Raw genomic sequence first — 87,624 nt, 5'->3', positions numbered from 1 at the left:
CAACATTATTGTAACTCAAGGTGATCACGTGAAAACACTTCGAGTGATTAAAAGATAATTAATTGTCTTTAATAATAGAAAGCCTCTCCAGCAATGGAGAGGCTTTTTTTATGGAACTTTTTTGACTCACAGTAAAAAATTCTAAATTTAATAAAACGGAATAAATTAATATTTTCAATATTTTTAAAAGTAGCCATTGATTTTTTCGTTCAAAATCTATTTCTAAAAAGAAACTGAGTTACTGAATATTCATTTATCTTTGCTCCCGAAATAGCGAACTTAGCGAAAACCTTGCGAACTTTGCGGTTAAAAAATTCCTCACAATTATGGAACACAAAGCAGGCTTCGTCAACATTATCGGTAACCCCAACGTCGGCAAATCGACACTCATGAATGCGTTTGTAGGCGAACGACTATCGATCATCACTTCTAAAGCACAAACGACAAGACACCGTATTTTGGGCATTGTCAATGGTGATGATTTTCAGCTAATACTTTCAGATACGCCCGGAATTATCAAACCGGCTTACGAAATGCAAACTTCAATGATGAACTTCGTAAAATCCGCTTTCGAAGACGCCGACATTCTAATCTATATGGTTGAAATCGGTGAACAAGATCTCAAAGACGAAGCGTTTTTCAATAAAATCATCCACGCCAAAATTCCGGTTTTACTTTTGTTGAATAAAATCGACAACTCGAACCAAGAACAACTCGAAACCCAAGTCGCTTTCTGGACCGCCAAAGTTCCGAATGCCGAGATTTTTCCGATTTCCGCTTTGAAGAATTTCAACGTTCCTGAAGTATTTGCCAGAATTATTTCGTTGTTGCCCGTTTCTCCGGCCTATTATCCGAAAGACCAACTCACCGACAAACCCGAACGTTTCTTCGTCAATGAAACCATCCGCGAGAAAATCCTGTTGCATTACAACAAAGAAATTCCATACGCCGTAGAAATCGAAACCGAAGAGTTTTTCGAAGACGACAACATCATCCGAATCCGTTCACTCATCATGGTTGAGCGCGACACCCAAAAAGGCATCATCATCGGCCACAAAGGCGAAGCGTTGAAAAGAGTAGGCGTAGAAGCGCGTGCCGATTTAGAAAAGTTTTTCGGCAAGCAAATCCACATCGAGATGTATGTCAAAGTCAATAAGAATTGGAGAAGCAACGTCAATCAACTCAAACGTTTCGGATATAATAATTGATTTTTCGATTTTCCAATAATCTAACAATCCAAGAGCGCAGCGATTCTAATAATCTGTTTTTTGGGCGTGACCGCAAGGGTCGGGCTTTCGCACTCGCTTTTTTGCGCTGAACGCCAGCGCAAAAAGAGCTCAGACAATTGCTCTATCCCTCACGCATTCTAAAATAATAACCGCTTTTGATTTTTAATCAATTGCCCTAGCCCGGATAGCAGCGGTTATCCTTGTCATTGCGAGATTGCCGCGCAAGCTCGCAATGACAAGATAGTAGCGAATAGCCGGAAACAGCTCCTAAAAAAACTTCTAAACTTAGCACCTCAGAACCTTAGCAACTTAGTACCTTTTTTACCTACCTTTGCAAAATATTTGAAAAAGCATTATGAATAACATTGTAGCCATAGTCGGAAGACCCAACGTAGGAAAATCAACCCTTTTCAATCGGTTGATACAGAGAAGAGAAGCCATCGTCGATTCGGTTTCGGGCGTGACCCGCGACAGAAATTACGGCAAAAGCGAATGGAACGGAAAGGAATTTTCAGTCATCGATACCGGCGGTTACATCCGCGGTTCTGATGATGTGTTTGAAGGCGAAATCCGCAAACAAGTAGAACTCGCCATCGACGAAGCTGACGTTATTATTTTCGTTGTCGACGTTGAAGAAGGCATCACACCAATGGATGAAACCGTTGCGAAGTTGCTCAGAAAAGTAACCAAACCGGTGTTGCTTGCGGTGAATAAAGTTGATAATGCGATGCGTGAAAAAGACGCGATTGAATTCTATAATCTTGGACTTGGTGATTACTATACTTTCGCCAGTATTTCAGGAAGTGGCACGGGCGATTTGCTTGATGCGTTGATTGAATCGTTTCCGATAAGACCCGAACCTGTTCAGGAAGAAATAGTATTGCCGCGTTTTGCTGTGGTTGGTCGTCCAAATGCAGGAAAATCAAGTTTCATCAATGCGTTGATTGGCAAAGAGCGTTTTATGGTAACCGATATCGCAGGAACAACGCGCGATGCGATTGATACGAAGTTTGACCGTTTCGGATTTGAATTCAATTTGGTTGATACTGCTGGAATTCGTCGTAAAGCTAAAGTCAAAGAAGATTTAGAATTTTATTCTGTGATGCGTTCCGTGCGTGCGATTGAGCATGCCGATATCTGCATCCTAATCATCGACGCCACGCGCGGATTTGAAGGTCAAGATCAAAGTATTTTCTGGCTTGCCGAGAAGAACCGCAAAGGCGTTGTCATTTTAGTCAACAAATGGGATTTGGTCGAAAAAGACACGATGTCAACCCGCGATTACGAAGAAAAAATCCGCAAGGAATTAATGCCGTTTACCGATGTGCCGATTTTATTCGTTTCCGCATTGACAAAACAACGTTTATTAAAAGCCTTAGAAACTACTGTACAGGTTTTTGAAAACAGAAAGCAGCATATTGCTACTTCAAAATTCAACGACTACATGCTCAAAGTCATTGAAGGTTATCCACCGCCGGCTTTGAAAGGTAAATACGTAAAAATAAAATATTGCATGCAGTTGCCGACACCAACACCACAGTTTGTGTTTTTTGCCAATTTGCCGCAGTATGTGAAAGAAGCTTACAAGCGATTTTTAGAAAATAAGATTCGTGAAAACTGGGATTTCTCAGGTGTTCCGATTGATATTTACATTCGCGAGAAATAATTCCCTTAGTCGATTACTCCTAAATACATGGCTACTTTGATAAGTCCAGCGATGTTTTTGACTTGCAGTTTATAGAAGATATTTTTGCGATGCGATTCAATGGTATGCTTACTTATGAATAGCTTGTCTGCAATCTCCTCAGTCGTATATTCTTGTGCGATGAGTTTGATGATTTCTTTTTCGCGATTGCTCAGAATCGTCTTTTTGAAAATGAAATCATTGTCTTTGGAAAGGTTGTCGATGAAATACTTTTTGGCGTGCGTCACAATGCCGTTGATGGCTTCTATGAGATCTTCTTTGTCGGTTTCCTTTAGCAAATAACCGTCAATACCATCGATATGGTTATGGCTTTTGTGCATGCTCAGGACTAGAATTTTGATATTTGGAAAATCCTTGTTCAAAATTTTTATAAATTCAATACCATTCATTTCGGGCATCGAAATATCAGTAATGATAAGATCCGGTATTTGAATCTTGATTTTTTTTAAAGCGGCTTTAGCACTGTTTTCCGTAAACAACACTTCAATATTTTCCTGTTGCGATAATACTGATGACATACCTTCAAGAAACATTTGATGGTCATCAACGATTACGATTTTAATCATGGAATAGCGGACTAGGGATGTTAATAATTAAACTGCTTCCTTGATTGGCAGCACTTTCGATGGTCATTTTTCCTTTGATGGATTGTAATCTTTCTTCGATGTTTTTCAATCCAATACCGGTTTTATGTTTTTTATAAAACCCGACGCCGTCATCTTCCACCATCAGATTGATAAATTGTTCATGCTTCGTGAAAGAAATCAACACACTTTTTGCTTGTGCATGTTTCGAGACATTCGTCAGCAATTCCTGAATGATCCGGTAGATATTGTGTTTGATTTCTTGTGGTAGCCCATCCAATCCGCCTTCGGGAAAAATGTGCAACTCGATTTGAAATTCGTTGCGACCTCGGTATTCTTCTAACAATTCAACCAACAAAGACTCTAATGGCTGCTCGTTGATATAATTTTGACTCAAATTGTGCGAAATCGCTCTTAATTCCTTGAAAACATTTGAAATGGCATGAATGATTTCCTTGATTTTTTCGTTTTTGATATCGGTATTGATTTGCGATAAATGCAGTTTTATACCTGCCAATTTCCCACCAACACCATCGTGTATTTCTTTTGCTACTCGGTTTCGCTCTTGGTCTTGTCCTTCTAAAACGCCGATGATTCGCTTGAGTTCCTGATCTTGTTTGAGCTGTTCTTTTTCTTGTTCGAAGATTTTGTTTTCCTTGTCGCGAATCAGTTTTTGAGTCTTGATGCGATTCTTATAAAACAACAACAATAACACCATTGGAATAATCAGGATGATGCCAATATAGATAGCGCTTCGTTTGCGATTTCTCTCAATTTGTTTCTCTTTGGATAGCAGTTTGATCTTAAGGTTCTTTTTTTCTACTTCGTATTTGGTCTGGATTTCATTGAATGATTTTGTTTTTTCTATCGTGAAAATACTGTCTTTTAAAGCATTCTTTTTTTCTTGAAAAAGATAGGCATTTTGATAATCATTTGTTTTTTTATAGACTTCAATCAATGCCTTGTATAGGTTCGATTTCTGATCGATACTGATTTTTGGCTCATAAAAAGAAATGGCTGTTTTATAACAATCCAAGGCTTTGGCATATTCATTTAAATTATAATGATACGCGCCAATATTGAAATAAACATAAAATAAATGCTCCTTATTGTTGAGTTGAATCGCAATCTGTTCGGCTTTTTTTAGGCACGAATAAGCTAAGACATTTCCGGCTTTGGTATTTAATGATAAGTAGCCGTAACTCAAATTAATAAGCGTATTGAACTCTTCATATTTGTCGTTGAGTGCTTTAGCGATGAGATAAGCTTTATTGTAGTAGGACAGCGATAACGGTATATCGGTTTTTCTTTTAATAATCGCGATGCTTCCATAGGAAGATAGCAGTATGTCTTTGAGATCATTTTTCTGCGCAATTTTCTCAGCATTCAAATAACATTGCAACGCTTTTACGGTGTCTTTCTGGTATTCGTATACGGAGCCAATATTAATCAAGATTGCGCATTTGTTTTTATACAACTGGTTCTGATCGGCGATATCAATGGCAAGTAGATAATTTTTTAGGGATTCATTATAGTTGCCGCGATCGGTGAGAATCAGACCGAGTTGGTTGTAAGACATCGCCATAATCTTATTGTTCTTCGAAGCTTTGGCCCACGCCAAGGATTGATGAAAAAACTTTTCTGCTTTGACGCTTTCGCTCTGCAGGTAATAATGATATCCATGATTGAATACACACCGTGACATCAAATAAGGGTCATCAATTTTTTGACATTTTACGGTGGCCTGTCGGATGTAATATAATGCAGAATCAGGTTTAGAAGCTACTGTTTCAGTAAAATGATCTAGCAATTTTTCTACTTCTTGCTTGTCATTTTGACTGTATGCTGAAAAAAATAATAGTGATATTGATACTGTAAATAGAAACCGCCTCATATTTTATTTTTTCAAATATACTTAAAAATTACCCTTTTTATGGGATGTTTTTAAGGCGGTAGTTATAATAAATTTGGAGTGTAATTTAAAAATAACATACAGATGAAACAGATATATGCATACTCACTTTTTATAGTTGTCTTGAGCAGTAGTCTGCATGCCCAAACTATAAACTTTATCAATAATTCAGCATATGTCACATTTTCGTCTGACAATAGCAATGTTTTTTTGGATTTTTCTCATGATGTAACAGTCAGTAATAGCCAGAATGTGGTTGTTAGAGGTAAAATCTATTCTGATGAATCCGTTGTCATAAAGCCATATCAGAATTATTCGATTGTAATAAAACCTCCGGAGCCTTGCGAAATGTGCATGCCGCAACTTGATGTAAATGCAGACCCACCAGGGACAGTCATCAAACCAAAGCCTGGTGGTTCAGGTAAAATTTATGTACCGGTCGCAGTATTATATCCGGTTCCGGTTCATACCAATCTCACATTTGATGTTTCTAATTATTTCGTCGAGAACTATACCATTTTTGACATGTACGGTATTTCAAAAATAACCCAAAACCTGACACCGACACATAATTATACGATCGATGTGAGTGGCTTGGCGAATGGTAATTATATCCTCAAACTCAATCTGGGAGCCAATATATATGCCACCGTACAATTCATTAAAAATTAATCCAATTCAATAAACAATTAAATCTTCAACAACATGAAAAAATTAGTAGCAGCAGGTTTTTTACTTGCAGGAATTTTAGGAGCGAATGCTCAAACCATTAGAGCCGTAGCAGCAGGAAGCGTAACAACTTCAACGACAGGAGGCAACAGTAGTGTCAATATCGGACCAAACTCTGGGAATACGAACGCAGGAAACACGGGTGGTTCGAATGTATTCGTAGGTGCCAGTTCTGGTGCTCTTAATACGACCGGTGCAGCCAATTCATTTATTGGAGCTAATGCCGGTGCTGCTAATACAACGGGATATGATAATGTTTTTGTTGGTGGAAATTGTGGTAATCTTAATACAACAGGCATCCGAAATAATTTTACAGGTGTTAATGCAGGATTTAACAATACAGCGAGTTATAACAATTTTTATGGTTATATGGCAGGATTTAACAATACGACTGGTACCGCAAACTCCTTTTTTGGAAGCCAGGCAGGAAGTGCCAACACCACCGGATCTCAAAACATTTTTATAGGGACCGTCAGTGGAGGTGCTACCACCACAGGAGGCGACAATACTTTTGTAGGTTGGGCAGCGGGTCCTGCGAACACAGTAGGTACTTATAACGCCTTTTTTGGAAGATCTGCTGGAACAGGCAATACGACAGGGACTTACAACACCATAATTGGTGCAATGGCCGGGCAAAACAATGCAACGGGTTCTTCCAATGTCTTTTTAGGTTTTGGTGCCGGATCTCAGGAAACTGGATCTAGCAAATTATATATTTCCAATTCTAATACTACATCGCCACTAATCTGGGGTGATTTTGCGAACACCCAATTGAAATTGAATGCCAAAGTGGGGATAGGAGCGGTAACCAGTTTTCCAACAAATACATTGTATAACAACTACAGATTATTCGTTACTGGCGGTATTCTTACGGATGAAGTTCGCGTGGTTGCCAATAACGGTAGTGGGAGCTGGGCAGATTATGTTTTTGCCTCAGATTACAACTTGAAACCACTATCTGAAGTGGAAGCATTCATTGCCAAAAACAAACATTTACCAAATGTTCCATCAGCGGCACAAGTAAAAGAAGACGGAATTGCATTGGGTGATATGGCAAGAATCCAACAAGAAAAAATCGAGGAGTTGACCCTTTACATCATTGCACAAAACAAAAGAATAGAAGCGCTTGAAGCTAAAATGAACAACAAGTAATTTCATAGTTTAATCTTAAAATATGAAATTATGAGAACTAAAATAATATTGCTCGCTCTATTCTTATTGGGTGGAGTGGCTTCATTCGGGCAAACGGCTGATGAAATATATTTGCAACAGGAAGATTCCAGAATCACCAATGCAAATACTACTGAACAATTGATTGCGACATTTATTGCTAACAACCTCAATAGTTATAGCCTTACACAATCTAAGCAAAATGAAGTGACCAATCCGGTCATTGAAGGAGTTACACAAACCCTAACAGGCCAGCAATTACAGGACGCGATTACTGAAGCAAAAAAAATTGAGTTGAGAAAATTATATTTTCAACAAAATCCTTCCGCTTTAGATTATTATACCGCGAATGCCATTACCCTTTCTGTTACACCGTGCATCAATAATAATTTTGTGAACGGCTTTCAGGGTTTTTCATTCAGCTCGCAGCGATATCCAGCAAATTGGCTTCAATATGCTAATATTCCCAATGTTCCTGTTTTACCCACGGCCGGTGGTATAGTTGAATTGGTGAGTGATGGTTTCGATCCCAGAACCAACAATGTTTTGCGTACGGTTTTCCCAACAACGGCTCTAAATTCTAAAGCCATAAGACTCAATAATGGCACCGATGGTAATTATGATGTGTCGGCGTTGAGAAGGAGATTTGTAGTGAATAGTGCAACGATAAGTTTTAATTTTGCTTTAGTTTTACAAAACGGGCATCAGGGGCAACCCAATACACAGTCTTATTTTCAATATAGATTACTCGACAATACTGTGACTACGACAAGCCCAAATTATGTGCTTGTTGACAATCACATTGTCTGCGATATTCTCGACCCTCGCTTCCACCAAGGCACAGGTGTAGGAGCTATGCAGGCATTGTATACGGATTGGAATTGCCAGGTAATTAATACTTCTCAATACCAAGGAAAAGATGTTACACTTGAAATTCTAGTTTCAGATTGCGGTGGAGGCGCACATTGGGGATATGCCTATCTAGACAATTTCTGTAATCTCAATGCGTGCACAACTTCTTCTTTCGGAGATATCAACTTAAATCCTGTCAATGTCAATTGTCCAACATTTCCTTTAAATGTTTCGGGTACTTTTACGACTCCGGCAGGTAGTGTGCTGACAAGTATAACATTAAGCATCCTTGATGTCAATAATAATGTAGTAGGAACTTTAACTAATCCAACTATTACAGGTAGCAATTATACGTTTCCGGTCAATCTGAATAATTTCGGATTCGGTTCCGGAACACCTGCAGGCAGCTTCAGATTTAGAGCCACTGCGGTTTTTACAACAACAACAGGAATTCCATACACGGTCAATGCCACCTTAAGCACAACACCGAATGTTTCTTTCACCAATTGTATTTCGGGATCAATCGTGCTGAATTCTGTCAATGAAAATTGCCCGTTGTTTCCTTTGGATGTGACCGGCACTTATACTATTCCTGCCGGTGTAAGCATTTCTAATATCAGATTACAGATTATCAATAGCTCGGGAACTGTCGTGAGTACGATATTTTCTCCAGTGATTGTTGGGAATACATTCTCATTTCCTGTGAATTTGGCCAATTTTGGAACAGCTTCTCCAATGACAGGGAATTTCGAATTCAATGTTCTCGCAACACTCACACAAGGCACAGGTTCTATTACAATAAATGACTTGTCGGCAAACAATGGTGCCGATGTTTCTTTCAGCGATTGTAGTGTCTGTTGTGCCAACTGCTGTGTCGATAACCAAAGTTTGATATATCCTGTATTGGCTAATTATGTCGATACGCGTCAGGCCAATTTGCGCATTCAAGCGACAAATACAATAAACAGCGGAGCGTTCGCATCGTATCATGCTGGAAGTTATGTTTTACTTAAAAACGGATTTGCCGCATTGGCAGGTTCAAGGGTGCATGTTTATAATGTAGGATGTACGGGTGATTATATTTTAAGACAATCAGATCAAACAGACGACAATTCGGGTTTGAAAGCAGAAGGTAAAGATGACATGCATTATGTTATTGCCCCATCAAACACTATCGAATTGGTTTTGAATGATTCAAAAGCGATTAAAATTTCTCCAAATCCAACCAATGGATTCTTAAAAGTGACTTTGAATGGTTCCGATACAGGTACAATTCAAATAGTTGATTTGTTTGGGATGACCGTTTTCAAAACCGAATTCAAAAACCAAAATGAAGTAGAAATCAATATTCAAAATCAACCTAGAGGAATCTATATCGTCAAAGTAATTTCAGACAATCAAATCTACGCCGATAAAATTATTAAAAACTAAAATTGAGTTACTTAAACTAAAGCATGTTTTAAACTTGAGACTTTTTTGCATGCTTTAAACCTGAAAAATCCCGAGCAATCGGGGTTTTTTATTTTTAGCCAAAACAATATCAACACTCTGAATTTTTTGTAAGAATTTTTTTCTCTCACACTAAATCCCTTATTTTGTTGTTACTAAAATAACAACGAATTTTTTTTATGCCAAAATCATACTTTTCACTACTGCTTTTGTGTTTCAATTGTGTCGTGTTTTCACAAAACAGTATCGCTATTAAAGGAAAAATTTTAGAAAAGAACACACAAGTTCCTTTAGAATCTGCTACAGTTTATTTGTCGTCAGTCATAGATTCTACAGTGATTGATTATACCATTACCGATAAAAATGGTGCGTTTTTAATTAAAACTAAAAAAATCACGAAGCCGGTTTTTCTCAAGATTTCGTATATCGGTTACCAAACCTACAAGCAAGAACTTAAAAGCATCACTGAAGACAGAGATTTTGGCGTTTTGCATTTGGATGAGAACTCCAATGTTTTGGGTGAAGTTGTTGTTAAAAGTGAAGCACCGCCCATTCGAATTAAAAAAGACACACTCGAATTTAATGCGTCATCGTTTAAAGTCAGACCCGATTCAAACGTAGAAACTTTACTCAAACAATTACCAGGTGTTGAAGTTTCGACCGATGGGAAAATCACTGTGAATGGTAAGGAAGTCAATCAAGTGCTCGTTAACGGAAAACCTTTTTTCGATAAAGACGGGAAAATTGCCTTGCAAAGTTTGCCTTCGGATATCATCAATAAAGTGCAAATTTCGGATACTAAAACCAAAAAGGAAGAAATTACCAAACAGGCATCAAGTTCAGATAAAGCGAGCATCAATCTGACCATTGATGAAGACAAGAACAAAGGCTTCTTCGGAAAATTTATGGGCGGTTATGGCACTGATGATCGCTATGAAAGCAGCGCATTAATCAATTATTTTAAGAACAAACGAAAGATTAGCGTTTTGGCGTCATCGAACAATATCAACTCAACAGGTTTTTCAATGGATGAAGTGTTTGATAATATGGGCGGTGGCAGAAATGTGTCGTACTATTTCAATCATGATGACGGATCGTATGGCATCGGGAACCTGCGTTTTGGAGGCGGAAAAGGGATTATACAATCGAATATGTTGGGCGCGAATTATGCTGATGAATGGTTCAAAAATTTCGAATCGAATGGCAGTTATTTCTTTTCGAATTCACATTCCAACAATACCAATCGAACTAAGTTAATCAACTTACTGCCGACGGGAAATCTTACGACAACTTCGAATTCAAAAAATAATGAAGACCGCTATGGGCACAATCTGAATTTCAATTTCGAATTCAAAATCGATTCTACTGCATCGCTGGTTGTAACGCCAAAATTCTTAAAAGCCAGTAACAAATACGGCGTTACTTCATCGCAAAATGCTGTCGATGAAAACAACCAATTGCTCAACGAAAATACTTCAAATTCTTTTGATGAGACCGATAAGACGAGTTTCGGAAACTCTATCAACTATAACAAATCTTTTAAGAAAGCTGGTAGGTATATCAATGTGATGGTTGAGAATGAAAATGAAAACGAGCTTGCGAATTCATCAAACCAATCCATTTCAAAATTCTATCAAAACGCCACGCCCGATGATGTGCGCGACCAAATTCTGAAGAATAGGAATATTAAAGATGTTTATGATGGTGAAGTGGAATATGCGGAACCTTTGCGAGATTCGGTCAATGTCATTTTAGGAACGTATTGGCGTCGCGAAAAATCATCTGAGAACCGAAAAACTTTCGATTTCGATGCGGCTACTCAAAGCTATTCCGACGACAATCCGGAGCTCAGTTATTATTTATTCACGAACATCAAAATGATTACGCCAAAAGCTGGATTTGCTATCAATAAGAAGAAAATCAATTTCAATTTTACGGGCGGAACGACCATAGTGCAACAGGATAATCTTTCGGAATATCTCGGAAATACCATCATTTTAAACAAAAAATATGTTTTCCCTTTTGCAACGGCTTATGGGAATTTTAAACTCGGAAAATCGAAATCCATTTGGATTAATTATAGTTATGATGTCAATATGCCTACCGCGAAACAACTGCTTCCTGTAGAAAATTTAGCCGATCCGCTCAATACTTTTGTGGGCAATCCGAATGTCGATTTAATTAAAAGCCATAGTATTTACGGACGTTTCAGCGATTATGATTATGCGACGCGTTCGGGCTACAGCCTTTTTTATAGCGCTGATATCTATGAAAATCAAATCGTTTCTTCCACTATTTTTGATGCCAGTGGCAAGCGCACGACAACGTATCAGAATGTGAGTGGCAACATCGATTCTTGGTTTGGCGGCAATTGGAATAAATCTTATAAAAAGGATGCGCATGTATTTAAAGTGGGTGTGGGTTGCAATATGAATTATAGTGTGTCGAAAGGTTTTACCAATGGCGAAACCTTTGAAGCCAATGCAAAGCAAATTACACCGCGGCTTAACTTTACTTATGAGTATGGGGAATTGCTAACCATCAATCCGTCGTATAGTGTCGCTTTTAGCAAGACTGATTATTCGAACTATATCATCAAATCGTCATCGAACGTGTTGCATCGTTTCAACATTCAAACGACAACGTATTGGCCTAAAAAATGGGTTTTCGGGAACGACTTTGGATATACTTATAATTCCAGAATCGCCGACGGATTCAAAAAGGATTTCTACTTATGGAATTCGAGTTTGGCTTATAGTTTTTTCGATAAAAAAATTACGGCCAAAGTCAAAGTGTATGATTTGTTGAATCAAAATCAAAGTGCCACCAGAACGATTACGCCCACGATGATTCGCGATGAAGAAAATGTGGTTTTGAAACGGTATTTGATGTTTTCATTGACCTATAAAATTGAAAAATTTGCAGGCAAAGAAAAACCATCACGTGACCGATTTAGGATGTTTTAATTGTAATTAAATCAGGTTCGTAAGTATAAATCATTTAATTTTGTTGGGTTCGCTTTTAAAATGAATGTATCATCATGAAAAAAATATACTTCTTATTGTTAGTTTCTTCAATGGCTTTTGCACAGGTCACGTTGAAGATTACAGGTTTACCAACAACGACTCCGGCCAATGCGACCATTTATATGGCGGGAACAGTGAATACATGGAACCCGGTTGACCCAAATTACATCATGCAGCCTGATGGTTCGGGCAATTTACAGATTGTGATTCCACAAGGAACGGGCACGGTGAGTTATAAATTTACTCGCGGCAGTTGGCCAACGGTTGAAGGAAATGCAACAGGTGGTTTTTTACCAGATCGTACTTTTACTTTTACAGCTGCACCACAAACCATCAATCTGACGATTCAATCTTGGGAAGATTTAGGGACCGGAGCCAGTGGAACAGCAGCTTCGAACGTTCAGATTTTAAGCAACTCTTTTGGCATTCCGCAATTGAGCACTACAAGAAAAATCTGGCTGTATTTGCCGCCGGATTACGCCACTTCAACAAAACATTACCCGGTTTTATACATGGAAGACGGGCAAAATTTGTTTGATAATGTCACTTCTTTTTCGGGTGAATGGCAAGTAGATGAAACTTTAAATACGCTGTTCAGTCAAGGCAATTATGGTGCTATCGTAGTTGGTATTGATAATGGTGGTGGCGAACGATTGAATGAATATTCGCCATGGGTGAATGCGCAATATGGAGGAGGACACGGTGATGAATATGCGGCTTTTCTCGCGAATACTTTAAAACCTTATATCGATGCAAATTATCGAACACGTCCCGAAGCTGCTATGAATGCTGTGATTGGAAGCTCTATGGGCGCCATCATTTCTACTTATGCAGCTTGCGAATACCCGAATGCATTTCGTAAAGTGGGTAATTTAAGTCCGGCGTATTGGTTTGCGTTGTCGGATATGAATGCCTACATCAATGCATTATCGCCATCGGTATTGCAGAATCATCGGATGTATTTCGTTTGCGGAACCAACGAATCGACTTCGATGGTGCCCGATGTCAACACGGTCAAGAATAACCTTATGGGCAAAGGCATGACTGCGGCGAATACAATTACAGAATTTGATCCTGCGGGTACACATTCGGAAAGTTTTTGGAGAACTAAATTTGGTGCCGTGTACGTTTGGCTTTTCCAAAATGAAAATATGCTCGCAACGACTTCATCAACTTACGAATCGCCAAAAATCATGCAAACACTTTCTGGAAAAATATATGTTGAAGGTATTCCATCGGCTACGGATTTTGAGATTTTCAATATGCTTGGAAAGAAAATAAAAACCATCACTTTATCGAATGGGATGTATGAAATGCCCGATGAACTTTCAAAAGGAATTTATATTTTAAAAAGTAAAAACGATGAGATTGAATCGATTAAATTGGTTCGAAATTAAAAAGAAAAAGCTACAATGAGAATTGTAGCTTTTTTTTATGTTGATTTATATGTGTCTCGCAAAGTCGCAGAGACGCAAAGTTTATTTCATCGTAATTTCTTGGCGGCTCTGCGTCTTTGCGAGCAGTTTTTTAGGATTACCAACCACCCCTACTTCCGCCACCGCTAAATCCACCGCCGCCGAAGCCACCTCCGAAACCGCCACCGCCAAATCCGCCGCCTGATGATCCACCACCAAAACCGCCGCCGCCGCTTCTTCCGAGACTACTCAAAATAATGACATCCATTAAACTTGGGCCACTTCCGGTACTTCCGGAATTGCCGCCGTTTTTCTTGCTTCTCGAAATGATAACCAGAATGATAATGACAATAATGATAAAAGGCAAGACAGGAAATCGATCTTCTTTTTTATTGTGCTTGCGTTCGCCTTTATATTTGCCTTTAAAGACATCGATAATAGCAGTTGTTCCTTTATCCAAACCGTTGTAATAACTACCGGCTTTGAATTCAGGAATGATAATATTTCTAATGATTTCGCCACCGGTTCCTGCGGTTAGTCGATCTTCAAGTCCATAACCAGGATTGATGGCAATTTTTCTTTCATCTCTTGCCAAAAGAATAATGACGCCATTATCATCTTTAGCGGTGCCACCAATGCCCCAAGTTTGTCCCCATTTTGTGGCGAGTTGACTAACATCTTCGCCTTTAAGGCTTTCAATAGTAATCACCACAATTTGTGTCGTTGTTGAATCGGAATAATGGATGAGTTTTTCTTCCAATTGTGCTTTTTCAGAATCACTTAATACTTTAGCGTAATCGTAAACCGAAGTTTGAAGTTTAGGTATTTCGGGAATCGTAAACTGAGCAAAACCAATATTGGCAAACAACAAACAAACGACTACACTCAGGAAATAAAATTTTTTCATCATGGCTTTCATTATCCTTTAGAGATTTCGTTTGACAATTCATTCGTGTCGTCTTCCTCACATGGGAAAAAAGTTCTGAGTTGTTCGCCTGCATTCGTAATGCCATCAATCAAACCTTGCTTGAAATCGCCGTTTTTAAAATGTGCCGCCATCACTTCTTTAGTGCTTTCCCAAAAATCTTTAGGAACCAAATCATTAATGCCTTGATCACCGCAAATCACAAACGCTTTGTCTTTGACCGCTACATATATCAAAACACCATTTTTAAGTTGGGTTTCATCCATTTTCAAAAAATGAAAAACTTCCAAAGCACGATCGAATGCCGGCAATGTGGATGTTTTTTCAATGTGCACCCGAATCTCGCCCGAAGTTGCAGTTTCCGCTACACGAATCGCTTCGACAACAGCTTGCTCTTCAGACTGGGTTAAAAATGCTTCAACTTTCGACATGAGTTTTATTTTTTAAACACAGATTTGCTTCGCCAGTTCGGCTAACGCCTTGGGTCACGGATTGACACGGATTGAATCTGTGCTAATCTGTGAAATCCGTGTTAGATTTTTTTTTAGAATTTAACTTCAACCGGTTTGTCAGCGCCTTCAACTGATTTAAAATACGGCTTTTCAGGATAAGCTCCGAGGAATATGCTTTGCGGCATCGCTAATACATAACCGTTATAATCTTTAACTTTCTCATTGAAACGTGTTCTAGCGGTTAAAATCTGGTTTTCGGTGCTGGCCAATTCATCTTGTAACTGTTTGAAGTTTTCGGTTGCTCTGAGTTGTGGATATTGCTCGACAGAAACCAACAATCTTGATAAAGACGAAGTAACTCCGCTTTGCGCTTGTTGAAATTGTGCCAACTGATCAGGCGTGACATTTGACGGATCAATTGTTACCGAGGTTGCTTTCGCACGAGCTTCAATTACGGCTGTCAATGTGCTTTTTTCGAAATCCGCAGCACCTTTTACGGTGTTTACAAGGTTTCCTATTAAGTCATTTCTTCTTTGATAAGCGGTTTCTACGTTACCCCATGCCTCACCAACACCTTGGTTGAATTTCAAAGCGGAATTTTTAACGTTGATATAATAAAATACGAGTAAAAGAATTACGCCACCGACGATAATCCAAGGTAAAAATCTTTTCATGTTTGTTTGTTTTAAAATTTAATATTTAATTGTTTTTGTTGTATTTATTACTGTTGATGAATGGCTACAGTTCGCCTTTAATATTGAGTAATTGCGCTTTAATTCCTTCGAGTTTATTAATAATCTCAAACTTATCAAGCGTCTTTTTTTGACCTTCTTTCAAATGAATTTTTGCGCCTTCTAAAGTAAATCCGCGTTCCTTCACCAAATGAAAAATCAATTGCAAATTCTTGACGTCTTCAGGCGTGAACATCCGATTGCCTTTGGCGTTTTTTCGAGGTTTTAAAATATCGAATTCTTTGTCCCAAAACCGAAGCAGGGAAGCGTTGACATTGAATGCTTTGGCCAGTTCGCCAATGCTGTAATACCGTTTGTCTGGAGATAAATTTAAATGCATCAGTCTAAAGATTGGTTTTCTTGATTTGCTAATTTCGTAATCACGACATATTCTGCCGCCGATATATTGCCGTAATAAAAATTTAAAGGATTCACTACTTCACCACCTTTGTGCACTTCATAATGCAAATGCGGTGCTTCAGAACGGCCTGTGCTTCCTACATAGCCAATGATATCGCCGCGTTTCACCCGTTGTCCCGCGTGACATTTGTATTTGCTCAAATGGCCATAAAGCGTTTCATACCCGAAGCCATGTCGAATCACAATGTGGTTGCCATAACCCGAAGCGGTATTGTCCGCACGATCTACAACACCATCGCCGGTGGCGTAAATAGGCGTTCCGGTTTTAGCCGAAAAATCCATGCCTTCGTGAAACTTGCGTACTTTCGTAAACGGATCCGAACGATAACCAAAACCTGAAGCGATTTGTTTCAAATTTTCATTTCGAACCGGTTGTATCGCTGGAATGGCAGCCAATAAATTATTTTTTTCCTTGGCGAGTTTTAAAATCTCATCCAACGATTTTGATTGGATTACTAGCTCTTTCGAAATCACATCCACGCGTTTGGAAGTATTCACTACGAGCTCCGAATTGTCATAGCCTTCAAGTTGTTTGTATCGATTCACGCCACCAAATCCGGCTTTTCGCTGTTCGTTAGGAATCGCAGAAGTATTAAAATAAACACGGTAAAGATTGTTATCGCGGTCTTCAATATTCTCCAAAACTTCATCAATCTGATCCATTTTTTTATTCAGAATCGCGTATTGCAATTTAAAATTATCGATTTCTCGCGTCAGCAAACGGTCTTTCGGAGTTTCAAAAAAAGGCGTATTCAATAAAACCACAAAACTCAAAACCCCAAACAATGCGGAAGCCACCAAAAACAATACCCCATAAGCGAATTTTGTTCTTTTTTTGGTCTTGATTTTCCGATACGCCAGATTTTCAGAATCGTAATAATATTTTACCTTCGCCATGTTTTAAAAAATCCTATTTTTGCACCTTAGAAAAAGGGTTGGTCGAACAAATTTAATAAATGTTTCGCTGTTCCGCTCTTTTTTTAAATAATAAAAAATATTAGGGCCTTAATCCGGCTATCCGTTTTTATCTTTTGCGCCGAACACCGGCACAAAAGGATAACCACTACTATCCGGGGCAAAAAATACTCAGTTCACAATGACATCACAAGACATCAGAAAACAGTTTCTAGATTTTTTCCAAAGCAAAGGACATCTTATTGTTCCGTCGGCGCCGATTGTACTTAAAGACGATCCGACTTTAATGTTCAACAATTCCGGTATGGCACAGTTCAAAGAATTTTTCTTGGGTAACGGAACGCCAAAAAGCCCTCGAATTGCCGATACGCAAAAATGCCTTCGCGTGTCCGGAAAACACAATGATCTTGAAGATGTAGGTTTTGATACGTATCATCACACGATGTTCGAAATGTTGGGCAACTGGTCTTTCGGCGATTATTTCAAAAAAGAAGCGATCAATTGGGCGTGGGAATTACTCACAGAAGTTTATAAAATTCCAAAAGAAAATCTATACGTTTCCGTATTCGAAGGCAGCAAAGAAGACAATGTTCCTTTCGATCAAGAAGCTTGGGATATTTGGAAAGGCTTAATCGATGAAGACCGAATCATTCTCGGCAACAAAAAGGACAACTTCTGGGAAATGGGTGATCAAGGACCTTGTGGTCCATGCTCAGAAATCCATGTTGATTTGCGAACTGCCGAAGAAAAAGCACAAGTTTCGGGAAAAAGCTTGGTCAATAATGATCATCCGCAAGTCGTTGAAATCTGGAACAACGTGTTCATGGAATTCAACCGAAAAGCCGACGGTTCATTAGAAAAATTACCGGCGCAACACGTTGATACCGGCATGGGATTCGAGCGTTTGTGTATGGCGTTGCAAGGCGTGACATCAAATTATGATACCGATGTTTTTACACCGCTAATCCGTAAAGTAGAGCAAATTACAGGTTTGAAATACACTTCAAACGAAGTTCAAAATATCAGCGAAGAACAAAACAAAACCAACATCGCAATACGTGTGGTTGTAGATCACGTACGTGCTGTAGCGTTTGCTATCGCCGATGGACAATTGCCATCAAACACCGGAGCGGGTTATGTGATTCGTAGAATTCTGCGTCGTGCTATTCGTTACGGATTTACGTTTTTAGACACGAAAGAACCTTTCATTTATAAACTCGTTGAAGTGTTGGCGAACCAAATGGGCGAATTTTTCCCGGAAATCAAATCGCAGCAAAACTTGGTTACGAATGTGATTAAAGAAGAAGAAGCGTCGTTTTTAAGAACGCTGGATCAAGGTTTGCAATTGCTCGAAAATGTCGTAACACAAACCAAAGGAAAAGAAGTTTCAGGTGTCAAAGCATTTGAATTATACGATACATTTGGTTTTCCAAAAGATTTGACCGCCTTGATTCTCAAAGAAAAAGACATGGCTTTCAACGAAGCAGAATTCGACCAATCGATGCTCGAACAAAAAACACGTTCGCGTGCGGCTTCAGAAGTTTCGACAGAAGATTGGCTGGTTTTGATTCCGGGCAATGTAGAAACTTTTGTAGGTTACGATCAATTGGAAAATGAAGTGAAGATTACACGAATCCGTAAAATCGATAGTAAAAAAGATGGTGTTTTATATCAAATCGTTTTGGATAATACACCGTTTTATCCAGAAGGTGGTGGACAAGTAGGCGATAAAGGTACATTGACTTCCGCCAACGAATCCATCGAAATCATTGATACGAAAAAGGAAAACAACCTGATTTTGCATTTCACCAAGCAACTTCCCGAAAATACCAGCGCTAGTTTCATAGCCAAAGTTAATGCAGAATTGCGTGCGGATTCTCAAAGCAATCATACAGCAACACACTTGTTACATCAAGCTTTAAGATCGATTTTAGGAACCCATGTTGAACAAAAAGGATCATTGGTTTCTCCAAACCATTTGCGTTTCGACTTTTCGCATTTTGCAAAAGTTACCGATGTGGAATTGCAACAAGTCGAAGATTTTGTCAATGCCAGAATTCAAGAGCATTTACCATTGATAGAAAGACGAAATATTCCATTCAAACAAGCACTTGACGAAGGTGCTATGGCGTTGTTCGGAGAAAAATACGGTGACTCAGTTCGCGCGATTAAATTCGGAGAAAGCATGGAACTTTGCGGCGGAACACATGTGAAGAATACAGCTGAAATTTGGCATTTCAAAATCATCAGCGAAGGTGCTGTAGCAGCCGGAATCCGAAGAATTGAAGCGATTACGAATCAAGGTGTTCGCGACTTTTTTGCGCAACAGGAAAAGGCTTTAGAAGAAATCAAAGAAGTGCTCAAAAATCCACAAGATACGATTAAAGCAGTAGTGGCTTTGCAAGACGACAATGCAAAACTGACCAAGCAAATTGAACTGCTCATGAAAGACAAAGTCAAAAACATGACATCTGAATTGGTGCCGCAATTGCAAACGATTAATGGCATTCAATTTCTATCAAAACTTGTCGACATCGATGCGAATAGTGCTAAAGATTTGGCTTACGAAATTGGTCATACCGCGAAGAATATTTTCTTAGTTTTAGCAACAGCTGAAGAAGGAAAACCAATGTTAACATGTTATATTTCGAAAGAATTGGTGGCTCAGAAAAACCTCAATGCAGGCAATGTAGTTCGAGAATTGGGAAAATACATTCAAGGCGGCGGCGGCGGTCAACCTTTTTTTGCTACTGCCGGTGGAAAGAATATTTCAGGAATCACGGATGCTTTGAATAAGGCTGTCGATTTTATTCAATAGATAAATGAATTTAAAAGGACTAATCTAAATTCCAATAGATTAAGAACAATAATAGCGCTAAATAACAGTTCTAAACTTGTTGTGATTTTTTTCTTTTTTATGTCACTAATTTTAAGTTTATTTGCGTAAATTAATTCAATTTCAAAAAGATACTCATGAAAAAAATATTCTTTTTATTTTTTGTTTCGATAGGTTTGTTCACTGCTTGTGTTCCAAATCCTGAAGAAGATCCGGATACTGTCGCACCTATTGGCGATTTACAAGTTGATTTTGATGGCGCACATTTTACATCAACCACTACTGCGGTTGTACTTGATGATACATCGCTATCAATCAAAGGAACTGATGCCACGGGTGCTTTTTTTAGAATCGGAATACCGGAAGCTCCAATTGTTGGAACCTATACTTTGGAAGACGTGCCTGGACTTATTTTGCAATACGATTTAGGAAATGGTTCTGACCCATACATGGCCGCCAAAGATGACACCGGACCGTATGCTAGTTTTGCAGAATACACCAACACGGCTCAATTAGTAATTACGAACATTGATAGGGTAAACAAAAGAATATCTGGAACATTTAAATTTACAGGTGTTCGATATGCAGATGTTTTGCAAACAGCAGTGAATACCAAAGTTTTTACCAGCGGATCTTTCTACAGCCTTCCTTACACAGCGACTGAAGTGGTTACGCCAACGGATGTGCTTGTAAAAAAAATAACAGAAACTGATGCTGACGGAACGGTTTATACCATGGAGTTTTTCTATACTGGAAATAAGTTAAACTATTCCATTGATGAAAATGGAATCCGAACCAACTTTACTTACGATGGTGATTTATTAATGAAAGAGGAACGTATAGAAGGAACAACTGTAATTGAAAGAACCACTTATGAATACGACACTAGCTCAAAACTTAAAACCTATGTAGATGTAAATTTAGTTGATGATACAGGTACGAAAATCACTTATGTTCACAATGCTGGTACTATTTTGTACCAAGAATATAGTGGAGATAGTACTACACAAGATGAATTGGGAAGTAGTGGTACCTTAACTAGTACGACTCACATAGAAAACTATACGGATCCTTTTACGATGGAAATGCAAGTATTTACCGGAACGTTTACTTTTGATACCAAAAATAATTATTTTAAGAACGTCGTGGGTTATGATAAAGTTTATTTTGCAGACTCCGATATGGCATTGAATTCCAATAACAACATGTTGACGCATACCGATCAAATTGATTCGGATCCGGCATATCCTTTAGAAACACTTACATACACCTACAACACTAATGATTACCCAACGGAAATTGTTCATCGAGACGGTGCTGACGAATTAGATTATACAGAAGTAATCACATATTATTAATTCAACATACTAAAATATATTGAAATACAACCCAGACATTTTCAACTGTTTGGGTTTTATTTTGAAAAAAATCTACCTATGAAAAAAATTCTAAGCATTCTAATTTTAGCAATCACGATCACTGCACAAGCGCAAGACAAAGCTGTTTCAATAACATTAAAAGAAAATTACCGAAACATTGGAACCGAGTTTACGGAAAATGGTACTTTTTTTATGGTGACAGGAAATGACAAATTGAAAAAAACCATAGCCAATATTACCTGCTATGACAGTGTATTGAATGTGAAATATTCGACAGAGTTTCCCTCAAGATATGAAGGAAAACCGTCATACGGTATCACCACACCGCAAAATTTTTTCCGTGATGATGTTACATTCAAAGGCAAACATATAGCCAGCAAAGAAGATAATATTATTCTTGATGATAACGGAAATATTAAACCTTTCCCTTACTACTATCCCAACGAGCTTAAGGATTTCGAGAAGAGTTTTGATATCATGACCGATGATTATAAATGCTACTTCGGTTATATGAAAGCCGACAAAAAGAAAACGCAGACCACAGTTTGCAGAGTTAATCTGGAAACGGCAGCAAAAGAGTTTGTTGCGCTTAATTTTCCAGCATTCGAATCGTTGCTGACTGCTGAAAAAGTGCAGAGAAGCGAGAAAGAAGATGCTAAAAAGATTTGGGGAATATCGCGTTATGACAACAAGCAATTCTTCATGATCAATAAAGAACTTAGCAAAGATTGGTCGCAAAACCAATACAATATCGCGTCGTTTGATTATGATGGGAAATTAAACCCAAATACAAGCATTAGCGTATTGCTGCAGTTGAAAAACAAATATTTCGCATTATCCGACACAGGATTCGGAAGTTCTAAAATCGTTTCAGGTGCTATGGTTGGTGGTGCTTATATGGATGAAGCTGCTACAGGAAATATCTATGTCGAAGGCAAAAATGAGTTTTATTACATCTACGGTTTGTATGCCAATGAGAAAAACAGCAACATGAATAAGGCGAAGTATAACGGGTTTTACGTATTCAAATACAACGCAAAAGGCGAACTTGTTTGGAAAATGGATCAGGTGATTAGCAATAGTAAATTTAATGATGTGCAAAGGCCGCTTGCGATTACTGTCGATTTTAGAATGCTGCCCAACAACCAGTTTGGACTCAACATTTACAGCGAATTTGAAAAATACGCGCACATGTTCTTGATGGGTTCTAAAGATGGTAAAGTCATCAAAAACCAAAGCCCGTTTTACAAAATCGATCAGTATCGTCATGCAGGCGTTGATAATGGTTCCTTTCGTACTGGTTTTGTGATGGAAAAGGAATTCAAAAACAAATACATGGACATCAATACCGTTTTTGCAACTTTTTTAAGCCCGAAAGTCAATACGTTATTGAGTAAAGCTTCGACTGGCAATATGAATTACAATTGTGAAATCACGAACAATGGTATTTTTATGATTGAAGAAGATATGACTACTAAGCAATTTCAATTGATGAAGTTCGATTGGTAATTTAAAAATATTTCAAAATGAAGAAATTATCCGCACTTGTTTTATTGGTTTTATTTGCAGTTTCGTGTTCTTCTTCGGATTCTGATGCGACTTCGAATCCAACAAATACTGATTCGATTTTGTTAAGAAGAACGATTCAAACCACCAGTGGTTCTACTGATGGAGCCTATATTAATGATTTTACTTATAATGGCAACAAATTGAATACTATTACCAGTAATAATGGTTTAATCGAGAAGTACTTTTACACAGGTGATTTAATTACGAGGATGGAGTGGACTGTTGACAATAGTGGGATACCGATTGTTTATGTTTATTCATACAATAACAACGGTCAGCTGGTTAATATGACAAAAACAGACAATCTTGTAGACCAAGAATTTAGAATAGCCTATAGTTATAATAGCGACGGAACCATTACATTAAATCAATATTCTAGAACTGATAATTCGCCAGAGGAATTCGATAATCAAAATAAATATTACATGAACGGTAATAATGATATTGAACGTATTGAGGACTATAATCCATCAGGAACGCAAATAACACAAACCACAACATTTGTTTACGATACCAAAAATAGCCCGTTCAAAAACATATTGGGTTGGAGTAAATTACTGTTTGCCACTGGAGGATCCCATACAAATGTCACTTCGATGGTCAGCAGTATTGAAGGCACACAAACATCTACTTACCAATACAATATTAACGATTTTCCGATTGCTAGATCCCGATCCTACAGTTGGAATCCGGGCGTAACAGATACCTTCGAATATATTTACGAATAATACATGCAATTCACCACCAAAGTTCCCATTCCAAAAAACCATCATCTTATCGATTATGATTCGAAGATTGTAACCTTGGGTTCTTGTTTTGCTGTCAATATTGCCGAGAAATTCAACTACTACAAATTTCAAAATACGGTCAATCCGTTTGGAATTTTATTCCATCCGCTGGCAATTCACGAAATGATTCAACGCGCGATTCATCAAGACTTTTTTGATGAAAACAATGTTTTCTTTCATAACGAACGTTGGCATTGCTTCGATGCACATTCGGATTTGAGCGCGATGCATCAACAGGATTTACTTCAAAATCTAAATCAAAAATTAGCGGATTTGAAATTACAAATCGAATCCGCTTCTCATATTCTTATTACTTACGGAACGGCTTGGGTTTACACAGAAAAAACATCACAAAAAGTCGTTGCCAATTGCCATAAAGTACCACAAACACAATTTGAAAAAGAATTGTTGACCGCAACAAAAATTCAAGAAACCATTCAAGATACGATGGCGTTAATTCAAAGTGTCAATCCAAAAGCAAGTATCACTTTTACGGTTTCACCCGTGCGGCATCTCAAAGACGGCTTCATAGAAAACCAGCAGAGCAAAGCCAATCTCATTATTGGAATTCATCAAACGCTCAACCAACAACTGTCTTCGGCAAACTATTTTCCATCTTATGAAATCATGATGGATGAATTGCGCGATTACCGCTTCTACGCTGAAGATTTATTGCATCCCAACGCCATTGCCATTCAATACATTTGGGAACAGTTTGTTTCAAGTGCTATTGCTCCAGCATCTTTTTCTGTAATGGAAGAAGTTGAAAGCATTCAAAAAGGATTGGCACACCGACCTTTCCATGCTGATTCGGAATCTCATTTGAAATTCACAGCACAACTTCACTTCAGAATTGCCCAACTTCAACAGCAATTCCCTAAAATGACATTTTAAAAAATACGTATTTTGTCGTATTGATACGCCTTTTTATTTAGCGCAGATTTGTACCGTAAAGATTGTCAAACAAATGATAATCGATACGGTTTTAATTTTTTAAACAAATCCAATGGCACTAAAATTACTTTACCCGTTCCTAATTCTTTTAGTCTTGATTGCTCCAAGTGCAAATGCGCAACGACCGGTGCTTACCGACGAAGAACAGATTACAGAAACCGTCACCAAAGAAGTTGATGAGATGTTTCATGCGCCAGATTTCACCAAAAAGAAAGACAAAAAATTCGCCGATGTTCACGGCACGATGGTCGTCGATATTGGTGTAGTGCAAAATGGCAAAGTGTCTTCTTTTTTTAAAGTGGATAGTGAAATCAAGAACATCGACTTCATCAATTTTATGTCAGATTATATTCTAAATCACAAATTTCAATTCAAACTTCAAAAACAACAGCGATATAAGATTCGCTACACAGTTACATTTTAAAGTTCAACCAAAATTAATTTATTATGAAAAAAGTATCAATGGCAATGTTCACTTTGTGTATCATGGGAACATTCACAGCAAATGCACAATTAGGCGGCCTTTTAGGAAAAAAAGGAGCGGGAAAAAAATCCGGAAGTTTTTCCACAGTTTGGGAATCTGAGTTCGACAACAAAGCTTCAAGATTGGCGCTTTGCGATGGCGATGGACAGTATATTATCGGAACCGATGACAATTCCGCATCCGTATTAGATGCCAATGGAAAATCAATTTGGAGTGGTGATTATAAAAAATTAACCACCAACAAAACCAACAATTCAGAATACCAATACACGATTTGGAAAGACAAAGGCGGTTATTTATTTCTTTTTGATGCCAGAAAATTAGGAACCGATAGGGTAGCAGTACTCGATTTGGCAACTGGAAGAGAATTGTGGAATTCGGAATTATACCAAGACTTAATTCCAAAAGGCACCAAAGCAGAAGAAGGCACTGATCAAGGAGAATTAGAAACCGTAAAGTATATAGATGAATTGGATTCGTTTCTAATCTCACAAAGAAATTCTGTGATTTTGGTAAAAGCCAACACCGGTGAAAAGATTTGGGAAACCAATCGTTTCAAAGGCGGCGTTGGGAAATATGTGTATGATTCCAAAAGGAATGAAATCATTATGGTCAATTTCAAACCGACGGCTTTAGGTGCTTTGTTCTCAGGATTTAAAAACCAATTGGTGCGCATCAATGCCGCGAATGGCGATGTGCTTTGGGATGCAACTTTTGTTGGAACCATCGAAAAAGAATTGGTCACCAAAAGAGCCATCATCGATTTATGGATTAAAGGCGATAAAATATTCATGTACCTCGACGGAATGAATGTATACGATTACAACACCGGACAAAAATTATGGGCAGCTACTTATGAAAACGACATGCAAGGTGCGAATGGCGGATTGTTTAGCGGTGGAAAAAGATCTAAAATATACAGAACCCTAGCCGATCCATTGTTTACCAATGATGCTGTTTATCTTGTAATGCTAGGCGGAAGAGATAAAACAAAATATGTAGAAAAACATGACTTGGCTTCAGGTAAATTATTATGGGCTTCAGAAAAAATCACAGGTGCTTTTTGTATGCCTAATATCTATTTAGCAGGCGATAAAGTACTGATACAAGTCGGAGGAAAAGTGCAAGTGCAAGAATATCGTTTGGAAGAAACTTCTGGAAGTGCAGGTATTGGCGCAGCGATGGCTTTAGGTGGTTTTGGTGGCGGTGGAAAGATAAAACAATGGGTGCCTTATATCTATTGGGATTACAGAAATCAAAAGAATTCAGTCTTGTGTATCGATGATAAAACCGGACAAATCGCTTGGCGTTCGGAACGATTTGACAAACGAATTACAGATTTTATTTTAGATGGCGATAAAACGGTTTTTGTAGGTGACGGCGACGAATTCTACAGCTACGACATCGCTTCGGGAAAACAATTGTTCGATGTAAAACACAACGATGCGAAAGTAGGAAAAGCAGCAGACGTAATCGATTTCGACGATAAAGTAATCGTGCTTTCCGAAAAAGGATTGGCCGCCTACAACAAAAAAGACGGAACACGTGCGTATGCTTCAGACAAAATCAAAGGCGTTGATTATTTCTATCACATTGGCGATAATTACTTCTTAAGAGATCAAAGAAACAGCAAAAATATCATCTACGGTATCAATATGACCAACGGAGAAACCAAAGGTTCAGTGCAATCGAAAGGGAAAGGCGGAAGCCCGAAATACGGCAATGGCATCGATATTACAGAAGATGGAGAATACATCTACGCCTTCAAAGGGAAAAAAGTAGAGAAGATCAAAGTAAACAATTAAATAGGTTGAACGTTTATTTGTTTCGGGCTGCTGAAAGCAATTTCGCAGCCTTTTTTTAATATACATCAAGATGAAACATATACTAATTATCTCAATTTGGTTGTGTCTGATTTCAGGTTATACACAGCAAGTACAATGGGCCAACAAACTCATCAAGTATTCTTCTGATTTGGGTGGAAAACAATACGGAATCAAAAGAATATTGGGAAGGCCGGATGCATTTCCACAAGCTGGAAATTCTCCGAATGCATGGGCGCCAAAAAAAGCACTCGACGGTTACGAAGTGCTAGAATTGGGTTTTGAAAAACCACAAAGTGTCAAGCAAGTCGCGGTGTTCGAAAATTTGAATGCCGGTTGTGTGGTCAAAATAGGTGTTGATACCGGTTCCGGAAAATACGAAACCGTTTGGACAAGAAAACTCAATTGGAAAACACCGACTTTTAAAGCATCAATACCCGCAGATCATGCCTACTATTTCAAACGCAAAAGAAGAAAAATCCAGGAAGCACCGGAAGTTCTCAATCCAGGAATCGAACATGCGATTTTAGAACAAATTGCCAGCAATGTAGTGGCGGTTCGAATCGAATTCAATTTTGCGCTTTTGCCAGGATTAAAACAAATTGACGCTGTTGGAATTTCTGACAGCAACCAACCTTTGACAGCTGAGGTCAATAAAGCAACGACATTCGAAGCCTTACCCGATCCAACCGAAATTACGATGGTCGATATGGATATTTTGGGAATCAACATTGCGAATGATGGCAAGCGCATGTTTTTCACCAGCAATGACGGGCAAAAAGACCAAGTTTATTATTCAAACTGTACCGCTGACGGCAATTGGTCGGCACCTAAATTAGACCAATCGTTGAGTGAAAACGAGACTTACAATTTTGTCGATTATGCTTCGAACGCTATGGTATTAAAAGGCGGAAATAAATACACAAAAGCTACTGGCGAAACAGGTTTTCAATTTTACACGGCATCCAACGGGAATTACCAACCAGCCGATTTGGTCAAAATTACGGCTTATGCGAATTATGGTGAAACCGCTGATGCCACAATAACCGCCGATTTAAAAACCATCATTCTCGCTGTTGAATCCGACTTCACCCAAGGTGGAACGGATTTTTATTTTGCCAACCAAAAAGAAGACAAAACATACGGATTGCTTGTCAATATGGGCAAAGTAATCAATTCTGCTGATGAAGAAATCACACCGCAATTGTTATCGGATAACAAAACGTTGCTTTTCAGTTCCTGCGGATTTAGCAGTTTTGGCAATTATGATATCTATGTAAGTTATCGTTTGGATGACACTTGGAAAAACTGGTCGGAACCGATTAATTTGGGGAATAAAATCAACAGCGATGCTTTTGAAGCAAGCCCGTTTTATGATGAAATGAATCAAAATCTCTACTTTACAAAATCAGTTCTTGGAAAGCTGAAATTGTTTGCTGTGAAAATCCCAATCAAAGATTTGATACAACAGTAAAAATACGACAAATAGCGTATTTTTTTAAAGGTTGAAATGACTCAATTTTGCTTTCAACTTATAACCAATAAAAAATATGAAAACAAAAATTTTAGCCCTAGCCTTAGTTCTTTTTACAGTTGCATTTTCAGCTTGCAGCAAAGACGATTCTTCCTCATCAACATCAACAAATCCTGTAACAGATGGTTTTAAATGGACAGAAAATGGCGGAACTACTGTGAATACTGCAGCCTCAGCAACATTCTCTACACAATATAAAACACTAATGGCGAAAGACGCCGCTGGTGCCACGATTTTTGAAATTAACTTAAACGGTACAACACCTGCAACGTATGCAATTGATCCGACTAATGCCATTACATACACAGGTGTAACTCCTTTCTTTATTGTCGATTCGGGTAACGTTATTGTAACAGCCAATGCCAGCAGTAAAATGTCAGGCACGTTTCAAGGAACAGGAACTGCATCGGGTGGAATTACTGCATTATCGGGAACTTTTACCAATATTACGGTGATACCTTAGTTTGGATTAGTTTGGTTTTTTTTGAGAAAAATACGGCATTTGTCGTATTTTTTTTCATTTAAAAATGTGTGACTTTTATGCGGTTAAACTTCAAGTTGGTGATGATAAGTCAAATCAATTTAATTTCGAGTTTGTTCAATAAATTAATCTATATCATTATGGAATGGCTACTTATCCCTTTTTTTATTTTTTCAGTAATCACTATTTATCTCATACAACAATGCTATCGTGAGCAAAAAACTTTTCAGCAAAAAATGCATCTGCTGCAGAACAAGATTGTAGAATGCAATCAAAAATCACTGCTTCAAAACAATCAAATGCAATTGACGGATGAACTTGAAAAAACCCTCAAGACAAACAAAGCCACGCTCAGTGATGCGATTTTTCACCTCCATTATGATTTATTTGAATTGCTTTCCCAAAACAATCTTCTCAAACAAAGAAAATGATAAAAGCAGTGTCTTTCTTATCTCGTTTTTTTTAGTATTTTTAGAGGGTCATTCGATTGTTAATGAAGGCACTTCCGTAATCATATACATCATCAATCATGAATAAAATATTCTTTTTAGTGTTGCTTTTTCCCGCTTTGATGTTGGGTCAAAATGCCCAGGACATTATCGATGGACTCAAAACCGATTTAAAATCGAAACCCAATGCGCAAAAGACGGCCAGCATATACTCAGATTTGACTTGGTATTATGCCAATGTTTCCATTGATTCGGCTTTGTATTATGGTGGGAAAGCAGTTCAGGAATCGAAGAAACTTGGCGATTCAACTTTATTGGCTCAAGTGTATAGTGATGTCGGTGCGGTGTATTTGAGAAAAGGCGATTTAGAAAACTCGAAAGAGAATTATCTCAAAGCCTACGCCATCAGAAAAATTCGAAAAGACAGCAAAGGGCTTGCAAAGATCAATAATAATCTGGCGAATGTGTATCTCAATAAACAGCAATTCCCATTGGCGATGAAATCATTTCTCGAAGCGTTGAAGTATTTCGAAAGTGTTAATGATGAAGCCAATATTGCTGTGACTAATGGCAATATCGGATCGTTGTTTCTGAAATTGAAAAATTATCCAAACGCCATCAAATACCTAAAACCTTCGATTGCTTTTGCCGAAAAAAACAAAATGCCGGATCGTTTATGTGAATTTTATCTCAATATCGGAAACGCTTACAAAGAAATGAACGATACCATTCGTGGGGTTTCTTTTTATAATAAAAGCATCAAAAATTGTCAGTTGGTGGGCAACAATAAAGCATTGGCGATTTGTTATCAAAATGCCGGATTGTTGAAATCGAAAAATAGTAAGGTAGATGAATCGAAAGCTTTTTTCGATAAGTCGAAACAGTTGAATGCTAAAGTCAATTCGAATAATGATCTCGCCAATCTCAATATTAGTATTTCGCGAAATCTCATTAAAGAGAAAAAATACAAAGAAGCCAAAAAAATGTTGCTTGATGGTTTGAAAGTGTTTGATTCGAATGATGCAAAAAACGACCAACTGATTAGCTACAAGCTTTTGGTTTCGGTATATGCGTATTTGAATGTGCCGGACAGCGCGACTTTCTACAACGAAAAATATGCGTTGCTCAATGAAAAAATGATTCAAACGACGACGCTAAAATTGACTTCAGAAATGGAAGCCAAATACCAAACAGCCCAAAAAGAAAAGCTATTGCTCAAGAAAGAAGCTGAAGCTAAAGAACAGCAAAACCTGCTTTTTGCGATTTCGGGTTTGGCGTTTTTTATTGCGTTGATTGGGTTTTTAATTTACCGCCAACAGAAACTCAAAAACCGCCAGCAAGAACAAGAATACCAATTGAAATCGGCCATCGCACAAATCGAAACGCAAAACCAATTGCAAGAACAACGGCTTACGATTTCGCGCGATCTGCATGATAATATTGGCGCGCAACTCACTTTTATTATTTCTTCGGTCGATAATATTAAGTATGCATTCGATATTCAGAATGTCAAATTAGATTCGAAATTGCAAAGCATCAGCAACTTTACCAAATCGACGATTGTCGAATTGCGTGATACGATTTGGGCGATGAATTCGAATGAAATTACGTTTGAAGATTTGCGTGCACGGATTCTGAATTTTCTCGAAAAAGCAAAAACGGCAACGGAAAATATCGATTTCCAGTTTGAAATTGATGAAGATTTAAACGAATTGCAATTGACTTCAATTTTCGGAATGAACATCTACAGAACGTTGCAAGAAGCCATCAACAATGCGTTGAAATATGCTAATCCAACCCAAATGATGATTCAAGTCAAAAAAATCGACAACACGATTTCGATTGAAATTCACGATAACGGCGATGGTTTCGATTTAGAAAATGTCATCAAAGGCAACGGTTTGCTCAATATGGAAAAACGCATCGAAAGTATTGGCGGTATATATAAGTTGCAATCGGAAGTTGGAAAAGGTACTTCGGTTTCGATTCTCATTCATTTATAAAATGCTTAAGAAAAATTAACCGCAAGGAGCGCAAAGATTCACGCAAAGGGCACAAGGCTTTTAATACATATTTTCATAGCGAACTTAGCGTATAACCTTGCGCTCTTAGGGGTTAAAAAAAAGACAAACTAATCTAGGAGAATACTTTAAAATTAACCACATGATCAAAATAGCCATCGTTGACGACAATTCATTTCTAATAAAAACCATTGAGGAAAAACTTTCTTTTTTTGAAGATTTCGTGATTAAGCTCACTGCTGTGAATGGCGAAGATATCATCGAAAAACTAGAAAAAAGTCACGCCGTCGATCTGATTTTAATGGATATTGAAATGCCGAAAATGAATGGCATTGATGCAACTTATCAAATCAAACAGAAATTTCCACAAATCAAAATTATCATGTTGACGGTGTTTGATAATGATGAAAATATATTCAAATCGATCAAAGCCGGCGCTGATGGTTATTTGCTGAAGGAAGTCAACCCAAAAGATTTGCAACAAGGTATTATTGATACTTTGAATGGCGGTGCAACCATGACGCCATCGATTGCTTTGAAAACCTTGAAGTTATTCCGAAATCCAATCGATTTTGAAAACACAACAACCCAAGAAGACATTCAACTCACAGCGCGTGAAATTGAAGTTTTGGAACAACTCAGCAAAGGATTAAAATACCATTTGATTGCGGATAATCTGTATCTTTCTGTAGGCACAATTCGCAAACACATCGAGAATATTTATTCGAAACTCCAAGTGCACAATAAACTCGAAGCGATTCAAAAAGCCAAAAACAATAAATTGATTTAGTATTCATAACCCAAGATTTCCTTAAAATACGTACTTCTACGTATTTTTTTTGGCTTGTATTGAAGATACTTTTATACAATAATTTAAAAACAATTCAATATGAAAATTAACTTTACTCTTTTATGCTTTTGCTTCTGTTTCTTGATGACTAATTCCGAGAATGTATCAGCGCAATGTTCCATTCAAAATGCACCGGCAAGCACTACAACGGCCTATGCTGCGGGATTTGGACAAACATTCATACCTACTTGTACCGATGTGTTAAAAACAGTATCGGTTACGTTTTTACCCGGCTCTTTTGTTTCAAGCGATGCCACTTTAAAAGTAATGACTGCTTCCAATATCGTTTTGGCAACATTAACCGGACAATATGTTGGACCGGGTGAAATTACCTATGATTTTTCTGCGTTCAACATTACATTGACTCAGGGAAATAGTTATACATTTGATATGTATCGTACGTCATTAAGCGGCCAATTGAGTACCACTATTTCTATCGGAACCTACGCTGATGGTGCTTTTTATGAGTATGACGAGCAAAATAATTACGCCTATTTTAGTAATATGTTTGATGTTTTGTTTAGAGTCAATTTGGGTACGCCACTTAGCAATAGTGCATTTGAAACTTCGAAAAATAGTAGCATTTATCCAAATCCTACTCAAGGAGTTTTCAATATTAATGCAGCTCAGTCAATCAATACTATCGCTATTTATGATTTGTTGGGGAATTTAATTTTAGTGCAAAACTCCAATGCGGATACTGTTGATCTAACGTCTTTTAAATCGGGCGTTTACTTTTGCAAAATTCACCTCGATAATGGAGCAGTAGAAACTAAAAAGGTGATTAGGGAATAACGCAAATAATAATTTTGAAAAGAAGCCATCACAAAGTTTGTATTGTGACGGCTTCTTTTTTTTTAAATAAATTCTATATTTGAAATCCATGAAACCCACCGACCGTAAAACCGAAATCATCACCATCGCCGCACAACTTTTCAAAGAAAAAGGGTACAGTGCTGTAACCATGCGCGATATTGCGCAAGCCATGAATATCAAAGCCGCAAGCCTCTACAACCACATCAAATCCAAACAGGAAATCCTCGTATTAATCGTTATCGAAATCGCCGAAGAATTTACGACCACGATGCTACAAATCGTCAATTCCGAAGAAACCACGATTCAAAAACTAGAAAAAGTCATCCAACTGCACATCGATATCACACTGCGAAACTCCGATGCATTAGCCTGCCTCAACAACGACTGGATGCATCTTGCCGACGCCGAACTCACTTACTTCATCAAAATGCGCGAAGAATATGAAGAAAATTTCCGCACCATTATCAAGCAAGGTATCGCCAATAACGACATCAAAAATCTCAACGTCGAAGTCATCATTTTCTCCATACTTTCCACCTTGCGAACACTTTACCTTTGGTACGGTAAAAAGAAAAGCCTCAATCCAAACGTGCTAAAATCCAATATGATTGAAGTGCTACTCAACGGAATCATTTGATTTTTCAGGAGCTGTTTCCCGCTTTCCACAGTATCTTGTCATTGCGAGCTTGCGCGGCAATCTCCCAATAACAAGGATACTTGCTCCAATCGGGGCTAGGGCACAAAGCTCTAATTCACAACTGTTTACAATTTTTAAATCGTTATCGTAATCAATTACGAAATAATGTTTAAATTTGCATAGTAAACTAACAATTGTTAGTTTGATTTAATTATCTTGACATGGCAAAATTTCACAACATCAAAGTTGGCGATATATACAAAGAAACTAAAGATTGTTCCGTGCTTTCGTTTGATATTCCGGATGAACTCAAATCAGAATATCAATACAACCAAGGACAACATCTAACGCTAAAAGCTACCATCGATGGAAAAGAAGAACGCCGTTCGTATTCGTTATGTTCGAGTCCGACAGAAAACCAATGGAAAGTAGCAGTCAAAAAAGTGACTGGTGGTTTGTTCTCGAATTTTGTTCACGATAAAATCAAAAAAGGCGACACCCTAGAAATCATGACACCAAGTGGAAAATTCTTCCGTGATGTCAATACAGCAAAAGCCAAAAACTATATCATGTTCGCTGCCGGAAGTGGCATCACACCCATATTGTCAATTATCAAAACGCATCTTGCGTTAGAACCCAATAGTAAATTCCAACTTTTTTACCTGAATCGCAGTGTAAAATCGATTATCTTTAAAGAGGAAATCGAATTGCTCAAAAACCGCTATTTCGGCCGTTTCGAAATATTCCATTTCCTAACCAAAGAACACCGCAGCATCGAATTGCTCAACGGGCGTTTTACAAAGGAGAAATTGCAAGTACTAACATCAAGCATCATAGACATTCCATCGGTTGACGAATGTTTCATCTGCGGACCAGAAGAAATGATTTTCCTAATTCGCGACGAACTCGAAGCCGCCGGTTTATCAAAAGATAAAATCCATTTCGAATTGTTCACGACCGGAAATTCAGATGCAGACAAACAACGTGTCAATAAAGTTTTAGAAAAGAAAGTCGAAGGCACCGAAGTCACGATCATCGATGGTGGAAAAGAATTCCATTTTATCATGGATGATGATTTTGATAACATCCTCGATGGCGCATTAGCAGCCGGAGCCGATTTACCATTCGCATGCAAAGGCGGCGTTTGTAGCACCTGCAAATGCAAAGTCATCGAAGGTTCCGTAGAAATGAAAGTCAATTACGCCTTGGATGAAAATGAAGTCAACAAAGGTTTAGTACTAAGCTGTCAAGCCGTACCAACATCAGAAAAAGTAGTCGTCGATTTCGGCGTTTAAACCATACAATTTCCATAATTAAAAAGAAAAATTATGTCAGAATTAGAAATTAAAAACCTAGAAGCAATCTTCGACCAACGCATCGCCAACGATGAAAAAATCGAACCCAAAGATTGGATGCCCGAAAAGTATCGCAAAACGCACATTCGCCAAATTTCCCAACACGCGCATTCCGAAATCGTAGGCATGCTGCCCGAAGGAAACTGGATCACGCGCGCGCCTTCACTCAGAAGAAAAGTAGCCTTGTTGGCGAAAGTACAAGATGAAGCCGGACACGGTTTATACCTTTACAGCGCATGTGAAACATTAGGCGTTTCTCGCGAAGAATTATACGAACAATTGCATTCCGGTGAAGCCAAATATTCAAGCATCTTCAACTATCCAACGGTAACTTGGGCCGATATGGGAGCGATTGGTTGGCTCGTCGATGGCGCAGCAATCATCAATCAAGTGCCATTGACCACAACTTCATTCGGACCATATGCAAGAGCTATGGTGCGGGTTTGCAAGGAAGAAAGTTTCCACCAAAGACAAGGTTTTGAAGTCATGATGACCTTGGCCAACGGAGCTCCAGAGCAAAAAGACATGGCACAAGATGCACTCAACCGTTGGTGGTGGCCGTCATTAATGATGTTAGGTCCAACCGATGCAGAATCCGTACACACCGAACAATCGATGAAATGGAAACTCAAACGCAAAACCAATGATGAATTGCGCCAGCAGTTTGTAGACCAAACCGTACCACAAGCCAATCTCATTGGACTCACAATTCCAGATTCCGAATTAAAATGGAACGAAGCAACCAAACGCTACGACTTCGGCGCTTTAGATTGGGATGAATTCTGGCAAGTCGTAAAAGGCCACGGTCCATGCAACAAAGTCAGAATGGATGCGAGAAAAAATGCGTGGGACAATGGAAAATGGGTGCGTGATGCCGCAATGGCTTACGCCGAAAAACAAGAATTAGCAACAGTATAAATAGTTGTTAGTTCTAAGTTGTAGGTTACGATTTGTCTAACCTACAACCTACAACCTACAACCTACAACAAAAGAACATGAAAAACTGGCCACTATACGAAGTCTTCGTCAGAAGCAAAAACGGACTCGAACACCGCCACTGCGGAAGCTTACACGCATCCGATGCAACAATGGCGCTTGAAAATGCCCGAGATGTCTACACCAGAAGAATGGAAGGCGTCAGCATTTGGGTCGTTCCATCGAATAAAATTACAGCTTCAAATCCTGATGACAGCGCAGAACTTTTCGATCCCGCAAAAGACAAAGCCTACCGCCATCCGACTTTTTACGAATTACCCGATGAGTTAAAACATATGTAGATAAAACCTTTGCGAACCTTGCGAAAATCTTTGCGGGCTTTGCGGTTAAAAAAATAAAAATGCAAAACAACTTAGTTCAATACATCTACGGAATTGCAGACAACGCCTTAATCTTAGGGCAACGTCTGGGTGAATTGTGCGGTCACGGCCCCAATCTCGAAACCGATATCGCCATGACCAACATCGCTTTGGATTTACTCGGACAAACGCGAAGCTATTACCAATACGCAGCACAATTGTCAGGCGAAAATGCCACAGAAGACACCATTGCTTTTCTCAGAAATGAAAGAGAATACAAAAACGTATTGCTCGCCGAACAACCCAACACCGATTTCGCGTATTCGATTTGCCGACAGTTTTTGTACGATGAATTTCATCTATTGTTATTGGAAGAACTGCAAAATAGTGCCGATGAAACCTTAGCGGCAATTGCCAAGAAAAGTATCAAAGAAGTGCGTTACCACGTGCGTTTTTCATCCGATTGGATCAAACGTTTGGGCGACGGAACTGCTGAAAGCCACGAGAAAATGCAAACCGCGATTAACGACTTATGGACATTCACCGACGAATTATTCCACCAAACCGAAGCTGATATCTCGATGGTTTCTCAAAATATTGGTGTTGATGTAACGAAACTCAAAGCCGATTTTTATAACAACGTCAATGAAGTTTTACAAGAAGCAACGCTAGAAACTCCCGAATTGAAATATTTTCAAAAAGGCGGAAAACAAGGCGTTCACAGCGAACATATGGGCTATTTGTTAGCCGATTTACAATACATGCAACGTTCTTTTCCCAATATGAATTGGTAGCTTTAGGAGCCGGGAACCCGCTATCCACTCCCAATCTTTTGCGCCGAACGCCGGCACAAAAGGATTTTCGCTTCTATCGGGGCTAGGACAACAAACAAAAAACAAAAATCCGCGGCAATCTGCGACAATCAGCTGAAATCCGCGAGCAACAAAAATGACAATAACAAAACTCAATATCGACCAACAGATTTTCGACATACTCGAAACGGTAAGCGATCCCGAAATTCCGGTATTGTCGATTATGGAAATGGGTGTCGTTCGTTCCATAAAAATGGTCAATGATATTGTTGAGGTTACCATTACACCAACCTACAGCGGTTGCCCCGCGATGGATGTGATAGGTGATGATATCAAAAAAGCATTGAAAAATGCAGGTTTCGAATCGAAAATAAACCTAGTGCTTTCTCCAGCTTGGACCACCGATTGGATTACACCAAAAGGAAGAAAGGCGCTTGAAAAATACGGAATAGCAGCACCTTTAGAAGCAGATGCCGATAAAGAAGCGTTGCTCGGAAATAAAAAATTAGTGAAGTGTCCGCAATGCGGTTCATTCAACACGAAAATGGTCAGCCAGTTCGGATCAACAGCTTGCAAAGCATTTTTTCAATGCGAAGATTGCCTTGAGCCGTTTGACTATTTCAAATGTTTAAAATAAAATAAGCTGCTTCGGCAGTGTTAAATAAAAATAGGTATGAGCATTACTTCAATTTTATGTAAGATTGAAAACAAGGTCGCGTATATTACGCTCAACAGACCTGAAGTTTTCAATAGCTTCAATCGAGAGATGGCTTTATTGCTGCAAAAAACACTCGATCAATGTGCCGCTGATGATAACGTTCGTGCGATTGTCATTACCGGAAGCGGAAAAGCATTTTGTGCAGGACAGGATTTAAAAGAAGTCACGACACCAGAACTGATGCCGGGTTTCCGTAAAATTCTCGAAGAACATTACAACCCGATTATTGAAAGAATTAGATTGATAGAAAAACCAATCGTTGCAGCGGTCAATGGTGTTGCAGCCGGAGCCGGAGCCAATATTGCATTGGCTTGCGATATTGTCGTGGCCACTGAAAACGCTTCATTTATTCAAGCATTCAGCAAAATCGGTTTGGTGCCGGACAGTGCCGGAACTTTCTTTTTACCAAGATTAATAGGATTCCAAAAAGCCTCAGCATTAATGATGCTCGGCGATAAAGTAGGAGCCAAAGAAGCTTTTGAAATTGGGATGATTTATAAATTTTATTCCACCGCTTTTTTTGAAGAAGAAGTTGAAAAATTAGCCATCACCTTATCACAAATGCCAACACATGCTTTGGCTTTAACTAAAAAGTTATTAAACCGTTCGATGATCAATAACTTGCAAGAACAATTGTCACTCGAATCAGATTTGCAAATCGATGCGAGTTCATCAAACGATTACCAAGAAGGTGTCAATGCATTTATGGAAAAAAGAGCACCCGAATTTAAAGGGAATTAAAAGCAGATTATAAGACGGTAAGATTTTAAGATACGAACATCTTACAGTCATACAGTCATACAATCTTAAAATCTAACAAATGATTCAAAAAGTAGCAGTAATCGGTTCAGGAACCATGGGAAGCGGAATCGCACAAGTAGCCGCGACCTCAGGCTGTGCTGTCAAAATATACGATTCCAATCACCAGGCACTATCGAAGTCTAAGAATGCGCTCGAGACAATCTTATCAAAATTAGTCGAGAAAGGAAAAATAGATGCGGCGGAAAAAACAAGAATCGCCTCGAATATTTCCTATGCCACTGCGATGAGCGAATTATCACATTCCGATCTCGTCATCGAAGCCATAGTCGAAAATCTCGAAATCAAACGAAAATTATTCTCGGAACTAGAAACGTATGTTTCTCCAGATACAATTTTAGCATCCAATACTTCTTCGCTTTCGATTGCATCTATAGCCGCCTCCTGTCAAAAACCGGAGCGCGTAATCGGAATTCATTTCTTCAATCCGGCGCCATTGATGCAATTGGTTGAAATCATTCCAGCAATACAAACTAGCGAAGACACATTACAAAAAACAATCGAAACAATTTCCAATTGGAAAAAAGTGGTAGCCGTTGCCAAAGACACACCGGGCTTTATTGTCAATCGTGTCGCAAGGCCTTTTTATAGTGAAGCGTTGCGCATTTATGAAGAAGGAGCAGCTGATTTTGCGACGATTGATTCCGCAATGAAAACACTCGGTGGTTTCAGAATGGGCCCATTCGAACTCATGGATTTTATCGGGCACGACGTTAATTACACCGTAACAGAAACCGTATTTACTTCGTTTTATTTTGATCCAAGATACAAACCTTCTTTCACCCAAAAACGATTGGTGGAAGCAGGATTCTTAGGCAGAAAATCAGGACGTGGTTTTTACGATTATGCTCAAGAAATGCCAATCCCTAAAGAAGATGAAGTTTTAGCGCAAACTATTTTCGATAGGATTTTAGTAATGCTAATCAACGAAGCAGCCGATGCTTTATTCCTCAACATCGCTTCAGCAAAAGATATTGATAGTGCGATGACCAAAGCCGTCAATTATCCAAAAGGATTGTTGGCTTGGGCTGATGAAAAAGGAATCGCTTGGTGTGTTGAAAAATTGGATACATTGTACAATGAATATCATGAAGACCGCTACCGTTGCAGTCCATTATTACGCAAAATGAACCGAGAAAACAAAACATGCTACTAATGGAAGGAACTGCTATTCCATACAAAATGCTCTCACTCGATCCGTTCAGCCAATGGCTCGGTATTGAGATTCTCGAATGCGAAATCGGAAGTTGCAAAGTCGGTATGACCGTTCGCAAAGAAATGCTCAACAGTATGGGGAAAGCGCATGGCGGAATCACGTATTCATTGGCCGATACCGCTTTTGGTTTTTCTGTGAATACACATGGGAAATATGCAGTGTCAATTGATACGGCAATCAATCATATCGAAGCACTCGAAGAAGGTGATTACATCATCGCATCAGCAAGTCTCGAAAGTTTAAAGAACAAAGTTGGTTTTTATATTATTGAAATCAAAAAAGGAAATACACTCGTTGCCTTGTTCAAAGGTGTTGCCTACAGAACTAGCAAAGACTGGGAGTAATTATGAGTTTTGAATTATGAATTATGAGTGAGAGCGTTGTTAAAATAAAGAGTTTTGAATTGGCTATTGCAGGAGTCAATTTTTATAAATATTTGGTTTTAGAAAAGAAGGAGTTTATAATGAGTAAACAGTTCTTACGTTCAATAACCTCAGTCGGAGCTAATGTTCGTGAAGCAATAAATGCACAAAGTAAATTTGACTTTATTCACAAATTAGCAATTGCTCAAAAAGAATGTGATGAAACTTTATATTGGCTTGAACTATTAAAAGAAACTAAATTTATCGAAGATCAAGATTTTGATGCTATTTATTTAAAAGCATCTGAAGTATTAAAAATTATAAAAAGCATAATAATGACCACCAAACAAAATTTACCAGTTAAGAACTCATAATTCATAACTCATAATTTATAACTAAAGAAATGGAAGCATACATCATAGACGGAGTCCGCACTCCAATCGGAAGTTACCAAGGAACTTTAGCCGCCGTTCGTCCTGACGATTTAGGCGCTTTGGTCATTAAAACGGTAACGGATAAGAATCCAAACATCCCAAAAGACGCTTACGATGATGTTATCATGGGTTGCGCGAATCAAGCTGGTGAAGACAATCGTAATGTTGCGAGAATGTCCTTATTGTTGGCGGGATTACCACAAACAGTTCCAGGCGAAACGGTCAATCGTTTGTGCAGTTCGGGTTTGTCTGCCATCATCAATGCAAGTCGCGCGATTAAAGCGGGTGATGGACATCTATTCATTGCAGGCGGCATCGAAAATATGACGCGTGGACCGTTGGTTGTTTCAAAACCATCAGCAGCTTATGGAACCGATTCTAAAATGTACGATTCGAGTTTTGGCTGGCGTTTCATCAATCCAAAAATGAAGGAAATGTATGGTGTTGATGCGATGGGTGAAACCGCAGAAAACCTAGTTTCAAAATACAACATCTCAAGAGAAGATCAAGATGCTTTTGCTTTCAATAGTCAAATGAAAGCAACAGCTGCACAACAATCCGGACGTTTTTCAAAAGAAATTGTTGCGGTTGAAATTCCACAACGAAAAGGCGATGCAATAGTTTTTTCGAAAGATGAATTCATCAAATCAAACACAACTTTAGAAGGCTTATCGAAATTACGTGCCGCCTTCAAAAAAGACGGAAGCGTTACCGCTGGAAATTCCTCAGGATTGAATGACGGCGCAGCAGCCACAATTATCGCATCCGAAGAAGCCGTAAAAAAATACAACCTCAAACCATTGGCAAGAATCGTAAGTTCAGCCGTAGTTGGCGTGGAACCCAGCATCATGGGAATCGGCCCAGTAGAAGCGACCAACAAAGCACTCGCCAAAGCCGGATTAACCTTAGCCGATATCGACATCATCGAACTCAACGAAGCATTCGCATCACAAAGTATTGCGTGCATCAGAACTTGGGGTTTACAAGACAATGATCCGAGAATCAATCCCAACGGTGGTTCTATATCCATCGGTCATCCATTAGGAGTAACCGGAGCCAGAATCGCTTATTCCGCTGCATTAGAATTACAATTGACAGGAAAACGTTACGCATTAATTACGATGTGTATTGGTGTGGGTCAAGGCTACGCCGCCATTATCGAAAGAGTTTAAATTAATTGATAATTTTTGGGATTAGCCAGACAATATCAATCAACAATAAAAGCATATGAAATTAGGAAATTACGTCAACGGGCATTGGACAGAAGGTAAAGGAGAAGGTTCGCCCTTATTTGATTCTGTAACAGGAGAAATCATTACACATGCTTCTACCGAAGGATTGAATTTTGAAGAAATTCTCCACTACGGAAGAACCAAAGGCGGCGAAAAGTTGCGCAAGATGACGTTTCAAGAACGTGGCAACATGATCAAAAAACTGGCTTTGTATCTCAACAAACGCAAAGAGCAATTCTATGAAATCAGTTACAGAACCGGAGCTACGCGCGTCGACAGTTGGATTGATATTGAAGGCGGATTCGGAAACTTATTCGCAAATGCTTCTTTGAGAAAATTATTCCCAAACCAATCTTATGACGTAGAAGGCGACCCCATCGATCTTTCCAAAGGTGGGCGTTTTATGGCACATCATATTCTAGTTCCTAAAAAAGGTGTTGCGGTGCACATCAATGCATTCAATTTTCCTATCTGGGGTATGTTAGAAAAATGCGCTGTCAACTGGATGGCGGGAATGCCAGCTGTTGTAAAACCAGCTACATCAACATCATACTTAACTGAGGCAGTTGTCAAAGAAATCATAGCTTCGAATATATTACCTGAAGGTGCTTTGCAACTTATTTGTGGTTCGGCGAATTCTATTTTAGATAGTGTCGAAAGCCAAGACGTCGTAACCTTTACCGGTTCCGCATCCACAGGAAGAATGCTTAAGTCGCATCCAAGAATCATTAGCGAATCTGTACCATTCAACATGGAAGCCGATTCGTTAAACTCCTCCATACTTGGCGAAGATGCCATTCCAGGAACACCCGAATTCGACTTATTCGTGAATCAAGTCAGAAGTGAAATGACCGTCAAATGTGGACAAAAATGTACGGCAATACGCCGCATTATTGTTCCTCAAAATTTAGTTGAAGATGTTCAAATCGCATTAGGAAAGGCGCTAGACAAAGTAACTATCGGAGATCCAAGACTTAAAGAAGTTAGAATGGGAGCGTTAGTCAGCAACGACCAAGTCAACGAAGTCAAAATGCGCACGCGAGAAATCGCTCAAACCGCAGCAATCGTCTACGGCGATTATGATAAAATCACCACGATTGGTGCCGATGCAACCAAAGGTGCTTTCATCTCACCGATGTTACTGCGCGAAGACCATCCATTCAAAAATACCGCATCACACGACACCGAAGCTTTCGGTCCGGTTGCGACGATTATGCCCTATAAAAATTTAGACGAAGCGATTGAATTAGCCCAAATGGGAAAAGGTTCACTCGTATCATCCATTGTAACCAACAACGACAATATCGCTAAAGATTACGTAATCAATGCCGCTTCACACCACGGAAGGATTTTGGTTTTGAATCGTGAAAATGCCAAACAAAGCACCGGTCACGGTTCACCACTGCCATTGCTCGTTCACGGTGGTCCGGGTCGCGCAGGCGGTGGCGAAGAAATGGGCGGATTGCGAGGCATCAGACATTATATGCAACGTTGTGCGATTCAAGGTTCACCAACGACACTGACGGAAATCACCGGCATCTACCAACCCAATTCGAAATACAAAGAATCACCCGAACATCCGTTCAAATATTATTGGGATGATATCCAAGCCGGTATGTCAATCAAAACGCACAACCGCACCGTTACTGATACCGATATCATCAATTTTGCCAACTTAACTTGGGATCATTTCTACGCGCACACCGATATCACATCGCTCAAAGGCAGTATTTTCGAAAAGCGCACAGCACACGGCTATTTCATTCTAGCCGCCGCCGCAGGTTTGTTCGTTTATCCAAACAAAGGCCCGGTTGCTGCGAATTACGGACTCGAAGAGTGTCGTTTCCTACGCCCAATATATCACAACGATACAATTTATGTACGTTTAACATGCAAACAAAAAATAGAACGCGACAGTGTCGGAGAAGTATTGCCTTGTGGTATCGTCAAATGGTTCGTTGAAGTTTTCGATCAAAACGACGAATTGGTTGCCGTAGCCACCATCTTAACTATGGTGCAAAAGAAATCGCCATATATCGAAATCAATAGAAACAATATCGAAAGTTATCTTTCAAAACTGACTGAAAATCACAAAGCCAATTGGGGAACGATGACGCCGCAGCACATGATCGAGCATCTGGAACAACAATTTCTATACGCTTCGATCCAAAAAGGAGATTTCGAAATCGCCACGCCAGCCGAGCATCTCGACAAATTCCGCGAAGCCGTTTTCAATCACAGGCCGTTCCCGAACGGACACCAACATCCGCTGATGAAAGCCGGTGAAAACGAAAATCTAACGCATCCCGACTTGCCAACCGCCAAACAAAAACTCATCGAAGCCTACGACGCTTACGAACAATATTTCAACGAAAATCCCGACGCACGCACCAAAAATGTAGTGTTCGGCATGATGGACAAATTCGAATGGGACTTACTAAGCACCAAACATTTCAACCATCATTTTAAACAATTTGGAATTTTAGATTAGGAGCCGGGAACCTGCTATCCGTTGCAATCTTTTATGGCGAACGCCGCCACAAAAGGATTTCCACTACTATCAGGGCTAGGGCATTCAGGAAATAAGAAACCAAAACTCAGCTTTGCGCCTTTGCGTCTCTGCGAGAAAATAAAAACAACGCTTGCGAACTTTGCGAAACCCTTCGCGAACTTTGCGGTTAAAAAAATAAAAATGGACGCATACGTAAAACAAGACATACAAAACAACATCGCCACCATCGAGTTCTTTCATCCCGAACAGAATTCCTTGCCTGGTAATATTCTAGCACAACTAGCCCAAACTATCACCGATGCAGGAAAGAATGATGAGGTTAAAGTCATCATCCTTAAAAGCGGAGGCGACCGGACTTTTTGTGCCGGAGCGAGTTTCAAAGAACTAATAGCCATCAACGATGCCGAAACCGGAAAAATATTTTTCTCAGGCTTTGCCAACGTAATCAACGCGATGCGCCAATGTCCAAAATTCATCATCGGAAGAATTCAAGGAAAAACAGTTGGCGGTGGAGTCGGAATTGCAGCAGCAACCGATTATTGCATGGCAACACAATCCGCGTCGATTAAACTCAGTGAGCTCAACGTAGGTATAGGTCCATTCGTAGTATCACCCGCAATAGAACGCAAAATGGGAGTTTCCGCGATGTCACAAATCGCCATCGACGCCAATAATTTCTATGAAGCCGAATGGGCAAGAAGCAAAGGATTATACGCCAATGTCTACGAATCTATCGAGGAAATGGACACCGCCGTCGAAGCTTCCGCCAAACATTTATGCACTTACAATCCCGAAGCCATGTTAGAAATGAAAAAAATATTCTGGCGCGGCACCGACGATTGGGATACATTACTAGCCGAAAGAGCTGCTATCAGCGGAAGATTGGTGTTATCAGATTTCACAAAAGAAACATTAAAAAAGTTCAAAGTCTAACAGTCTAAAGCGCAGCGTGTCTAAAGCCGCAGGCGTGTCTAAAAATCTAACAATCCAAAAATGATCTACGAATTCAAAGGCTTCATCCCAGTAATTCACGAAAGCAGTTTCATCCATCCGCAGGCCGCGGTAACAGGAAATGTAATCATCGGAAAAGACGTTTATGTAGGCCCAGGTGCAGCCATTCGCGGAGATTGGGGCGAGATTATTATCGAAGACGGTTGCAATATCCAGGAAAACTGTACGATTCATATGTTTCCCGGAAAAAGCATAACGCTCAAAGCCGGATCGCATATCGGACACGGTGCCATCATCCATGGCGCGAACATCGGGAAGAATTGTCTTATCGGCATGAACGCTGTAATTATGGATGATTGTGAGATTGGCGATGAATGTCTTGTGGGTGCTTTAACTTTTGTCAAAGCCGAAACGCATATTCCCGCAAGAAGAATGGTCGTCGGAAATCCTGCAGTGATTATTAAAACTGTTTCAGATGAAATGATCGCATGGAAAACCAAAGGAACCGCTTTATACCAGCAGTTGCCGAAAGAATTATACGAAACGCTAAAAGCCGTCGAACCGTTGCGGGAAATCCCAAAAAATCGACCGACACAAGAAGCGTTTTATAAAACATTAGAAGAATTCAGAAAAAGTGATCAGTAAACAGTATTGAGTTGGCAGCAACTGAACACTAATAACCTGAACACTGAACACTAAACATATGTCAATAATTGAATTTAAAATGCCCAAAATGGGTGAAAGTATTTCCGAAGCAACCATCATCAGTTGGCTCAAAAACGTGGGCGATACTGTAGATGCGGAAGAAACTATTTTGGAAGTCGCTACTGATAAAGTCGATAGCGATGTGCCTTCTCCAGTCAATGGAATCATTACTGAAATCCGTTTCGCAAAAAATGACATTGTAAAAGTAGGCGAAGTATTGGCATTAATCGATAGCGATGGTAAAACTGCTGGGAAGAAAATAACGATTGGTAAGACGGAACAAATCGCTGACAAGAGCGAGATTGCTTCGCAGGCTCGCAATGACGGAGACAAGAAGCAGGAGTCAAAAGCCAAGACAGAAGACTCACAACCCACAACTCGCAACCTACAACTCACAACCGACAACTTCCTAAGTCCACTGATTATCAGTATCGCACAAAAGGAAAACCTATCCATAGAAGAAGTGCAAAGTATTTCTGGTTCAGGAACTGACGGACGCATTCAAAAAAGCGATATTTTCAATTATTTAAAAAATCGCAAATACCCAATCCAAAGCAAGCCAACAACCGACAGCCGACAACTAACAACTTCTTACCCAAAACCACACATCAATTTCACCGAAGGCAAAGACCGCATCGTCGAAATGGATCGCATGCGCAAAATGATTGCCGACCACATGGTTTATTCGAAACAAACCTCGCCGCACGTGACTTCCTACATCGAAGTGGATGTGACGAATTTGGTCGAATGGCGTAATAAAACGAAAGACCAATTTCTGCAAAAGCATAACGAGAAACTAACGTTTACACCGATTTTTGTCGATGCAGTTGCAAAAGGAATTGCAGATTTTCCAATGATTAATGTTTCGGTAGATGGGAAAAACATCATCGTTCATAAAGACATCAATATAGGCATGGCAACCGCTTTACCAAGTGGAAACCTAATCGTTCCTGTGGTCAAAAATGCCAACGAAAAAAATATACTTGAACTTGCAAAAACCGTCAATCATTTGGCTGAAAGTTCCCGAAACAATAAACTCAAACCTGATGAAGTTCAGGGAAGTACGTTTACGATTTCAAACGTCGGAACATTCGGAAGTCTTATGGGAACACCTATCATCAACCAACCAGAAGTCGCGATTTTGGCTTTTGGAATTATAAAAAAACGGCCCGAAGTAATCACGACTGAAAAGGGAGATGAGATTGCGATTCGAAGCATGATGTACCTTTCACTATCGTTCGATCACCGCGTCGTAGATGGATTTTTGGGTGGCTCATTTCTCAGAAAAGTCGGCGATTATTTAGAACAATTTGACCACAACACAACAATATAAAATACAAGATTATGCTTTACAACATCAAAGAAACCATCAAGCACAGCTCGAGAGCAAAGGAAATCGACATCAACAATATTGCGATGGGATTGGCTTTTACCGATCATATGTTTATTTGTGATTACGAAAACGGACAATGGAACAACCCGAGAATCGAGCCTTTGGAAACCATTCCAACGCATCCTGCAGCGATGGCTTTGCATTACGGGCAAGCAATTTTTGAAGGATTGAAAGCGACACTTGGCAAAGACCAAACACCATTGTTATTCCGACCTGATCAGAATGCAAAACGTTTGAATTTCAGCGCCGATCGAATGGGAATGCCAGCTTTTCCGGAAGATTTATTCGTGGAAGGATTGAAGCGATTGGTGGCAGTTGAAAAAGATTGGATTCCAACGCAAGACGGCAGTGCTTTGTATTTGCGTCCGTTTATGTATGCCGATGAAGCGTTTATCGGAATGCGTGCATCAACCAAATTTAAGTTTATCATTTTCGCCTCGCCAAGTGGGCCGTTTTTCAGCAAACCGATTAAGTTGTGGGCAGAAACCCAATACATCCGCGCAGCCAATGGTGGCACCGGAGAAGCTAAAGCGGCTGGAAATTATGCGGCGGCAATCCGTCCGACGGAAATGGCGAAACAAAAAGGATACGACCAAGTGTTGTGGCTCGATGCCAGAGATTTTGAATATGTGCAGGAATGCGGAACGATGAATATTTTCTTCAAGATTGCTGGGAAATTCATTACGCCCAATCTTGGAGGTTCGGTGTTGAATGGCATCACTAGATTGAGTGTCATTGATTTGCTTCGTGACAAAGGATTTGAAGTTACTGAAAGACCGGTTTCGATGAAAGAAATCCTAGCAGCTTTTGAAAACGGAACTTTAGAAGAAGCTTTTGGTGCCGGAACCGCAGTATCGATTGCACCCGTGGAGGAAATTGGATATAAAGACATGAAGATTACATTTCCTGCAGATGCTCCAGTAGGCAAAGACATTAAAGCTACAATGGATGCGATTAAAACACAAAAGAGAGCAGACAAGTTCGGTTGGATAGTAGAAGTTGATTTGACAGTAAAAGCCTAGCCCTGATTACCTCACTGGTTAATATTTTTCATACGAGTTCAGTGAACTTCGTTTGAAGGGAAAATCCTTGGCATTGCGCCGTAAGCATTAAACAGATTGCTTCACTGCGTTCGCAATGACAAGATTGGAATGATAGCAGGTTCCCGGCTCCTAAAAAATAAAAAATGGAAGTTTTAGAAAAGACATTAAACAAGATCATTTTAGAAAAAGCATTCACAACCATGGCAACGGCCAAGGCGATGACTGAATTATATGAAGCCAATTTTAAAATAGTTTCGAAATACGTGCATGCTACTTCGCGTGGACATGAAGCGATTCAGATTGCGCTAGCGATGCAATTGTTGCCACAAGATTATGCGTTTCCGTATTACCGCGATGATGCGATGTTGCTCGGAATTGGTATGCAACCGTATGATTTGATGCTGCAATTGATGGCGAAAAGAGACGACCCGTTTTCTGGCGGACGTACCTATTATTGTCATCCGAGTTTGCGCGATGCCGATAAACCTAAGATTCCACATCAATCGTCTGCTACCGGAATGCAAGCCATTCCAGCAACAGGAACGGCGATGGGTTTTTGGTATAAAGAAAATATAGGCATTGAAGATAAGAATGAAGAAAAACCGATTGTTGTTTGCTCATTAGGTGACGCATCGGTAACGGAAGGTGAAGTGGCGGAAGCATTTCAAATGGCGGCGTTGAAGCAATTGCCGATTTTATATTTGGTGCAGGATAACGGTTGGGATATTTCAGCGAATGCAAAAGAAACCCGAGCACAAAATGCGTTTGAATATGCCAAAGGTTTTCATGGTATCGAAGCGATTTCAATTGATGGCGCCAATTTTACCGAAAGTTATTTGGCGATTCAAAAAGTGTTGCAAACGATTCGTGCAGAACGTCGTCCGTTTTTGGTGCATGCAAAAGTGCCGTTATTGAATCACCATACTTCAGGTGTTCGAATGGAATGGTATCGCGATGATCTTGAAGAAGCGCAGTCGCGTGATCCGTTTCCGGTGTTGCAGCAGCAGTTATTGAATGCTGGATTTACAACGAAAGACATTTCAAAACTAGAACAAACAGCTATTGCTAAAGTGCAAGCCGATTTTGATAAAGCACAATTGGCTGAAGATCCAAAACCTGAAGATTTATTCACGCATGATTTTGCTCCGACTACCATAACAGAAGAAACAGGCGAACGCAATCCCGAGCGCGAAGATAAAGTTGTGATGGTTGATTGCGCATTGTTTGCCGTTGAAGAACTCATGCGGAAACATCCCGAATGCTTGTTATACGGACAAGATGTTGGTGGCAGATTAGGGGGCGTTTTTAGAGAAGCGGCAACCTTAGCGCAGAAGTTTGGTGATGAACGTGTTTTTAATACACCCATTCAAGAAGCATTCATCGTAGGCTCTACAGTCGGAATGTCAGCAGTAGGTTTGAAGCCGATTGTTGAGGTACAATTCGCTGATTATATTTGGCCCGGACTTAATCAGCTGTTCACCGAAGTCAGTCGATCGAGTTATCTGACCAATGGCAAATGGCCCGTGAGCATGATTCTGCGGGTGCCGATTGGCGCGTATGGCAGCGGCGGCCCATATCATTCTTCGTCTGTAGAAAGTGTGTTGACCAATATTCGCGGCATCAAAATAGCCTATCCAAGCAATGGCGCCGATTTAAAAGGCTTGATGAAAGCCGCTTATTACGATCCAAATCCAGTCGTGATTTTAGAGCACAAAGGTTTGTATTGGAGCAAAGTCAAAGGCACTGATGCAGCACGTGTCAACGAACCTTCTGAAGACTATATATTACCTTTCGGAAAAGCCAACATCGTTCAGGAAGTTTGGTCACAAGACGAGCAAGAAACCATTTCAGTCATTACTTACGGCATGGGCGTGCATTGGGCGCTCAATGCTTCGGTTGATATTAAAGAGCAAGTCGAAATCATCGATTTAAGAACTTTATATCCGCTCGACGAGGAAACGATTTTAAAATCGGTCAAGAAAGCTAAAAAGTGCCTAGTCGTAACCGAAGAGCCTACAAACAATTCGTTCGCGAGAAGTCTGGCAGGAATGATTCAGGAAAAATGTTTCCGACATCTCGATGCTCCGGTGATGGTCATCGGTTCGGAAAACATGCCCGCGATTCCACTCAACATGACTTTAGAGCAGACCATGGTTCCGAATGCCGATAAAGTCCGCGCCAAAATAGACGAACTCTTGGGCTATTAATACTAATTCCAAAAACGATGGAAACATCCAACGCGCATTATCAAAAACTGGAGCGCATGTATTTATCCGCGCCCGTAAACACCGAAATATACAACGGAATTACGATTGAGGTTTCTGATGAAAAAGCGCAACTTACGTTAAAGGTTCAAGATAAATTCTTCCACGCCGCGCATGCCATCCACGGTTCGGTTTATTTCAAAATGCTTGATGATGCTGCCTTTTTTGCGGTCAACTCTATCGTAAAAGACGTGTTTGTCTATACGGTGTCATTCAACATCCAACTGTTGCGGCCCGTGTCAAACGGATTGATAAAGGCTGTAGGTGAAGTCAAATTCAAGTCCAAAAATCTGTTCATAGCCGATGCGATTTTATACGACGAAAAAGGCAGAGCAGTGGGTCGAGGTTCCGGAAATTTCATGAAAAGTAAAATAGAATTGACTGAAGAAATCGGCTACAAATAAATTTTTGTAAATTGTTTCAGGAGCGATTCCGGCTTTCCATTACAAGTTTTTACCTCGTTGGCAACAATTTAAAAGGCTGCTAAGAGCTTCCGTTGGTCGCTTTATCAACCAAAAAATTGTAAAGCCAACAAGCTAAAAAGCTTTCCATTACAATCCGGGCTAGGGCATTCGACTCCAACAAAAAAAACCGTAATATCACTACTACGGTTTTTAACTGTTAATCCATAACGGTCAACTTATTTCTTCACATCCGGCGGATACTGCGCTAAAATCTTAGTCACAAATTCCTTAATGTTTTCATCCTTTTCATTAGTGTCTTTCGTCAAGTAGCCCGAGCCTTCCCCTTGCCAAATCAATTCTTTTTTCTTGGCGTCAATGAGATCAATCGTTAAAATGCCATCGGTTGAGGTTGTTAAACTCGTACCACCGCCCCAATACGGACTCCAACCAAATCCCCAACCGTAACCATAACCCGCATAAAACTGATTCATGTTGACGTTTTTCTCGGATTTCGCATTGATGTTAATCAACAAGTCGGGTGTGTCGGTTTTGGTGAATCCTTTGGCAAGCATGGCTTCATCAATAGAACGCAGGATTCTTTTTTTGTCTAAGTCGGAAATTTCGACTTTATCAATGCCGGTTTTATAATAAGCGTAAGTCTTATATTGCGTGAAATCGACTGCTTTATCGTAATCGGTGTTGACATGCACGGAACCACAAGAAACTACTAAGTAGAGTAGTAACAACGGGAGCAATTTTATTGTTTTCATTTTTTTAGATTTTAAGACTATAAGATTTTAAGACGGTAAGATTCAACCATTTTATAAAACGAGTATTTGTTGATTTTCGTGTGTATTATAATAATTTTAAGAGCTCAATTTTAAATGGAGTTGTCTTACAATCTTACAGTCTTAAAATCCTAAAATCTAATCATCCAACAACCCATCTGCGACTTCATTTGGAAGCGTTACTTTGAGCAAAGGTTGCGTTTCCATGGCGCGTTTAATCGCGAAAACAGCACCTTCATTTCTGGCCCAACTTCTTCTTGAAATGCCGTTATTGACATCCCAAAACAACATCGATTGCAATCGTCTTGAAGCATCGGTAGAACCATCGAGCACCATGCCGAAACCTCCGTTAATGACTTCGCCCCAACCTACGCCACCACCATTGTGAATCGATACCCATGTAGCACCGCGAAAGCTATCGCCAATCACATTTTGAATCGCCATATCCGCAGTAAAACGAGAACCGTCATAAATATTAGAAGTTTCTCTGTAAGGTGAATCTGTTCCTGAAACATCATGATGGTCGCGGCCTAAAATGACCGTTCCAATGTCGCCTTTCGCAATCGCTTGATTGAATGCTTCAGCAATTTTGATTCGACCTTCTGCATCGGCGTATAGAATTCTGGCTTGAGAACCCACGACGAGTTTGTTTTCTTGTGCGCCTTTAATCCATTGGATGTTGTCTTGCATTTGTTGCTGGATTTCAGCCGGAGCGGCTTTGGCCATTTCTTCTAAAACGGCACAAGCAATAGCATCGGTTTTGGCTAAATCTTCTGGTTTTCCGGAAGCGCAAACCCAGCGAAACGGACCGAATCCGTAATCGAAACACATCGGTCCCATGATGTCTTGCACGTAACTTGGGTAGCGGAAATCGATACCGTTGGTGGCCATGATATCGGCATTGGCGCGCGAAGCTTCGAGTAAAAAGGCGTTGCCGTAATCGAAGAAATAGGTTCCTTTTGCGGTGTGTTTGTTGATGGCAGTTGTATGACGACGAAGTGTTTCTTGTACTTTTTGTTTGAATAATTCAGGATTTTCAGCCATCATTTTGTTCGAGTCTTCGAAGGAAATTCCAACTGGATAATAACCGCCAGCCCATGGATTATGCAATGAAGTTTGGTCTGAACCCAAATCGATGTGTAGATTCTCATCATCAAAACGTTCCCAAATATCTACGACATTGCCGAGATAACCAATCGAAACGGTTTCGTTATTTTCTTTTGCAATGCGTACTCGTTTGACTAAATCGTCAATATTCTCTATGACTTCGTTGATCCAGCCTTGCGAATGGCGAATGTGTGTGATTTTAGGATTGACTTCGGCGCAAACAGTGATGCAACCCGCGATGTTTCCAGCTTTTGGTTGTGCGCCTGACATGCCGCCTAAACCTGAAGTGACAAACAAGCCACCTTTAGGCGATTTTTTTATTTTTCTGAAACCATTGAGAACGGTGATGGTGGTGCCGTGTACGATGCCTTGCGGGCCGATATACATATAGCTTCCGGCGGTCATTTGTCCGTATTGCGAAACGCCTAAGGCATTGAATTTTTCCCAATCGTCTGGTTTGGAATAATTCGGAATCATCATACCATTAGTAACCACAACTCTTGGCGCGTCTTTGTGTGATGGGAACAATCCCATCGGATGACCGGAATACATCGCGAGGGTTTGCTCTTCGGTCATTTGCGCTAGGTATTGCATCGTAAGAAGGTATTGCGCCCAATTCGAAAAAACGGCGCCGTTGCCACCATACGTAATCAATTCGTGTGGATGTTGTGCGACGGCATGATCTAGATTGTTTTGAATCATCAGCATAATCGCTTTGGCTTGCTCGCATTTTCCGGGATATTCGGAAATGGGGCGAGCGTATATTTTATAATCGGGATGAAACCGATACATATAGATGCGGCCGTAGGTTTCTAATTCCTGCGAGAATTCTTTGATGAGTTCGGCGTGGTGTTGTGGTTCGAAATAACGTAGGGCGTTTCGAAGGGCTAATTTTTTTTCTTCTTTGGAAAGGATTTCTTTTCGTTTCGGTGCGTGATTGACACTTGTGTCGTAAGGTTTTGGTTGTGGTATAACACTTGGAATGCCTTGTTGTATTTGTTCTTGAAAAGTCATGTTTTTTGAGTTGCTGAGTGACTGAGTTTCTGAGTGGCTAAGTTAATGAGATTTTTCTAGTTTATGATGTATCGCGTTAGGGATTGGAAGCAGTACCGTGTACTGCGGAAAGCCCGACCCAAAGGGAAACGCCCACATTATTTTTTGATTGTTCCTGTTTTTTTATCGAATCCATAGGGGCAATGTCGGCAACCGCTTTTGCAGCAATGACCGCGCTTGAGATGGTATTGTTCGGTGAAGCATTTGTAGCCTTCGGGCGTGTAATAGAAATCTTCGCCTTCGATGGATTTATTTTCGTTATTTTGGTCGAGCATAGTGCACCCCGAAGGGAATTATTTATTTTTACCAAAAATAAATAATTTATCTGAGGTCGCTTCTTCCATAGGCAAAATAAAAAGTAAAGAAGAAATTTATAAATATGTTTCTTATCGTCACTAAATATTTAATACCGAAAGGGTATCGTGGGATGACGGTGTATCCTTTTGTATTGCTCAGGGATAGAAATGACAAAGAAAATTTGGTTTTTCTGAATCACGAGCGCATACATTTAAGACAGCAGTTGGAGTTATTGGTGCTTCCTTTTTTTGTGTTGTATGGGATTGATTTTTTGGTGAAGTTGGCGCGGTATAGGGATAAAAAAAGTGCATATCGGAATGTTGTTTTTGAGCGAGAAGCTTATACAAACGAAAAAGACCTCGATTATTTACGATCAAGGTCTTTTTGGAATTTTCTGAGATTTCTTTAGTTTATTTTGCTGAAGTTGGTTTTCCAACATTTACAGCAGCAGCTTCTTTGGTTTCTAAATTTTTTGGAGCTAATTCAAAGCGCGTATCCGCATTTTTAGATATGCGTCCGTTTGGCAATAGTTCATCAGCTCTATTTCCTACGATATGATATTGAAATTTGGCATTACTTTGTCCGTTGGCTAATTCTTTAACATCAAATGAATTTCCTGTTTTATTGGTAACATAAACACCATTACAATTGTCTTCCAATTGGATGTAGACGCGCAAAGGATGTTTGTCATTGACTGTTATATTTTTTGCAATGGTTGGGTCAATTTCAATGTGAACACTGCCATTTACTAATTGACCTTGTCCGTAATCTTCAAAATAAATTTCGGGCGCTTCGGTACAATGAAGTGTGACTCTTTCACCATTAATATTTTCGGCAGTAGTAGAAACGGTTCCGGTGCCTATAATTTTATATTGTGTGGCTCCACTCCAATAATTTACTCTTGTTATATTACCAAATTGGTCACTATAAAGCGCTTCTCCAACACCAACAGTTGTTGATCTTGCATGAACGCCTGTCGTAACACCGTTAAACGATCCGCCACTTCCCGCTATTAGATAAGTTCCTCCAACATTTTGACCGGCAGAATAAATAGCAGTTCCAGAGGTATTAATATTGATAGCGTCAATACCAGTTCCGCCTGATTGAGCGGTTTGTGCGTATATACCACTTCCAGCTCCAGCTCCAGTTACACCAAAATTGATTGCAGAAATAGCATCTCCTCCAGCATTTAATTGTTCGCCTCTTACGCCTGCACTTCCGCTTTGTGCTGTTTGTCCTCCAACTCCATAGCCTCCAGCACCAGCGCCAGATGCCGTAGTGTTAAACCCAAAAACAGCAGCACTTGTTCCTACTGAAGTAGTAGTGTTTATTGTTCTTCCTGCTGAAGCAACGTCTAACGTAAATCCTGGAGCAGTTGTTCCGATTCCTACATTTCCAGTACTTCCAATGGTCATTCTTTGCACTCCATTTGTTGCAAAAGCTAAAATATCGGCTGCGGAACTAAACATCCCTGTGTTTGTATCGGTTTGAAAAGAATAAATGGGTAAAAGCGCAGTTCCTAATGAAAAAGATTGTAATTGTCCGGCATTGGCATTTGAAATATTCCATCTATTGGTATTCCCTGTTTTAATTCTAAAATCGAAAGCGTCTGTTGTTCCTATAAAATTTGTTCCGGGAACTGTTCCTGAATTCCCAGTTAAAGACCAAGCAAAATCACTATTATTGGCCCAAGTGACATTTCCAGCACCATCGGTTCTCATGGTTTGACCTACTAAACCTCTTGATGGCGGTAGCGTATAAGTATTGGCTACTGCTGTTCCGATGCCCACATTGCCTAGAAAGTAACCGGCAAAGTTGGTCGCTCCGGGTTTAAGGGTACTAGAATAAACACCATAATGTGTACCGCCAGCTGTTGGGTCGATGTATGCGTTGAATCCGTACTTAGTTGCGGCTCCGGATCCCGAAAGTACTGAAGAGGCACCATAGTGTGAAGAGCCGGCTGTATTGGTGATTTCGTTTAAAGTACCTGTTTGTACTCCACCGCTAGAACCGGAAAGTAGATTGTAAACACCATAATGTCCGTTGAATCCATTCCCTGAAAGTACATGATAAGCGCCGTATTGCAAACCGATACCGGAATTGCTAATCAATGAATAAGATCCGTATTGGTTGCCGTTTCCTGTTCCGCTTAAGATATTTTCTGTACCATAATGATCGCTGTTACCAATTTTACTGATCGCATTAACCGTCCCGTATTGGTTGCCTGATGCAGTGCCGTTGCCACTCAAGATGTTATAATTTCCGTAATGAATTCCCGCACCCGTATTGGTTAGCGCAGTGTAGTTTCCGTATTGATCACCATTACCAACATTGTTTAAATCATTATAAACCCCATAATGTATTCCATCCCCATTATTCCCAATGGTATTATACGTTCCCATTTGCATGGCAGTTCCTGTTCCGTTCATTAAGTTTTCAATTCCTTTATCGAGGATTGTATTGGTTCCTGACATTAAGTTTCGGGTTCCTGATTTCGATCCGTCACCTCCAGAAATATCATTAAAAGTTCCGTAATGAAATGCAGAAGTTATGGTGTTTAATCTGTTGTAGGTTCCCCAAAAGATTCCGGTTCCGTTCAGTAAATCATTAAAAGTGCCTATGTGCAACCCAGATCCGGTTCCGGTCATGTTGTTTCTAGATCCATATTGATTGCCACTTCCACTGCTTGAGATGGTATTTCTAATTCCGTTATGGATATCATTTGAAGTCCCGGAAACGGCGTTGTCAATTCCAGTTTTTGTTACTGTATTTGTTGTACTTGAAGTATAAATAGAATTGATTCCGGTGTCAAAATTGGTGGTGTTTACTTCTAAAGGAAAATCGGCAGTAATTTTTCCAATTGCTACATTTCCAGAATGAAACATATCATCGGTGATGGCGTTGGGAGCGGTTGTCGTTCCTTCCTCATACCAATCATGGTCGCCGTTGGCAGCGGATGAAATCCCAATCCAGTCGCTAGAATTATCATCCCAATAATAAAAACCTATCGCTTTTGGATTGCCTCCGAAAGTCGTTGCAGTTGTTAAATAAACCAACATGCTTTGTTGATCAAGACCCGGATTTGTACTTGGGAATGTATCTACTTTTGGAATCAGGATTCCGTCCGTGTTTGTCGGTGTTGCTTGATTGCTTGAACGAATATCCAATTGTGCAAAAGGCATAGTGGTTCCAATTCCGACTTGAGCGTATATTTTATTTCCAATTAAAAAAAAGGAAACAATGATTATTAGATTAAGAACGTTCTTTTTCATATGCCTTATTAATTTAATGATAAATAAAAGTAATCAATTTAGTATTTTTTTTACTTTTTAATCGATGAGTAACCGTTAATCTCGACGAGCGTTTCAAACCGCTATATTTTTAAATATAAATGCATTTTTTTTTAATTTTATTTCTACTTTTATCCTCTAAAAAGATGAAAATGAGAAAGTTTACACGACATTTAATTTTGATTTTACTTTTATTTGTTTGTCAAAATAATTTTGCACAACTTTATGTTAGTAACAATTATGTGTATGTTGCAGATAAATATCTATATGTAAAACAAGATATCAATATTCAAAACACAGGGGATATTTTTCTTAGAAATCAATCCCAACTTTTGCAAGCCAAGACAGGAAGTTCTATCAATGCAGGGGCAGGAAAGTTGTCGGTTTTTCAAGAAGGTTCTGTAAACAATTTTGCCTATAATTATTGGTGCTCACCAGTAGGAAATTCAATCACTGCCTCTGGAAACGAACCTTTTGGAATCACGATGTTGTATCAACCTACAACCGCTACTGCAAGTACACCCGCGACAATATTACCCATGAATTCTTATAATGGTATTTCAAATCCATTAAGTATTTCCCAAGGTTGGATTTTTAAATTCTTATCTTCTTCATTGTATTCACAATGGTTTGGGGTGTATAACGCTACTGCTATCAATCCCGGAGAAGGATTTACGATGAAAGGAACCGCAGGAACCGACGCCACATTTTTAGACGCTGGCGTTGATAATAATTCCGGAAGCAAACAACGTTATGATTTTAGAGGAAGACCCAATGATGGTGATATTATCATAAATCTTGGTGCAGGAAAACGCACTTTAACCGGAAATCCATATCCATCTGCTATCGATTTAAAAGCTTTTCTTCTCGCAGCCACAAATTCAACAGGCATCGCTTATTTTTGGGAGCAAGACAAAACGGTAAACTCGCACAATCTGACTGCCTATAAAGGCGGTTACGGAACGTATTCTCCGGTTGGAGGAGCTAATGTTGCGCCTTACGGAACGATGGGTGTTTATACGCCGGCTGTGTTTTACGCTTATGATGGTGCCGGAACGCAATTGGGAAGTGTCGGAAGTGGCGCTAATTATGAAAGACGTTTTTGTCCGATTGGGCAAGGTTTTATGCTTGAAGGCTCGAGTACGGGAACCGTTACGATGACGAATAATTTTAGGGTTTATCAAAAAGAAGGCGCTGCGAATTATTCTCAATTTGAAAGACATTCCGCTCCAGTTGAAACGCCGAATGAAAATGATTTTCTACCTCCAATTCCTTCCGTTTCTGGGTTTGACTATACTACTGTTAGCACGAAACCAATTCCTCAAATCAAATTCAATACGTTATTAAACAATCAAGGAATTCGTCAAGTTTCGTTGGCTTTTCATCCCGCAGCTACTGATGGAGCTGATTTTGCAATGGATGCTAAATCGCCTGATATTACGAGTGAATTGGATATGTATTTTGTGGTTGACAATGCCGAATATGTGATTGATGTGATAGATTTTGATATCAATAAAAGAATTCCAATTGGGTTTAAAAATACCACTCCGGCTAGTTTTAGAATTAAAGTGGGTGACATCATCAATTTTGACGGCACTGAAAATGTTTATTTGCACGACAAAACCAGCGATGTGTATTATGATATTGTCAATGGTGACTATGAAATGACATTACCAGCAGGTGTGAACAATACACAATATGAAATTACTTTCGTCAATGCCACTTTGGATATTCCGACTTTGAGTTCAGATAGTTTTGCCGTTTTACAAAACAATGTGTTGCAAACACTAACAGTGATGAACCCACATTTGACGCCAATCAAATCGATTAGTTTGTATGACATTACCGGAAAGTTGATTTTTAGTGATTTGAATGTTACTACAAAAGATAAATATCAATTTTCAACTTCTGCCATTAGCGATGCAGTATATATCGTTAAAGTCATCACCAAAAGCAATCAGGATTTTGGGAAAAAAGTTTCGGTTTATAATGGACATTAAGAAAAATTGTCTTTGAATATACCCAATCAACTTATCGAAGGTTTTCCAAATATTACTTTGTCAATCAAACGCGAAGATTTGATTCATCCTTTTGTTTCGGGTAATAAATTTAGAAAACTAAAATACAATTTACTTCAAGCGAACAATGAAAAAAAGCAGCAATTGCTCACTTTTGGTGGTGCTTTTTCGAATCATATTGCAGCCGTGGCGGCATTGGGAAAATTACATCAATTGAAAACCGTTGGTGTTATTCGCGGTGATGAACTTGTAAATTCCATTCAAGAAAATCCAACTTTACGTTTTACTCAAGCCTGTGGTATGGAACTCGATTTTGTTTCCAGAGCAGGTTATCGTAACAAAACCGAAGCTTCATTTCTAAGCGGATTAGAACAAAAATGGGGTTCGTTTTATTTAATTCCAGAAGGCGGAACTAACGCTTTGGCCGTCAAAGGATGCGAAGAAATTTTAACGGAAACCGACGCTGAATTTGATTTTATTTGCTGTGCAGTTGGAACCGGCGGAACCATTTCAGGACTAATCAACCGTGCTCAAACACATCAGAAAATTTTAGGATTTCCCGCACTCAAAGGTGATTTTTTGAAAGAAGAAATTTGTAGATTTGCCACGAACGAGCGTTGGGATTTGATTTCGGATTATCATTTTGATGGCTATGGCAAAGTAACTCCGGAGCTTATTGATTTTATCAATCGATTTTACCTTGAAACCGGAATTCCTTTAGATCCAATTTATACTGGAAAGATGGTTTTTGGCGTTATTGATTTAATTCAAAAAAATTATTTTCCTGAAGGTTCCAAAATTTTGATGATTCACACCGGCGGATTGCAAGGCATTGAAGGCATGAACATCCAATTGAAAAACAAAAAATTACCATTACTACTGACTCATGCATAAACGGTTGTTGTTATTGATTTTTATGTTGGCCTTGATGGGTTGCAATACCACGCAGACTGTTGTTAGAACTACTAAACCGACTTATAAAAAACCGGCGTCAAAAGTAGCGACTACTGCAAAAAAGCCAACGCAAACAAAACCGTCAACTTCAAAATCAACGGCTTCAAAATCGACACCGTCAAAAACGACTTCATCTAAACCAATTTCAGCTAAAACTTCGCCCAATAAAACTATTCCGGTTGTAGTTGCTACAAAGAAAGCAGAAGAACCCATAAAAGAAACGCCATCGATAGTTGAGATCAAAAAAATCGAAGAAAAATACGAAGCCGCTAAGGAAGAAAACAAATCCAACGCCAATGAAACCGTATATTCAAAAACGGAGATTTTAGAAGCGACGACACGCGTCAAAGTTACCACAGCCATGGTTTTAGATTATATCGCAACCTACAAAGACGTTGCGGAAAATAATATGAAACAGTATGGTATTCCGTCTAGTATTATTTTAGGTCAAGGTATTTTAGAATCCGGTGCAGGAACCGGTCCATTGAGTGTTTTGGCGAACAACCACTTCGGAATCAAATGCCATAAAGATTGGAATGGACCGAGCATCAAATACGATGACGATGAAGAGCAGGAATGTTTTAGAAAATACGACCAAGCAATGGAATCTTTTCAAGATCACTCCCAATTCTTAATCAATAGAACTTGGTATGCGCCTTTATTTCAACTAGAGAAAGACGACTACAAACAATGGGCGCGAGGCTTGAAAAATGCGGGTTACGCAACTGATCCTAAATATCCTGAAAAATTGATTGCTATTATTGAGCGTTATCAATTGTATCAATACGATGCTGAAGTTTTAGGCAAACCTTTTACTCCGGTAAATTTTAGCAATCAAGTGACGCCAAGTTCAAATGCTGATTTATACCAAGTAAGTCAAGGCGACACGTTGTATTCGATTTCCAAAAAATTCAATATTTCAATAGACGATTTGAAGCGAAAAAACAACATTCAAGACAATGCCCTTTCGATTGGACAAAATATAAAAGTAAAATAAAACATGTTATACCAAAGAAGTAGTCAGCTTTTTGCTGAAGCTGAAAAAGTAATTCCAGGCGGTGTTAATTCGCCAGTTCGTGCATTCAAAGCAGTAGGAGGAACGCCGATTTTTGTCAAAAGCGCGAAAGGTGCTTATTTGTTTGATGAAGATGGGAATCGTTATATTGATTATATCAATTCTTGGGGGCCAATGATTTTAGGCCATGCCTACGAACCTGTAGTGTCGTCAATTATCGAACGAACCAAATTGGGAACTTCTTTCGGAACACCAACCGCACTAGAAACAGAAATAGCAGCTTTAGCGATATCGATGGTGCCTAATATTGAGAAAATACGTTTCGTCAATTCAGGTACAGAAGCTTGTATGAGCGCAATTCGTTTGGCGCGTGGATTTACCAAAAAAGACAAAATCATCAAATTTGCGGGTTGTTATCACGGACATTCCGATTCGTTTCTAATTCAAGCAGGAAGCGGAGCGAGTACATTTGGAACGCCAAACAGTCCGGGTGTTACGGCCGGAACAGCAAAAGATACATTACTTGCACGTTATAATGATTTAGACAATGTAGCACAACTAATTGCCGCCAATCCAAACGAAATTGCAGCCATTATCGTAGAGCCTGTAGCTGGAAACATGGGTTGTATTCCGCCTCAAAACGGTTTTTTAGAAGGATTAAGAACACTTTGTTCTGCAAATGATATTCTGCTAATATTTGATGAAGTGATGACCGGATTTCGATTGGCAAAAGGCGGCGTTCAAGAACTCTATAATATTAAAGCCGACATTGTAACTTTCGGTAAAGTCATCGGTGGTGGATTGCCTGTAGGTGCTTTTGCTGCACGTGCTGAAATTATGAATTATCTCGCACCACTCGGACCGGTATATCAAGCGGGAACCTTATCAGGAAATCCGTTGGCTATGGCTGCCGGTTTGGCGATGTTGAAAGCCATTAATGACGACGCAGAACTTTTTCAAAGGTTAGATGAAAAAACGGCGTATTTAGAAAGTGGCATTCAAAAAGTACTCTCAGAATCTAATATTGATTTTACTATTAATCGTGTAGGTTCTATGATTTCTGTGCATTTTGATGCGGCTCCTGTGACCGATTTTCAAAGTGCTGCCAAAGGTGATAATGCTACGTTTAAAAAATTCTTCCACGGATTATTAGATGAAGGCATTTATATCGCACCATCAGCTTATGAAACTTGGTTTATTACCGATGCCTTAACCTATCAAGATTTGGATGATACGATTGCTGCGATTAGGAAAGTAGTAGCAACATTATAAAAACAAAAAGCCCACTATTGCTAGCGGGCTTTTTTTATGAATTTAAATTTTTAGTGCGATAATTTTTTCAATAAAGCAGGATCTTTTAATAATACTTCACGTTGCTCTTTGCTCAAACCACTCAAGAGTTTGTGTTCGAAACCTTTTGAAGCATTTTCTTTTTGTTCTTTGGTTAAAGTGGCGTCAGACAATGCATCATGTTTCATCACCATCAACGTCAATAAATCTTGTTTCAAAGTTTCAGAAATCGTTACTTTTGATGACAACGCAGCGATATCTTTCTGTGCTGCTTCTTGACTTGAAACTTTTTTATCTTGTGCATTAACACTTACTGTGAAGGCTAATAACATAGTTACGACTGCAATAATTTTTTTCATAATTTGTGTTTGATTAAAAATAGAAACCAAATCTAATTTTTTTTTCCGAAACCTCAAAATTTATTCCCTTAATTATTCCTCAGACTTTTTATCTCTTCTTTTTTCCATACGGTCTTTCATATGCTCGCGGTTCTCTTTTTTCATGTCTTCCCATTTTTTGAATTGCTCTGGAGTCAACACTTTTTGCACCTTCTCTTTCAAAGCTTTCTGATCGTCAAGTCTTTGGTTCTCTCTTGCGAATCTTTCATCAGCAGTTGGTTTGGTTCCTTTTTCTTTAATTGCGATACGTTCGGCTTTCATTTTCTGTCTTTTATCACTTTGCTCAGCAATAATTTTCCCAATTTCTTTTTGTTGGGATTCATTCAGATTCAATTCCGATGTCAATCGTTTTAGTTGCAATTGATTTCTTTGTTCGGGCGACATACGCTCTTTGCCATCACCTTTTTTTCCTGCTGTTTTTCCTTCTTGTGCATAAGTTGATAATCCTACAACCAAAAACACGATTAATGCTAGTTTTTTCATAATGATTAAATTTTTAAAATGTCACGCTATGACAATGAACTTCGAAGATAGTTTAAATCAAATATAATTTTAACGACATTTAACAAAATAAAAGCATTTCCTTTTAGCAGTAACATGAGCTTGTCAGTAAAACAATATCTTTAGAATATCAATATTGATGAACAGTATTTTCAAGCAATTAATTTGAATTACAGTTTCTAAATTTTGTTTACATTAGCTTTCTAACCAAACCAAAACAAAACATGGAAACTCTAGAAAATTCAAATCAAAAACCTTTATCAGTCAAAGAATGGCTTAAAACTTTATTACTACTGGCGATTCCTGTTGTGGGCATTGTACTGCTTTTTGTTTATGCTTTTGGTAGCAACGAAAATCCAAACCGTCAAAATTGGGCAAAAGCATATTTGATTTTAGTGGGCATCATACTGGCTTTGGTCATCGTCGGTTTCATTATTTTTGGCTCTATTATGGCAGCAACAATGGCGGCGAATAGTTAGATTTTAAAAGAAGAATAAACAAGAAAGGAACTCCATGAAGTTCCTTTCTTTTTAACACGGATTTCACAGATTTTCACGGATTTAATCTATGTTAATCCGTGAAATCCGTGTTAACTTTTATATCAATTCCACAGTTTTTAAATCGCCATTAACAACGACTTTTACCAATCCGTGTTTCGATAAACCTTTCATCGCAGCATCCCATTTTTTGCCGCTAAGTTCAGATTTTATTTTGAGTGCTGACAAATCCATTTGGTTGTTGTTGGTTTGCAAAAGAACAATGACTAATTTTTCCTCGTCTTCGAGTTCGATTTGTACTTGTTTTTTCTCAGGACGCATTTGCGGAAAGAACAATACTTCTTGAATCGAGCTGTTGTTGGTTAAATACATCATCAATCGATCCATACCGATTCCTAAACCGGAAGTGGGTGGCATACCGTATTCTAATGCGCGTAAGAAATCTTCATCAATCAAACCGTTGGCTTCATCATCGCCTTTTTCGGCAAGCATGATTTGATGTTCAAAACGTTCGCGTTGGTCGATCGGGTCGTTGAGTTCTGAATAAGCATTGGCTACTTCTTTTCCGCAAATCATGAGTTCGAAACGTTCTGTGAGTTCAGGATTGTCGCGGTGTTGTTTGCACAAAGGCGACATTTCTTTCGGATAATCGGTGATGAATGTTGGTTGTATGTAATTGCCTTCGCATTTGGCTCCGAAAATCTCGTCTATGAGTTTTCCTTTGCCCATGGTGGCATCAACTTCGATTCCCATGTTTTTTGCGGCTTCGTATAATTCGGCTTCGGACTTTCCAGAAATATCGAAACCTGTAAAATGTTTTATTGAGTCGGTCATCGTCACGCGGGCATACGGCGCTTTGAAATTCACTTGGTGTTCGCCGAAAGTAACATCAGTGGTTCCGTTGACAGCCAGTGCGCAATGTTCTAAAAGATTTTCCGTGAAAGTCATCATCCAGTGGTAATCTTTGTAGGCTACGTAGATTTCCATGGCGGTGAACTCGGGGTTGTGCGTTCTGTCCATGCCTTCGTTGCGGAAGTTTTTCGAGAATTCGTAAACACCTTCGAAACCACCGACGATTAATCTTTTTAAATAAAGTTCATTCGCAATTCTCATATACAATGGAATGTCGAGTGAATTGTGGTGTGTGATGAATGGGCGTGCCGCTGCGCCACCGGGAATCGGTTGCAAGACTGGCGTTTCAACTTCTAAATAACCTTTGTCGTTGAAGAAACTACGCATTGCATTGAACAGTTTGGTTCTTTTGATGAAGGTTTCTTTGACGTGATCGTTTACGGTTAAATCAACATAGCGACGTCTGTATCGTTGCTCGGCGTCGGCAAAGGCATCGTGTGCTTTTCCATCGGCGTCGATTTTTACTACGGGTAAAGGTTTTAGCGCTTTGGATAAAACAGTTAAACCATAAATATGAACGGAAATTTCTCCGACTTGTGTTTTGAAAACGGTACCGCGAACGCCGATAAAATCGCCGATATCGAGTAGTTTTTTGAAGACTACATTGTACATGGTTTTTTCTTCGTCATCGGAAATATCATCACGAGAAACATAGATTTGAATTCTGCCTTCAGAATCTTTGAGTTCGGCGAATGAGGCTTTTCCCATGATGCGTTTTCCCATGAGGCGACCGGCAAGCACGACCTCTTTTCCTTCGTACTGCTCGAAGTTTTCGAGGATGTCTCTGGAATAAGCGGTGGTTACGAATTCTTGGGCGGGATAAGGTTCGATGCCCAGATTGCGCAATTCTGTTAGTGCTTCGCGTCGTAATATTTCTTGTTCGGATAAGGCCATTTTATTGTTCTTTTAAGAGTGCAAATGTAGGTATTAGTTGGAAAGTTACAAAGTGGATTTTTAGATTGTTGGATTATTAGATCTTTGGATTTTAAGACTGTAAGACTATAAGATTTTGAGATCGTTTTTTGGGAAAGGAGCGTTCAGAAATTAGCCCCGATAGGAGTGAAAATCCTTTTGTGCCAGTGTTTGGCGCAAAAGATTGTATCGGATAGCGGGAGAAGTGTTGTAATGAAAACGGCTCGTCTGCTCCTAAAAATAAAAATAGGCATTGCTTGGATTTAGTTTGTAAATTTGTACTTCATTATTTGGCTATGAATAAAACGGTTCAACTTCAGGATATAGGATTGCGCGATTATAAGCTCGCTTGGGATTATCAGGAAACGATTTTTAAGGATATCGTGGATTTGAAAATCCGGAATCGTCGTGAGGAAACCGATTTGGAAACACCGAACCATTTTTTGTTTGTCGAGCATCCGCATGTGTATACGTTGGGGAAAAGTGGCGATGTGGGCAACATGCTTTTGAATGAGAAACAACTTGAGGCAAAAGGCGCGACGTTTTATAAAATCAATCGCGGTGGTGACATTACGTATCATGGGCCCGGGCAGATTGTGGGTTATCCGATTTTGGATCTCGAAAATTTCTTTACCGATATTCATCAATACTTGCGCTTTCTTGAAGAAGCTATCATTCTGACATTGAAAGATTATGGTTTGGAATCTTCGAGAAGTGAAGGTGAAACCGGAGTTTGGCTTGGTGTCGGAACGCCGTTTGCGCGCAAGATTTGTGCTATGGGCGTTCGGGCTTCGCGTTGGGTGACGATGCATGGTTTTGCTTTGAATGTGAATGTGGATTTGGGTTATTTCGATAATATCATTCCGTGTGGCATTCGAGGGAAAGCGGTGACTTCATTAAACGTTGAACTTGGCGTTGTAAAAGTGGATGAATCGGAAGTGAAGGAAAGAATCCTGCTACATTTTATGGAATTGTTTGAATGTACTTTTGTTCCTGCAATGCAATATTCTTAAGATTGATTGTAAGATTGTAAGATCGTAAGACTTTAAGATTTTAAGACTAAAATTTAATAAATAGAAAATCGCGTTTCGTATTGAAACGGGTTTTTTTCTTTTTTAATAGAAAACGCATCTTATAATCTTACAGTCTTAAAATCCAAAGATCTAAAAATCTAACAATCTAAAAATCTAATTCAAATTGTTCCGGCAATAATCGAAAACTCATGCGATGGTATTTTGTCGGGCCGTATTTTCTAATGGCTTCTCGGTGTTCTAATGTAGGATAGCCTTTGTTTTGTTTCCAGTTGTACATGGGGAATTCTTCGTGGATTTTGTCCATGTATTCGTCGCGATAGGTTTTGGCTAGAATGGATGCGGCGGCGATGCTTAGGTATTTTGAGTCGCCTTTGACGATACAAGTGTGCGGAATATTGGCAATGGGTTTGAAACGGTTTCCGTCTACTATAATATAATGCGGTGTTGGGTTGAGTTTTAAAATGGATGCTTGCATGGCTTTTATAGAAGCGTTGAGGATGTTGATTTCATCGATGACTTTTGGTTCTAAATGGGTTATGGAGAAAGCAATTGCTTGAGTTTCAATGATGGGTTTGAGGTGGAAGCGTTTTTTTTCAGACAATTGTTTGGAGTCGTTGAGGAGCTCGTTTTTAAAATCGGGTGGAAGAATAACAGCAGCAGCAGTAACGGGTCCGGCAAGACAACCACGACCGGCTTCATCGGTTCCGGTTTCGAGTGCAAAAGTAGAATAGTTTGACAACAGCATTTTTTTTATAAAAATATAAAAAAGCGAATAAATCCTGCCTTTTAATTGAGCATTAATTAGGTTATTTCGAATAACATAAATAATTCTAAACTATTTTTAACACGATACTAAAAAATATATTAAGAATTTATATTTGTTTATTTAAGAAATTATTAAGAAGTTTGCGGGATATCTAACTCAAACAAAATTTATATGAGATCTAAGTTCAAATGGATTTTTGCGCTATGTATAGCGTTATCAATGCAGTTTGCTTTTGCACAAGAGAAAACTGTTACTGGAGTTGTTTCTGATGAAACAGGACCACTTCCGGGCGCCAATGTTATTATTAAGAGCACCAAAAAGGGAACTCAAACCGATGTTGATGGAAAATATTCGATAAAAGCTAAAGCTGGAGATGTTTTGGTTTTCTCTTTTATTGGTATGAAAGATGCATCAGCTACAGTTGGAGCTTCAAATACGGTGAATATGAAAATGAAATCTGGAGGTGAGGAAATAACGGAAGTTGTAGTAACTGGTCAAGGTATCAAGAAAGAGAAGAAAGCGCTAGGTTATGCTGTAACTACAATCAAGGCTGAGGAGTTTGCTTCAAAACCTTCTACGGATGTTGCGAGAGCCCTTACAGGTAAAGCAGCCGGTGTGAATATTCAGCAGACCAGTGGTTTGTCCGGATCAGGAACGAATATTATTATTCGTGGTTATTCTTCGATTACTGGAAACAATCAACCCCTTTTTGTTGTTGATGGAATTCCATTTAATTCAGATACCAATAGTGATGGAAATTTTCTTGAAGGCGCCACGAATGCTTCGAGTCGTTTTCTTGATTTAGATCCAAATAGTATTGAGAGCATCAGTATCTTAAAAGGATTGAGTGCAACAACATTATATGGTTCGTCTGGTAGAAACGGAGTTATTTTAGTAACTACTAAATCCGGAAATACAAAAGATATCAATAAGAAAATGGCGGTTTCTTTTTCTCAATCAATGTATATGACTGAGATTTCGGCTTTACCAGATTATCAAAACACTTACGGTAACGGATTCGATAATACTTTTACAACGGCATTCTCTAACTGGGGTCCTGCTTTTGGTACGAAAGGGACGCAAGGAATTGATGCTAATGGTAATGTGCCGCATCCATATGCTTATTTAGCGGATGTAAATTCAGGTTTGTTTGCAGAATATGTTGATGCTACTGGATCGCCTAAAACGGTTCCTTATCAAGCACAAAATAATGTTAAACCTTTTTTTAGAACTGGAGTGGTTAATACTACTTCATTGAATATCGGAGGAAGGTCGGAGAACACTAGTTATAATATGAGTGTTGGACATACGAACGATGAAGGTTTTATTGAAAATAATTCATACAAACGTTTGAATTTAAGTACCGGAGGTCAGACTAAATTGTCTAACGGATTTACACTTAGTTCTGTTTTGAATTATGTGAGAACCGATAAAACGGCTCCGCCAACAGCAGCAGGTTTTGGTTCGAATGCAGCGGCTCCATCGGTTTTTGCCAATATTTTATACACACCTAGAAGTTTTGATTTATTTGGATTGCCTTATGAAAATCCATTTACACACGCATCAGTTAATTATAGAACAGACATTCCTAACCCGAGATGGACTTTGAAGAACGCAAGTGATGATGAATCAGTAAGACGTTTCTTTGGTAACTTCACGGCTAGTTATGAAATAAATGCATGGTCAAATGTTTCGTACAGATTGGCTATTGATAACTATACACAAACCAAGCGATATTATATTAATAGAGGTAATGGTCAGCCGTTTGATGACGAAGGTTTTTTAAGAACTACTGTTAATGAAAACACGGTTTATGACCATACAGTAAGTTATAATTTTGATACAAAATTAGATAAAAGCGAAAATTGGAATATTGATGGTACAATTGGTTTTAATCCGCGTTTAGAGGCTTATAAATACAACTACCTTAATAGTACGGTACAGTTTATTTATGGTTTTCAAGAGCATCAAAATTTTGAAAACCACGATGGGTATTCACAAAGGCAAAGTTTTAACATCGTAGGTCTGTATGCCAGTACAACATTAGGTTTTAAAAAATACTTGTTTTTAAACTTGCAAGGAAGACGTGATTCTTATTCGTCTTTACAAAAAGACAACAGGTCTTTATTTTACCCTTCTGCTTCATTGTCATTTGTGCCAACAGATGCTTTTGCTTCTTTAAAAGGAAAAAGCATTAATTATTTAAAACTAAGACTTGGTTATGGTTCGTCTGCAGGTTTTCCAGATGCCTATAAAACACAGATTAATTTAAATTCTGCGACTAAAGTATTTTTGCAAGCTGACGGAACAGTAATTAATACATTGGCGCCAAGTAATGAATTAGGAAATTTGAATTTGAAACCCGAATTGGTTAAAGAGTTAGAATTCGGATTGGAAGGAAAGTTCCTTGATAATCGCATTGGACTGGATATGTCGATTTACAGAAAAGTTTCGACTGATTTGATTGTGAATAGAGATTTAGATCCTTCAACAGGATACGATTTCACTACGGATAATGTGGCTCAAGTAAGTAACAAGGGTATTGAATTAGGATTGAATTTAGCGATCATTAGAACAAAAACTGATGGATTTGAGTGGAATGTAACAGCCAATTACACCAAAAACAAAAACATCGTTGATGAATTAGGATTGGGCAACGTAAAATCTTTAGCCTTTGCGGGATTTAGTAACCTTGGGAATTTCGCTATTGAAGGAAGACCTTTCGGTGTGATTATGGGAAGCTCTATTCTTCGTGACGGAAATGGTAATTACATTGTAGGTAATGATGGTAATTATGTTAGAAATGCTGAATTAACTGAAATTGGAGACCCAAATGCAGATTGGAAGTCTACAGTAATTAATGAAGTTTCATACAAGAATATTACGCTTGGTTTCCAATTTGAATATCAAAAAGGAGGCGATATATACTCTACAACTGCAGCGGCTTTATTGTCTAGAGGATTAACAGAAGATACCAATTTTGATAGATCAGGAACAGTTGTGTTGCCTGGTGTGAATCTAAATGGGAATGTGAATACTACTCAGATTGGATATACACAATACGGCTTTAATAATTCAGGTTTCTTTATTAATGAGCAAGCCATTTATGACGCTACTAATTTAAGATTAAGAGAAGTGTCGTTGTCTTACTCACTACCTAAAAAGTTTTTGGATAAAACACCGTTTGGAAAAATATCCATTTCAATTGTAGGTCAAAATTTATGGTATGAAGCGTTTAATTTCCCTAAACATTTGAATTTCGACCCTGAAGTTTTAAGTTTGGGTGTAGGTAATGGACAAGGTTTCGATTATTTGACCGGACCAACAGCTAAGCGTTATGGATTTAACTTTAACTTAACTTTCTAACAAGATGAAAATAAATAATAATATTATAAAATTGTTTCTGGTCTTTACTGTTGTATTATTTAACAGTTGCGAAACAATTGATTTGGATCAGACGGTAGACCCGAGTGGTGTTTCGCCAGATTTGTTGGATCCAGTATATACCTTTAATTATGTACAATTAAGGTTGCCGGATTTCGTTGAATCAGCCAATAGTTTCACACAACGCATGACCAGACAAATGGCTATGACCGGAGGAACTACTTATGATAATGCGTATGCTCCGATTAATTTTGATACGAATTGGAGTCAAGGTTATAATATCCTAAATGCTGTAAAAATCATGGAACCTAAAGCGATACAAAACAAAGAGTATTACGCATTAGGTGGTGCTAAAGTAATTCGTGCTTATGTATTGATGACGATGGTTGACATGTATGGTGATATTCCTTTGACTGAAGCATTACAAGGCAATGGCAATTTGACGCCAAGATTTGACAGTAGTCTTTCAGTATACAAGCAAGTTTTATTAGATCTTGATGAAGCCATCACTATTTTAGATACTCCAAATGTTGCTGGTAGTAAAGTTCAGGATTTATATTATACAAGTGCCGCAGCATGGAAAACATTGGCTAAAACTTTAAAATTGAAAATGTATTTGAACGCTCGTTTGGCAGAAACAGATTTAGGAGTTAATGCTGCTACTGAGATTGGAGCAATACTCTCAGCAGGTGATTATATTGATACGCCAGCAGAGGATTTTGCTTTTAAATATGGCAATTCAAGATTTACCCCAAACACTAGACATCCATTATACAACGATCAGTATGAATTAGGGGGTGGAGCTTATATAGCTAATTATATGATGTGGGCTTCAACAATTGAAAAAGGCACGACAGACACATATACACCTGTAGTAATTGATCCAAGAACAGATTTTTACTTTTTCAAGCAAGATGCTTCTCTTCCAACTAATGATTTTTTTGCTATTCCAAATAGAATTAGACCAGTACATTACAATGATGTAGAATATGCGTCATTTTTTAACTCAACTATTCTGACTCCGAATACGACGTCTAATTGGATTAAGAGTAGCGTTGCTCTCCCTGCTAATGGCTTTTTAGGAAGAGATCATGGTGATGCTTCGGGTATTCCGCCTGATGCTAATTTAAGGTCTGTAGCAGGAGTTTATCCAATTGGAGGAGCTTATGGTAATGCTCAAGATGTTCAATCAAGTGGCTCGGCAGGTGCGCTTGGAGCTGGAATTACACCTATTCTTATGTCTTCTTATGTTAATTTCATGAAAGCGGAAGCTATTTTAAAATTAGGAGTTGCAGGTAATGCAAAAACAGAATTGTTAGCAGGAATTACTGCTTCTATTAAAAGATCAACGCAGGCTGTTAATGATTATCCAAAATTAAATGTTAGACCTAATCCAAATGCTCCTGCAGGTCCAACAAATCAAACAGAGCAAGAAAAAATTGATGAGAGAACACAATTATATATTGATTTTATTTCAACTACTTATGATGGCTTGTCTGGCGATGATCAATTAGAATTGATTATTAAAGAGTATTATTTAGCAGCATGGGGTAATGGAATTGAGCCATACAATAATTACAGAAGAACTGGTTTTCCAAGTAATTTTCAACCTACTCTTGAGCCAGCTTCAGGAAGTTTCTATTCAACTGCATTTTATCCTGCTAGTGCAGTAAATAACAATCCTAATACGCCTAATAACGTTAGAACAAGAAAAGTATTTTGGGATAAAGCAGCTATTGTCTTACATTAAATAAAATATCATTATGAAAAAAATATTTTTTGCACCTATTTTTACGTTACTATTCTTTGCTTTTTCGTCTTGCGAAACACAGGATAGTTTGGATCCCAGACCACTGATTGTTGATGGACAGTATGTGAGACTGGATATAACAAAAAAAGTATTAACTTCTGATCATTTGGATACGGCCGTTTTCGGTGGCGCATTGACTACTCCTGGAAATAATGTTCAGAGTTATGATTTATATGTCAGAAGACACAATGTAAATGATGTTATTACAGGAAATTATGTTAAATTATTAACGATTACAAGTTTTCCTACTGAATTAGCAATCACGCCACAAATGATAGCAGATGCCTTAAGTATACCAAGAAGTGATTTATTAGCAGGAGACGTTTTTACGTTTTTGGGGTATTCTAAAGGATTTGATGGAACAATCGTAGATTATAATAAATTATCAGCAACTGTTAAGGCCCAAGCGGGTATGAAACAAGGATATAAATTTATGACTAAATTGGCAAGTGATACTTCGATTAATAATGAACAACTTAACCTTTATTTTAATAATTATCAATTAGGGCTATAGTTTTTGTTTTTTTAAAAGCATAAAAAATTAAATAATACTACATTATGAAAAATATTAAAGTTATTTTGTTAAGCATTTTCTGTGCGTCCTTAATTGTGTCCTGTGAGAATGATGATGATAAATTTACCGGATCGCCGGTAGGAAATTTAGATATAGAAACCATTACGGGAACAGTTTCTACAGATGCTACTTTTGCATTACCTGGACAAGTGATAAACTTTACTGCAACATTACCACAGGAATTCCGTAATATAGTTACTGATACGGTAACAGTACAGGCGTCTATTTTTACTCCAGGAGGAGGGCTTCGTAATGCTTCGGTTGACATTCTACCGGGAAGTAATACGGGAACTGGGGAAATTAGTATTGCTGGTGGAGATGGTACATTTGATTTGACTTTTGACTTGAAGTTGACGGCTATTAATTTAAAGAAAGTGGTTCCTGGAAAACATTATCTATTAAATTCTAATACGGTTACAGTAGCTTCAGGAAATTCAGGTGTTCCTAGTGAAAATGACAAAAGATTGAAAGTACTTGTTGATTGGGAAAACAAAACAACAGTAAATAAACTCAGCGTGAGAATGGAAAGAGTTGGTTTGACAAATGTTACTTTATCGGGAGGTTCAGAAGGATATGCCAACATTAAAATAGGAGCATCCACATATCTGGCTAGTTTTCATAACGATTATGAAACAACAGCTTCAGATTTTGTTGCTACCCATGCAGCGGCTATATCGGCCAATAATAATGTTGATGTTACTGCTGTAGGTAGTGATCTGCATTTTGCTTATACCACTCCAACTGCACCTGTAATTACAATAACAACCAGACCAGGATTAACGGCAACTGTAACAGCAGTAGATGTCGTAAATGGGCAGGCAACGTATACAGCGAATAATTCTTTTGATTTGGGAAATACAGTTAGAGTTAGTAATGCTTTTACAGGAACAAATTCAGTGTATAATTTACCTACAGGCGGTAAAATCATAGCAATTTCTCCAACTAGTTTTACAGTAGCTTTGTCAGGAGTAGCTGATGGCTCTGCAACAGCAGTAGGTGCTAACAATGCTACTATTCTCACAGGGACACACCTCAAAGGGACGGTTTATGCGGAAGTGATTGTTGGATCACTTAATGATATTCCTAAAACCTATTTTTTCTCCGCCACTAAATTGGGAACAACATCTGAGGGTGTGGCAACAGCAACCGCAAGTTCTCCTTATGCATATACACCAGGGAATTATAGGTTAAAAATAGGGGTTCTTCAACCGACTCATTTAGCAACTCCTTCTGTAGATTTGAAATATAGAATTGTACTGAGATACCCTGACAAAAGAATAGAAATTTATAATGGTACTTATTTCGGATTGACAGCTACTAGTGGTTTTAAGAGTGTACTTCAATTAACTAAAAACGGAGTTGGTGATGCTACTACCTACACTAATGTAGTATTTACACCTTAGTTTTAAAAAATATATTTTAAAATTTTTAAATAAGAAGAACATATAATTGTTCTTCTTATTTATAATAATATTGTAGATATTTTTAATTTATAGATATTTCGTTTGATTTTAATAATTATCTGCATACTTTTGTCTAATCTTTTTATCTAAAAACTATTAAATTATGAAAAAACTATTACTATCTTTTATCGCATTCGCTTTTGCACTGAGCATGAATGCACAAATTTTTTGGCAAGAAAACGCAACCGGTTTTTCTTCTGTGAGTCGTGGTATCAACCAAATATCATATGCAGATGCTAACAATGTATGGTGTACTGCTTATGATGGCGTTACCGTTACAAATGTTATCAGAGAGTTTACAAAATCGACAGATGGAGGTGCTACTTGGACTGCTGGTGTTATCAATTTAGGTGTTACAACATTAGGTCTTGCTTGTATTAGTGGTATTTCAGATACCACTGCTTTTGTTGGCGCTTTCCCTGATACAGGTGGTACAGGAGGTGTATGGAAAACTACAGATTCAGGTGCAACTTGGACTAGACAAGCTTCAGCTTCTTTCAATAGCGCAACTTCATTTACAGATATTGTTCAATTTTGGGACGCAAACAATGGAATTGCTATTGGTGACCCTGACACGCCTACTACATTTGAAGTATATACAACTTCAAACGGAGGTACAAACTGGGTAAGACTCCCTGCCGGTAATATTCCTGTGCCATTGGATGGCGAGTATGCTTATACCCGTGGTTTTTGTGTAAACGGAGATAATATGTGGTTTGGAACTAATAAAGGTAGACTTTACAGATCAACTGACAGAGGTCAGAACTGGACAGTTGCAGTTTCTCCAATCGCTGATTTTCAAACAGGAAATTACGCATTTCAAAGTGCTACAGAAGGACTTTTAATTGCAGATGATTTTCAATTTTGGAGAACTACAGATGGTGGCGCTACATGGAATCCTGAAGTTCCTACAGGAGTATTCAGAAATGCTGCTCTTTGCTATGTTCCTGGAACTGTAAACACATACGTGTCTTTAGGTGACGATCCGGATTTAGGAGAAAGAGGTTCTTCTTATTCTACTGATGGTGGATTAAACTGGATTGATATCAATACATTAGGAGATGATGCTAACGTTGATAACACAACAGATGTTCAATTTTTTGACAATACTAATGGTTTAGCTTCAGGGTTTAATGCTTCTGTAGCTGCCGGAGGTATCTTTAAATATGTTGGAACACAATTGTCTTTGGCTACTGCAACTTTCTCTAACGATAAAGGATTTACAGCTTTCATCAATGCTTCAACAGGAATGTTAGAAGTAAATGGAAAAAACATTACTAATGTTGCTGTTTATGATGTGTTAGGAAAACTAGTTAGCAATGGTAACTTTACTTCAGTTGACAATGCTTCCATCAATGCAGCTAATTTGAATGCAGGTATTTATTTAGTAAAAGTTACTAATAATGCTGGAGCTTCTTCAACAGTTAAAGTGGTTAAAAACTAATCAAAAGTTTTTTTTAAATATTTTAAAAGCCATCCAATTTGGGTGGCTTTTTTTATTACTGCAAATTCTTATTTATAAGTTATCTTCAAATCAATCCTATTTCCAAACAAATAGTTATTTTTGCCTCAATATAAATACACTATGAGAATTCTACTAACAGCTTTTCTTTTGCTTTCTTCACTGATTGGTTTCGCGCAAGAACCAACCAAAGAAAAACCCAGAAAAAGTTTATTGAAAACCCAAGAACAAAAAGACAAAGAGCTAGCCAGAAAAGCACCTATTACTTCTTATAGAATCGTCACTTTAGACCGTGATACTACTTACGTAGATACTTCACTAACTATAAAAAAGGAATACGAATACAACTACTTGCGAAAAGATAATTTTGGATTGTTGCCTTTTTTAAATGAAGGACAAACATACACTACACTACAATACAGCTTAAATCAATTTTCCCCATATCCCGAATTCGGTTACCAAGGAAAACATTTCAACTACCTGCAACCCAATCAAATTAAATATTATTCCGTAGCAACGCCTTTATCTGATTTGTATTTCAAAACCGTCATGGAACAAGGCCAATCCCTCGATGCCTTCTTTACCGTCAATACCTCAGAACAATTCAATTTTTCTCTGGCCTACAAAGGATTGCGTTCCTTGGGAAAATACATCAACCAACTATCAAGCACCGGAAATTTCAGATTCACCACAAGCTATCATACCAAAAACAAAAGATATTTCGTCAATGCCCATTACACAGGACAAGACATGCTCAATGGTGAAAACGGCGGCATCACAACGCCTGAAGATTTCGAAAATAAAGATGCCAATTTCAAACAACGCCCTAGACTCGAAGTTTATCTCACCGACGCTACCTCATTCCTAAAAGGAAAAAGAATATTCATCGACCACAACTTCAGAATCAACCCAACATCAAGCAGTAACAATTTATACATCACACACCAATTCAACTACGAAACCAAATTTTTCGAATACTATCAACCCACAGTAACTTCAACCATTGGCGATCAATTCGTGAAACGCTTCGGAGATTCTTACGTGACAAACGGCATCAACGATCATGCACGTTACAGCCGCATCTACAATAAACTTGGTGCTATATACGAAAATGAAACGCTAGGTAGATTCCAATTTTTCCTAGACGATTTCCACTATAACTACTATTTCAACGCTATAGTTATTCTTCAGAATCAAACGATTCCAAGTTCCTTAAACGACAAAATCAACGACTTCGGAGCGCAATACGAATACCGCAAAAACAACTGGAAAGGAAAAATACTTTACTCCAATTCCATCACCAACCAATCATTAACCAACATCGAAGCCAACCTTCAATACCAATTCAACGCCAAAAACAAGTTCTCTTTCGGATACCAAAACACGAACAAACTGCCCGACCATTTATACAATCTGCACCAAAGCAGCTACATCGCCTATAACTGGTTCAACAATTTCAAAAACGAAAAAATCAATACCATCACCGCCACCGCCAACACCCAATGGGCAGAAGCATCATTGCAAATCTCTAATTTCGACAACCACCTGTTCTTCAGCGACGACAGCACGCAGGAAAGAGTACAACTGATTTCCCCAAAGCAATACGAAAAGTCCATTCAGTATCTTTCGCTAAAAGTCAATAAAGAAATCAAGTATTGGAAACTAGCCCTAGACAACACCATCCTCTACCAAAAAGCAGAGCAAGATGACGACGTTTTAAACGTGCCAAAAATTGTCACGCGCAACACACTCTATTTTTCCGATTACTTCTTCACCAAAGCGCTTTATTTGCAAACGGGAGTCACATTCAACTACTTTACGAAGTATTACGCCAACGGATACAATCCGGTCGTGTCCGATTTCTTCGTACAAAACCAGCAAAAAATAGGCGATTTTGCCAATTTCGATTTCTTCATCAACGCCCGAGTAAAACAATGCCGCATCTTCCTCAAAGCCGAACATTTCAATTCCGCATGGGCCAGCAAAAACACCTTCTATTCCGCACCCGATTACCCATACCGCGACTTCATCGTCCGATTCGGATTGATTTGGAATTTCTTTCAATAATAATCTGGGCGTGACCACAAGGGTCGGGCTATACGTACTCGCTTCTTTGTGCTGAACGCCAGCACAAAAAGAGCTCAGACAAATCCTCCTATCCCTCACGCAGCCAATCCGTAATAACCTCACGCAAACGTTATCGAATTAACATCCCACAAACTTGCAAACTTTCATATTATCAATATATTTGTACGCTCAATTAACAACAATCGCTTTGCGCCTCTGCGTCTTTGCGAGAACATAGAATCTCAATCCAATGAAATATTCAGAAAATATATTAGGAACAATTGGTAATACGCCGTTGGTTCGCCTCAATAAAGTCACAGCCGAAGTCGATGCTTTAGTACTCGCCAAAGTAGAAACCTTCAATCCCGGAAATTCCGTAAAAGACCGTATGGCCGTAAAAATGGTCGAAGACGCCGAAGCCGATGGTCGACTAAAACCAGGCGGAACCATCATCGAAGGAACGTCCGGAAACACTGGAATGGGCTTGGCACTGGCAGCAATCGTTAAAGGCTACAAACTCATTTGCGTCATCACCGACAAGCAATCCAAAGAAAAAATGGACATCCTTCGCGCCGTTGGAGCCAAAGTAATTGTATGCCCAACCGATGTAGAACCAACCGATCCGCGTTCGTACTATTCTGTTTCCAAAAGATTAGGAGAAGACACACCAAACTCATGGTATGTTAATCAATACGACAATCCGTCCAACGCCATTGCACATTATGAGCAAACCGGTCCAGAAATTTGGGAACAAACCGACGGAAAGATTACACATTTCGTGGTAGGTGTCGGAACTGGAGGAACGATTTCAGGTGTCGCCAAATATTTAAAAGAGAAAAATCCAAACATCAAAATCTGGGGCATCGATACTTACGGTTCGGTATTCAAAAAATACCACGAAACCGGAATCTTCGATGAGAACGAAATCTATTCTTATATCACCGAAGGCATCGGAGAAGACATACTTCCAAAGAACGTCGACTTCTCTTTAATTAACGGCTTTACCAAAGTCACCGATAAAGACGCCGCAGTATACACCAGAAAAATCGCTTTAGAAGAAGGAATCTTTGTTGGAAATTCAGCAGGTTCGGCGATCAAAGGTTTGTTGCAACTCAAAGAACATTTCAAACCCGAAGATGTAGTCGTGGTTTTATTTCACGATTCAGGAAGCCGCTACGTAGGCAAAATGTTCAACGACGATTGGATGCGCGAAAGAGGTTTCCTCGACGAAGAAATCACCAAAGCAGAAGATGTCATCAAAGACCATATCGACAAACAATTGATAATCGTACGCACCGAAGAATTGGTATCACACGCCATAGAACGCATGCGTAAATATAAAATCTCACAAATTCCGGTCATCGATATTACAGGTTTTGTTGGTTCAGTTGATGAATCAGATTTGTTTCAAATCTACGTCGCCGATAAAAATGCCGCAGACAAACCAATACGCGAAGTCATGGGCAAACCATATCCAATCGTGAAAATGGGTACGTCCATCGAAGAAGTTTCGAAACTCTTTACCAAAGAAAACCAAGCAGTGCTCATCGATTTAGGCAATGGCAAACACCACATTATTACCAAATACGACATTATCGGAACGATAAAATAGTTTAAACATTGATTTCACGGATTTACACGGAAAATAATCTGTGTAAATCCGTGAAATCTGTGTTTAATAAATAATCCAATATGACTTTTACTGCGATAGATTTCGAAACCGCCACCGGACATTTTCACAGCGCTTGTGCCGTAGGAATCGTCACGGTCGAAAACGGAATCATTGTCGAAGAATACTATACTTTAATTCAACCGCCCAATAACGAATACTCGTATCATAATATTATGGTGCATGGCATCAAGCCAATCCAAACCCTCAACGAAAAAACGTTTGACGATTTGTTTCCTGAAATTCAAAAGCGATTGTTCGGAAAAACGATTGTTGCGCACAACGAACAATTTGATCGTAATGTGCTTTTGAAAACCATGCAGTATTATGGGTTGTATTATGATGAATTCGAATTAGCCGACCGTTGGGAATGCACTTGCAGAATCTACCGCGCCAAAGGCTACAAACCTGCCAATCTCAAATACTGCAGCGAGCGCAATAATATTGCCTTAAATCACCACGAAGCTTTGTCTGATGCAAGAGCTTGTGCAAAACTCTACTTGTTGAAATAATTTTTTGGTTTAGCGACTTAACTTCATTGTAAAAACTTTGCGTCTCTGCGTCTTTGCGAGCCAATTTTTCTTATCTTAGTAATTCCATTACACGCCATTCAAAATCAATATCATGAAAGAAGATTTCCTTCACTACTTGTGGAAATTCAAGAAATTCAATACTTCGGATTTATTGACCACAAACAACCAATCGATTTCAATCCAACAATCAGGACAATATTTGCAATTGGCCGGACCGGATTTTTTCAATGCTCAAATTAACATCGACAATCAAAAATGGGCTGGCAATGTCGAAATTCACCTCAAATCTTCCGATTGGTATTTGCACCATCACGAAAGCGATGCAGCTTATGACAATGTGATCCTTCACATAGTTTGGCAACACGATATGGTAATCTACAGAAAAGACAATACTGAAATTCCAACATTAGTCTTGAAAGATTATGTCGCAACTGAAACCATGGCACAATACCAAGAGCTATTATTTCCAAAAACATGGATTTACTGTGAAAGGCAAATTGCCACCGTTGATGCATTCATACTAAGAAATTGGCAAGAACGATTGTTTTTTGAAAGACTCGAACGCAAGTCGAACCCAATTGCATTAATGTTAGAACAAACACAAAATGATTGGGAAACCGTTTTATTCTGTATGCTTGCCAAGAATTTCGGGTTGAATACCAATGGAGAAACCTTTTTTAAAGTCGCGCAATCGATTCCGTTTTCGATACTTCGGAAAATGAGTCATGAAGTTGAAAGTATAGAGGCACTACTTTTGGGCAAAGCTGGTTTGCTTAATGAAGATAAAGAAGATGTTTATTTTAAAAACCTGAAATCAATCTTTCAATATTTATTAATCAAGTATCAATTGACAACGCATGAATTTGAACCTGTGCAATTTTTCAAACATCGACCTGATAATTTTCCTACCATTCGATTGTCGCAATTGGCAAATTTATATAGCGGTCAATCGAACCTGTTTTCCAAAATTATTCAAGCCGATTCGATTGAGAAACTGTATGCATTATTTCAAATATCAGCATCGACCTATTGGCAAACGCATTATCAGTTTGATGCCACGAGTCCGAAAAAAAGCAAATCGCTTTCAAAAGCTTTCATTCATTTAATTATCATCAATACGATTATACCGATTCAGTTTGCGTATGCGAAAAGTCAAGGCCAAGACAGCACAGAAAATGGAATTCGATTGCTCGAGAATATTGCGGCGGAACAAAATGGAATCATCCAAAAATTTCATGATTTTGGCATCATGGCAAGTAACGCTTTCGAGAGCCAATCGCTTTTACAACTGAAGAATGAATATTGCAACAAAAGCCAATGCCTTAATTGCGCCATTGGAATCGAATTATTGAAAAGCAACTGATAAATGTTTAATTTTACAACTTACAACTTACAACTTACAACTTACAACAATGTCAATCGTAATCCAACTGAAATATTTTTTTGAAAAGCATGGCTTCCACGTTTCGTCACGCCTTGCGGATAAGCTGGGTATGCGCGCGAACAATGTGCGTTTGTTTTTCATCTACATTTCATTTGTAACCGCCGGACTTTGGTTTGGCGTGTATCTGACTTTAGCATTCTGGATAAAACTCAAAGATTTAATTCGAGCCAAACGCAGCTCAGTCTTCGATTTATAACTGACAACCGACAACTTTCTCCACCATTCACCAATCTCAACGCCAAACAAAATGAAACCATCTTCACACACTTCGTATTTTAAATTTTCAAAATCACAACGTTCCGGTATTTTTGCATTGCTGTCTGTGATTGTTATTTTTCAATTCCTTTATTTTTTTGTGGATTTTAATCTCAAGCCGAAAGCAGTCAGTGTCAAACAACAATGGACAGCTTTGCCGGTATTGAAAGATTCAGCTTTGACTTATAAGAAGAATGTTTATGGCATGCATCCTTTCAATCCGAATTTCATTACCGATTTTAAAGGTTATAAACTCGGTATGTCTGTCGAGGAAATCGATCGCTTGTTGGCTTATCGGAAGACGAATCGTTATGTGAATTCTGCAGAAGAGTTTCAGCAGGTCACCAAAATTTCCGATTCTTTGTTGCAAGTGATGGCACCGTATTTTAAATTTCCGGATTGGGTGAATAAAAGAAACCCATTGCATTCTTATACAGCTTCCGCATTCGTAAACAAAGAAACTAAAACGATCAAAGATATTAATCTTGCTTCCGCAGAAGATTTGAAAAAAGTTTACGGAATCGGCGACGGATTGTCTGATCGAATTCTCAAAGAAAAAGACAAGCTCGGCGGGTTTGTTAGCATGGTGCAATTGCAAGATGTTTGGGGCTTATCGCCTAATGTCATTGAGAATTTGAATAAAGATTTTACAGTCACTAGTTTGCCAAAGGTTAGAAAATTTAATATCAACCAACTCAATATAAAAGAGTTGATGGAGTTCCCGTATTTTAAGTATCCCATTGCCAAAGCCATTGTGACATTTAGAAGCATGAATAACGGAATTAAAAGTGTTGAAGAATTGTCAAAAATTTCAAATTTTCCCGTTGATAAAATAGAAATAATTGCCTTATATTTGGAATTCTAAAAAATACAATAAAAAATAGCCCGAGTTATATGAATTCAATATACTTTACAGAAGAACACGAATTATTTAGAAAGAGTTTACAAGATTTTTTGCGAATAGAAGTGGTGCCTCATATTGAAAAGTGGGAAAAAACAGGCACAATTGAACGCTTTATTTGGAAAAAATTCGGTGAAATGGGCTTTTTCGGAATAGCGTATCCTGAAGCTTATGGTGGATTGAATTTGGATTTGTTTTACACGGTAGTGTTTTTAGAAGAGCTACAAAAAATAAAATCTTCAGGTTTCGCCGCAGCGATGTGGGCACACGCGTATTTAGCCATGACCCATTTGAATGCGGAAGGCGATGAACGAATCAAGCAAGATTATTTAGCACCAAGTATATCGGGTGATAAAATAGGAGCATTATGTATAAGTGAGCCTTTCGGTGGAAGCGATGTAGCGGGAATGCGAACAACGGCTGTCAAAAAGGGCGATAAATATGTAATTAATGGATCTAAAACATTTATCACAAACGGTGTTTATGCTGATTATTATGTTGTTGCTGCGAAAACAAGCCCAGAGCTTGGAAATAAAGGAATAAGTATCTTTTTAATGGATACAAATTTAAAAGGAATTGCCGCAACAAAGTTAGATAAATTAGGATGGAGAGCTTCGGATACCGCCGAGATTGCTTTTGATAATGTTGAAATTCCTGAAGCAAATTTAATGGGCGAAGCAGGAAAAGGATTTCCTTACATCATGCAACATTTCGCTTTAGAAAGATTGATTATGGCCATCAATGCGCACGCAAGAGCTGAGTACGCCATCGAATATACGATTGATTATATGTCGCAACGAGAAGCATTTGGAACTACAATTAACAAGTTTCAAGCGTTAAGACATACCATGGTTGATCATGCGACAGAAGTGGAGCATTGTAAGGTATTTAATTATGCTGCTGTAGCGCGATTGAATCAAGGAGAATATGTAGTGAAAGAAGCCACGATGGCTAAATTAAAATCTACAAAAGTAGCGGATGAAACCATTTATAGCTGCTTGCAAATGTTAGGAGGTTACGGTTATATGGAAGAATATCCTTTGGCACGTTTATTAAGAGACAGTCGTTTAGGGCCAATTGGCGGTGGAACTTCAGAAATTCTTAGGGAGATTTTGTCGAAGATGATTATTGATAAGCAGCATTATAAACCGGCAGTGAAATAATTATTGAGTAATAAGACAAAGTAAAAGGGATAAGTTAGTTTAAGTAAATTAATTTATCCCTTTTTCCTTGTTTGCGTGAGGGATAGCAACGGAAATCCTTTTGTGCCGTTGTTCGGCGCGAAAGATTACTTCACTGGTTTATATTTTCATAGGAGTTCAGTGAACTTCGTTTGAGAGTATAGCCCGACGGCGGTCAAAGGTGTTCTTTTGGAATGGGGTTTTGTTCCGCCGGCACGCCCAAAAATAATTCAAAATTTATAATTCATAATTCAAAATAAATTCTATCTTTGCGCCCTTAACGAGAGGAGGTGTCTATATTATGTTAATTATACCAATTAAAGACGGAGAAAATATCGATAGAGCATTAAAGCGCTATAAAAGAAAGTTCGACAAAACAGGAACTGTTCGCCAATTGCGTGCACGTCAGGCTTTCATCAAACCTTCTGTTACCAATAGAATGAAAATCCAGAAAGCGGCTTACATTCAGAACATGAAAGACAATTTAGAAAGTTAGAGTATAACTTTTTCAAAATAGAACCGTTAGTTTTTAAAGATTGTTATCTTTGAGCTAACGGTTTTTTTATGGACAATAGTAAGCAAGCTTTTAAAGATTATTTGCAGCTCGAGAAAAAGTATTCGATGCATACCGTGAATGGGTATTGTCAGGATGTGGATTTTTTTGAGGTGTTTTTGAAAGCAGAATTTGATCAGGAAAGTCTGCTTGAGGTGAATTACAGCCAGATTCGAAGCTGGATTGTTTCGTTGGTGGATGCGGATGTTTCGAATATTTCGGTGAATCGGAAAGTGGCATCGCTCAAATGTTATTATAAATTTCTGCTGAAGACCAAACAAATTGAAGTAAATCCTTTGTTGAAACATAAGGCGTTAAAAACACCGAAGAAAATCCAAATCCCTTTTTCGGAAAAAGAACTCGATATGGTGCTGAACCAATTAAAGTTTCCAGAAGGTTTTGAAGGTATTCGTGATAAATTGATTATCGATTTGTTTTATACTACGGGAATTCGGAGAACTGAACTGATTCATCTCAAGGTTTCGAATGTTGAAACTTCCAATAAGACATTTAAAGTGTTGGGAAAAAGAAATAAGGAAAGAATACTGCCAATGTTGCCGGTTATAGAAAAGCAAATGCAATTGTATTTTTCTGAAAGGGCTAATTTAGAGCAAATTAAAGATTCGGACTTTTTTTTCTTGACACAAAAGGGCGTTAAATTGAATGATTCGTTTGTGTATCGTTTAATTAATCATTACTTTAGTCATGTCTCAGAGAAGGTAAAAAAGAGTCCGCATATATTACGTCATACTTTTGCTACTCACTTACTTAACAATGGGGCTGATATCAATTCAGTTAAAGAATTATTAGGGCATTCGAGTTTGGCATCGACACAAGTGTATACCCATAGTAGCTTATCGGAACTCAAAAAGGTATATGGTAATGCGCATCCGAGAAACCAGAAATGATTCGATAATGTTTAACCATTAAAAATTTTATTATGAAGGTAAATGTTCACGCAGTTAACTTTACTGTTGACAAAAAGCTGGTAGATTTTATTCAGGATCGTATGGATAAGTTGGAAAAGTATTATGATAAAATTGTTTCTTCAGATGTTTTTTTGAAAGTGGAGAAGACCAGTGATAAAGAAAATAAAATTGTAGAAGTAAAAATTCACGTTCCCGGAGATGATTTTATGGTCAAAAAACAATGTAAAACATTTGAGGAAGCAGTTGAGTTGACAGCAGAATCTTTAGAGCGTTTATTGGTAAAAAGAAAAGAAAAAATAAGAACACATATTTAAATAATTTTTTTTTATAAAAATGTTTTGTTTAAAAAACAAAATGATATACATTTGCAGTCCGTTAGAAATAGCGGGCTTTTTTTATTGTATATGCCAGCGTAGCTCAGTTGGCTAGAGCAGCTGATTTGTAATCAGCAGGTCGTGGGTTCGAGTCCCTCCGCCGGCTCAAAAAGCATATGGTATAAAATAGAAAAAGTTGGGGAGATACTCAAGCGGCCAACGAGGGCAGACTGTAAATCTGCTGTGTGAACTTCGCAGGTTCGAATCCTGCTCTCCCCACAAAATTTTTTTAATAAGCATTTGTCGAAAGCTCGCTTTCGTAAAAATGTGTTTAAAAAATTTTAGTAAGGGCCTACCCTTACGGATCACAAGCTTTGCTTGTAATCCTGCTTCAATCCGAAATGAATTCGTGATTAAGCTGGATGAAAAAGGTAAGACAAATGATTCAAGCATCAAGGAAAAACTGCCGACTTAGCTCAGGGGTAGAGTGCTTCCTTGGTAAGGAAGAGGTCACGGGTTCAATTCCCGTAGTTGGCTCAAAAGAATTAGAGAATTTCGAACACTAATATATAACTAAGATTAAAAATTAAGTAAAATGGCAAA

General features: G+C 38.7%; 74 protein-coding genes and 3 tRNA genes. 62 read left to right on the top strand and 15 right to left on the bottom strand.

What is annotated here, in order from left to right; all coding sequences use genetic code 11:
• Window positions 1-326: 326 nt before the first annotated feature.
• Complete coding sequence (gene era, locus RMO03_RS13625) at window positions 327-1,208, top strand: GTPase Era (RefSeq protein WP_309642655.1); 882 nt, start codon at window positions 327-329, stop codon at window positions 1,206-1,208.
• A 376-nt stretch (window positions 1,209-1,584) separates the two neighbouring features.
• Window positions 1,585-2,895, top strand: a complete 1,311-nt coding sequence (der, locus tag RMO03_RS13620; RefSeq protein ID WP_309642654.1) for a ribosome biogenesis GTPase Der — start codon at window positions 1,585-1,587, stop codon at window positions 2,893-2,895.
• Between the two features lie 5 nt (window positions 2,896-2,900).
• Here der and RMO03_RS13615 read toward each other — a convergent pair whose 3' ends face one another.
• Window positions 2,901-3,500 (bottom strand): response regulator transcription factor, encoded by a 600-nt coding sequence (locus tag RMO03_RS13615; RefSeq protein WP_309642653.1) that lies wholly within the window; start codon window positions 3,498-3,500, stop codon window positions 2,901-2,903.
• A complete protein-coding gene (locus RMO03_RS13610; RefSeq protein WP_309642652.1) occupies window positions 3,493-5,412 on the bottom strand; it encodes a tetratricopeptide repeat protein in 1,920 nt (639 codons plus the stop codon). Before RMO03_RS13610 ends, RMO03_RS13615 begins: the two co-directional genes overlap by 8 nt.
• Before the next feature lie 102 nt (window positions 5,413-5,514).
• Between RMO03_RS13610 and RMO03_RS13605 the strand changes: the two genes are divergently transcribed.
• The 5 genes from RMO03_RS13605 to RMO03_RS13585 all read left to right on the top strand — a co-directional run bounded on the left by RMO03_RS13605 (window position 5,515) and on the right by RMO03_RS13585 (window position 14,053).
• Window positions 5,515-6,102, top strand: coding sequence for a T9SS type A sorting domain-containing protein (locus tag RMO03_RS13605; protein WP_309642651.1), 588 nt, complete (start codon window positions 5,515-5,517; stop codon window positions 6,100-6,102).
• Between the two features lie 33 nt (window positions 6,103-6,135).
• Window positions 6,136-7,311: a hypothetical protein gene (locus RMO03_RS13600; protein ID WP_309642650.1), complete on the top strand. Its 1,176-nt coding sequence runs from the start codon at window positions 6,136-6,138 to the stop codon at window positions 7,309-7,311.
• 30 nt (window positions 7,312-7,341) lie between these two features.
• Window positions 7,342-9,612 (top strand): T9SS type A sorting domain-containing protein, encoded by a 2,271-nt coding sequence (locus RMO03_RS13595; protein WP_309642649.1) that lies wholly within the window; start codon window positions 7,342-7,344, stop codon window positions 9,610-9,612.
• Between the two features lie 197 nt (window positions 9,613-9,809).
• Window positions 9,810-12,596 carry an outer membrane beta-barrel protein gene (locus RMO03_RS13590; protein ID WP_309642648.1) on the top strand — a complete coding sequence of 929 codons (2,787 nt, stop codon included), beginning with the start codon at window positions 9,810-9,812 and terminating at the stop codon, window positions 12,594-12,596.
• A 74-nt stretch (window positions 12,597-12,670) separates the two neighbouring features.
• A complete protein-coding gene (locus RMO03_RS13585; protein WP_309642647.1) occupies window positions 12,671-14,053 on the top strand; it encodes an alpha/beta hydrolase-fold protein in 1,383 nt (460 codons plus the stop codon).
• A gap of 136 nt (window positions 14,054-14,189) precedes the next feature.
• Here the strand turns inward: RMO03_RS13585 and RMO03_RS13580 are convergent, their stop codons facing one another.
• The 5 genes from RMO03_RS13580 to RMO03_RS13560 form a co-directional block, all read right to left on the bottom strand.
• Window positions 14,190-14,978, bottom strand: a complete 789-nt coding sequence (locus RMO03_RS13580) for a TPM domain-containing protein (protein WP_309642657.1) — start codon at window positions 14,976-14,978, stop codon at window positions 14,190-14,192.
• 11 nt (window positions 14,979-14,989) lie between these two features.
• Complete coding sequence (locus tag RMO03_RS13575) at window positions 14,990-15,427, bottom strand: TPM domain-containing protein (protein WP_309642646.1); 438 nt, start codon at window positions 15,425-15,427, stop codon at window positions 14,990-14,992.
• Between the two features lie 113 nt (window positions 15,428-15,540).
• Entirely contained in the window at window positions 15,541-16,122 is a 582-nt protein-coding gene (locus RMO03_RS13570; RefSeq protein WP_309642645.1) for a LemA family protein, read from the bottom strand.
• Between the two features lie 64 nt (window positions 16,123-16,186).
• The gene (locus tag RMO03_RS13565) at window positions 16,187-16,519 is read right to left on the bottom strand and encodes a MerR family transcriptional regulator (RefSeq protein WP_309642644.1); all 333 of its coding nucleotides are present in this window, start codon (window positions 16,517-16,519) and stop codon (window positions 16,187-16,189) included.
• Complete coding sequence (locus RMO03_RS13560) at window positions 16,519-17,496, bottom strand: M23 family metallopeptidase (protein ID WP_309642643.1); 978 nt, start codon at window positions 17,494-17,496, stop codon at window positions 16,519-16,521. The genes RMO03_RS13565 and RMO03_RS13560 overlap by 1 nt, the downstream gene beginning before the upstream one ends.
• Before the next feature lie 199 nt (window positions 17,497-17,695).
• On the opposite strand from RMO03_RS13560, the gene alaS reads away from it, so the two are divergent.
• The 31 genes from alaS to RMO03_RS13405 all read left to right on the top strand — a co-directional run bounded on the left by alaS (window position 17,696) and on the right by RMO03_RS13405 (window position 51,650).
• Complete coding sequence (gene alaS, locus RMO03_RS13555) at window positions 17,696-20,332, top strand: alanine--tRNA ligase (RefSeq protein ID WP_309642642.1); 2,637 nt, start codon at window positions 17,696-17,698, stop codon at window positions 20,330-20,332.
• Between the two features lie 155 nt (window positions 20,333-20,487).
• Window positions 20,488-21,708: a DUF6252 family protein gene (locus tag RMO03_RS13550; protein ID WP_309642641.1), complete on the top strand. Its 1,221-nt coding sequence runs from the start codon at window positions 20,488-20,490 to the stop codon at window positions 21,706-21,708.
• A gap of 78 nt (window positions 21,709-21,786) precedes the next feature.
• Window positions 21,787-23,238: a hypothetical protein gene (locus tag RMO03_RS13545; RefSeq protein WP_309642640.1), complete on the top strand. Its 1,452-nt coding sequence runs from the start codon at window positions 21,787-21,789 to the stop codon at window positions 23,236-23,238.
• Window positions 23,239-23,255: 17 nt separating this feature from the next.
• Window positions 23,256-24,026, top strand: a complete 771-nt coding sequence (locus RMO03_RS13540; protein WP_309642639.1) for a hypothetical protein — start codon at window positions 23,256-23,258, stop codon at window positions 24,024-24,026.
• A gap of 3 nt (window positions 24,027-24,029) precedes the next feature.
• Complete coding sequence (locus RMO03_RS13535) at window positions 24,030-24,980, top strand: GSCFA domain-containing protein (RefSeq protein WP_309642638.1); 951 nt, start codon at window positions 24,030-24,032, stop codon at window positions 24,978-24,980.
• 112 nt (window positions 24,981-25,092) lie between these two features.
• Complete coding sequence (locus RMO03_RS13530; RefSeq protein ID WP_309642637.1) at window positions 25,093-25,464, top strand: hypothetical protein; 372 nt, start codon at window positions 25,093-25,095, stop codon at window positions 25,462-25,464.
• 23 nt (window positions 25,465-25,487) lie between these two features.
• Window positions 25,488-27,329 carry a PQQ-binding-like beta-propeller repeat protein gene (locus RMO03_RS13525; protein ID WP_309642636.1) on the top strand — a complete coding sequence of 614 codons (1,842 nt, stop codon included), beginning with the start codon at window positions 25,488-25,490 and terminating at the stop codon, window positions 27,327-27,329.
• A 70-nt stretch (window positions 27,330-27,399) separates the two neighbouring features.
• Window positions 27,400-28,821 (top strand): hypothetical protein, encoded by a 1,422-nt coding sequence (locus tag RMO03_RS13520; RefSeq protein ID WP_309642635.1) that lies wholly within the window; start codon window positions 27,400-27,402, stop codon window positions 28,819-28,821.
• 76 nt (window positions 28,822-28,897) lie between these two features.
• On the top strand, window positions 28,898-29,344 hold the full coding sequence (locus tag RMO03_RS13515) for a hypothetical protein (protein ID WP_309642634.1): 447 nt from the start codon (window positions 28,898-28,900) through the stop codon (window positions 29,342-29,344).
• Between the two features lie 158 nt (window positions 29,345-29,502).
• Window positions 29,503-29,793, top strand: a complete 291-nt coding sequence (locus RMO03_RS13510) for a hypothetical protein (protein ID WP_309642633.1) — start codon at window positions 29,503-29,505, stop codon at window positions 29,791-29,793.
• A 98-nt stretch (window positions 29,794-29,891) separates the two neighbouring features.
• Complete coding sequence (locus RMO03_RS13505; protein WP_309642632.1) at window positions 29,892-31,814, top strand: tetratricopeptide repeat protein; 1,923 nt, start codon at window positions 29,892-29,894, stop codon at window positions 31,812-31,814.
• 160 nt (window positions 31,815-31,974) lie between these two features.
• Entirely contained in the window at window positions 31,975-32,622 is a 648-nt protein-coding gene (locus RMO03_RS13500; RefSeq protein ID WP_309642631.1) for a response regulator transcription factor, read from the top strand.
• A gap of 99 nt (window positions 32,623-32,721) precedes the next feature.
• Window positions 32,722-33,477 carry a T9SS type A sorting domain-containing protein gene (locus RMO03_RS13495; RefSeq protein ID WP_309642630.1) on the top strand — a complete coding sequence of 252 codons (756 nt, stop codon included), beginning with the start codon at window positions 32,722-32,724 and terminating at the stop codon, window positions 33,475-33,477.
• 88 nt (window positions 33,478-33,565) lie between these two features.
• Window positions 33,566-34,135: a TetR/AcrR family transcriptional regulator gene (locus RMO03_RS13490; RefSeq protein ID WP_309642629.1), complete on the top strand. Its 570-nt coding sequence runs from the start codon at window positions 33,566-33,568 to the stop codon at window positions 34,133-34,135.
• A gap of 221 nt (window positions 34,136-34,356) precedes the next feature.
• Window positions 34,357-35,430: a 1,2-phenylacetyl-CoA epoxidase subunit PaaE gene (paaE, locus tag RMO03_RS13485; protein ID WP_309642628.1), complete on the top strand. Its 1,074-nt coding sequence runs from the start codon at window positions 34,357-34,359 to the stop codon at window positions 35,428-35,430.
• A gap of 33 nt (window positions 35,431-35,463) precedes the next feature.
• Window positions 35,464-36,408, top strand: a complete 945-nt coding sequence (paaA, locus tag RMO03_RS13480) for a 1,2-phenylacetyl-CoA epoxidase subunit PaaA (protein ID WP_309642627.1) — start codon at window positions 35,464-35,466, stop codon at window positions 36,406-36,408.
• A 77-nt stretch (window positions 36,409-36,485) separates the two neighbouring features.
• Window positions 36,486-36,767, top strand: coding sequence for a 1,2-phenylacetyl-CoA epoxidase subunit PaaB (gene paaB / locus RMO03_RS13475; protein ID WP_309642626.1), 282 nt, complete (start codon window positions 36,486-36,488; stop codon window positions 36,765-36,767).
• Window positions 36,768-36,826: 59 nt separating this feature from the next.
• The gene (paaC, locus tag RMO03_RS13470; RefSeq protein ID WP_309642625.1) at window positions 36,827-37,579 is read left to right on the top strand and encodes a 1,2-phenylacetyl-CoA epoxidase subunit PaaC; all 753 of its coding nucleotides are present in this window, start codon (window positions 36,827-36,829) and stop codon (window positions 37,577-37,579) included.
• A gap of 154 nt (window positions 37,580-37,733) precedes the next feature.
• On the top strand, window positions 37,734-38,234 hold the full coding sequence (paaD, locus tag RMO03_RS13465) for a 1,2-phenylacetyl-CoA epoxidase subunit PaaD (RefSeq protein WP_309642624.1): 501 nt from the start codon (window positions 37,734-37,736) through the stop codon (window positions 38,232-38,234).
• 36 nt (window positions 38,235-38,270) lie between these two features.
• The gene (locus RMO03_RS13460; RefSeq protein ID WP_309642623.1) at window positions 38,271-39,056 is read left to right on the top strand and encodes an enoyl-CoA hydratase-related protein; all 786 of its coding nucleotides are present in this window, start codon (window positions 38,271-38,273) and stop codon (window positions 39,054-39,056) included.
• Window positions 39,057-39,135: 79 nt separating this feature from the next.
• Window positions 39,136-40,290: a 3-hydroxyacyl-CoA dehydrogenase NAD-binding domain-containing protein gene (locus tag RMO03_RS13455; protein ID WP_309642622.1), complete on the top strand. Its 1,155-nt coding sequence runs from the start codon at window positions 39,136-39,138 to the stop codon at window positions 40,288-40,290.
• Window positions 40,290-40,694 carry a hotdog fold thioesterase gene (locus RMO03_RS13450; RefSeq protein ID WP_309642656.1) on the top strand — a complete coding sequence of 135 codons (405 nt, stop codon included), beginning with the start codon at window positions 40,290-40,292 and terminating at the stop codon, window positions 40,692-40,694. The genes RMO03_RS13455 and RMO03_RS13450 overlap by 1 nt, the downstream gene beginning before the upstream one ends.
• A gap of 23 nt (window positions 40,695-40,717) precedes the next feature.
• On the top strand, window positions 40,718-41,086 hold the full coding sequence (locus RMO03_RS13445) for a four helix bundle protein (protein ID WP_309642621.1): 369 nt from the start codon (window positions 40,718-40,720) through the stop codon (window positions 41,084-41,086).
• A 29-nt stretch (window positions 41,087-41,115) separates the two neighbouring features.
• Window positions 41,116-42,318: a 3-oxoadipyl-CoA thiolase gene (gene pcaF, locus RMO03_RS13440; RefSeq protein ID WP_309642620.1), complete on the top strand. Its 1,203-nt coding sequence runs from the start codon at window positions 41,116-41,118 to the stop codon at window positions 42,316-42,318.
• Between the two features lie 55 nt (window positions 42,319-42,373).
• On the top strand, window positions 42,374-44,869 hold the full coding sequence (gene paaZ / locus RMO03_RS13435) for a phenylacetic acid degradation bifunctional protein PaaZ (protein WP_309642619.1): 2,496 nt from the start codon (window positions 42,374-42,376) through the stop codon (window positions 44,867-44,869).
• Window positions 44,870-45,070: 201 nt separating this feature from the next.
• Window positions 45,071-45,823 (top strand): enoyl-CoA hydratase/isomerase family protein, encoded by a 753-nt coding sequence (locus RMO03_RS13430; protein WP_309642618.1) that lies wholly within the window; start codon window positions 45,071-45,073, stop codon window positions 45,821-45,823.
• Window positions 45,824-45,883: 60 nt separating this feature from the next.
• On the top strand, window positions 45,884-46,486 hold the full coding sequence (locus RMO03_RS13425; protein WP_309642617.1) for a transferase hexapeptide repeat family protein: 603 nt from the start codon (window positions 45,884-45,886) through the stop codon (window positions 46,484-46,486).
• Between the two features lie 58 nt (window positions 46,487-46,544).
• A complete protein-coding gene (locus tag RMO03_RS13420; RefSeq protein WP_309642616.1) occupies window positions 46,545-47,879 on the top strand; it encodes a dihydrolipoamide acetyltransferase family protein in 1,335 nt (444 codons plus the stop codon).
• A gap of 11 nt (window positions 47,880-47,890) precedes the next feature.
• Entirely contained in the window at window positions 47,891-48,961 is a 1,071-nt protein-coding gene (locus RMO03_RS13415) for a branched-chain amino acid aminotransferase (RefSeq protein WP_309642615.1), read from the top strand.
• A 164-nt stretch (window positions 48,962-49,125) separates the two neighbouring features.
• Window positions 49,126-51,189: a thiamine pyrophosphate-dependent enzyme gene (locus tag RMO03_RS13410; protein WP_309642614.1), complete on the top strand. Its 2,064-nt coding sequence runs from the start codon at window positions 49,126-49,128 to the stop codon at window positions 51,187-51,189.
• A 17-nt stretch (window positions 51,190-51,206) separates the two neighbouring features.
• The gene (locus RMO03_RS13405; protein ID WP_309642613.1) at window positions 51,207-51,650 is read left to right on the top strand and encodes a PaaI family thioesterase; all 444 of its coding nucleotides are present in this window, start codon (window positions 51,207-51,209) and stop codon (window positions 51,648-51,650) included.
• A gap of 236 nt (window positions 51,651-51,886) precedes the next feature.
• Here RMO03_RS13405 and RMO03_RS13400 read toward each other — a convergent pair whose 3' ends face one another.
• From RMO03_RS13400 to RMO03_RS13385, 4 genes are all read right to left on the bottom strand, one after another.
• A complete protein-coding gene (locus RMO03_RS13400; RefSeq protein WP_309642612.1) occupies window positions 51,887-52,420 on the bottom strand; it encodes a DUF4136 domain-containing protein in 534 nt (177 codons plus the stop codon).
• A gap of 156 nt (window positions 52,421-52,576) precedes the next feature.
• The gene (locus tag RMO03_RS13395; RefSeq protein WP_309642611.1) at window positions 52,577-54,559 is read right to left on the bottom strand and encodes a urocanate hydratase; all 1,983 of its coding nucleotides are present in this window, start codon (window positions 54,557-54,559) and stop codon (window positions 52,577-52,579) included.
• Window positions 54,560-54,696: 137 nt separating this feature from the next.
• Window positions 54,697-54,873 (bottom strand): DUF5522 domain-containing protein, encoded by a 177-nt coding sequence (locus RMO03_RS13390; protein ID WP_309642610.1) that lies wholly within the window; start codon window positions 54,871-54,873, stop codon window positions 54,697-54,699.
• Window positions 54,874-55,305: 432 nt separating this feature from the next.
• Window positions 55,306-58,167: a hypothetical protein gene (locus RMO03_RS13385; RefSeq protein ID WP_309642609.1), complete on the bottom strand. Its 2,862-nt coding sequence runs from the start codon at window positions 58,165-58,167 to the stop codon at window positions 55,306-55,308.
• Window positions 58,168-58,337: 170 nt separating this feature from the next.
• Between RMO03_RS13385 and RMO03_RS13380 the strand changes: the two genes are divergently transcribed.
• From RMO03_RS13380 to hemL, 4 genes are all read left to right on the top strand, one after another.
• On the top strand, window positions 58,338-60,185 hold the full coding sequence (locus RMO03_RS13380) for a secretion protein (RefSeq protein WP_309642608.1): 1,848 nt from the start codon (window positions 58,338-58,340) through the stop codon (window positions 60,183-60,185).
• 12 nt (window positions 60,186-60,197) lie between these two features.
• Window positions 60,198-61,097, top strand: a complete 900-nt coding sequence (locus tag RMO03_RS13375) for a pyridoxal-phosphate dependent enzyme (protein WP_309642607.1) — start codon at window positions 60,198-60,200, stop codon at window positions 61,095-61,097.
• 289 nt (window positions 61,098-61,386) lie between these two features.
• Entirely contained in the window at window positions 61,387-62,154 is a 768-nt protein-coding gene (locus tag RMO03_RS13370) for a glucosaminidase domain-containing protein (protein WP_409024923.1), read from the top strand.
• 3 nt (window positions 62,155-62,157) lie between these two features.
• Window positions 62,158-63,444, top strand: coding sequence for a glutamate-1-semialdehyde 2,1-aminomutase (gene hemL, locus RMO03_RS13365; protein WP_309642605.1), 1,287 nt, complete (start codon window positions 62,158-62,160; stop codon window positions 63,442-63,444).
• A 50-nt stretch (window positions 63,445-63,494) separates the two neighbouring features.
• Here the strand turns inward: hemL and RMO03_RS13360 are convergent, their stop codons facing one another.
• Both RMO03_RS13360 and RMO03_RS13355 read right to left on the bottom strand, forming a co-directional pair.
• Window positions 63,495-63,821, bottom strand: coding sequence for a hypothetical protein (locus RMO03_RS13360; RefSeq protein ID WP_309642604.1), 327 nt, complete (start codon window positions 63,819-63,821; stop codon window positions 63,495-63,497).
• 72 nt (window positions 63,822-63,893) lie between these two features.
• Window positions 63,894-64,343, bottom strand: coding sequence for a hypothetical protein (locus RMO03_RS13355; RefSeq protein WP_309642603.1), 450 nt, complete (start codon window positions 64,341-64,343; stop codon window positions 63,894-63,896).
• A 242-nt stretch (window positions 64,344-64,585) separates the two neighbouring features.
• Between RMO03_RS13355 and RMO03_RS13350 the strand changes: the two genes are divergently transcribed.
• The gene (locus RMO03_RS13350; RefSeq protein ID WP_309642602.1) at window positions 64,586-64,840 is read left to right on the top strand and encodes a hypothetical protein; all 255 of its coding nucleotides are present in this window, start codon (window positions 64,586-64,588) and stop codon (window positions 64,838-64,840) included.
• A 117-nt stretch (window positions 64,841-64,957) separates the two neighbouring features.
• On the opposite strand, the gene lysS is transcribed toward RMO03_RS13350, so the two are convergent.
• A complete protein-coding gene (gene lysS / locus RMO03_RS13345) occupies window positions 64,958-66,664 on the bottom strand; it encodes a lysine--tRNA ligase (protein WP_309642601.1) in 1,707 nt (568 codons plus the stop codon).
• 314 nt (window positions 66,665-66,978) lie between these two features.
• On the opposite strand from lysS, the gene lipB reads away from it, so the two are divergent.
• A complete protein-coding gene (gene lipB / locus RMO03_RS13340) occupies window positions 66,979-67,695 on the top strand; it encodes a lipoyl(octanoyl) transferase LipB (protein ID WP_309642600.1) in 717 nt (238 codons plus the stop codon).
• Window positions 67,696-67,861: 166 nt separating this feature from the next.
• Here the strand turns inward: lipB and RMO03_RS13335 are convergent, their stop codons facing one another.
• Window positions 67,862-68,461: a ribonuclease HII gene (locus RMO03_RS13335; protein ID WP_309642599.1), complete on the bottom strand. Its 600-nt coding sequence runs from the start codon at window positions 68,459-68,461 to the stop codon at window positions 67,862-67,864.
• A 192-nt stretch (window positions 68,462-68,653) separates the two neighbouring features.
• On the opposite strand from RMO03_RS13335, the gene RMO03_RS13330 reads away from it, so the two are divergent.
• From RMO03_RS13330 to RMO03_RS13245, 18 genes are all read left to right on the top strand, one after another.
• Window positions 68,654-71,848 (top strand): SusC/RagA family TonB-linked outer membrane protein, encoded by a 3,195-nt coding sequence (locus RMO03_RS13330; RefSeq protein WP_309642598.1) that lies wholly within the window; start codon window positions 68,654-68,656, stop codon window positions 71,846-71,848.
• 4 nt (window positions 71,849-71,852) lie between these two features.
• Window positions 71,853-73,616: a SusD/RagB family nutrient-binding outer membrane lipoprotein gene (locus RMO03_RS13325; protein WP_309642597.1), complete on the top strand. Its 1,764-nt coding sequence runs from the start codon at window positions 71,853-71,855 to the stop codon at window positions 73,614-73,616.
• Between the two features lie 13 nt (window positions 73,617-73,629).
• Complete coding sequence (locus RMO03_RS13320) at window positions 73,630-74,190, top strand: hypothetical protein (protein WP_309642596.1); 561 nt, start codon at window positions 73,630-73,632, stop codon at window positions 74,188-74,190.
• A gap of 44 nt (window positions 74,191-74,234) precedes the next feature.
• Window positions 74,235-75,653, top strand: a complete 1,419-nt coding sequence (locus tag RMO03_RS13315; RefSeq protein WP_309642595.1) for a hypothetical protein — start codon at window positions 74,235-74,237, stop codon at window positions 75,651-75,653.
• A gap of 163 nt (window positions 75,654-75,816) precedes the next feature.
• Complete coding sequence (locus tag RMO03_RS13310; protein WP_309642594.1) at window positions 75,817-77,157, top strand: T9SS type A sorting domain-containing protein; 1,341 nt, start codon at window positions 75,817-75,819, stop codon at window positions 77,155-77,157.
• 141 nt (window positions 77,158-77,298) lie between these two features.
• A complete protein-coding gene (locus RMO03_RS13305) occupies window positions 77,299-79,242 on the top strand; it encodes a putative porin (RefSeq protein WP_309642593.1) in 1,944 nt (647 codons plus the stop codon).
• A gap of 250 nt (window positions 79,243-79,492) precedes the next feature.
• Window positions 79,493-80,854 carry a pyridoxal-phosphate dependent enzyme gene (locus tag RMO03_RS13300; RefSeq protein ID WP_309642592.1) on the top strand — a complete coding sequence of 454 codons (1,362 nt, stop codon included), beginning with the start codon at window positions 79,493-79,495 and terminating at the stop codon, window positions 80,852-80,854.
• 80 nt (window positions 80,855-80,934) lie between these two features.
• On the top strand, window positions 80,935-81,423 hold the full coding sequence (locus RMO03_RS13295; RefSeq protein ID WP_309642591.1) for a 3'-5' exonuclease: 489 nt from the start codon (window positions 80,935-80,937) through the stop codon (window positions 81,421-81,423).
• A gap of 112 nt (window positions 81,424-81,535) precedes the next feature.
• On the top strand, window positions 81,536-82,807 hold the full coding sequence (locus RMO03_RS13290; RefSeq protein WP_309642590.1) for a DUF2851 family protein: 1,272 nt from the start codon (window positions 81,536-81,538) through the stop codon (window positions 82,805-82,807).
• 49 nt (window positions 82,808-82,856) lie between these two features.
• Window positions 82,857-83,084, top strand: a complete 228-nt coding sequence (locus RMO03_RS13285; protein WP_309642589.1) for a PspC domain-containing protein — start codon at window positions 82,857-82,859, stop codon at window positions 83,082-83,084.
• 51 nt (window positions 83,085-83,135) lie between these two features.
• Window positions 83,136-84,008: a helix-hairpin-helix domain-containing protein gene (locus RMO03_RS13280; RefSeq protein WP_309642588.1), complete on the top strand. Its 873-nt coding sequence runs from the start codon at window positions 83,136-83,138 to the stop codon at window positions 84,006-84,008.
• A 29-nt stretch (window positions 84,009-84,037) separates the two neighbouring features.
• A complete protein-coding gene (locus RMO03_RS13275; RefSeq protein WP_309642587.1) occupies window positions 84,038-85,207 on the top strand; it encodes an acyl-CoA dehydrogenase family protein in 1,170 nt (389 codons plus the stop codon).
• Window positions 85,208-85,526: 319 nt separating this feature from the next.
• Window positions 85,527-85,721: a 30S ribosomal protein S21 gene (gene rpsU / locus RMO03_RS13270; protein ID WP_298221073.1), complete on the top strand. Its 195-nt coding sequence runs from the start codon at window positions 85,527-85,529 to the stop codon at window positions 85,719-85,721.
• Between the two features lie 68 nt (window positions 85,722-85,789).
• On the top strand, window positions 85,790-86,686 hold the full coding sequence (locus tag RMO03_RS13265) for a tyrosine-type recombinase/integrase (RefSeq protein ID WP_309642586.1): 897 nt from the start codon (window positions 85,790-85,792) through the stop codon (window positions 86,684-86,686).
• Window positions 86,687-86,718: 32 nt separating this feature from the next.
• A complete protein-coding gene (hpf, locus tag RMO03_RS13260; protein ID WP_298221071.1) occupies window positions 86,719-87,021 on the top strand; it encodes a ribosome hibernation-promoting factor, HPF/YfiA family in 303 nt (100 codons plus the stop codon).
• Between the two features lie 92 nt (window positions 87,022-87,113).
• Window positions 87,114-87,187 (top strand) — tRNA-Thr (locus RMO03_RS13255).
• Between the two features lie 32 nt (window positions 87,188-87,219).
• Window positions 87,220-87,300, top strand: a tRNA-Tyr gene (locus RMO03_RS13250).
• A 186-nt stretch (window positions 87,301-87,486) separates the two neighbouring features.
• Window positions 87,487-87,558, top strand: a tRNA-Thr gene (locus RMO03_RS13245).
• The last annotated feature ends 66 nt before the right edge of the window (window positions 87,559-87,624 follow it).

This window comes from Flavobacterium sp. (assembly GCF_031411595.1).
Lineage (GTDB): Bacteria > Bacteroidota > Bacteroidia > Flavobacteriales > Flavobacteriaceae > Flavobacterium.
This window is presented reverse-complemented; position numbering and strand designations above follow the sequence as displayed.

Bases quoted from the DNA above. Each gene is read 5' to 3' on its own strand.
- era (WP_309642655.1), top strand. From the start codon at position 327: ATGGAACACAAAGCAGGCTTCGTCAACATTATCGGTAACCCCAACGTC.
- der (WP_309642654.1), top strand. From the start codon at position 1,585: ATGAATAACATTGTAGCCATAGTCGGAAGACCCAACGTAGGAAAATCA.
- RMO03_RS13615 (WP_309642653.1), bottom strand. From the start codon at position 3,500: ATGATTAAAATCGTAATCGTTGATGACCATCAAATGTTTCTTGAAGGT.
- RMO03_RS13610 (WP_309642652.1), bottom strand. From the start codon at position 5,412: ATGAGGCGGTTTCTATTTACAGTATCAATATCACTATTATTTTTTTCA.
- RMO03_RS13605 (WP_309642651.1), top strand. From the start codon at position 5,515: ATGAAACAGATATATGCATACTCACTTTTTATAGTTGTCTTGAGCAGT.
- RMO03_RS13600 (WP_309642650.1), top strand. From the start codon at position 6,136: ATGAAAAAATTAGTAGCAGCAGGTTTTTTACTTGCAGGAATTTTAGGA.
- RMO03_RS13595 (WP_309642649.1), top strand. From the start codon at position 7,342: ATGAGAACTAAAATAATATTGCTCGCTCTATTCTTATTGGGTGGAGTG.
- RMO03_RS13590 (WP_309642648.1), top strand. From the start codon at position 9,810: ATGCCAAAATCATACTTTTCACTACTGCTTTTGTGTTTCAATTGTGTC.
- RMO03_RS13585 (WP_309642647.1), top strand. From the start codon at position 12,671: ATGAAAAAAATATACTTCTTATTGTTAGTTTCTTCAATGGCTTTTGCA.
- RMO03_RS13580 (WP_309642657.1), bottom strand. From the start codon at position 14,978: ATGAAAAAATTTTATTTCCTGAGTGTAGTCGTTTGTTTGTTGTTTGCC.
- RMO03_RS13575 (WP_309642646.1), bottom strand. From the start codon at position 15,427: ATGTCGAAAGTTGAAGCATTTTTAACCCAGTCTGAAGAGCAAGCTGTT.
- RMO03_RS13570 (WP_309642645.1), bottom strand. From the start codon at position 16,122: ATGAAAAGATTTTTACCTTGGATTATCGTCGGTGGCGTAATTCTTTTA.
- RMO03_RS13565 (WP_309642644.1), bottom strand. From the start codon at position 16,519: ATGCATTTAAATTTATCTCCAGACAAACGGTATTACAGCATTGGCGAA.
- RMO03_RS13560 (WP_309642643.1), bottom strand. From the start codon at position 17,496: ATGGCGAAGGTAAAATATTATTACGATTCTGAAAATCTGGCGTATCGG.
- alaS (WP_309642642.1), top strand. From the start codon at position 17,696: ATGACATCACAAGACATCAGAAAACAGTTTCTAGATTTTTTCCAAAGC.
- RMO03_RS13550 (WP_309642641.1), top strand. From the start codon at position 20,488: ATGAAAAAAATATTCTTTTTATTTTTTGTTTCGATAGGTTTGTTCACT.
- RMO03_RS13545 (WP_309642640.1), top strand. From the start codon at position 21,787: ATGAAAAAAATTCTAAGCATTCTAATTTTAGCAATCACGATCACTGCA.
- RMO03_RS13540 (WP_309642639.1), top strand. From the start codon at position 23,256: ATGAAGAAATTATCCGCACTTGTTTTATTGGTTTTATTTGCAGTTTCG.
- RMO03_RS13535 (WP_309642638.1), top strand. From the start codon at position 24,030: ATGCAATTCACCACCAAAGTTCCCATTCCAAAAAACCATCATCTTATC.
- RMO03_RS13530 (WP_309642637.1), top strand. From the start codon at position 25,093: ATGGCACTAAAATTACTTTACCCGTTCCTAATTCTTTTAGTCTTGATT.
- RMO03_RS13525 (WP_309642636.1), top strand. From the start codon at position 25,488: ATGAAAAAAGTATCAATGGCAATGTTCACTTTGTGTATCATGGGAACA.
- RMO03_RS13520 (WP_309642635.1), top strand. From the start codon at position 27,400: ATGAAACATATACTAATTATCTCAATTTGGTTGTGTCTGATTTCAGGT.
- RMO03_RS13515 (WP_309642634.1), top strand. From the start codon at position 28,898: ATGAAAACAAAAATTTTAGCCCTAGCCTTAGTTCTTTTTACAGTTGCA.
- RMO03_RS13510 (WP_309642633.1), top strand. From the start codon at position 29,503: ATGGAATGGCTACTTATCCCTTTTTTTATTTTTTCAGTAATCACTATT.
- RMO03_RS13505 (WP_309642632.1), top strand. From the start codon at position 29,892: ATGAATAAAATATTCTTTTTAGTGTTGCTTTTTCCCGCTTTGATGTTG.
- RMO03_RS13500 (WP_309642631.1), top strand. From the start codon at position 31,975: ATGATCAAAATAGCCATCGTTGACGACAATTCATTTCTAATAAAAACC.
- RMO03_RS13495 (WP_309642630.1), top strand. From the start codon at position 32,722: ATGAAAATTAACTTTACTCTTTTATGCTTTTGCTTCTGTTTCTTGATG.
- RMO03_RS13490 (WP_309642629.1), top strand. From the start codon at position 33,566: ATGAAACCCACCGACCGTAAAACCGAAATCATCACCATCGCCGCACAA.
- paaE (WP_309642628.1), top strand. From the start codon at position 34,357: ATGGCAAAATTTCACAACATCAAAGTTGGCGATATATACAAAGAAACT.
- paaA (WP_309642627.1), top strand. From the start codon at position 35,464: ATGTCAGAATTAGAAATTAAAAACCTAGAAGCAATCTTCGACCAACGC.
- paaB (WP_309642626.1), top strand. From the start codon at position 36,486: ATGAAAAACTGGCCACTATACGAAGTCTTCGTCAGAAGCAAAAACGGA.
- paaC (WP_309642625.1), top strand. From the start codon at position 36,827: ATGCAAAACAACTTAGTTCAATACATCTACGGAATTGCAGACAACGCC.
- paaD (WP_309642624.1), top strand. From the start codon at position 37,734: ATGACAATAACAAAACTCAATATCGACCAACAGATTTTCGACATACTC.
- RMO03_RS13460 (WP_309642623.1), top strand. From the start codon at position 38,271: ATGAGCATTACTTCAATTTTATGTAAGATTGAAAACAAGGTCGCGTAT.
- RMO03_RS13455 (WP_309642622.1), top strand. From the start codon at position 39,136: ATGATTCAAAAAGTAGCAGTAATCGGTTCAGGAACCATGGGAAGCGGA.
- RMO03_RS13450 (WP_309642656.1), top strand. From the start codon at position 40,290: ATGGAAGGAACTGCTATTCCATACAAAATGCTCTCACTCGATCCGTTC.
- RMO03_RS13445 (WP_309642621.1), top strand. From the start codon at position 40,718: ATGAGTGAGAGCGTTGTTAAAATAAAGAGTTTTGAATTGGCTATTGCA.
- pcaF (WP_309642620.1), top strand. From the start codon at position 41,116: ATGGAAGCATACATCATAGACGGAGTCCGCACTCCAATCGGAAGTTAC.
- paaZ (WP_309642619.1), top strand. From the start codon at position 42,374: ATGAAATTAGGAAATTACGTCAACGGGCATTGGACAGAAGGTAAAGGA.
- RMO03_RS13430 (WP_309642618.1), top strand. From the start codon at position 45,071: ATGGACGCATACGTAAAACAAGACATACAAAACAACATCGCCACCATC.
- RMO03_RS13425 (WP_309642617.1), top strand. From the start codon at position 45,884: ATGATCTACGAATTCAAAGGCTTCATCCCAGTAATTCACGAAAGCAGT.
- RMO03_RS13420 (WP_309642616.1), top strand. From the start codon at position 46,545: ATGTCAATAATTGAATTTAAAATGCCCAAAATGGGTGAAAGTATTTCC.
- RMO03_RS13415 (WP_309642615.1), top strand. From the start codon at position 47,891: ATGCTTTACAACATCAAAGAAACCATCAAGCACAGCTCGAGAGCAAAG.
- RMO03_RS13410 (WP_309642614.1), top strand. From the start codon at position 49,126: ATGGAAGTTTTAGAAAAGACATTAAACAAGATCATTTTAGAAAAAGCA.
- RMO03_RS13405 (WP_309642613.1), top strand. From the start codon at position 51,207: ATGGAAACATCCAACGCGCATTATCAAAAACTGGAGCGCATGTATTTA.
- RMO03_RS13400 (WP_309642612.1), bottom strand. From the start codon at position 52,420: ATGAAAACAATAAAATTGCTCCCGTTGTTACTACTCTACTTAGTAGTT.
- RMO03_RS13395 (WP_309642611.1), bottom strand. From the start codon at position 54,559: ATGACTTTTCAAGAACAAATACAACAAGGCATTCCAAGTGTTATACCA.
- RMO03_RS13390 (WP_309642610.1), bottom strand. From the start codon at position 54,873: ATGCTCGACCAAAATAACGAAAATAAATCCATCGAAGGCGAAGATTTC.
- RMO03_RS13385 (WP_309642609.1), bottom strand. From the start codon at position 58,167: ATGAAAAAGAACGTTCTTAATCTAATAATCATTGTTTCCTTTTTTTTA.
- RMO03_RS13380 (WP_309642608.1), top strand. From the start codon at position 58,338: ATGAGAAAGTTTACACGACATTTAATTTTGATTTTACTTTTATTTGTT.
- hemL (WP_309642605.1), top strand. From the start codon at position 62,158: ATGTTATACCAAAGAAGTAGTCAGCTTTTTGCTGAAGCTGAAAAAGTA.
- RMO03_RS13360 (WP_309642604.1), bottom strand. From the start codon at position 63,821: ATGAAAAAAATTATTGCAGTCGTAACTATGTTATTAGCCTTCACAGTA.
- RMO03_RS13355 (WP_309642603.1), bottom strand. From the start codon at position 64,343: ATGAAAAAACTAGCATTAATCGTGTTTTTGGTTGTAGGATTATCAACT.
- RMO03_RS13350 (WP_309642602.1), top strand. From the start codon at position 64,586: ATGGAAACTCTAGAAAATTCAAATCAAAAACCTTTATCAGTCAAAGAA.
- lysS (WP_309642601.1), bottom strand. From the start codon at position 66,664: ATGGCCTTATCCGAACAAGAAATATTACGACGCGAAGCACTAACAGAA.
- lipB (WP_309642600.1), top strand. From the start codon at position 66,979: ATGAATAAAACGGTTCAACTTCAGGATATAGGATTGCGCGATTATAAG.
- RMO03_RS13335 (WP_309642599.1), bottom strand. From the start codon at position 68,461: ATGCTGTTGTCAAACTATTCTACTTTTGCACTCGAAACCGGAACCGAT.
- RMO03_RS13330 (WP_309642598.1), top strand. From the start codon at position 68,654: ATGAGATCTAAGTTCAAATGGATTTTTGCGCTATGTATAGCGTTATCA.
- RMO03_RS13325 (WP_309642597.1), top strand. From the start codon at position 71,853: ATGAAAATAAATAATAATATTATAAAATTGTTTCTGGTCTTTACTGTT.
- RMO03_RS13320 (WP_309642596.1), top strand. From the start codon at position 73,630: ATGAAAAAAATATTTTTTGCACCTATTTTTACGTTACTATTCTTTGCT.
- RMO03_RS13315 (WP_309642595.1), top strand. From the start codon at position 74,235: ATGAAAAATATTAAAGTTATTTTGTTAAGCATTTTCTGTGCGTCCTTA.
- RMO03_RS13310 (WP_309642594.1), top strand. From the start codon at position 75,817: ATGAAAAAACTATTACTATCTTTTATCGCATTCGCTTTTGCACTGAGC.
- RMO03_RS13305 (WP_309642593.1), top strand. From the start codon at position 77,299: ATGAGAATTCTACTAACAGCTTTTCTTTTGCTTTCTTCACTGATTGGT.
- RMO03_RS13300 (WP_309642592.1), top strand. From the start codon at position 79,493: ATGAAATATTCAGAAAATATATTAGGAACAATTGGTAATACGCCGTTG.
- RMO03_RS13295 (WP_309642591.1), top strand. From the start codon at position 80,935: ATGACTTTTACTGCGATAGATTTCGAAACCGCCACCGGACATTTTCAC.
- RMO03_RS13290 (WP_309642590.1), top strand. From the start codon at position 81,536: ATGAAAGAAGATTTCCTTCACTACTTGTGGAAATTCAAGAAATTCAAT.
- RMO03_RS13285 (WP_309642589.1), top strand. From the start codon at position 82,857: ATGTCAATCGTAATCCAACTGAAATATTTTTTTGAAAAGCATGGCTTC.
- RMO03_RS13280 (WP_309642588.1), top strand. From the start codon at position 83,136: ATGAAACCATCTTCACACACTTCGTATTTTAAATTTTCAAAATCACAA.
- RMO03_RS13275 (WP_309642587.1), top strand. From the start codon at position 84,038: ATGAATTCAATATACTTTACAGAAGAACACGAATTATTTAGAAAGAGT.
- rpsU (WP_298221073.1), top strand. From the start codon at position 85,527: ATGTTAATTATACCAATTAAAGACGGAGAAAATATCGATAGAGCATTA.
- RMO03_RS13265 (WP_309642586.1), top strand. From the start codon at position 85,790: ATGGACAATAGTAAGCAAGCTTTTAAAGATTATTTGCAGCTCGAGAAA.
- hpf (WP_298221071.1), top strand. From the start codon at position 86,719: ATGAAGGTAAATGTTCACGCAGTTAACTTTACTGTTGACAAAAAGCTG.